General features: G+C 66.7%; 101 protein-coding genes, 3 tRNA genes and 3 rRNA genes (2 of these 107 running past the window's edge). 73 read left to right on the forward strand and 34 right to left on the reverse strand.

Annotated features, from left to right (window positions below):
• The 5 genes from AC3AP7_RS00885 to rrf form a co-directional block, all read left to right on the forward strand.
• Positions 1–41: ribosomal RNA gene (locus tag AC3AP7_RS00885) — 16S ribosomal RNA — on the forward strand (it extends 1,490 nt beyond the left edge of the window).
• 61 nt (positions 42–102) lie between these two features.
• Positions 103–179 (forward strand) — tRNA-Ile (locus AC3AP7_RS00890).
• Between the two features lie 34 nt (positions 180–213).
• Positions 214–289: transfer RNA gene (locus AC3AP7_RS00895), tRNA-Ala, on the forward strand.
• 287 nt (positions 290–576) lie between these two features.
• Positions 577–3,457, forward strand: a 23S ribosomal RNA gene (locus AC3AP7_RS00900).
• A gap of 164 nt (positions 3,458–3,621) precedes the next feature.
• Positions 3,622–3,734, forward strand: a 5S ribosomal RNA gene (gene rrf / locus AC3AP7_RS00905).
• Together the 16S, 23S and 5S rRNA genes with 2 tRNA genes alongside form the textbook arrangement of a ribosomal RNA operon.
• Positions 3,735–3,851: 117 nt before the next feature.
• Here the strand turns inward: rrf and AC3AP7_RS00910 are convergent.
• On the reverse strand, positions 3,852–5,045 hold the full coding sequence (locus AC3AP7_RS00910; RefSeq protein WP_475767854.1) for a M20 aminoacylase family protein: 1,194 nt from the start codon (positions 5,043–5,045) through the stop codon (positions 3,852–3,854).
• A gap of 172 nt (positions 5,046–5,217) precedes the next feature.
• On the opposite strand from AC3AP7_RS00910, the gene AC3AP7_RS00915 reads away from it, so the two are divergent.
• Together AC3AP7_RS00915 and AC3AP7_RS00920 are read left to right on the forward strand one after the other, a co-directional pair.
• Entirely contained in the window at positions 5,218–7,296 is a 2,079-nt protein-coding gene (locus AC3AP7_RS00915; protein WP_475766535.1) for a molybdopterin-containing oxidoreductase family protein, read from the forward strand.
• A 159-nt stretch (positions 7,297–7,455) separates the two neighbouring features.
• Entirely contained in the window at positions 7,456–9,129 is a 1,674-nt protein-coding gene (locus AC3AP7_RS00920) for a long-chain fatty acid--CoA ligase (protein ID WP_475766533.1), read from the forward strand.
• A 185-nt stretch (positions 9,130–9,314) separates the two neighbouring features.
• On the opposite strand, the gene AC3AP7_RS00925 is transcribed toward AC3AP7_RS00920, so the two are convergent.
• The gene (locus AC3AP7_RS00925) at positions 9,315–10,496 is read right to left on the reverse strand and encodes a porin (protein ID WP_475766531.1); all 1,182 of its coding nucleotides are present in this window, start codon (positions 10,494–10,496) and stop codon (positions 9,315–9,317) included.
• Between the two features lie 301 nt (positions 10,497–10,797).
• On the opposite strand from AC3AP7_RS00925, the gene coq7 reads away from it, so the two are divergent.
• The 18 genes from coq7 to lpxC all read left to right on the forward strand — a co-directional run bounded on the left by coq7 (position 10,798) and on the right by lpxC (position 31,123).
• Entirely contained in the window at positions 10,798–11,430 is a 633-nt protein-coding gene (gene coq7, locus AC3AP7_RS00930; RefSeq protein ID WP_475766529.1) for a 2-polyprenyl-3-methyl-6-methoxy-1,4-benzoquinone monooxygenase, read from the forward strand.
• 390 nt (positions 11,431–11,820) lie between these two features.
• Positions 11,821–12,249, forward strand: coding sequence for a division/cell wall cluster transcriptional repressor MraZ (gene mraZ, locus AC3AP7_RS00935; protein WP_475766526.1), 429 nt, complete (start codon positions 11,821–11,823; stop codon positions 12,247–12,249).
• Positions 12,250–12,276: 27 nt separating this feature from the next.
• Positions 12,277–13,227: a 16S rRNA (cytosine(1402)-N(4))-methyltransferase RsmH gene (rsmH, locus tag AC3AP7_RS00940; RefSeq protein ID WP_475766524.1), complete on the forward strand. Its 951-nt coding sequence runs from the start codon at positions 12,277–12,279 to the stop codon at positions 13,225–13,227.
• Entirely contained in the window at positions 13,224–13,562 is a 339-nt protein-coding gene (gene ftsL / locus AC3AP7_RS00945; protein ID WP_475766522.1) for a cell division protein FtsL, read from the forward strand. Before rsmH ends, ftsL begins: the two co-directional genes overlap by 4 nt.
• The gene (locus AC3AP7_RS00950) at positions 13,559–15,430 is read left to right on the forward strand and encodes a peptidoglycan D,D-transpeptidase FtsI family protein (protein WP_475766520.1); all 1,872 of its coding nucleotides are present in this window, start codon (positions 13,559–13,561) and stop codon (positions 15,428–15,430) included. Before ftsL ends, AC3AP7_RS00950 begins: the two co-directional genes overlap by 4 nt.
• Positions 15,427–16,971, forward strand: coding sequence for a UDP-N-acetylmuramoyl-L-alanyl-D-glutamate--2,6-diaminopimelate ligase (locus tag AC3AP7_RS00955; protein ID WP_475766518.1), 1,545 nt, complete (start codon positions 15,427–15,429; stop codon positions 16,969–16,971). The genes AC3AP7_RS00950 and AC3AP7_RS00955 overlap by 4 nt, the downstream gene beginning before the upstream one ends.
• The gene (locus AC3AP7_RS00960; protein ID WP_475766516.1) at positions 16,968–18,386 is read left to right on the forward strand and encodes a UDP-N-acetylmuramoyl-tripeptide--D-alanyl-D-alanine ligase; all 1,419 of its coding nucleotides are present in this window, start codon (positions 16,968–16,970) and stop codon (positions 18,384–18,386) included. Before AC3AP7_RS00955 ends, AC3AP7_RS00960 begins: the two co-directional genes overlap by 4 nt.
• Positions 18,387–18,404: 18 nt before the next feature.
• Entirely contained in the window at positions 18,405–19,574 is a 1,170-nt protein-coding gene (gene mraY, locus AC3AP7_RS00965) for a phospho-N-acetylmuramoyl-pentapeptide-transferase (RefSeq protein ID WP_475766514.1), read from the forward strand.
• Positions 19,575–19,598: 24 nt separating this feature from the next.
• Positions 19,599–21,110 carry a UDP-N-acetylmuramoyl-L-alanine--D-glutamate ligase gene (murD, locus tag AC3AP7_RS00970; protein WP_475766513.1) on the forward strand — a complete coding sequence of 504 codons (1,512 nt, stop codon included), beginning with the start codon at positions 19,599–19,601 and terminating at the stop codon, positions 21,108–21,110.
• Positions 21,107–22,369: a putative lipid II flippase FtsW gene (gene ftsW / locus AC3AP7_RS00975; protein ID WP_475766511.1), complete on the forward strand. Its 1,263-nt coding sequence runs from the start codon at positions 21,107–21,109 to the stop codon at positions 22,367–22,369. The genes murD and ftsW overlap by 4 nt, the downstream gene beginning before the upstream one ends.
• Entirely contained in the window at positions 22,366–23,475 is a 1,110-nt protein-coding gene (murG, locus tag AC3AP7_RS00980; protein ID WP_475766509.1) for an undecaprenyldiphospho-muramoylpentapeptide beta-N-acetylglucosaminyltransferase, read from the forward strand. Before ftsW ends, murG begins: the two co-directional genes overlap by 4 nt.
• Positions 23,472–24,863: a UDP-N-acetylmuramate--L-alanine ligase gene (murC, locus tag AC3AP7_RS00985; protein WP_475766506.1), complete on the forward strand. Its 1,392-nt coding sequence runs from the start codon at positions 23,472–23,474 to the stop codon at positions 24,861–24,863. Before murG ends, murC begins: the two co-directional genes overlap by 4 nt.
• A 1-nt stretch (position 24,864) precedes the next feature.
• The gene (locus AC3AP7_RS00990; RefSeq protein ID WP_475766504.1) at positions 24,865–25,806 is read left to right on the forward strand and encodes a D-alanine--D-alanine ligase; all 942 of its coding nucleotides are present in this window, start codon (positions 24,865–24,867) and stop codon (positions 25,804–25,806) included.
• A gap of 10 nt (positions 25,807–25,816) precedes the next feature.
• Entirely contained in the window at positions 25,817–26,572 is a 756-nt protein-coding gene (locus AC3AP7_RS00995) for a cell division protein FtsQ/DivIB (RefSeq protein ID WP_475766502.1), read from the forward strand.
• Between the two features lie 24 nt (positions 26,573–26,596).
• The gene (gene ftsA / locus AC3AP7_RS01000; RefSeq protein ID WP_475766500.1) at positions 26,597–27,829 is read left to right on the forward strand and encodes a cell division protein FtsA; all 1,233 of its coding nucleotides are present in this window, start codon (positions 26,597–26,599) and stop codon (positions 27,827–27,829) included.
• Between the two features lie 135 nt (positions 27,830–27,964).
• Positions 27,965–29,161, forward strand: coding sequence for a cell division protein FtsZ (ftsZ, locus tag AC3AP7_RS01005; protein ID WP_475766498.1), 1,197 nt, complete (start codon positions 27,965–27,967; stop codon positions 29,159–29,161).
• Between the two features lie 275 nt (positions 29,162–29,436).
• A complete protein-coding gene (locus AC3AP7_RS01010; protein ID WP_475766495.1) occupies positions 29,437–29,946 on the forward strand; it encodes a peroxiredoxin in 510 nt (169 codons plus the stop codon).
• Between the two features lie 259 nt (positions 29,947–30,205).
• Positions 30,206–31,123 (forward strand): UDP-3-O-acyl-N-acetylglucosamine deacetylase, encoded by a 918-nt coding sequence (gene lpxC, locus AC3AP7_RS01015; protein ID WP_475766493.1) that lies wholly within the window; start codon positions 30,206–30,208, stop codon positions 31,121–31,123.
• A 60-nt stretch (positions 31,124–31,183) separates the two neighbouring features.
• Here the strand turns inward: lpxC and AC3AP7_RS01020 are convergent, their stop codons facing one another.
• Entirely contained in the window at positions 31,184–31,669 is a 486-nt protein-coding gene (locus tag AC3AP7_RS01020; protein ID WP_475766491.1) for a DciA family protein, read from the reverse strand.
• Between the two features lie 265 nt (positions 31,670–31,934).
• Here AC3AP7_RS01020 and secA point away from each other — a divergent pair, with 265 nt between their 5' ends.
• The 4 genes from secA to AC3AP7_RS01040 all read left to right on the forward strand — a co-directional run bounded on the left by secA (position 31,935) and on the right by AC3AP7_RS01040 (position 37,473).
• Positions 31,935–34,736, forward strand: a complete 2,802-nt coding sequence (gene secA / locus AC3AP7_RS01025) for a preprotein translocase subunit SecA (RefSeq protein WP_475766489.1) — start codon at positions 31,935–31,937, stop codon at positions 34,734–34,736.
• Between the two features lie 153 nt (positions 34,737–34,889).
• Positions 34,890–36,131 carry a bifunctional glutamate N-acetyltransferase/amino-acid acetyltransferase ArgJ gene (gene argJ / locus AC3AP7_RS01030; RefSeq protein WP_475766487.1) on the forward strand — a complete coding sequence of 414 codons (1,242 nt, stop codon included), beginning with the start codon at positions 34,890–34,892 and terminating at the stop codon, positions 36,129–36,131.
• A 38-nt stretch (positions 36,132–36,169) separates the two neighbouring features.
• Positions 36,170–37,039, forward strand: coding sequence for an ATP-binding protein (locus AC3AP7_RS01035; protein ID WP_475766485.1), 870 nt, complete (start codon positions 36,170–36,172; stop codon positions 37,037–37,039).
• Positions 37,036–37,473, forward strand: coding sequence for an NUDIX domain-containing protein (locus tag AC3AP7_RS01040; protein ID WP_475766484.1), 438 nt, complete (start codon positions 37,036–37,038; stop codon positions 37,471–37,473). The genes AC3AP7_RS01035 and AC3AP7_RS01040 overlap by 4 nt, the downstream gene beginning before the upstream one ends.
• 1 nt (position 37,474) lies before the next feature.
• Here AC3AP7_RS01040 and AC3AP7_RS01045 read toward each other — a convergent pair whose 3' ends face one another.
• From AC3AP7_RS01045 to AC3AP7_RS01085, 9 genes are all read right to left on the reverse strand, one after another.
• Entirely contained in the window at positions 37,475–37,672 is a 198-nt protein-coding gene (locus AC3AP7_RS01045) for a DNA gyrase inhibitor YacG (RefSeq protein ID WP_475766482.1), read from the reverse strand.
• Between the two features lie 60 nt (positions 37,673–37,732).
• Positions 37,733–38,488, reverse strand: a complete 756-nt coding sequence (gene zapD, locus AC3AP7_RS01050; RefSeq protein ID WP_475766479.1) for a cell division protein ZapD — start codon at positions 38,486–38,488, stop codon at positions 37,733–37,735.
• 148 nt (positions 38,489–38,636) lie between these two features.
• Positions 38,637–39,239, reverse strand: a complete 603-nt coding sequence (gene coaE, locus AC3AP7_RS01055) for a dephospho-CoA kinase (RefSeq protein ID WP_475766477.1) — start codon at positions 39,237–39,239, stop codon at positions 38,637–38,639.
• A 3-nt stretch (positions 39,240–39,242) separates the two neighbouring features.
• Positions 39,243–40,172 carry a prepilin peptidase gene (locus tag AC3AP7_RS01060; protein ID WP_475766475.1) on the reverse strand — a complete coding sequence of 310 codons (930 nt, stop codon included), beginning with the start codon at positions 40,170–40,172 and terminating at the stop codon, positions 39,243–39,245.
• A gap of 24 nt (positions 40,173–40,196) precedes the next feature.
• A complete protein-coding gene (locus AC3AP7_RS01065) occupies positions 40,197–41,423 on the reverse strand; it encodes a type II secretion system F family protein (protein ID WP_475766473.1) in 1,227 nt (408 codons plus the stop codon).
• On the reverse strand, positions 41,420–42,688 hold the full coding sequence (locus AC3AP7_RS01070) for a GspE/PulE family protein (protein WP_475766471.1): 1,269 nt from the start codon (positions 42,686–42,688) through the stop codon (positions 41,420–41,422). Before AC3AP7_RS01070 ends, AC3AP7_RS01065 begins: the two co-directional genes overlap by 4 nt.
• Positions 42,689–42,790: 102 nt before the next feature.
• Positions 42,791–44,095 (reverse strand): HlyC/CorC family transporter, encoded by a 1,305-nt coding sequence (locus AC3AP7_RS01075; RefSeq protein WP_475766469.1) that lies wholly within the window; start codon positions 44,093–44,095, stop codon positions 42,791–42,793.
• Positions 44,096–44,271: 176 nt separating this feature from the next.
• A tRNA-Pro gene (locus AC3AP7_RS01080) sits at positions 44,272–44,348 on the reverse strand.
• A gap of 51 nt (positions 44,349–44,399) precedes the next feature.
• On the reverse strand, positions 44,400–45,392 hold the full coding sequence (locus AC3AP7_RS01085) for a polyprenyl synthetase family protein (protein ID WP_475766467.1): 993 nt from the start codon (positions 45,390–45,392) through the stop codon (positions 44,400–44,402).
• A gap of 216 nt (positions 45,393–45,608) precedes the next feature.
• Between AC3AP7_RS01085 and rplU the strand changes: the two genes are divergently transcribed.
• From rplU to proB, 4 genes are all read left to right on the forward strand, one after another.
• Positions 45,609–45,920 (forward strand): 50S ribosomal protein L21, encoded by a 312-nt coding sequence (gene rplU, locus AC3AP7_RS01090; protein ID WP_006025184.1) that lies wholly within the window; start codon positions 45,609–45,611, stop codon positions 45,918–45,920.
• Between the two features lie 24 nt (positions 45,921–45,944).
• The gene (gene rpmA / locus AC3AP7_RS01095) at positions 45,945–46,208 is read left to right on the forward strand and encodes a 50S ribosomal protein L27 (protein WP_475766464.1); all 264 of its coding nucleotides are present in this window, start codon (positions 45,945–45,947) and stop codon (positions 46,206–46,208) included.
• Positions 46,209–46,388: 180 nt separating this feature from the next.
• Positions 46,389–47,495, forward strand: a complete 1,107-nt coding sequence (gene cgtA / locus AC3AP7_RS01100) for an Obg family GTPase CgtA (protein ID WP_475766462.1) — start codon at positions 46,389–46,391, stop codon at positions 47,493–47,495.
• Positions 47,496–47,569: 74 nt separating this feature from the next.
• Entirely contained in the window at positions 47,570–48,688 is a 1,119-nt protein-coding gene (gene proB / locus AC3AP7_RS01105; RefSeq protein WP_475766460.1) for a glutamate 5-kinase, read from the forward strand.
• A gap of 43 nt (positions 48,689–48,731) precedes the next feature.
• Here the strand turns inward: proB and AC3AP7_RS01110 are convergent, their stop codons facing one another.
• Both AC3AP7_RS01110 and AC3AP7_RS01115 read right to left on the reverse strand, forming a co-directional pair.
• A complete protein-coding gene (locus AC3AP7_RS01110) occupies positions 48,732–49,289 on the reverse strand; it encodes a CNP1-like family protein (RefSeq protein WP_475766458.1) in 558 nt (185 codons plus the stop codon).
• Positions 49,290–49,378: 89 nt separating this feature from the next.
• On the reverse strand, positions 49,379–50,026 hold the full coding sequence (locus AC3AP7_RS01115) for an RNA pyrophosphohydrolase (RefSeq protein WP_475767852.1): 648 nt from the start codon (positions 50,024–50,026) through the stop codon (positions 49,379–49,381).
• A gap of 280 nt (positions 50,027–50,306) precedes the next feature.
• Between AC3AP7_RS01115 and AC3AP7_RS01120 the strand changes: the two genes are divergently transcribed.
• Positions 50,307–52,043 (forward strand): proline--tRNA ligase, encoded by a 1,737-nt coding sequence (locus AC3AP7_RS01120; RefSeq protein ID WP_475766456.1) that lies wholly within the window; start codon positions 50,307–50,309, stop codon positions 52,041–52,043.
• A gap of 12 nt (positions 52,044–52,055) precedes the next feature.
• Entirely contained in the window at positions 52,056–52,655 is a 600-nt protein-coding gene (locus AC3AP7_RS01125; RefSeq protein WP_475766454.1) for a MarC family protein, read from the forward strand.
• A gap of 73 nt (positions 52,656–52,728) precedes the next feature.
• Here the strand turns inward: AC3AP7_RS01125 and AC3AP7_RS01130 are convergent, their stop codons facing one another.
• On the reverse strand, positions 52,729–53,277 hold the full coding sequence (locus tag AC3AP7_RS01130) for a hypoxanthine-guanine phosphoribosyltransferase (RefSeq protein WP_475766452.1): 549 nt from the start codon (positions 53,275–53,277) through the stop codon (positions 52,729–52,731).
• A gap of 89 nt (positions 53,278–53,366) precedes the next feature.
• A complete protein-coding gene (gene ffh / locus AC3AP7_RS01135) occupies positions 53,367–54,734 on the reverse strand; it encodes a signal recognition particle protein (protein ID WP_475766450.1) in 1,368 nt (455 codons plus the stop codon).
• Between the two features lie 81 nt (positions 54,735–54,815).
• Here ffh and AC3AP7_RS01140 point away from each other — a divergent pair, with 81 nt between their 5' ends.
• From AC3AP7_RS01140 to AC3AP7_RS01170, 7 genes are all read left to right on the forward strand, one after another.
• Positions 54,816–55,718, forward strand: a complete 903-nt coding sequence (locus AC3AP7_RS01140) for a cytochrome C assembly family protein (RefSeq protein ID WP_475766448.1) — start codon at positions 54,816–54,818, stop codon at positions 55,716–55,718.
• A gap of 6 nt (positions 55,719–55,724) precedes the next feature.
• The gene (locus tag AC3AP7_RS01145; protein ID WP_475766447.1) at positions 55,725–56,039 is read left to right on the forward strand and encodes a PP0621 family protein; all 315 of its coding nucleotides are present in this window, start codon (positions 55,725–55,727) and stop codon (positions 56,037–56,039) included.
• Complete coding sequence (ampD, locus tag AC3AP7_RS01150) at positions 56,036–56,632, forward strand: 1,6-anhydro-N-acetylmuramyl-L-alanine amidase AmpD (RefSeq protein WP_475766445.1); 597 nt, start codon at positions 56,036–56,038, stop codon at positions 56,630–56,632. Before AC3AP7_RS01145 ends, ampD begins: the two co-directional genes overlap by 4 nt.
• 494 nt (positions 56,633–57,126) lie before the next feature.
• Complete coding sequence (locus AC3AP7_RS01155; protein WP_475766443.1) at positions 57,127–60,129, forward strand: ribonucleoside-diphosphate reductase subunit alpha; 3,003 nt, start codon at positions 57,127–57,129, stop codon at positions 60,127–60,129.
• Positions 60,130–60,481: 352 nt separating this feature from the next.
• A complete protein-coding gene (locus AC3AP7_RS01160; RefSeq protein WP_475766441.1) occupies positions 60,482–61,705 on the forward strand; it encodes a ribonucleotide-diphosphate reductase subunit beta in 1,224 nt (407 codons plus the stop codon).
• 92 nt (positions 61,706–61,797) lie between these two features.
• On the forward strand, positions 61,798–62,115 hold the full coding sequence (locus AC3AP7_RS01165; RefSeq protein ID WP_475766437.1) for a hypothetical protein: 318 nt from the start codon (positions 61,798–61,800) through the stop codon (positions 62,113–62,115).
• 31 nt (positions 62,116–62,146) lie between these two features.
• The gene (locus tag AC3AP7_RS01170) at positions 62,147–62,755 is read left to right on the forward strand and encodes a histone H1-like DNA-binding protein (protein ID WP_475767850.1); all 609 of its coding nucleotides are present in this window, start codon (positions 62,147–62,149) and stop codon (positions 62,753–62,755) included.
• A gap of 249 nt (positions 62,756–63,004) precedes the next feature.
• On the opposite strand, the gene AC3AP7_RS01175 is transcribed toward AC3AP7_RS01170, so the two are convergent.
• From AC3AP7_RS01175 to AC3AP7_RS01220, 10 genes are all read right to left on the reverse strand, one after another.
• Entirely contained in the window at positions 63,005–63,481 is a 477-nt protein-coding gene (locus AC3AP7_RS01175; protein WP_475766435.1) for an outer membrane lipoprotein, read from the reverse strand.
• Positions 63,482–63,508: 27 nt separating this feature from the next.
• On the reverse strand, positions 63,509–64,447 hold the full coding sequence (locus AC3AP7_RS01180; RefSeq protein WP_475766433.1) for a carbohydrate kinase family protein: 939 nt from the start codon (positions 64,445–64,447) through the stop codon (positions 63,509–63,511).
• A 102-nt stretch (positions 64,448–64,549) separates the two neighbouring features.
• Positions 64,550–65,050, reverse strand: coding sequence for a thiol peroxidase (gene tpx, locus AC3AP7_RS01185; RefSeq protein WP_475766431.1), 501 nt, complete (start codon positions 65,048–65,050; stop codon positions 64,550–64,552).
• 78 nt (positions 65,051–65,128) lie between these two features.
• Positions 65,129–66,340, reverse strand: a complete 1,212-nt coding sequence (locus AC3AP7_RS01190) for a DUF3426 domain-containing protein (protein WP_475766429.1) — start codon at positions 66,338–66,340, stop codon at positions 65,129–65,131.
• 66 nt (positions 66,341–66,406) lie between these two features.
• Positions 66,407–67,300, reverse strand: coding sequence for a 50S ribosomal protein L11 methyltransferase (gene prmA / locus AC3AP7_RS01195; RefSeq protein WP_475766426.1), 894 nt, complete (start codon positions 67,298–67,300; stop codon positions 66,407–66,409).
• 3 nt (positions 67,301–67,303) lie between these two features.
• Positions 67,304–68,671 (reverse strand): acetyl-CoA carboxylase biotin carboxylase subunit, encoded by a 1,368-nt coding sequence (gene accC / locus AC3AP7_RS01200; RefSeq protein ID WP_475766424.1) that lies wholly within the window; start codon positions 68,669–68,671, stop codon positions 67,304–67,306.
• A 97-nt stretch (positions 68,672–68,768) separates the two neighbouring features.
• Positions 68,769–69,239: an acetyl-CoA carboxylase biotin carboxyl carrier protein gene (gene accB, locus AC3AP7_RS01205; RefSeq protein WP_475766422.1), complete on the reverse strand. Its 471-nt coding sequence runs from the start codon at positions 69,237–69,239 to the stop codon at positions 68,769–68,771.
• Positions 69,240–69,314: 75 nt separating this feature from the next.
• Positions 69,315–69,770: a type II 3-dehydroquinate dehydratase gene (gene aroQ, locus AC3AP7_RS01210; RefSeq protein WP_475766419.1), complete on the reverse strand. Its 456-nt coding sequence runs from the start codon at positions 69,768–69,770 to the stop codon at positions 69,315–69,317.
• A gap of 193 nt (positions 69,771–69,963) precedes the next feature.
• Complete coding sequence (locus tag AC3AP7_RS01215; protein ID WP_475766416.1) at positions 69,964–70,509, reverse strand: TlpA family protein disulfide reductase; 546 nt, start codon at positions 70,507–70,509, stop codon at positions 69,964–69,966.
• 22 nt (positions 70,510–70,531) lie between these two features.
• Positions 70,532–71,188 carry a UDP-N-acetylmuramate--alanine ligase gene (locus AC3AP7_RS01220; RefSeq protein WP_475766412.1) on the reverse strand — a complete coding sequence of 219 codons (657 nt, stop codon included), beginning with the start codon at positions 71,186–71,188 and terminating at the stop codon, positions 70,532–70,534.
• 175 nt (positions 71,189–71,363) lie between these two features.
• On the opposite strand from AC3AP7_RS01220, the gene mpl reads away from it, so the two are divergent.
• From mpl to pyrF, 16 genes are all read left to right on the forward strand, one after another.
• Positions 71,364–72,773: a UDP-N-acetylmuramate:L-alanyl-gamma-D-glutamyl-meso-diaminopimelate ligase gene (mpl, locus tag AC3AP7_RS01225; RefSeq protein WP_475766410.1), complete on the forward strand. Its 1,410-nt coding sequence runs from the start codon at positions 71,364–71,366 to the stop codon at positions 72,771–72,773.
• The gene (locus AC3AP7_RS01230) at positions 72,770–73,366 is read left to right on the forward strand and encodes a YqiA/YcfP family alpha/beta fold hydrolase (RefSeq protein ID WP_475766407.1); all 597 of its coding nucleotides are present in this window, start codon (positions 72,770–72,772) and stop codon (positions 73,364–73,366) included. The genes mpl and AC3AP7_RS01230 overlap by 4 nt, the downstream gene beginning before the upstream one ends.
• A gap of 415 nt (positions 73,367–73,781) precedes the next feature.
• Positions 73,782–75,941: a ribonuclease catalytic domain-containing protein gene (locus tag AC3AP7_RS01235; RefSeq protein WP_475766405.1), complete on the forward strand. Its 2,160-nt coding sequence runs from the start codon at positions 73,782–73,784 to the stop codon at positions 75,939–75,941.
• Positions 75,938–76,825, forward strand: coding sequence for a shikimate dehydrogenase (aroE, locus tag AC3AP7_RS01240; RefSeq protein ID WP_475766403.1), 888 nt, complete (start codon positions 75,938–75,940; stop codon positions 76,823–76,825). The genes AC3AP7_RS01235 and aroE overlap by 4 nt, the downstream gene beginning before the upstream one ends.
• Positions 76,826–77,027: 202 nt before the next feature.
• On the forward strand, positions 77,028–77,756 hold the full coding sequence (mtgA, locus tag AC3AP7_RS01245) for a monofunctional biosynthetic peptidoglycan transglycosylase (RefSeq protein ID WP_475766400.1): 729 nt from the start codon (positions 77,028–77,030) through the stop codon (positions 77,754–77,756).
• 436 nt (positions 77,757–78,192) lie between these two features.
• A complete protein-coding gene (locus AC3AP7_RS01250) occupies positions 78,193–79,137 on the forward strand; it encodes an IclR family transcriptional regulator (protein ID WP_475766397.1) in 945 nt (314 codons plus the stop codon).
• On the forward strand, positions 79,134–80,186 hold the full coding sequence (locus AC3AP7_RS01255) for a 2-dehydro-3-deoxygalactonokinase (RefSeq protein ID WP_475766395.1): 1,053 nt from the start codon (positions 79,134–79,136) through the stop codon (positions 80,184–80,186). The genes AC3AP7_RS01250 and AC3AP7_RS01255 overlap by 4 nt, the downstream gene beginning before the upstream one ends.
• A gap of 39 nt (positions 80,187–80,225) precedes the next feature.
• The gene (locus AC3AP7_RS01260; RefSeq protein ID WP_475766392.1) at positions 80,226–80,906 is read left to right on the forward strand and encodes a 2-dehydro-3-deoxy-6-phosphogalactonate aldolase; all 681 of its coding nucleotides are present in this window, start codon (positions 80,226–80,228) and stop codon (positions 80,904–80,906) included.
• Entirely contained in the window at positions 80,903–81,682 is a 780-nt protein-coding gene (locus AC3AP7_RS01265) for an SDR family oxidoreductase (RefSeq protein WP_475766389.1), read from the forward strand. The genes AC3AP7_RS01260 and AC3AP7_RS01265 overlap by 4 nt, the downstream gene beginning before the upstream one ends.
• 140 nt (positions 81,683–81,822) lie before the next feature.
• Complete coding sequence (locus AC3AP7_RS01270) at positions 81,823–82,821, forward strand: arabinose ABC transporter substrate-binding protein (RefSeq protein ID WP_475766387.1); 999 nt, start codon at positions 81,823–81,825, stop codon at positions 82,819–82,821.
• Positions 82,822–82,968: 147 nt separating this feature from the next.
• Positions 82,969–84,483 carry an L-arabinose ABC transporter ATP-binding protein AraG gene (gene araG / locus AC3AP7_RS01275; protein ID WP_475766384.1) on the forward strand — a complete coding sequence of 505 codons (1,515 nt, stop codon included), beginning with the start codon at positions 82,969–82,971 and terminating at the stop codon, positions 84,481–84,483.
• 68 nt (positions 84,484–84,551) lie between these two features.
• On the forward strand, positions 84,552–85,568 hold the full coding sequence (gene araH, locus AC3AP7_RS01280) for an L-arabinose ABC transporter permease AraH (RefSeq protein ID WP_475766380.1): 1,017 nt from the start codon (positions 84,552–84,554) through the stop codon (positions 85,566–85,568).
• A gap of 35 nt (positions 85,569–85,603) precedes the next feature.
• Entirely contained in the window at positions 85,604–86,404 is an 801-nt protein-coding gene (locus AC3AP7_RS01285; RefSeq protein ID WP_475766376.1) for an SDR family NAD(P)-dependent oxidoreductase, read from the forward strand.
• Positions 86,401–87,288, forward strand: a complete 888-nt coding sequence (locus AC3AP7_RS01290) for an SMP-30/gluconolactonase/LRE family protein (RefSeq protein ID WP_475766374.1) — start codon at positions 86,401–86,403, stop codon at positions 87,286–87,288. Before AC3AP7_RS01285 ends, AC3AP7_RS01290 begins: the two co-directional genes overlap by 4 nt.
• Before the next feature lie 141 nt (positions 87,289–87,429).
• On the forward strand, positions 87,430–88,488 hold the full coding sequence (locus AC3AP7_RS01295; RefSeq protein WP_475766371.1) for an aldose 1-epimerase: 1,059 nt from the start codon (positions 87,430–87,432) through the stop codon (positions 88,486–88,488).
• A 74-nt stretch (positions 88,489–88,562) separates the two neighbouring features.
• The gene (gene pyrF, locus AC3AP7_RS01300; protein ID WP_475766368.1) at positions 88,563–89,378 is read left to right on the forward strand and encodes an orotidine-5'-phosphate decarboxylase; all 816 of its coding nucleotides are present in this window, start codon (positions 88,563–88,565) and stop codon (positions 89,376–89,378) included.
• 21 nt (positions 89,379–89,399) lie between these two features.
• Here pyrF and AC3AP7_RS01305 read toward each other — a convergent pair whose 3' ends face one another.
• The 3 genes from AC3AP7_RS01305 to thiL are packed head-to-tail and all read right to left on the reverse strand — an operon-like array spanning position 89,400 to position 91,493.
• Entirely contained in the window at positions 89,400–89,900 is a 501-nt protein-coding gene (locus AC3AP7_RS01305) for a CinA family protein (RefSeq protein ID WP_475766365.1), read from the reverse strand.
• 26 nt (positions 89,901–89,926) lie between these two features.
• Positions 89,927–90,508 carry a phosphatidylglycerophosphatase A family protein gene (locus tag AC3AP7_RS01310; protein WP_475766363.1) on the reverse strand — a complete coding sequence of 194 codons (582 nt, stop codon included), beginning with the start codon at positions 90,506–90,508 and terminating at the stop codon, positions 89,927–89,929.
• Positions 90,498–91,493: a thiamine-phosphate kinase gene (thiL, locus tag AC3AP7_RS01315; RefSeq protein ID WP_475766361.1), complete on the reverse strand. Its 996-nt coding sequence runs from the start codon at positions 91,491–91,493 to the stop codon at positions 90,498–90,500. The genes AC3AP7_RS01310 and thiL overlap by 11 nt, the downstream gene beginning before the upstream one ends.
• Positions 91,494–91,691: 198 nt before the next feature.
• On the opposite strand from thiL, the gene AC3AP7_RS01320 reads away from it, so the two are divergent.
• The 3 genes from AC3AP7_RS01320 (at position 91,692) to AC3AP7_RS01330 (ending at position 95,377) form a co-directional block, all read left to right on the forward strand.
• Positions 91,692–94,037, forward strand: a complete 2,346-nt coding sequence (locus tag AC3AP7_RS01320; protein WP_475766359.1) for an NADP-dependent malic enzyme — start codon at positions 91,692–91,694, stop codon at positions 94,035–94,037.
• Between the two features lie 352 nt (positions 94,038–94,389).
• Positions 94,390–94,803, forward strand: a complete 414-nt coding sequence (locus AC3AP7_RS01325) for a ribonuclease (protein ID WP_475766357.1) — start codon at positions 94,390–94,392, stop codon at positions 94,801–94,803.
• A gap of 16 nt (positions 94,804–94,819) precedes the next feature.
• Positions 94,820–95,377, forward strand: coding sequence for a barstar family protein (locus AC3AP7_RS01330; protein WP_475766354.1), 558 nt, complete (start codon positions 94,820–94,822; stop codon positions 95,375–95,377).
• Between the two features lie 108 nt (positions 95,378–95,485).
• Here the strand turns inward: AC3AP7_RS01330 and AC3AP7_RS01335 are convergent, their stop codons facing one another.
• From AC3AP7_RS01335 to speE, 3 genes are all read right to left on the reverse strand, one after another.
• Entirely contained in the window at positions 95,486–96,226 is a 741-nt protein-coding gene (locus tag AC3AP7_RS01335; protein ID WP_475766352.1) for a 16S rRNA (uracil(1498)-N(3))-methyltransferase, read from the reverse strand.
• Between the two features lie 26 nt (positions 96,227–96,252).
• On the reverse strand, positions 96,253–96,666 hold the full coding sequence (locus tag AC3AP7_RS01340) for a VOC family protein (protein ID WP_475766349.1): 414 nt from the start codon (positions 96,664–96,666) through the stop codon (positions 96,253–96,255).
• An 83-nt stretch (positions 96,667–96,749) separates the two neighbouring features.
• Positions 96,750–97,619, reverse strand: coding sequence for a polyamine aminopropyltransferase (speE, locus tag AC3AP7_RS01345; RefSeq protein WP_475766346.1), 870 nt, complete (start codon positions 97,617–97,619; stop codon positions 96,750–96,752).
• A 278-nt stretch (positions 97,620–97,897) separates the two neighbouring features.
• Between speE and tkt the strand changes: the two genes are divergently transcribed.
• Positions 97,898–99,919 carry a transketolase gene (tkt, locus tag AC3AP7_RS01350; RefSeq protein ID WP_475766343.1) on the forward strand — a complete coding sequence of 674 codons (2,022 nt, stop codon included), beginning with the start codon at positions 97,898–97,900 and terminating at the stop codon, positions 99,917–99,919.
• Between the two features lie 78 nt (positions 99,920–99,997).
• Positions 99,998–101,008, forward strand: coding sequence for a type I glyceraldehyde-3-phosphate dehydrogenase (gene gap / locus AC3AP7_RS01355; protein WP_475766341.1), 1,011 nt, complete (start codon positions 99,998–100,000; stop codon positions 101,006–101,008).
• Between the two features lie 114 nt (positions 101,009–101,122).
• Here the strand turns inward: gap and fur are convergent, their stop codons facing one another.
• Positions 101,123–101,551: a ferric iron uptake transcriptional regulator gene (gene fur, locus AC3AP7_RS01360; protein WP_475766339.1), complete on the reverse strand. Its 429-nt coding sequence runs from the start codon at positions 101,549–101,551 to the stop codon at positions 101,123–101,125.
• Positions 101,552–101,675: 124 nt separating this feature from the next.
• Between fur and AC3AP7_RS01365 the strand changes: the two genes are divergently transcribed.
• The 9 genes from AC3AP7_RS01365 (at position 101,676) to AC3AP7_RS01405 (ending at position 111,192) form a co-directional block, all read left to right on the forward strand.
• A complete protein-coding gene (locus AC3AP7_RS01365) occupies positions 101,676–102,512 on the forward strand; it encodes an outer membrane protein assembly factor BamE (RefSeq protein ID WP_475766336.1) in 837 nt (278 codons plus the stop codon).
• 160 nt (positions 102,513–102,672) lie between these two features.
• Entirely contained in the window at positions 102,673–103,470 is a 798-nt protein-coding gene (dapB, locus tag AC3AP7_RS01370; protein ID WP_475766333.1) for a 4-hydroxy-tetrahydrodipicolinate reductase, read from the forward strand.
• A gap of 52 nt (positions 103,471–103,522) precedes the next feature.
• A complete protein-coding gene (locus AC3AP7_RS01375; protein ID WP_475766331.1) occupies positions 103,523–104,185 on the forward strand; it encodes a MotA/TolQ/ExbB proton channel family protein in 663 nt (220 codons plus the stop codon).
• A gap of 29 nt (positions 104,186–104,214) precedes the next feature.
• The gene (locus AC3AP7_RS01380) at positions 104,215–104,646 is read left to right on the forward strand and encodes an ExbD/TolR family protein (RefSeq protein WP_475767848.1); all 432 of its coding nucleotides are present in this window, start codon (positions 104,215–104,217) and stop codon (positions 104,644–104,646) included.
• A gap of 174 nt (positions 104,647–104,820) precedes the next feature.
• Positions 104,821–107,412 carry a leucine--tRNA ligase gene (gene leuS / locus AC3AP7_RS01385; RefSeq protein WP_475766329.1) on the forward strand — a complete coding sequence of 864 codons (2,592 nt, stop codon included), beginning with the start codon at positions 104,821–104,823 and terminating at the stop codon, positions 107,410–107,412.
• A 76-nt stretch (positions 107,413–107,488) separates the two neighbouring features.
• Positions 107,489–108,040: an LPS-assembly lipoprotein LptE gene (locus tag AC3AP7_RS01390; RefSeq protein WP_475766326.1), complete on the forward strand. Its 552-nt coding sequence runs from the start codon at positions 107,489–107,491 to the stop codon at positions 108,038–108,040.
• Positions 108,041–108,088: 48 nt separating this feature from the next.
• A complete protein-coding gene (holA, locus tag AC3AP7_RS01395) occupies positions 108,089–109,240 on the forward strand; it encodes a DNA polymerase III subunit delta (protein WP_475766324.1) in 1,152 nt (383 codons plus the stop codon).
• A gap of 205 nt (positions 109,241–109,445) precedes the next feature.
• The gene (locus AC3AP7_RS01400) at positions 109,446–110,717 is read left to right on the forward strand and encodes a glutamate-5-semialdehyde dehydrogenase (protein ID WP_475766321.1); all 1,272 of its coding nucleotides are present in this window, start codon (positions 109,446–109,448) and stop codon (positions 110,715–110,717) included.
• Between the two features lie 58 nt (positions 110,718–110,775).
• Positions 110,776–111,192 (forward strand): CopD family protein, encoded by a 417-nt coding sequence (locus tag AC3AP7_RS01405; protein ID WP_475766319.1) that lies wholly within the window; start codon positions 110,776–110,778, stop codon positions 111,190–111,192.
• 8 nt (positions 111,193–111,200) lie between these two features.
• On the opposite strand, the gene AC3AP7_RS01410 is transcribed toward AC3AP7_RS01405, so the two are convergent.
• The gene (locus tag AC3AP7_RS01410) at positions 111,201–112,046 is read right to left on the reverse strand and encodes a MurR/RpiR family transcriptional regulator (RefSeq protein WP_475766314.1); all 846 of its coding nucleotides are present in this window, start codon (positions 112,044–112,046) and stop codon (positions 111,201–111,203) included.
• A 293-nt stretch (positions 112,047–112,339) separates the two neighbouring features.
• Between AC3AP7_RS01410 and edd the strand changes: the two genes are divergently transcribed.
• Positions 112,340–113,733, forward strand: partial view of a phosphogluconate dehydratase gene (gene edd, locus AC3AP7_RS01415; RefSeq protein ID WP_475766311.1) — the 5' portion only. Its footprint extends 478 nt past the window's final position; 1,394 of the gene's 1,872 nt are visible here — the first part of the coding sequence; its start codon is at positions 112,340–112,342; the stop codon falls past the right edge of the window.

Raw genomic sequence — 113,733 nt, forward strand, 5'->3', positions numbered from 1 at the left:
AAGGTAGCCGTATCGGAAGGTGCGGCTGGATCACCTCCTTTCCAGAGCCTGCGCCATGGCGCAAGTGCTCACGCTTATCGGCTGTAGGCATGACAGACTCAGGGGTCTGTAGCTCAGTTGGTTAGAGCACCGTCTTGATAAGGCGGGGGTCGCTGGTTCGAATCCAGCCAGACCCACCAATCTGTCGGAGGCGGGCCCCTGGGGGAAGACATGGGGGGCATAGCTCAGCTGGGAGAGCACCTGCTTTGCAAGCAGGGGGTCGTCGGTTCGATCCCGTCTGCCTCCACCAGTCCTCAATGCACGAAGCGCCTGCGGTGGCAGGGCCTGCGTGCATTGGCGATTGAGCCAGTCATGGCGGCGCGCACAGGGTGTGCGCCGGCTGTCGTTCTTTAACAATCAGGAAGAAGTAGTAAAGAGATTGGCCGAAAGCATCTCGAGATGGATGCGAGTAGGTGAATCAGGGTTGTGATTGTATCGATGTATCTCAGGGCCCTCGGAAGAGGGCAGTGGAATACGGCACAACGCGAAAACTCAACCTGTAGCGGGAAGGTGTCGGAAGAGACACACCTGTTATAGGGTCAAGCGAACAAGTGCATGTGGTGGATGCCTTGGCGATCACAGGCGATGAAGGACGCGGTAGCCTGCGAAAAGCTGCGGGGAGCTGGCAAACGAGCTTTGATCCGCAGATGTCCGAATGGGGAAACCCACTCCGAATGGAGTATCCGTGGCTGAATACATAGGCCATGTGAAGCGAACGCGGCGAACTGAAACATCTAAGTAGCCGCAGGAAAAGAAATCAACCGAGATTCCCAGAGTAGTGGCGAGCGAAATGGGAGCAGCCTGTACTCTTTATCTGCATTGTCAGCTGAACGCTCTGGAAAGTGCGGCCATAGTGGGTGATAGCCCCGTAGGCGAAGGCAGTGTGGAAGAACTGGGTGTACGACAAGTAGGGCGGGACACGTGAAATCCTGTCTGAAGATGGGGGGACCATCCTCCAAGGCTAAATACTCGTGATCGACCGATAGTGAACCAGTACCGTGAGGGAAAGGCGAAAAGAACCCCGGGAGGGGAGTGAAAGAGATCCTGAAACCGCATGCATACAAACAGTCGGAGCCTCGCAAGGGGTGACGGCGTACCTTTTGTATAATGGGTCAGCGACTTACATTCAGTGGCGAGCTTAACCGAATAGGGCAGGCGTAGCGAAAGCGAGTCCGAACAGGGCGTCCAGTCGCTGGGTGTAGACCCGAAACCAGGTGATCTATCCATGGCCAGGCTGAAGGCACGGTAACACGTGCTGGAGGGCCGAACCCACTAACGTTGAAAAGTTAGGGGATGAGCTGTGGATAGGGGTGAAAGGCTAAACAAACCTGGAAATAGCTGGTTCTCTCCGAAAACTATTTAGGTAGTGCCTCGTGTATCACCTTCGGGGGTAGAGCACTGTCATGGTTGAGGGGTCCATTGCGGATTACCTCGCCATAGCAAACTCCGAATACCGAAGAGTGCAATCACGGGAGACAGACATCGGGTGCTAACGTCCGGTGTCAAGAGGGAAACAACCCAGACCGCCAGCTAAGGTCCCGAAATATGGCTAAGTGGGAAACGAAGTGGGAAGGCTAAAACAGTCAGGAGGTTGGCTTAGAAGCAGCCACCCTTTAAAGAAAGCGTAATAGCTCACTGATCGAGTCGTCCTGCGCGGAAGATGTAACGGGGCTAAGCCATATACCGAAGCTGCGGATGCACAGCAATGTGCATGGTAGGAGAGCGTTCCGTAAGCCTGCGAAGGTGCACCGGAAGGTGTGCTGGAGGTATCGGAAGTGCGAATGCTGACATGAGTAGCGATAAAGGGGGTGAAAGGCCCCCTCGCCGTAAGCCCAAGGTTTCCTACGCAACGTTCATCGGCGTAGGGTGAGTCGGCCCCTAAGGCGAGGCAGAAATGCGTAGCTGATGGGAAGCAGGTCAATATTCCTGCACCAGTGTGAAATGCGATGGGGGGACGGATCGCGGAAGGTTGTCCGGGTGTTGGAAGTCCCGGTCGCTGCGTTGGAGAAGGTGCTCTGGCAAATCCGGGCACGGGATTCAAGGGCGTGGCGCGAGCTTCTCCGGAAGCGAAGCAACTGGAAGGGGTTCCAGGAAAAGCCTCTAAGCTTCAGTTTCACATTGACCGTACCGCAAACCGACACAGGTGGGCGAGATGAGTATTCCAAGGCGCTTGAGAGAACTCGGGAGAAGGAACTCGGCAAACTGGTACCGTAACTTCGGGATAAGGTACGCCCTTGTAGCTTGACAGGCCTGCGCCTGGAGGGTGAAAGGGTTGCAATAAACTGGTGGCTGCGACTGTTTAATAAAAACACAGCACTCTGCAAACACGAAAGTGGACGTATAGGGTGTGACGCCTGCCCGGTGCCGGAAGATTAAATGATGGGGTGCAAGCTCTTGATTGAAGTCCCGGTAAACGGCGGCCGTAACTATAACGGTCCTAAGGTAGCGAAATTCCTTGTCGGGTAAGTTCCGACCTGCACGAATGGCGTAACGATGGCCACACTGTCTCCTCCCGAGACTCAGCGAAGTTGAAGTGTTTGTGATGATGCAATCTCCCCGCGGCTAGACGGAAAGACCCCATGAACCTTTACTGCAGCTTTGCATTGGACTTTGAACCGGCCTGTGTAGGATAGGTGGGAGGCTGTGAAGCGTGAACGCCAGTTTGCGTGGAGCCGTCCTTGAAATACCACCCTGGCTTGTTTGAGGTTCTAACCTTGGGCCCTGAAGCGGGTCTGGGGACAGTGCATGGCAGGCAGTTTGACTGGGGCGGTCTCCTCCCAAAGTGTAACGGAGGAGTACGAAGGTACGCTAGGTACGGTCGGAAATCGTGCTGATAGTGCAATGGCATAAGCGTGCTTGACTGTGAGACTGACAAGTCGAACAGGTGCGAAAGCAGGTCATAGTGATCCGGTGGTTCTGTATGGAAGGGCCATCGCTCAACGGATAAAAGGTACTCTGGGGATAACAGGCTGATACCGCCCAAGAGTTCATATCGACGGCGGTGTTTGGCACCTCGATGTCGGCTCATCTCATCCTGGGGCTGTAGCCGGTCCCAAGGGTATGGCTGTTCGCCATTTAAAGAGGTACGTGAGCTGGGTTTAAAACGTCGTGAGACAGTTTGGTCCCTATCTGCCGTGGGCGCTGGAAGTTTGAGGGGGCCTGCTCCTAGTACGAGAGGACCGGAGTGGACGAACCTCTGGTGTACCGGTTGTCACGCCAGTGGCATCGCCGGGTAGCTATGTTCGGAAGAGATAACCGCTGAAAGCATCTAAGCGGGAAACTCGCCTCAAGATGAGACTTCCCCGGGGCTTCGAGCCCCTTGAAGGGTCGTTCAAGACCAGGACGTTGATAGGTCAGGTGTGGAAGCGCAGTAATGCGTTAAGCTAACTGATACTAATTGCCCGTAAGGCTTGATCCTATAACCGGTGTGTTTCGCCGCCCCCGAACCGGGATGCGCGGCAGACCACCCGGGTTGAGATCGCGTGTTGTGCCTGAAACAACGCAACCCCGCTTCAGCATCCCTCTTTACGCTTCTTCCCGATTGGCTGCGGCGCCGTGCCGGCGACGCAGCAACCCGTCATGCCTGATGACCATAGCGAGTCGGTCCCACCCCTTCCCATCCCGAACAGGACCGTGAAACGACTCCACGCCGATGATAGTGCGGATTCCCGTGTGAAAGTAGGTAATCGTCAGGCTCCTCATGCCCTCGCTCCGAACCCCGTCCACCTCCGTGGCGGGGTTCGGCCGTTTACGGACTGGAAATGTATTCCGGCGATCCTTACCCGCGATCGCCAGAAATCAAAATACCGTCCTTATTCTCCGCTCAGGAATTTCTGGGCCAGTCGAACCCAGTAAGTCGACCCGACCGGCAGCAACTCGTCATTGAAGTCATAGCTCGCGTTATGGAGCATGCATGGCCCGGCGCCGTGCCCCGCCTCGCGATGGCCGCCCGAACCATTGCCCAGAAATGCGTAGCATCCCGGTTTGGCGAGCAGCATGAACGAGAAGTCCTCGGCGCCCATGGTCGGCTCGACCGCGTCGTCGACGTTTCCTTCCCCCACGATTTCCTTCATTACCGCAGCGGCAAACCGTGCCTCGTCGCCGCTGTTGATCGTGGGCGGATAGTTGCGATGAAAAGTCACGTGGGCGGTGCAGTCGTAAGCGTCTGCGGTGCTTTGTGCAATCTTTCGCATCCGTGATTCGATCAGATCGAGTGTCTCCGTCGTGAACGTGCGGACTGTCCCGGCAAGCCACGCGTCGTCGGGCACGACGTTCACCGCGTCGCCGGCGTGAATTTGCGTGATCGACAGAACCGCCGTGTCCAGCGGCTTCTTGTTGCGCGTGATAATCCCCTGAAGCCCGTTTGCGATCTGCACGGCGACAAACACCGGATCTCGCCCGTTGTGCGGCAGCGCGGCGTGCGAACCGGTTCCCTTGATTTCGATCCGGAATTCGTTGCTCGACGCCATGATCGGACCCTCGGTCACACCGAAATGTCCAGCCGGCATGCCGGGCCAGTTGTGCAGGCCGAACACCGCGTCGACGGGAAACCGGGTGAACAGACCATCGTCGATCATCGCCTGGGCGCCGGCGCCCCCTTCCTCGGCCGGCTGAAAGATGAATACGATCGTCCCGTCGAACTCGCCGTGCTTCGCGAGGTAGTGCGCGGCACCGAGCAGCATCGCCGTATGGCCGTCATGTCCGCACGCGTGCATTTTTCCCTCGTGGCGCGAACGATGCTCGAACTGGTTCAATTCCTGGATCGGCAGCGCGTCCATGTCCGCACGCAGTCCGATTGCGCGGGATCCGCTACCGCGCTTCAGCATGCCGACCACGCCCGTTTTGCCCAGGCCGCGATGAACTTCAATCCCCCACTCGGTGAGCGCGCGTGCGACGAGATCCGCCGTCTGGGTTTCTTCGTAGCGCAGTTCGGGGTGGGCGTGAATCGTCCGTCGGAGCGTTTGTATTTCGCCGCGCGCGGCCTGAATCTCAGGGATCAGTTTCATGATGAGCCGTATCGTGTGCCGTCTGTCGAAACACCCGGGGCGCCGCGCGCCCGGGTCCAATGCTGACTCATTCTACGCCGCCGCCTCCTTTTGGCGGCGTTGCCGCTGCACGCCACAGCAGACGTAATAAAATCGCGGTATCTGGCCCGGCCGACTCCAGGAATCCCGCCCCATGAACGCTCCCACCGAATTCGCCCGCGCGGTATGCCCGCACGATTGCCCCGATACGTGCGCAATGCGGGTGAGCATCGCAGACGGCAAGGTCGTCAAGGTGATGGCGGATCCGGCGCATCCACCGACGCAGGGCGCGCTCTGTACGAAGGTGAGCCGCTATCCGGAGCGGATTCATCACCCGCAGCGGATCACGCAGCCGATGCGGCGCGTGGGTCCGAAGGGCGCCGGCCAATTCGAGCCGACCAGCTGGGATGAGGCGCTCGAGGTCGCCGCGGCACGTCTGGGAGAGATCGCCGCGCGTGAGCCCGAAGCCATCGTGCCGTACAGTTACGCCGGCACGATGGGGCTCGTGCAGGGCGAAAGCATCGCACAGCGTTTTTTTCACCGGCTCGGTGCGTCGCAGCTGGACCGAACGATATGTTCGGCCGCGGGCGCGGCGGGGTTGAAATACACGTATGGCGCGAGCCTCGGGATGCTGAGCGAATTTTTCGCGGAGAGCGACCTGATCCTGATCTGGGGCTCGAATCCGATCGCATCCAATCTGCATTTCTGGACGCGTGCGCAGGAAGCCAAGCGGCGCGGCGCGCGGCTGATCGCAATCGATCCCTACCGCTCGCTGACCGCCGAAAAGTGCCACCAGCACATTGCATTGAGACCCGGCACCGACGGCGCGCTCGCGCTCGGCATGATGCACGTGCTGATCGCCGAAGACCGGCTTGATCACCCTTACATCGCTGACCACACGCTCGGTTTCGAGGCGCTGAAAGCGCGGGCGCTCACGTACCCGCCGGCCCGCGTCGCGCAGATCTGCGGGATCGGCGAACAGACGGTCGTGGATCTGGCCCGCCTGTACGGCAGCACTCGAAAGGCTGCGATCCGGCTGAACTACGGCATGCAGCGCGTCCGCGGCGGCGGTAACGCCGTGCGTGCGATCGCCTGTCTGCCGTCGCTGACGGGCGCGTGGCGCGAGCGGGCCGGCGGCGCGCTGCTGTCGTCGTCGGGCTGGGCGCCGGTCGACGCAGCCGCGCTGCAGCGTCCGGACCTGCTGCCGGGCTGGCCCGCGCGGCAGCCACGCGTGATCAACATGAACGCGATCGGCGACGCATTGCTGCATGCCGGCGACGCGGAATTCGGGCCAAAAATCGAGGCGGTCGTCGTCTACAACTCGAATCCCGTTGCGGTCGCACCCGACTCCGCGCGGGTCGCCGCAGGCTTCGCCCGCGAGGACCTGTTCACGATCGTGCTCGAACATTTCCAGACCGACACCGCTGATTACGCGGATCTGCTGTTGCCGGCGACCACTCAACTCGAACATCTCGACGTGCACAAGTCCTATGGGCATACGCACATCATGGCCAATCTGCCGGCAATCGCCCCGGTGGGCGATGCACGCCCCAACACAGAGATATTCCGCGGTATCGCGCGCCGGATGAACCTGCGCGACAGCGCGCTTTACGAAAGCGACGAGGCGCTCGCCGCCCAGGCATTTCGCTGGAACGAGGGGCCGCTTGCCGGCGTCACATGGGATTCGCTCAAACGCGATGGCTGGGCGAAGCTCGACTTGCCCGATGCGCCGTTCGCGCACGGCGGATTTCGCACGCCATCGGGCAAATGCGAGTTCTACAGCGAACGGCTCGCGCAGCAGGGCCTCGATCCGGTGCCGGACTACCTTCCGCCTTACGAATCGGCCGAGGCCGCTCCCGAACTCGCGCAGCGTTATCCGCTGGCGATGATTTCGCCCCCGGCGCGCCATTTTCTGAACAGCACCTTTGTCAATGTCGACAGCCTGCGTGCGACCGAGGGCGAGCCACATGTCGATATCCATCCTGCCGACGCCAACGCGCGCGCTATTGCCGACGGCGACCGGGTCCGCGTGTTCAACGACCGCGGGACGATGCAGGCGCGTGCACGCGTGACCGACAAGGCCCGCGCCGGCGTGGTGGTGGGATTGTCGATCTGGTGGAAAAAGCTCGCCCCCGATGGTCGCAATGCCAACGCGCTCACGAGCCAGGCGCTCACCGATCTGGGCGGATCCGCGACGTTCTACGATTGCCTCGTCGAAGTCGAACGCGCCTGAAAGGGCGACTCCGGCGCAGTCGTGCGCGGTGCGCACCGCCGGGGCTCAGGCGTTGGAGGTAGGCGTCTAACCGACGGGTTACTCGTCAATGGCGACCGATACCCCATGCTACGATGCGGTTTTAGCACGGTCATTCGAAAATAAGAGAGGAGGCGCCGCATGGAAAAAATCTGGCTGAAATCGTACCCACCCGGCGTTCCGGCTGAGATCGACGCGAGTCGTTACGCGTCCGTCGCCGAACTGATCGAGGAAAGCTTTCGGGAATTCGGCCCGAAGCCGGCGTTTGCCTGCATGGGGCAGCAGATCACCTACGGCGAACTCGACGCGCTGTCTCGCAAGCTCGGCGCATGGTTTCAGTCCAAAGGCCTCGCGAAGGGCGCGCGTATCGCGATCATGATGCCCAACGTGCTCCAGTATCCGGTAGCGATCGCTGCGATCCTGCGCGCGGGCTATGTCGTCGTGAACGTCAATCCGCTGTACACGCCCCGCGAACTCGAACACCAGTTGAAGGATAGCGGCGCGGAAGCCATCATCCTGCTGGAAAACTTCGCGGGCACGCTGCAGGCCGTGTTGCGCAATACGCCGATCCGGCATGTGATCGTCGCCGCGATGGGCGATCTGATGGGTCCCAAGGGGCTGATCGTCAATTTCGTCGTGCGCCGTGTGAAAAAAATGGTGCCCGCGTGGACGCTGCCTGGCCATATCCGCTTTAACGCCGCGATTGCCGAAGGCGGCCAGCACACCTTCACGCCGGCGCACCCCGGTCCTGACGACGTCGCTTTTCTCCAGTACACCGGCGGTACGACCGGCGTCGCGAAGGGCGCGACGCTGCTCAACCGCAATGTTGTTGCCAACGTGCTGCAATCGGAGGCCTGGCTGGAGCCGGCGCGCCTGGCGCGACCGGACGTCCAGCAGTTCATCACCGTCGTTGCGTTGCCGCTTTATCACATCTTCGCGCTCACGGTTTGCGGGCTCCTGTCGATTCGCACCGGCGGACTGGGCGTGCTGATTCCGAATCCCCGCGATATCGCCGGCACCATCAAGCAACTGCAAGGCTATCCGATCACGATGTTTCCGGCGGTGAACACGCTCTATAACGCGCTGCTGAATCATCCCGATTTCGGAAAGCTGGATCTGACGAAGCTGATCGCGGCCAACGGCGGCGGCATGGCGGTTCAGGAGGCGGTCGCGAGCCGCTGGTACGAAAAGACCCGCACGCCGATCATCGAAGGCTATGGCATGTCCGAGACGTCGCCGTGCGTGACGTGCAATCCGGCAACGGTCACGTCGTATAGCGGCACGATCGGCTTGCCGATGCCGTCCACCGAAATTTCGATCCGCGATGACGACGGCAACGAAGTGCCGTTCGGCCAGCCGGGAGAAATCTGCATTCGCGGACCCCAGGTCATGGCCGGCTACTGGAACCGGCCGGATGAGACAGCGAAAGTGATGACGCCCGACCACTTCTTCAAATCCGGCGACATTGGCGTGGTGAACGAAGCCGGATACGTGAAGATCGTCGATCGCAAGAAGGACATGATTCTCGTGTCCGGCTTCAACGTCTATCCGAACGAGATCGAGGACGTGGTCGCGAAGCTGCCCGGGGTATTCGAAGTGGCCGCCGTCGGCATACCGGACCCGCACTCGGGCGAAGCGGTGAAGCTCTTCGTCGTGAAGAAAGACGAAGCGCTGAGCGATGCGGATATCTTCGCGTTTTGCAAGGAGCAGCTGACCGGGTACAAGCGGCCGAAGATCATCGAGTTTCGTGCGGAATTGCCGAAGAGCAATGTCGGCAAGATCCTGCGCCGGGAATTGCGCGACGGCCGCGCGTAGCGGGGCGTCATGCGGCGCCATGCCCTGGAGGCCCAGCCGGTTCGCGCCGCTGGGCCTTTTGTCTGGGGTGTCTGCCGTGCCCGCGCTGATGGAAGGGTAGCGCGCGAAAAATCGCGGCAAGATGAAACGGCATGAAAAAAGGCGCCCGAAGGCGCCTTTGAGGATACTGCCTGTATAACGACTTATTAGAACTTGTGGCGGATACCGACGCGAACGGTAGCCTGCGAGTCGCTCGACGACGGCGTGAGGCCGTTGATCGACGCACGTGCAGCCTCGCCGGTCGAGTCCGTGCCCGAAGCGTGCTGGTACACGCCGATCAGGTAGACGTCGGTACGCTTCGACAGGAAGTAGTCCGTGCCCAGCGAGAACTGGTTGTAGGTCGCGCCCGACTTGCCGGCGATCGAGCTACCCTTCGTGTAGTCGTATGCCGCACCGATCAGGAGCGCCGGGGTCAGCTGATACTTGGCGTTCAGTTCGGCGTTGTTGAACGTAGCCGTACCCGAATAGCCTTCCGGGTTCGGGCCCGACGACAGGTCGCCGAGGTTCATGAACTTCGTGTTCGAGTACGTCACGCCGATCGTTGCCGGACCAAACGTGTACGCACCGCCTGCACCGATGATCTGCAGCGTGTGAGCCGATGCGTAGCCCGAGATGACCGGCGAGCTGCCGAAGTTCGAACCCGGCACGCCACCCGTCGTTGCAGCAACCGTACCGCCGTCGCCGTAGAACGACACGTTCGGGTTACGCACGTTCAGGTAGCCAGCGCCCAACACCAGCGGACCGTTGTTGTAGCCAGCGCCCAGCGAGAAGATCTGGTTGCGGCCGGTTGAGCCGGGCACGCCGCCGAAGCTGTACAAGCCGCCGAACGTGAAGCCAGCATAGTTCACGCTCGTGTACTTGATCGCGTTGTCGACGCGGTTCGCGTTGTTGAAGTTGTCGATATCCGACGGGTGAGCCGCGATGTAGCCGCCCCACTGGTCGCCCGCTTCGAGCGGACCGACGAAGTCAACCACGGAGTCGTACTGACGGCCGGCCGTCACCGTACCGAACTGGCTCGACGACAGACCGACATAGGCTTGACGGCCGAACTCGAGGCCGCCCTGACCGAGCTTGCCGGTGTTCACGTCAAAACCGTTTTCGAGCACGAAGATGGCCTTCAGACCGCCACCCAGATCTTCAGCGCCGCGCAGGCCCCAACGGCTGCCTTGCAGAACACCGCTCGACAGGTTGTACAGACGGCCGCCAGCGGCGTTGGTGTTGAAGTTGAAGCCTTCGTCAACGATACCGTACAGGGTCACGCTGCTTTGCGCATGAGCAACACCTGCGACCGCGCTCAGTGCGGCGAGCGCGAGAAGCGACTTTTTCATCGAAAGATCTCCAAGGGAATACGATTTCTTGTGTAAGGCGATTAGTTATGACGCTTGGGTGCCTTGCTTTAACTTCGCGAGAAGTTGCAGGTAATGTAGCAAAGTGCAAACTCTGCACAAAGAAAAAGCAGACCGTCCGGAAGGTTGCTGTTTCATTTACGCAACATGGACTAAAATTTAATATTCGTGACGAGATGGCGGCCTGGCAGCCTGTTCCGGCGCGTCGGATAGTGCGGCGAGGGCAGGCGGTGCGGGCTTGCACAGAGAGCGGCGGGACGATCCGGCCGCGGAGGGCGAGAGCGTGCTGGACGAATGGATTACCGAGCTGGATCGGGGTTTACGATCAATGACGGGGGTATCGCGCATGAGCCGCCCGATACCCGTCCCTGCCGCGCCGGCGGCAGCGGACGCGCCGGAACTGTCGCATGCCGAACGCGTGCATGCCGCCGCGCTGATGCGCGTCAATCACGTCGGCGAGGTGTGCGCGCAGGCGCTGTACCAGGCGCAGAAGCTCGCGACCCGCTCGCCGGCGCTGAAGCAGACATTCGAGCAGGCGGCACGCGAAGAGGAAGATCATCTCGCGTGGACCGCGAAGCGCCTCGAAGCGCTCGATTCGCGCCCGAGCCTGCTCAATCCGCTCTGGTATACCGGCGCGCTCGCGATCGGTTTGCTGGCGGGCCGCCTCGGTGACCGTGTGAGCCTCGGCTTCATGGCGGAGACGGAGCGCCAGGTCGAGCATCATCTGGACGGGCATCTCGAACAGCTGCCGGCGGCCGACCTCGAATCGCGTGCAATCGTCGAACAGATGCGGGCGGACGAAGTTGCGCATGGCAAGGCGGCACTGGACGCCGGTGGCGTCGAGTTGCCTTTCCCGGCGCGCGCGTTGATGCGTGCTGCATCGAAAGTCATGACCCGAACGGCGTACTACATCTAGGCGATTCGAAGCGGGCGGTGTCAGGTGCACCGTCCCTCCCTCCTCATCCCTTCCCGCTGCCGCCGCATCACTTCCTTCCCGTCAGATCGCTCCGGTTTCACGCATTTCGCCCCCTCTTTTCATGTATCACCTTCACAAGTTGCACTAGTGCATTCATTTTTAACGGTTTTCCGTTTTGGATGTTGCATGAGCGAGTCGCGCTAAGTCCTTGTTCTAACAAACAAAATTCGTTAAAAAACCGCGCTCCTCCCTTGACCCCCATGGGCGGGTTCCACTAAAGTGGGAGACAGTGTGAGAAAGTGTATTTTTGTGTGATTCCAGAGGCTCATTCGGGTAGATTTCCGGCAACAGGCGAGCGGTGTCCGACACCGTGCGACAGGGGAGAGTGAAGTGTTCCAGGGGGCGTCGGCGCTGACACTCGATGCGAAAGGGCGGATGTCCGTCCCGGCTCGCTATCGGGACGCGCTGCAAGGACAGGCAGAGGGCCGGGTGACGATCACCAAGCACCCGGACGGCTGCCTGTTGCTGTTTCCGCGCCCCGAGTGGGAAGTGTTCCGCACGCGTATCGCCGGACTGCCGATGGACGCGCACTGGTGGCGGCGCATTTTTCTTGGCAACGCATCGGAAGTGGATCTCGACAGTGCGGGGCGTGTCCTGGTGTCCCCCGAACTGAGAATGGCCGCAGGGTTGGAGAAGGAAGTGATGTTGCTGGGCATGGGGAGTCACTTCGAGCTGTGGGACGCGCAAACGTACACGGCCAAGGAGCAGGCGGCGATGGCGCAGGGCATGCCCGAGGCGTTGAAGAATTTCACGTTCTGATCGCGGTTTATATATAGGGCATCTGCGATGGGAAACGGGTTGCAGCATCGCACGGTGCTGCTGGACGAGGCGGTTGACGCACTGGTGACGCGACCGGACGGTATCTATATAGACGGTACGTTCGGGCGCGGCGGTCACAGCCGCGCGGTGCTGGGCAAGCTGGGCAAGCTGGGCGAAGCGGGGCGGCTGATCGCGTTCGACAAGGATCCGCTGGCGATCGCCGAGGCCGGGACGATCGCGGACAGGCGCTTCGAAATCGTCCATGAGAGTTTTGCATCTCTGCGCGACGCGCTTGCGGCGCGCGGGATAGGGCGTGTGTCGGGTGTATTGCTGGATCTGGGCGTGTCGTCGCCGCAGATCGACGATCCGCAGCGGGGTTTCAGTTTTCGCGCGGACGGCCCGCTCGACATGCGGATGGATCCGACGCGCGGCGAGTCCGCGGCTCAATGGCTCGCGCGGGCGACGGTGCAGGAACTGACGGAGGTGATACGAGATTATGGGGAAGAACGGTTTGCTTTTCAGATTGCAAAGGCGCTTGTTGCTCGCCGGGCAGAGTCCGACCGTCTTGGGCCTCTCGTCAGCACGGGCGAGCTTGCCCAAATCGTGGCTCACGTCGTCAAGACCCGTGAGAAGGGCAAGGATCCGGCAACCCGCACCTTTCAGGCTATACGGATTTACGTCAATCAAGAGCTTGCGGAGCTGCAAGTCGTTCTAGAAGCAGCATTGTCGTTGCTGGAGCAAGGGGGGCGGCTGGTGGTCATCAGCTTTCATTCGCTCGAGGACCGGATCGTCAAGCGATTCATGCAGGCGCACGCGAGTGCGCCTGCGCTCGATCGTCGTCTGCCGATCCGTGCCGTCGACCTGCCCGGCGCCCCGCTGAAGATCGTCGGCCGCGTGTTCGCGGGCGACGCCGAAGTGGCCGCGAACCCCCGCGCCCGCTCTGCTGTGATGCGGGTGGCGGAGCGTATCGCGCCATGAGCCGCCTGAATATCTTCCTGCTGATCGTCGTGCTGGGTTGCGCATTGTCTGTCGTCGACGCGACGAATCAGCAGCGCGAAATCTTCATCCAGTTGCAGCGGGCGCAGGCCGAAGAGCGGCAACTGCAGCAGGACTACTCGCAACTGCAGTATCAGCAAAGCGCCTTGTCCAAGACCTCGCGCATCGAGGAAATGGCGACCGACGACCTGAAAATGCGCCCCGTCGGCGCCGGCCGCACGCAATATCTGATGCTTGCGCCGGGCGCATCCGTTGCGACGGACGTCCCGGTGCCGACCTCCTCGCCGTCCGCCGACGGCCGCAAGGGGGCGCGATGAAGCAGTCGTCGAGCCGCAAGAGCGTGCCGTTCTCGTCGAACCCGATCCTGTCCGTGCGCCTGCCGATGTGGCGCTCGAAGCTCGTCGTGTTCATGGTGTTTCTTGCGTTTCTCGCGCTCGCCGCGCGCGCGTTCTGGATTCAGGGTCCGGGCAACGCGTTCTATCAGAAGCAGGGCGAGAGCCGCTATCTGCGCACGATCGAGTTGCCCGCCACGCGCGGCAAGATTCTCGACCGCAACGGGCTCGTGCTCGCCACGAGCCTGCCGGTGCGCGCGATCTGGGCGATTCCGGATGCCGTGCCGGACGATCTCGCCCCCGGCAAGCTGAGCGCGCTTGGCCAGTTGCTCGATCTGTCGGGCACGGAATTGCGCGCGAAGCTGTCGGAAGACCGCGATTTCGTCTACATCAAGCGTCAGGTGCCGCTCGACGTCGCCGCGAAGGTGGCCGCGCTCGACATCCCCGGCATCTATCAGCGCGAGGAGTACAAGCGGTTCTACCCCGAGGGCGAAATCGCCGCGCATCTGGTCGGCTTCACGAACATCGAGGACGAGGGCCAGGACGGCGTCGAGCTGAGCGAGCAGAAAGTGCTCGCGGGCGTACCCGGCATCCGCCGCGTGATCAAGGACCGGATGGGGCACATCGTCGAGGATGTCGACGAACGGGTCGTGCCGCACAATGGCCAGGACGTGACGCTGTCGATCGACAGCAAGATCCAGTACATCGCGTATTCCAACCTGAAGGCCGCAGTCGAGAAGTTCAAGGCGACCGACGGCAGCGCGATCGTGATCGACGTGCGGACCGGCGAAGTGCTCGCGCTCGTCAATTACCCCACGTTCAATCCGAACGACCGCTCGCACCTGACCGGCGCGCAGTTGCGCAATCGCGTGCTCACCGACGAGTTCGAACCTGGCTCGATCATGAAGCCCTTCACGATCTCGCTCGCGCTCGATCTGCACCGTGTGACGCCGACTACACTGGTGGATACGGGCAACGGCCGGTTCACGCTCGACGGCGCGACGATCACCGACGACAGCGCGTTCGGCGTGCTGACCGTGGCCGGCGTGATCCAGAAGTCGAGCAACATCGGCGCGACCAAGATCGCGATGACGCTCAAGCCCGAAGAAATGTGGAACATGTACACGAGCATCGGTCTCGGCCAGGCGCCGAAGGTCGGCTTTCCGGGCGCGACCGCCGGCCATCTGCGGCCGTGGCGAAGCTGGCGCCGCATCGAGCAGGCGACGATGTCGTACGGCTACGGGCTGTCCGTGTCGCTGTTCCAGCTGGCGCGCGCGTATACCGCCATCGCGCATGACGGCCAGTTGCTGCCGGTGACCATTTTCCACACGCCGGGCGATCCGCCCGCGACCGGTCCGCAGATCTTCTCGCCCGTCACCGCCCGCGAAGTGCGCGCGATGCTCGAAAGCGTGGTGACGCCGCAAGGCACGTCGCCCGAGGCGGCCGTGCCCGGCTATCGCGTCGGCGGCAAGAGCGGCACCGCCTACAAGCACGGACCGCACGGCTACGACCACTCGAAGTACCGTGCGTCGTTCGTCGGCATGGCGCCGATGCCGAATCCGCGCATCGTCGTCGCGGTGTCGGTCGACAATCCGACCACGGGCGGCCACTTCGGCGGGCAGGTGTCCGGGCCGGTGTTTTCCGGCATCGTCGGCGATACGCTGCGCGCGCTGAACATTCCGCCGAACATGCCCGTGAAGCCGATGGTCGTCTCCGACGACACCGGCGCTTCCGCGCCGGCGGCCACCAGGGCGCTGCCGCCGCCGGAGGTGCACCGCCTGCCCACCCACAGCGCCGCGCGGCGCATGGCGGTCGCCGCCACGCGGGCCGACCCGCCACGGGTGGAACGATGAGTGCGCTCCGTTTGCAGCATCCGGCGCGCGAACAGATCGCCGACACCCTTGCCTGGCTGCATGCCCACGTGCAGCCAGGCGCGCATCTGCACGCCGACACACGCGCGCTGAACGCCGGCGACGTGTTTCTCGCTTACGCGGTCGAGGGTGCCGACAATCGGCCGTTCATCGATAGCGCGATCGAGCGCGGCGCGGCCGCCGTCCTGTTCCAGCCCGAGCATTTCTCCGGCGCGGTCGATCCGTCCTGCTCGCGTGCGGTGCCCGCGCTGGACGTGCTGGCCGGCGACATCGCGAGCGGCTGGTACGGCGACCCGAGCGACGCGCTGTGCGCGATCGGCGTGACCGGCACCAACGGCAAGACCTCGTGCAGCCAGTGGATCGCGACGGCGCTCAGCGCGCTCGGCACGCGCTGCGCGATCATCGGCACGCTCGGCAGCGGGATGCCCGGCCAGCTCGTGCACACCGGCTTCACGACACCGGATGCGCCGCAATTGCAGCGCAGCCTCGCGCAACTGCGCGCGGCCGGCGCGCGCGCGGTCGCGATGGAAGTGTCGTCGCACGCGCTGCATCAGGGGCGCGTGAACGGTGTCGCGTTCGACATCGCCGTGTTCACGAATCTCACGCAGGATCATCTCGACTATCACCGCACGTTCGCCGCGTACGAAGCCGCGAAGGCGCGGCTCTTCGCGTGGCCCGGTTTGCGCCACGCGGTGATCAACGCCGACGACGCGGCCGGCCGCCGCCTGCTCGCGAGCACCCGCGGGCACGCGCGTACGATGGCCTATGGGCTCGACGATGCCGCGGCCGGCGCCGACGCCGACGCGTGGCTGCGCGCGTCGCAGGTTCGGGCGACCGCGACCGGCACCGCGTTCCGGCTCGACACGTCCAGCTGGGGCAGTGCGGAGGTCGAGGTTCAGACCCTCGGTGCGTTCAACGTCAGCAATCTGCTTGGCGTGCTCGGCGCGCTGCTGTCGGCCGACGTGCCGTTTGCCGCGGCGCTGTCCGAACTCGCGAAGCTGGAACCGGTCAATGGGCGCATGCAGCGGTTGGGCGGACGGTTGCAGAACGACGAGCCGCTCGTCGTGATCGACTATGCGCACACCCCGGATGCGCTCGAAAAGACCCTCGAGGCGCTGCGTCCGATGGCCGTCGCGCGCGGCGGCCAGTTGCTGTGCATGTTCGGCTGCGGCGGCGATCGCGATGCGACCAAGCGGCCTTTGATGGGCGCGATCGCGCAGCGGCTCGCCGACGGCGTGATCGTCACGAGCGACAACCCGCGCAGCGAGGAGCCGCAGCAGATCATCGACCAGATCGTCGCCGGCATGCCGGACGTGTCGAAGACGCGGCGCATCGAAGACCGCGCGAGCGCGATTTTGCAGGCCATTCGCGGCGCGGCGCGCGAAGACGTGATCGTGCTCGCCGGCAAGGGCCACGAAGCCACACAGGAAATCATGGGCAAGAAGCGCGCTTTCTCCGATCAGGATCACGCCCGTCTCGCGCTTGCCGCACGGGCCACGCAGGTTCGCGGAGGTGGCGAATGACGATGTTGACGCTGCATGAAGCGGCCGCGCTGATTCCGGGCGCCACCGTGCTCGGCGACGGCGCCGCCGCGTTTTCCCGCGTGTGGACCGACAGCCGGAGCGTCGCGCGCGGCGACCTGTTCGTCGCGCTCAAGGGCGAGCGCTTCGATGCGCACGACTTCCTGCCGGACGTTGCCGCCCGTGGCGCGGCAGCCGTGCTCGCGGCGCGCGTGCCGGCCGGCTGGTCCGCGCCGACGCTGCGGGTCGACGACACGCGCGCCGCGCTCGGCGCGCTCGCGCGCGGCTGGCGCCGCCGTTTCGGCATGCCGCTCGTCGCGGTCACCGGCAGCAACGGCAAGACGACCGTCAAGGAGATGATCGCGTCGATCTTCGCCGTTGCGGCCGGCGCGGAGCAGCGCCTCGCGACCGCGGGCAACCTCAACAACGACATCGGTCTGCCGCTCACCCTGCTGCGTCTGGGCGCGCAGCACCGGCTGGCCGTGGTCGAGCTCGGGATGAACCATCCGGGCGAAACCGCGGTGCTTGCGAAGATCGCCGAACCGACCGTCGCGGTGGTGAACAACGCGCAGCGCGAGCATCAGGAATTCATGGCGACCGTCGAGGCGGTGGCGCTCGAACATGCGAGCGTGATTCATGCGCTGCCGCCTGACGGCGTTGCCGTGTTTCCCGCCGACGACGCGTACGCGAGCATCTGGCGAGTCGCGGCCACTGGCAATCCGGTGCTCGACTTCGCGCTTGCGCGCGCAGACGGCACGCCGGCCGTTCAGGCGGCCGTCACCGGCCGCTTCGACGGCCGCACGCTCGCCATCGACACGCCGCGCGGTCAGCTCGACGTCACGCTGCAGGTGCTCGGCGAGCACAACGCCCGCAACGCGCTCGCGGCGAGTGCCGCGGCGCTCGCCGCCGGCGTGCCGCTCGACGCGATCCGGCGCGGTCTTGAAGCGTTCGGCGCGGTGAAGGGGCGGCTGCAGGTCAAGCGTGCCGTGCTGGGCGCGCTGGCCGGCGCAACCGTGATCGACGATACCTACAACGCGAATCCCGATTCGATGCGCGCGGCGATCGACGTGCTCGCGGGGCAGCCGGCGCCGCGCGTGCTGGTGATGGGCGACATGGGCGAGGTCGGCGATCACGGGCCCGCGTTTCATCGCGAGATCGGCGCGTACGCAAAGGAGCGCGGCATCGACGCGCTCTACGCGCTCGGCGACGCATCGCGCGATGCCTGCGCCGCGTACGGCGCCGGCGCGCATCATTGCGCCGACACCGCGGCGCTGCTCGCGCAGCTTTGCGGCGCCGGTTACGGCGCCGCTGCAACGTTTCTGGTGAAAGGCTCGCGCTTCATGCAGATGGAGCGCGTGGTGGACGCCGTCACAAGTCCACAACCCACTGCGCCGGGCGCTGCGTCCGGCGTGCATTGAACAGAGAAGGAACCCGGCATGCTCCTGGCGCTCGCGCAATGGCTGCAGAATGACGCAAGCTTCCTGCGCGTAATCAGTTATCTGACTTTTCGGGCGGTCGCCGCGTCGATCACCGCGCTGCTGATCGGTCTCGTCTGCGGCCCGGCGGTGATCCGCAAGCTGACGGCGATGAAGGTCGGCCAGGCCGTTCGCACCGACGGCCCGCAGACGCACCTCGTCAAATCCGGCACGCCCACGATGGGCGGTGTGCTGATCCTGCTCGCCATCGCGGTGTCGACGCTGCTGTGGGCCGATCTGACCAACCGCTTCATCTGGATCGTGATGCTCGTCACGTTCGGTTTCGGCGTGATCGGCTGGGTCGACGACTACCGCAAGGTCGTCTACAAGGATCCGCGCGGCATGTCGTCGCGCGAGAAGTATTTCTGGCAATCGGTGATCGGCCTGTTCGCCGCCGTCTACCTCGCGTTCAGCGTATCCGAGGCGAGCAACGTGCGCGTGTTCGACCTGTTCATGGCCTGGGTGCGCAGCGGCCTGTCGATGGGGCTGCCCGCGAAGGCCGACCTGTTGCTGCCGTTCCTGAAGTCGGTCAGCTATCCGCTCGGCGTGTGGGGCTTCATCGTCCTCACGTATCTGGTGATCGTCGGCGCGAGCAACGCGGTCAACCTGACGGACGGTCTCGACGGCCTCGTGATCATGCCGGTCGTGCTGGTCGGCGCGTCGCTCGGCGTGTTCGCGTACGTGATGGGCAGCTCGGTCTATTCGAAATACCTGCTGTTTCCGCATATTCCCGGTGCGGGCGAGCTGCTGATTTTCTGCTCCGCGATGGGCGGGGCCGGGCTCGCCTTTCTCTGGTACAACACGCACCCCGCGCAGATGTTCATGGGCGACGTCGGCGCGCTCGCGCTCGGCGGCGCGCTCGGCACGATCGCGGTGATCGTGCGCCAGGAGATCGTGCTGTTCATCATGGGCGGCATCTTCGTCGCGGAAACCGTCTCCGTGATGCTGCAGGTGAGCTACTTCAAGTTCACGAGGCGCCGCTATGGCGAAGGGCGGCGTCTGTTCAAGATGGCGCCGCTGCATCACCACTTCGAATTGTCCGGCTGGAAGGAGACGCAGGTCGTCGTGCGTTTCTGGATCATCACGTTGATGCTGTGTCTGTTCGGTTTGTCCACGCTCAAGTTGCGTTAAGCAGATAAAGAAAGGAAGCAGGCGATGTTTGGCGAGAAGTTTCGGGATCGGCCTCGGCCGACGGTGCTCGTGCTGGGACTCGGCGAATCGGGTCTCGCGATGGCGCGCTGGTGCGCGCGGCACGGTTGCCGCCTGCGCGTGGCGGACACCCGCGAGGTGCCGCCGAACCTGCCCGCCCTGGCCGCGCACCGCATCGACGCCGAATTCGTCGGCGGGCCGTTTTCGCCGGCGCTGCTCGAAGGAATCGAGCTGGTTGCGATCAGCCCGGGACTGTCGCCGCTCGCGTCGGATCTCGTGCCGCTGATCGCCGCGGCGCGCGAGCGCGACATCCCGGTGTGGGGCGAGCTCGAATTCTTCGCGCAGGCGTTGCGCGCGCTCGGCGAGAGCGGCTACGCGCCCAGGGTGCTGGCGATCACCGGCACCAACGGCAAGACCACCACCACGAGCCTGACCGGCCTGCTGTGCGAGCGCGCGGGCAAAAAGGTCGCGGTTGCCGGAAACATCAGCCCGGCCGCGCTCGACAAGCTAAGCGAGGCGATCGACCATGCCGCGCTGCCTGACATCTGGGTGCTCGAACTGTCGAGCTTCCAGCTCGAAATGGCGCATACGTTTGCGCCCGATGCCGCCGCGGTGCTGAACATCACGCAGGATCATCTCGACTGGCACGGCGGGCTCGACGCCTATGCCGCGGCGAAGGGGCGCATCTTCGGGCCGGACACGGCGCGCGTGCTCAACCGCGACGACGCGCGCGTCATGGCGCTCGCCAGCGCGGCCGGCGCGGCGCCGGTCGTCACCTTCGGGGTGAACGAGCCGGCGCGCCCGGGCGACTACGGTCTGCTGCACGAGACCGGCATCGTCTGGCTGGCGGAGGCGCACGATCGCGACGCGGTCGACGAGCCGGTGCCGGCCCGGCGCCGCCGCAGCGAAAGCGCCGCCGCGCCGAATCTCGCGTTCAGGCGTCTGATGCCGGCCGACGCGCTGCGCATCCGAGGCCTGCACAACGCGGCGAACGCGCTCGCGGCCTACGCGCTCGCGCGCGCGATCGGCCTGCCCGGCGCGCCGCTGCTGCACGGGTTGCGCGAATATCGCGGCGAGCCGCATCGGGTCGAACTGATCGCGTCGATCGACGGGGTCGACTACGTCGATGACAGCAAGGGCACCAACGTCGGCGCGACCGTCGCGGCGCTCGACGGGCTTGCGCAGCGCGCGGTGCTGATCGCCGGCGGCGACGGCAAGGGCCAGTCGTTCGAGCCGCTCGCCGCGCCGGTCGCGCGCTGGTGCCGCGCGGTGATGCTGATCGGCCGCGACGCGCCGCTGCTGCGCGCCGCGCTGGCCGACGCGGATGTGCCCGTCACCGGTCACGCGAGTCTCGAAGATGCGACGCGCGCGGCGGCCGCGCTCGCGCAGCCGGGCGACGCGGTGCTGCTCTCGCCGGCATGCGCGAGTTTCGACATGTTCAAGGGCTACGCGCATCGCGCCGCGGTGTTTCGCGGCGCGGTCGAGGACATCGCGGCCGAACGGGGGACCATGATATGAACAAGCCGGATCGTTTCGGTGCGGGTCTGTCGGGACAGCGCGGCGCGGTCGGCGGTTCGGGCGTCGGACGGGCGGCGCGCGGCCTCGCGAGCGCGGTCAACGGCGTGCGGCCGCTGCGCTCGCGCATGCTCGATTACGACCACGCGCTGCTGTGGGTGGTGATCGCGCTGCTCGGCTTCGGGGTCGTGATGGTGTATTCGGCTTCGATTGCGATGCCCGATTCGCCGAAATACGCGTCGTATCACAACTACGCGTTCCTCGTGCGCCAGATGATTTACGTGCTGCTCGGCGGCGCGATCGGCGCAATCGCGTTCCGCATCCCCGTGTCGATGTGGGACAAATACGCACCGAAGCTCTTCATCCTCACGTTGCTCACGCTCGTGGTCGTGCTGATTCCGCACATCGGCAAGGGGGTGAACGGGGCGCGCCGCTGGATTCCGCTCGGCATGACGAACATGCAGCCGTCGGAGATCATGAAGCTCGCGGTGACGATCTATGCGGCGAATTACACGGTGCGCAAGCAGGAGTACATGCACAGCTTCGCGAAAGGCTTTTTGCCGATGGCGTTCGCGGTGGGAGTGGTCGGCGCGCTGCTGCTGCTCGAACCCGACATGGGCGCGTTCATGGTGATCGCCGCGATCGCGATGGGGGTGCTCTTTCTCGGCGGCGTGAACGGCAAGCTGTTCGGCGGCCTCGTTGCCACGGCGATCGCCACCTTCAGCGTCCTCGTGTGGGCGTCGCCCTGGCGCCGCGCGCGGATCTTCGCGTACCTCGACCCGTGGGACCAGCGCTACGCGCAGGGCGCCGCCTATCAGCTCACGCACTCGCTGATCGCATTCGGGCGTGGCGAGTGGTTCGGCGTCGGCCTCGGCGGCAGCGTCGAGAAGCTCAACTATCTGCCCGAAGCGCATACCGACTTCATCCTCGCAGTGATCGGCGAGGAGTTCGGCTTCGTTGGCGTGCTGATCATCATCCTGCTGTTTTACTGGATCGTGCGGCGCGCGTTCGAGATCGGCCGCCAGGCGCTCGCGCTCGACCGGACCTTCGCCGGGCTGATGGCCAAGGGCATCGGCCTGTGGTTCGGCGCGCAGGCGTTCATCAACATGGGGGTGAACCTGGGCCTGCTGCCGACCAAGGGGCTGACGCTGCCGCTCGTCAGCTACGGCGGCTCCGGGATCCTGCTGAACTGTCTGGCGATCGCGGTGCTGCTGCGGGTCGATTACGAAAACCGCGTGCTGATGCGCGGAGGGAAAGTATGACCCGCGCGCAACCCCATACGCTGATGGTGATGGCCGGCGGCACCGGGGGACACGTGTTCCCGGGCCTCGCGGTCGCGCATCTGATGCAGACGTGGGGCTGGAATGTCGTGTGGCTCGGCAATCCGTCCGGGATGGAGGCGTCGCTCGTGCCGAAGCACGGCATCCCGATGGAGTACGTGCGCTTTGGCGGGCTGCGCGGCAAGGGCATGAAAACGCGTCTGCTGCTGCCGCTGAACCTGCTGCGCGCGTGCGCGCAGAGCCTCGCGGTGCTGCGCCGGGTCAAGCCCGACGTCGTGCTCGGCATGGGCGGCTACATCACGTTCCCGGCCGGGCTGATGACGGCGTTGAGCGGCCGTCCGCTGGTGCTGCACGAACAGAACTCGATCGCCGGGCTCGCGAACCGCGTGCTCGCGAAGGTTGCGCGGCGCGTACTGGTCGCGTTTCCGGACGCGCTGCCGCACGCGGAGTGGACCGGTAATCCGATTCGCGCGGAACTTGCGTGCGCATTGCCACCCAAAGCACGCTACGCACAACGCAGCGGCAAGCTGAATGTGCTGGTGGTCGGCGGCAGTCTCGGGGCGTCGGCGCTCAACGAGGTGGTGCCGCGCGCGCTCGCGCTGCTCAAGCCGCAGGAGCGTCCGCGCATCGTGCATCAGGCCGGCGCGAAGCACATCGACGCGCTAAAAGCGAACTACGCGCAAGCGGGTCTCGAAAGCGGCGATGACGTGCAGCTCGTGCCGTTCATCGACGACATGACGAGCGCGTATGCGAACGCCGATCTCGTCATCTGCCGCTCCGGCGCGATGACGGTGGCGGAGATTGCGGCGGTCGGCGTCGCGGCGTTCTTCGTGCCGTTCCCGTATGCGGTCGACGATCACCAGACCACCAACGCAGCGTTTCTCGCCGGCCACGGCGCGGCGCTGCTCGTACAACAGCGCGATCTGACGGCGGACGGTCTCGCCGCCTGGTTGCGCGGCCAGACCCGCGAGCGTCTCGCGGAGATGGCGGAGCGCTCGCGCTCGCTCGCGAAGCCCGACGCCGCCGAACAGGTCGCGCGGATCTGTGCCGTCGTGGCCGGCGCGGACGCGCAAGGAAGTCAATCATGAAACACATCGTCAAACATATTCACTTCGTCGGCATCGGCGGAGCCGGGATGAGCGGGATCGCCGAGGTGCTGGTCAACCTCGGCTACCAGGTGAGCGGATCGGATCTCGCGAAAAACGCGGTGACCGACCGCCTCGCGGCGCTCGGCGCGCGCGTTGCGATCGGCCACGATGCCGCCCATATCGAGGGCGCGAACGCGGTTGTCGTGTCGACGGCCGTGCGCAGCGACAACCCCGAGGTGCTCGCCGCACGCCAGCGGCACATTCCGATCGTGCCGCGCGCGGTGATGCTCGCCGAGCTGATGCGGCTGAAGCAGGGCATCGCGATCGCCGGCACACACGGCAAGACCACGACCACGTCGCTGGTCGCGAGCGTGCTGGCCGCGGGCGGGCTCGATCCGACCTTCGTGATCGGCGGGCGGCTGAACAGCGCGGGCGCGAATGCGCGCCTCGGCACCGGCGACTTCATCGTCGCGGAAGCGGACGAATCGGACGCGTCGTTCCTGAACCTGTTTCCGGTGATCGAGGTCATCACGAACATCGACGCCGACCACATGGACACCTATGGGCACGACTTCGCGCGGCTCAAGCAGGCGTTCATCGAGTTCACGCACCGGCTGCCGTTTTACGGCATCGCGGTGCTGTGCGTCGACGATCCGCACGTGAAGGAGATCCTGCCGTTCGTGTCGAAGCCGATCATCCGCTACGGCTTCGCGCAGGACGCGCAGGTGCGCGCGGTCAACGTCGTCGCGCGCGACGGCCGGATGTACTTCACCGCGCTGCGCGAGGACAGCACGCCGCTCGACGTCGTGCTGAACCTGCCCGGCACGCACAACGTGCAGAACGCGCTGGCGGCGATCGCGATCGCGACTGAACTTGAAGTGAAAGATGCCGATATCCAGCGAGCGCTGCTCGAATTCAACGGCGTCGGGCGGCGCTTTCAGCGCTACGGCGAGGTGCCGGTCGCGGCGGGCGGCAGCTACACGCTGGTGGACGACTATGGCCATCACCCGGTCGAGATGGCCGCGACGATCGCCGCCGCCCGCGGCGCATTTCCGGGTCGGCGGCTCGTGCTCGCGTTCCAGCCGCACCGCTACACGCGCACGCGCGACTGCTTCGAGGATTTCGTGAAGGTGCTGTCGACGGTCGACGCGCTCGTGCTGACCGAGGTCTATGCGGCCGGCGAGGCGCCGATCGTCGCGGCCGACGGCCGTGCGCTCTCTCGCGCGCTGCGGGTGGCCGGCAAGGTGGAGCCGGTGTTCGTCGAGACGGTGGATGAAGTGCCGGACGCGCTCGCGGCAGCGGTACGCGACGGCGATGTGGTGATCACGATGGGGGCGGGGTCGATCGGCACGGTGCCGGGGCGCCTCGCTCAGGAAACAAAGGTGTGACATGAGCGGTTTCGATCCCAGACAGTTCGGCAAGGTAGCGGTGTTGCTCGGCGGCGAGTCCGCGGAGCGCGCCGTGTCGCTCAACTCCGGGCGCCTCGTGCTGCAGGGGCTGCGCGAGGCCGGCATCGACGCGCATCCGTTCGACCCCGCCGAGCGGCCGCTCGCGGCGTTGAAAGAAGAGGGCTTCGTGCGCGCGTTCAATGCCCTGCACGGCGGCTATGGCGAGAACGGCCAGATCCAGGGTGCGCTCGATTTCTACGGCATCCGCTACACCGGCAGCGGCGTGCTCGGGTCCGCGCTCGGTCTCGACAAGTTCCGCACGAAGCTCGTGTGGCAACAGCTCGGCGTGCCGACGCCGCCGTTCGAAACCGTGCTGCGCGGCGACGACTACGCGGCGCGCGCGAGCGAGATCGTCGCGAAGCTCGGGTTGCCGCTGTTCGTGAAGCCGGCGAGCGAAGGGTCGAGCGTCGCGGTGATCAAGGTGAAAGAGGCCGCCGCGTTGCCGGCCGCGCTCGCGGAGGCGGCGAAGTTCGACCGCATCGTGCTTGCCGAGAAGAGCATCGAGGGCGGCGGCGAATACACCGCGTGCATCGCCGGCGAGCTCGACCTGCCGCTGATCCGCATCGTGCCCGCCGGCGAGTTCTACGACTATCACGCGAAGTACGAGGCCGACGACACGCAGTACCTGATTCCGTGCGGCGTCGCGCCGGCCGAGGAAGCGCGCCTGAAGGCGCTCGCGCGCCGCGCGTTCGAGGTGCTCGGCTGCACGGACTGGGGCCGCGCGGACTTCATGCTGGATGCGCAGGGCAACCCGTATTTCCTCGAAGTGAACACCGCGCCGGGCATGACCGATCACTCGCTGCCGCCGAAGGCGGCCCGGGCGGTGGGCATCAGCTACAAGGACCTCGTAGTGAGCGTGCTTGCGCTCTCGCTGAAGGATTGACGTCATCGCCATGTGGAACAACGTTCGCCAGCTCAATCTCGCCACCAGCGCGCTGCACGCATTGCTCGTGCTCGTGCTGCTGGCGGCCGGCGGGCTGTGGCTGATCCAGCGGCCGAACTTCTCGCTGCGCGAGATCCTGATCGAGGGCGACACGGACCATATCAACGCGCCGACGGTGCGGGCGAACGTCGTCGGGCACCTGAAGGGCAATTTCTTCACGGTGGATCTCGATACGGCTCGCCAGGCCTTCGAACAGATGCCGTGGGTGCGCCGCGCGAGCGTGCGGCGCGTGTGGCCCAACGCGCTCGCGGTCTCGCTCGACGAGTACCGGCCGCTCGGCACCTGGGGCAGCGACCAGCTGGTCAGCGTGGACGGCGAGCTGTTCACCGCGAACCAGGGCGAGCTGGAGCAGAGCCTGCCCGCCTTCGACGGCCCCGACGGCACCGCGCAGGAAGTGGTGGAGCGCTACCGCGACTTCATCAAGTGGTTTGCGCCGATCGGCGCGACGCCGCAGGAAGTGACGCTGTCGCCGCGCTACGCGTGGACGGTGAAGCTGTCGAACGGGATGCAGGTGGAGCTGGGCCGCGAGCGCAATGCACAGACGCTGTACGACCGCGTGCACCGTCTGACCGAGGCCTGGGGCGCGGTGACGCAACGCTGGGGGAAGGACATCGAGTACGTGGACTTGCGCTATCCGAACGGTTTTGCGATTCGGGCGGCGGGCATGCGCTTCATCACCGACCCCGACAAGGGCAAGAAGTCATGAAACATCACTCGCAATGAGCACGCTATGAGTAAAGACTATAAGGATCTGCTGGTCGCCCTCGACATCGGGACGTCGAAGGTCGTGGCCGTCGTCGCGGAGCTGAAGGGCGAAGGCCACTACGAGGTGATCGGCCTCGGCCAGAGCGAATCGAAGGGGCTCAAGAAAGGCGTGGTGGTGAACATCGAGGCCACCGTGCAGTCGATCCAGCGCGCGCTCGAAGAAGCCGAGCTGATGGCCGACTGCAAGATCACGAACGTATTCACCGGGATCGCCGGCAGCCATATCCGCAGCTTCAATTCGAGCGGGATGGTCGCGATCAAGGAGAAGGAGGTGACCCAGGCCGATGTCGCGCGCGTGATCGAAACGGCCAAGGCGATCAATATCCCGACCGATCAGCAGGTGCTGCACATCCTCACGCAGGAATTCATCATCGACGGTCAGGAGGACGTGCGCGAGCCGATCGGCATGAGCGGCATTCGCCTCGAGGTGAAGGTGCACATCGTCACCGGCGCGGTGAGCGCGGCACAGAACATCGTCAAGTGCGTGCGCCGCTGCGGGCTCGAAGTGAACGACCTGATCCTGCAGCCGCTCGCGTCGTCGCTCGCGGTGCTCACCGAGGACGAGAAGGAACTCGGCGTGGTGCTGGTCGACATCGGCGGCGGCACGACCGACATCGCGATCTTCAGCGAAGGCGCAATCCGCCACACCGCGGTGATCCCGATCGCGGGCGACCAGATCACCAGCGACATCGCGATGGCGCTGCGCACGCCGACGCCGGACGCGGAAGACATCAAGGTCGATTACGGGATCGCGAAGCAGGCGCTCGCCGATCCGGACGAAATGATCGAAGTGCCGGGGCTCGGCGAGCGCGGGCCGCGCACGCTGTCGCGCCAGGCGCTTGCGGCGGTGGTCGAGCCGCGCGTCGAGGAGCTGTTTTCGCTCGTGCAGCAGGTGGTGCGCGAGTCGGGTTACGAGGAGCTGCTGAGCTCAGGCGTGGTGCTCACCGGCGGCGCGTCGATGATGCCCGGCATGGTCGAGCTCGGCGAGGACATCTTCCTGAAGCCGGTGCGCATCGGCGTGCCCGAGTACGCGGGCGGTCTCGCGGACGTGGTGCGCAATCCGCGTTTTTCGACGGCGATGGGGCTGCTGGTGGAAGGGCGTTCGCAGCGCATGCGCGGCCGCAAGGTCGCGGTGCAATCCGGTTCGATGGGGCAGGTTTTCACGCGCATGAAGGACTGGTTCCTCGGCAATTTCTGAGGACCGTGCGGCATGTGACGGAGCAGGTGACGAAATTCGCGCTGGTGCCGGCGGCTGGCGCGCGACAGGCGGTTGCCCGATCGTCTGCCGAATAACGGCCGAGTGGCAGCACTTTTTCATCTTGACGGAGGCAATATGGAATTCCAGATGCTGGAAACCGAAACCAACGGCACCATCATCAAGGTGGTTGGGGTCGGCGGCGCTGGCGGCAATGCCGTGCAGCACATGATCAACAAGGGTGTGCAGGGCGTTGATTTCATCGTCATGAACACCGACGCGCAGGCGCTGTCGCGCTCGCGCGCAAACCAGGTGATCCAGCTCGGCAACACGGGCCTGGGCGCGGGCGCGAAGCCGGAAATGGGCCGCGCGGCCGCGGAAGAGGCACGCGAGCGCATCGCCGACGGGCTGCGCGGCGCGCACATGGTGTTCATCACCGCCGGCATGGGCGGCGGCACCGGCACCGGCGCGGCACCCGTGGTCGCGCAGATCGCGAAGGAAATGGGCATTCTGACCGTGGGCGTCGTCAGCAAGCCGTTCGAGTTCGAAGGCGGCAAGCGGATGCGCGTGGCGGAAGCCGGCTCGCAGCAACTGGAGGATCACGTCGACTCGCTGATCGTCGTGCTGAACGACAAGCTGTTCGAGGTGATGGGCGATGACGCCGAGATGGACAAGTGCTTCCAGTGCGCAGACGACGTCCTGAACAATGCCGTTGCCGGGATCGCGGAAATCATCAACGTCGACGGTCTGGTGAACGTCGACTTCGAAGACGTGAAGACGGTGATGGGCGAGCAGGGCAAGGCGATGATGGGCACGGCGACCGTGGCCGGCGTCGACCGCGCGCGGCTCGCTGCCGAGCAGGCGGTCGCGAGCCCGCTGCTCGAAGGCGTGGACCTGTCGGGGGCGCGCGGCGTGCTGGTGAACATCACGTCGAGCCGTTCGCTGCGTCTGTCGGAAACCCGCGAGGTGATGAACACGATCAAGAGCTACGCGGCGGAAGACGCAACGGTCATTTTCGGTGCGGTGTACGATGACGCGATGGGTGACGCGCTGCGCGTGACGGTCGTCGCAACCGGACTGGGCCGCACGGTGAAGAAGCAGCAGTCGGCACCCATGACGCTGCTGCGCACCGGCACGGACAACCAGCCGGTCGGCGCGGTGCAGCACGGCTACGGTGTCCAGCAGCATGCCACCACGGCGGACTACGGCGCGCTCGACACGCCGGCCGTGTGGCGTACGTCGCGCGACACCGCGGCGTCGCACGTGCAGGCGCTGCAGGAAAAGGGCGTCGACACGTACGACATCCCCGCGTTCCTGCGCAAGCAGGCCGACTGACGCGTCGGAGCAGCACCTTTCGCTGCAGCATGGCGAGTGCCGTGTGATGGCTGAAAGGCGCACGAGCGTGGCGGGTGGAACGACAACGCAGAGACCGCGTGTGACCGGATACGCGGCGAGGACAGGTGCCCCCTGCGAGCAGGCAGGAGGCGGGAACCGTCCGGACGCACGGCAGCCGGAAGCGATACCGGCTTCGGGCGGCGGGTTCTGTGGCGTTGGGCCATCGCGGCACGGCAGCGTGCGGGCACGCTCCGCATCGACGGGAAGGACTGAGCATGATCAAGGTGGGTGATACGCTGCCCGAAGCGCTTGTTTTCGAATTCGTCGAAGACGAGCGCGAGGGCTGCACGATCGGGCCGAACAGCTTCAGTGTGCGCGAGCAGACGGCGGGCAGGCGCGTGGTGATCTTCGGGTTGCCGGGCGCCTTCACGCCGACCTGTTCGGCCAGGCACGTGCCGGGTTATGTCGAATATGCCGGGCAGTTTCGCGCAGCCGGCATCGACGCGATCTGGTGCGTGTCCGTCAACGACGCGTTCGTGATGGGCGCGTGGGGACGCGACCAGCGCACCTCGGGCAAGGTGCGCATGGTGGCGGACGGAAGTGCAGCTTTCACGCGGGCGCTCGGTCTGGAACAGGACTTGTCTGCGCGCGGCATGGGAATCCGTTCCCAGCGCTACGCAATGGTGGTCGACGACGGCGTGGTCAAGGCGTTGCACGTCGAAGCACCGGGCAAGTTCGAAGTCAGCGATGCGCAAAGCATGCTTGCGACGTTGAATCCGTCCTGAAGGCACGCCTGCCCGGCTCCTGCACCGCGTTGTGCCGGGGCAACGGCAGGATGGCATTCATGTGACAAGCCGTAACGCGGGCCGGCAACCGGAAACGCCTCCGTTCCGGGCGTCGGCCCGCCATGCGTCGCGGGGCGGGTAATGCACCGAAACAGATTGATACGTGCATTGCAACATCGTGCCCCAGGGTAATGGAGTATACTGCGGGCTATGAGTTAAAAAGTCTCGATTGGGATTTTAAATCGAATAGAAGATCACCATGTTGAAGCAGCGCACCATCAAATCGATCGTCAAGACCGTCGGCATCGGCCTGCACTCGGGCCGCAAGGTCGAATTGACGCTTCGTCCGGCGGCCCCGGATACGGGCATCGTGTTCTCGCGCGTCGATCTGGCGCAGCCGGTGGATATTCCCGCGTCCGCGATGGCCATCGGCGATACCCGCCTCGCTTCGGTGCTGCAGAAGGACGGTGCGCGCGTATCGACGATCGAGCACCTGATGTCGGCATGCGCCGGCCTCGGCATCGACAACCTTTATGTCGACGTGACGGCCGAAGAAATCCCGATCATGGACGGCAGCGCGGCGTCGTTCGTGTTTCTGATCCAGTCGGCGGGTATCGAGGAGCAGAACGCGGCGAAGAAGTTCGTCAAGGTCACGAAGCCGGTCGAAATCCGCGAGGGCGACAAATTTGCACGCCTCGATCCGTTCTTCGGCTTCAAGCTGAAGTTCACGATCGACTTCCGCCATCCGGCGGTCGACAAGACCGGCCAGGCGCTCGAAGTGGATTTCGCGCAAACGTCATACGTGCGCGACATCGCGCGCGCGCGCACGTTCGGTTTCGCGCACGAAGTCGAGATGATGCGCGAACTCGGTCTCGCGCGCGGCGGCAGCATGGACAACGCCATCGTGCTCGACGAGTACCGCATCCTGAACAACGACGGGCTGCGCTACGACGACGAGTTCGTCAAGCACAAGATGCTCGACGCGATCGGCGACCTGTATGTGGTCGGCCATCCGCTGCTCGCGTCGTACACCGCGTACAAGTCGGGCCACGGTCTGAACAACGCGCTGCTGCGCGAGTTGCTGAGGCACGAGGACGCCTACGAAATCGTCACTTTCGACGACACGCAGAACGCGCCGCGCGGCTTCGCGTACGACACGCAGACTGCGTTCGCCTGAGCGTGCGGGCCGAGCAGGCGCCCCCGGCGTGATCCCATGTGAGCGGCCCTACCGGGCCGCTTATGCTTTCTGGCCGCCGGTGCGGCCGTGGCGCGCGGCCATCCGCGCAAGCGCCGCCTGCAGCGGCGACGCCGGCAGCGATTCGCTGAGCGTCTGCAGCGCGGCCGCGCCGGCGGGCGTCATGCGTGCGGTCTTGGGGCGCGGCGGTTCCTTCACCGGTTGCGGACGCACCCGGATCCTCAACCCCTCGATCGCCCAGCCACGTTGCTGCAACTCCGCCACCAGCCTGGGTTCGAGGTGCCGCAGCCGGGCCGCGAGCGCGTTGTGCGCCGCAAATAGTGTCAGAGTCCCTTCCTTGATGAACCCCGGTTCGACGCTCGCCGCGAGATAGTCGGGCAGCAGTTGGGCGAGATCCTGTCCGAGCGCGGCGATCTGCTCGACGCCGGCGCGCAGCGCAGCGAACGCGTCGGTGCGCCGCAGCACCTCGGCGACCGGTTGCGCGCTGGCGTGACGGGACGGCCTTGAAAAAGACGGGGAACGGCTCATGGACGAAGTCAGGGTGACGAGGGCGCAGCCGCGCTCTCCGGCCCCGATTGTACCGCGTCGCCCACGTGCCGCCTGCGTTTGCGGCGCCCGGTCCGGGTCGATTTCACGTCACTGCGGCGACACGGGCGCAGGCTGGGGCGCGTGCTAAAATGCACGATTCGAATTCACTCCTGGACTAAGCCGCCGAGGCACTCCGACCCCGGGCTGGCATGCGGGGCCACCGCATGTCGGAAACCCGCCGAAGCCGCGACGCTGAAACGATCCGATGACCACCGGTTTTCTACAGAAGATTTTTGGCAGCCGCAATCAGCGGCTCGTCAAGCAATATCAAAAGACCGTCGCGGCGATCAATGCGCTCGAGCCGCAGATCGAGCAATTGACGGATGACCAACTGCGCGACAAGACCGCCGAGTTTCGCCAGCGCGTCGCGAACGGCGAATCGCTCGACCGCCTGTTGCCCGAGGCGTTCGCCGTCTGTCGCGAGGCGAGCCGGCGGGTGCTGAAGATGCGGCACTTCGACGTCCAGCTGATCGGCGGGATGGTGCTGCACTACGGCAAGATCGCGGAAATGCGCACCGGCGAGGGCAAGACGCTGGTCGCGACGCTCGCCGCGTACCTGAACGCGCTGTCCGGGCGCGGCGTGCACGTGATCACCGTCAACGACTACCTCGCGCAGCGTGACGCCGAGTGGATGGGGCGCCTGTACAACTTCCTCGGGCTGTCGGTCGGCATCAATCTGTCGCAGATGGACCATGCGCTGAAGCAGCAGGCTTACGCGGCGGACATCACGTACGGCACCAACAACGAGTTCGGTTTCGACTACCTGCGCGACAACATGGTCTACGAGACCGAGGCGCGCGTGCAGCGGGCGCTCAATTTCGCGGTCGTCGACGAAGTGGACTCGATCCTGATCGACGAGGCGCGCACGCCGCTGATCATTTCCGGCCAGGCCGAAGATCACACCGAGCTGTACGTGCGGATGAACGCGCTGCCCCCGCTGCTGGAGCGCCAGATCGGCGAGGAGAAGGCGGATGGCACCGGCGTCGAAAAGCCGGGTGACTACACGCTGGACGAAAAAGGGCGCCAGGTTTTCCTCACCGAGTCGGGTCACGAAAAGGCCGAGCGCCTGCTTGCCGAATGGGGGCTGATCGGCGAGGGCGAGAGCCTGTACGCACCGCAGAACATCACGCTGATGCACCACGTGTATGCGGCGTTGCGCGCGCATACGCTGTTCTTCAAGGACCAGCACTACGTGGTGCAGAACGGCGAAGTAGTCATCGTCGACGAGTTCACCGGCCGTCTGATGGCCGGTCGCCGCTGGTCCGACGGCCTGCATCAGGCCGTCGAAGCGAAAGAGCACGTGAAAATCCAGAGCGAGAACCAGACGCTCGCGTCGATCACGTTCCAGAACTACTTCCGCATGTATGCGAAGCTGTCGGGCATGACCGGCACCGCTGACACTGAAGCGTACGAGTTCAACGAAATCTACGGGCTCGAAACGGTCGTGATTCCGACCAACCGCCCGCCGAAACGGATCGACAAGCAGGATCAGATCTACAAGACCGCCAAGGAGCGCTACGACGCGGTGATCCGCGACATTCGCGATTGCCACGAGCGCGGCCAGCCGGTGCTGGTCGGCACCACGTCGATCGAAAACTCCGAATTGCTGTCGCATCTGCTCACGCAGGCCAGCCTGCCGCACGAAGTGCTGAACGCGAAGCAGCACGCGCGCGAGGCGGAGATCGTCGCGGAAGCCGGCCGGCCGAAGCGCGTGACGATCGCAACGAACATGGCGGGCCGCGGCACCGACATCGTGCTCGGCGGCAACGCCGAAAAGCAGGCATCGATCATCGAGGCCGATCCGTCGGTGTCGGACGACGAGAAGCAGCGCCGCATCAAGCAACTGCACGACGAATGGCAGACGCTGCACGACCAGGTCAAGGCGGCGGGCGGCCTGCACATCATCGGCACCGAGCGGCACGAGTCCCGCCGGATCGACAACCAGTTGCGCGGGCGCGCCGGGCGCCAGGGCGACCCCGGGTCGTCGCGCTTCTACCTGTCGCTCGAAGATTCGCTGCTGCGCATCTTCGCCGGCGACCGCGTGCGCGCGATCATGGACCGTCTGAAGATGCCCGAGGGCGAAGCGATCGAGGCGGGCATCGTCACGCGCTCGATCGAATCGGCGCAGCGCAAGGTCGAAGCGCGCAACTTCGATATCCGCAAGCAATTGCTGGAATACGACGACGTCGCGAACGACCAGCGCAAGGTGATCTACCAGCAGCGTAACGAGCTGCTCGAAGCGCACGACATCACCGAGACGATCGGCGCGATGCGACACGGCGTGGTCACCGACATCGTTCACCAGTTCGTGCCCGCCGCCAGCATCGAAGAGCAGTGGAGCGTGCCGGAACTGGAGGAAGTGCTGCGCAACGAGTGGCAGCTCGATCTCGCGATCCAGGAAATGATCAACGAGTCGTCGTCGATCACCGTCGAGGACATCGTCGAGTCCGTGGTGGGCGCAGCCGACGAGGCGTACGAAGCCAAGGTGGAACTGGTCGGCCGCGAGCAGTTCAGCAACTTCGAGCGCTCGATCATGCTGCAGACGCTCGACCGCAGCTGGCGCGAGCACCTCGCCGCGCTCGACCATCTGCGCCAGGGCATCCACCTGCGCGGTTATGCGCAGCAGAACCCGAAGCAGGAGTACAAGCGCGAGGCGTTCGAACTGTTCGCGTCGATGCTCGAATCGGTCAAGCTCGAAGTAACGCGGATCGTGATGAACGTGCAGATCCAGTCGGCCGAACAGCTGGAGATGGCGGCGGAGGAATACGAGGAGCAGGGCAGTCACCTCGAAAACGTCGAGTTCCGCCATGCCGAATTTGCCGAAGCCGGTGCGCCGGCGGCCGCCGAGGCCGCCACGGCCGCGATGATCGGCGACGCAATGAGCCATGTCGGCGTGCGCGCCGGTTCGGAGCCGGGTGGCGACGCGGTGCCGAAGGTGGGCCGCAACGACCCGTGCCCGTGCGGCAGCGGCAAGAAGTACAAGCAGTGCCACGGCAAGATCGCCTAGGCGTAATGCAGGCGGCGCGCCGGGCGCGCCGCGTCGTTTCATCCAGCGCCGAGCTGGCGAGTTCCCGGCAGGGCGACGCCCGTCGTCACTGCCTTGTCTGATTTCCCGGTGCCGGCTCGATGCCGGCATTTTCAACTTCGACAGGTCGCGACCATGGCTGTCAATTTCCCCTCGATCGATCCCGCCCAACTTCATCCGGTCGCCGGCGTTACGCTCGGCTGGGCGGAGGCGAACATCCGCAAGCCGAACCGCAAGGATCTGCTGGTCGTGTCCGTCGACGAAGGGGCGACCGTGGCGGGCGTGTTCACGTCCAACCGGTTTTGTGCGGCGCCGGTGACGGTCTGCCGCGCGCATCTCGCACGCGTGCGCGAGGGCGGCAGCGGCATTCGCGCGCTGGTCGTGAACACCGGCAACGCGAATGCGGGCACCGGCGAGCCGGGGCTCGCGCATGCGCGCGAGACCTGCGTCGAACTGGCGCGGCTCGCTGGCATCGCGCCGGAGCAGGTTCTGCCGTTTTCGACGGGCGTGATTCTCGAGCCGCTGCCGATCGATCGCCTGAAGGCGGGGTTGCCCGCCGCGCTCGCGAATCGTCGGGCAAGCCACTGGCACGAAGCCGCGCAAGCGATCATGACGACCGATACGCTCGCGAAGGCCGCGTCGCGCCAGGTCATGATCGACGGGCACACGGTCACGCTCACCGGCATCAGCAAGGGCGCCGGCATGATCAAGCCGAACATGGCGACGATGCTCGGTTTTCTCGCGTTCGACGCCGCCGTGTCCCAACCGGTCCTCGACGCGCTCGTCAAGCACGTGGCGGACCGCTCGTTCAACTGCATCACGATCGACGGCGATACGTCGACCAACGACTCGTTCATCCTGATTGCCTCGGGCAAATCGAGCCTGCCGCCGGTTACCTCGACGGATTCGCCTGCCTACGCGGTGCTGCGCGACGCGGTCACCGAACTCGCGCAGACGCTCGCGCAACTGATCGTCCGCGACGGCGAGGGTGCGACCAAATTCATCACGGTGCACGTGGAAGGTGGCGCGAACGTGGCGGAATGCCGCCAGATCGCGTATGCGATCGGCCACTCGCCGCTCGTCAAGACCGCTTTCTATGCGTCCGACCCGAACCTGGGCCGGATTCTCGCCGCCATCGGCTATGCCGGCGTGACCGATCTCGACGTCGGCAAGATCGATCTGTACCTCGACGACGTACTGGTCGCCAGGGCCGGCGGCCGCAACCCCGACTACCGCGAGGAAGACGGCCAGCGCGTGATGAAGAAGGCCGAGATTGCGATCCGCGTCGTGCTGGGCCGCGGCGACGCGCAGGCGACGATCTGGACCTGCGATCTGTCGCATGAGTACGTCAGCATCAACGCTGACTATCGTTCCTGAGTCATCGAGCCGTCTGCGCTCACGTCCCTTTTCAGGTCATGGATAAACTCGAACAGTTTCTGTCGCGCGCCGAGAATGTGCTCGGCCGTCTGGAAGCGATGCTTCCGCCCGCCGCGCCCGAGATCGACTGGTCCGCGGCGATTGCGTATCGCTGGCGCAAGCGCCAGGGGCGCGGCTACCTGCAGCCGGTGCCGGCCATCTCCACCATCACGCTCGGCGACCTGCAGAACATCGACCGGCAGAAAGGCCTGATCGAGCAGAACACGCGTCAGTTCGTGCTCGGCAATCCGGCCAACAACGTGCTGCTGACGGGCGCGCGCGGGACCGGCAAGTCGTCGCTGATCAAGGCTTGCCTGAACGCGTATGCGAAAGACGGCTTGCGGCTGATCGAAGTGGACAAGGATGACCTGCACGACCTGGGCGATATCGTCGATCTGATCGCGCAGCGCCCGGAGCGCTTCATCATTTTTTGCGACGATCTGTCGTTCGAGGACGGCGAGTCGGGCTACAAGGCGCTGAAGGTCGCGCTCGACGGTTCCATCGCCGCGCAGTCCGACAACGTGCTGATCTACGCAACGTCGAACCGCCGGCATCTGCTGCCCGAGTACATGAGCGACAACGAGTCGTACCGGCACATGCCCGATGGCGAGATTCATCCGGGCGAGGTCGTCGAAGAGAAGATTTCGTTATCCGAGCGGTTCGGCCTGTGGGTCAGCTTCTACCCGTTCAAGCAGGACGACTACCTGACGATTGTCGGCCACTGGCTGCAGCACTTCGGCTGCAATGCCGCCGAGGTCGAGGCCGCGCGCGGCGACGCGCTCGTCTGGGCGCTGGAGCGCGGCTCCCGCTCGGGCCGTGTCGCATGGCAGTTCGCGCGCGACTGGTCGGGACGCAAGGCGCAGGCATGACAGGCGCATCGAGCGCATCGAGCGCATCGGGCCCGTCGGGCCGTCCGGTCACGGAAGTGGCCGTCGGCGTGCTGGTTCAGCCGGATGGACGCTACCTGCTCGCGCAGCGGCCCGCCGGCAAGCCCTACGAAGGTTACTGGGAGTTTCCGGGCGGCAAGCTGGAGCCGGGCGAATCGGTCGAGGCCGCGCTGGCGCGCGAGTTGCACGAGGAACTCGGCATCGAGGTCGACGCGAGTCACCGGTGGCATACGCTCGAACACGATTATCCGCATGCGTACGTGCGCCTGTATTTCTGCAAGGTGACGCAGTGGCGCGGCGAGCCTCATGGACGCGAGGGCCAGGCGTTCGTCTGGCAGACGCTGCCGGCGGACGTCGCGCCGCTGCTGCCGGCGACGATCCCGGTGCTCGAATGGCTTGCCGCTGAGAAGCGCTAGATCAATGCGGCGTGGATTCGCCGCTGCCGGTATCGTCAGAGGGCGTCGGTTCGTCCGGATTGCCGATCCGGTACTTTTCGGCGGCCCACGCGCCCATGTCGATCTGCTTGCACCGTTCGGAACAGAACGGGCGGAAGCGGTTTTCGGGGACCCAGCGCACTTCCTTGCCGCAGGTCGGGCATTTGACGACGGTGATCATTCGTTCAGACAGTCGGTGGACGACGGAATCGGTTGAGTGGGGGAAAGGCCGTTCTCGGGGCTACAGGCTGCACAGCGTGAGCTGGAACGGTACGTCCACGTCGACCGCGCGCGGACGCAGATCGCCGTCCTGGACCGTAAAGCGCACCCACAGCATGTATTTGTTCGCGCTCGCTTCCGGGATGACCCGCAATTCCGGTGCCACCCGCACCTGCATCAGCTGGTACGTGCGACCGGACAGCATCTGCTGATAGCTGCCCTGCATCGCCATCACTTTCGACGCCTGGCCGGATTCGCGCGCGAGGCGCAGCACGATCGCCGCGGCATCGCGCAGCGGCAGCAGGGGGGTTACCCACTTGGCGATATCCTGCCGGCGCTGCTCGGCGTGGGACTGCTGCCAGGCGTAGTACGACGGCAGGTCGAACTTGCAGGTGCCGCCCGGGATGATCGCACGGCTGCGGATACTGGCCAGCCACTCGTTGTCCGCCAGATGCTGGCCGGTTTTGCCTTGCATCTGGGACAGGCCGGCGAGGGTTTGTTCGATTTCGCCAAGCACTGCTTCGAGCGCATTCTGTTCGATACCCGGATTGCCGCGGAAGGGGGCCAGCGTCTGGCGCTGCCGCTCGAGCTCCTTCATCAGATCCGATTTCAGATCCGCGCGCCCGGCGACCTCGGCGATTTCGAACAAGGTGGTCAGCGCGACATGGTGCTCCCGCGGATCTTCCTGAGTCAGAAAGAACGTGAAGCGCTCGAACAGGTCTTCGAGGCGCAGCAGCGTCCTGATTCGCTCGTTGAACGGATACTCGTAAAGAATCAAGCGGGCTCGCCTCGGGCGTGGTCGGTGACAGGAATGCAGGACATTCTAATGCTGTGGGACTACCCTAGCAATCACACACTATTTCGGCTCGCTTTGGGGCATTTTCAAGCGTGTTTTGCGATGGTTCGGGCACGGGCACGCGCGTGTTCTACGTGCTCGCCAACGTCAGATAGCGGTGATGCAGCACCTCCACCTGTGCACCCAGCGCATCGGGCGATGTGTGCTCGTTGACGATCACGTCGTCGGCGGCTGCGAGCCGCGCTTCGCGCGTCGCCTGACGAGCGATGATCGCGACGACCTGCTCGCGGTCGAAGCCGTTGCGCCGCATCACGCGGGCAATCTGCGTTTCGACGCCGCAATCCACCACCAGCACGCGGTTCACGCGCGCTGTCCAGCTGCCGGATTCGACCAGCAATGGCACGACGAGCATCACGTAAGGGCCCTGCGCGCTCATCCGCGCCCGCTCGGTTTCGGCGCGGATGAGCGGATGCGTGATGGTTTCGAGGCGGTGGCGCGCGGTTTCGTCGCTGAACACGAGCGAGCGCATGCGCGCGCGGTCGAGCGAGCCGTCGGCGGCGATAAACGCGGCGCCGAACTCGGCCGCGATCTGCGGCATGGCGGCGCCGTTCGGCGCGGTGATCCGATGCGCAATCAGGTCGGTATCGACGATGACGGCCCCGCGCGCCGCAAACAGGTCCGCGACGGTCGACTTGCCGCTGCCGATGCCGCCTGTGAGCCCCACTGCGAACATGCGTCAGCCTCCGAGCGCGAGATAGAACGGGGTGCCGGCGAACAGCGTAATGGCACCACCCGCGGCCAGAAACGGGCCGAACGGCAGCGGTTCCGCGAAGCGCATGCGTCCGCGCCAGGTTGCCGCGAGCCCGAACAGCGCTCCGGTCACGGCGGCGATCAGCATGATCTGCGGCAACGCGGCCCAGCCGAGCCACGCACCGAGCGCGGCCAGCAGCTTGAAATCGCCATAGCCCATGCCGTCGATACCGCGCACGAGCTTGAACAGCCAGTGCACGGCCCATAGCACCAGGTAGCCGGCGATCGCGCCCGCGACCGCATCGTGCAGATGCGCAAACAGGCTGTCGAAGTTGACGATCAGTCCGGCCCACAGCAGCGGCAACGTCATCGAATCGGGCAGCAGATGCGTGTCGATATCGATTGCGCTCATCGCCAGCAGCGTTGCGCACAGGCCGAATGCGGCGAGGGCGGCGAAACTCGGACCGAACCGGACCCACGCGCCGACCGCGAGAATCGCGCCCGCGATCTCGAGCAGCGGATAGCGCACGCTCACGTGCGCGTGGCAAGCCGAGCAACGGCCGCGCAGCCACAGATAGCTGAGCAGCGGGATGTTTTCCCACGCGCGCAGCACGTGTCCGCAATGAGGGCACGCGCTGCGCGGTACGCACAGGTTGTAACGCGCGGGCAGGCCGTCGTCGGCCGGCGGCTCGCCGGACACGTCGCTGGCTTCGGCGCGCCAGGCGCGCTCGAGCATGATGGGCAGACGGTGCACGACGACATTCAGGAAACTGCCGATCGTCAGCCCGACGAGGATCGCCAGCGCGATCTGCAGGCCGGCCGGCAGCATGCCGAGAGCAGTGCAATAGCCGGCGGCGAGACGGCCGGCATGCAGGGTGGCGTAGGTATCGGGCACGGGCGGGGCGAGGGGCGGCATCGTGTAAAGGGTGTGGCTGCGATCCTACACCACGTTTCCGAGTTGAATGATGGGAAGATACATCGCGATGACAAGGCCGCCGACCAGTGCGCCGAGCACCGCGATGACGAGCGGTTCGCACAGACTGGAGAGCGTGCCGATCTTTTCGTCAACCTGACGATCGCTTAGCGATGCGACGTCGATTAGCATGGTGTCTAGCGCGCCCGATTCCTCCGCGATCGCGATGGGCTGCACCACTTCCGCAGGGAAGCAGGATTGCGCCTGCATCGCGGCGGCGAGTCGCTCGCCGCGGCGAAGCCGCGCGGCAATCGCGACGGACGCGCGGTCGAACAGCGCATTGCCGGTTGCGTGAGTCAGGGAGTCGAGCGCGTCGGCGAGCGGGGTGCCTGCCGAGAGCAGCGTGCCGAGCGCGCGGCTCCAGCGTGCCGCGCACAGCGTCGACAACAGCGGGCCGGCGATCGGCAGATGCAGTGCAAGCCGAGCTGCGGCGAGGCGCGCGGGCGGAGAGCGTCGCAGCACCCACGCGCAGGCGAAGCCGGCCGCGCTCGCGACGACAAGCGCGGGCACGCTCCAGCGCGCCGCGGCGGCCGACAGCGCGAGGACCACGAGGGTGGGCGCGGGCAGGCGTGCGCCGAAGCCGTCGAAGATCTGCTTGAACGTCGGCACGACCCAGATCAGCAGCGCAGCGGTGATCGCCACGGCGAGCAGCAGGATCGCGACCGGATAGGTCAGCGCGGCTTTCACCTTTGCGCGTTGCGCTGCCGCGCGTTCGCGGTCGTCCGCGAGGCGTGCGAGCACCGTGGGCAGTGCGCCCGCCGCCTCGCCGACTGCGACGAGCTGGCAATAGAGCGCGTTGAACGGCAGCGGGTGACGCGCCAATGCCGCGGAGAATGCGAGACCGCTCGTGATGTCCCGCGCGAGGGCGCGCACGATGCGCGCCATACCCTGCTGGCGCGGCGCGCCCGCCTGCGCGAGCAGTTCGAGCGACGGCGCGAGCGGCAGACCGGCGCGCAGCAGGCTCGCCAGTTGGCGCGTGAAACGGGTCACGTCCGCGCCGCGTGCGCGTGGGCGCGGTGCGGGTCCGCGGGCAGCCAGCTCGACGACGAACAGCTTGTCGCGCTTGAGCATGGCACGGGCGCTGGCTTCGTCGGGCGCGATCAGCGTGCCGCGGCGCGTGATGTTGGCGGCATCGACGCCGCGCCACGCAAAGCGCAGTTCCGGCGCCGCAGTACCTGCTGATCCCGTGCTCATGCGGCCTCGGTGGCGCTTAGCGCCTCGGCGAGGCTCGTCGTGCCGTCGCGCACCCGTGCGAGTGCGGCCGCGCGCAGCGTGCCGACACCTTCGGCGGCGGCAAGACGGGTCAGCGCCTGGGTGCCGGCGTTGGCGACGACCAGCTCACGCATCGGATCCGAGACCGGCATCACCTGGTGAATGCCGACGCGCCCCCGGTAGCCGATGCCGTGGCACGCGTCGCAGCCTGCCGCGGCGTAGGGATGCCAGCCGTCGCACTCGGCGTGCGCAAAGCCTGCCGCATGCAGCGCGGCGCGCGATTGCGGCGCCGGGGTGCGGCACGCGGTGCAGAGCCGCCTGACGAGGCGTTGCGCGGTGACCATGCGCAGCGCGGCGGCGAGGTTGTACGGTGCGACGCCGATGTCGATCAGGCGTGCCACTGCAGTAGGCGCGTCGTTCGTATGCAGCGTGGAGAGCACGAGGTGACCCGTCTGGGCGGCTTTGACGGCGACGTCCGCGGTTTCCTCGTCGCGAATCTCGCCAACCATGATGACGTCCGGATCTTGCCGCAGGAGCGCACGCAGCGCCACCGCGAACGTGAGCCCGGCCTTTTCGCGCACGCCGACCTGGTTGACGCCGGCGAGCTGGATTTCAGCGGGATCTTCCACCGAACACAGGTTGCGCTCCTCGCCGTTGAGTTTCTGCAAAAAGCAGTACAGCGACAGGGTTTTGCCGCTCCCCGTCGGACCGGTGACGAGGATGAGTCCGTGCGGTGCGCCGATGGCGGCTTGCACCGTGCCTTGCTGCTGCGGATCGAGGCCGAGCGAGTCGAGCGCGAGCGTGGCGGGCAGGCCTTCGAGTCGGCGCAGTACGAGCTTTTCGCCGAACAGGGTCGGCAGCGAGTTCACGCGGTAATCCTCGAAGCGGCCCGGTGCCGTGTTCATGCGCAGCCGGCCGTCTTGCGGGATGCGCCGCTCGGCGATGTCCATGCGCGCGAGCACTTTCACGCGGGTGACGAATGCATCGCGCAGATGGGCGGGCGGCGCGGGTGCGATCGGATGCAGCACGCCGTCGATGCGCATCCGCATGCGCCAGCCCTGTTCCATGGGCTCGACGTGCAGATCGGAGGCATTGCGTCGCGCCGCTTCGCGCAATGTTTCGGTGAGCAGGCGGACGGCCGGCGCGCCGTCGGCGTCGTCGTGGTGCAAGCCCGCAAACGCGTGCGACGCGCCGGCTGGCGCGCGCACGGCAGCGTCAGGCAGGGACGAAGAAGGGGAAGTCGACATGGAAACCGGCCGTGAGCCGCCTCGGTAACAGGACGGTTCCATCTTCCGGGGAGCGGCGGCGTGCCGCCATTCGGCCGTCCGGCTAACGGCCGGTCCGCTGGTTCACCGCCGTGCGGCTCGGACGGCTTTGCCGGGATGGTGCGCAGCCGGGCGGAAAATCTTCACGGTGCGTACGGCCTGATCGTCGCTGCGCAGTACTTCGAGGCGCGTATCGCCGATCTGCACGCACACGTCGCCGTCGGGAATCTCTTCGAGCATTTCGAGGATGAGTCCGTTGAGCGTCTTCGGGCCGTCGGTCGGCAACGCGAGCTGGAGCCACCGGTTCAGTTCGCGCAGCGGCATGCTGCCGGCGACGATGCATTCGCCGGCGTCGTTCCAGCCGCTGCGCGAGCCGGTGCCGCGCGGTATCGACGTGGTGAATTCGCCGATCAGTTCCTCGATGATGTCTTCCGGCGTGACGAGCCCCTGCATTTCGCCGTATTCGTTGACCACCAGCGCGACGCGCTGACGGGTTTCCTGAAAGAACTGCAATTGCTGCAAGGCCGCGGTGCCGCTCGGCACGAAGTAGGGCTCCGCGAGCAGTTCGCGCAGCGTTTCGCGCTCGAGTTCCTGGTTGTGTAGCGCCGCCAGTGTCTTGCGCACGTGCAGAACGCCGAGCACGCGGTCGATGTCGCCCTGATACACAATCAGCTTGTTGTGATAGCAGGTTTCGAGCTGGTTCAGGATCTGGTCGAACGGCGCGTCGAGGTCGAGGGCCTCGATGCGCCGCCGCGGGATCATGACGTCGTCGACCGAGATGTTCTCGAGATCGAACAGGTTGAGCAGGATGCTGCGGTGCTTGGTCGGCATGAAGCTGCCGGACTCGAGCACGATGGTGCGCAACTCCTCGTTCGACAGGCGCTGGTCGCGCGCGCCTTTCGTATTGATGTGCAGCAGGCGCAGGATGCCGTTCGCAAACAGGTTGACGAACCAGACCACCGGGCGCGTCGCGCGCATCAGCGGCGCGATGAGCAGGCTCGCGGGCAGCGCGATTTTCTCCGGGTACGTCGCGCCGACGATCTTCGGCGTGATTTCCGCGAATACGATGATCAGGAACGCGACAATGCCGGTTGCGATCGACAGCACGAGGCTGTTGCGGCCGAACGTGTGGATCGCGAGCGATGTCGTCAGGACCGGAATGATCGTGTTGAACAGATTGTTGCCGATCAGGATCACGCTCAGCAGCTGATCGGTGCGGGCGAGCAGGCCCTGAGTCGTGCGCGCGCCGAGCGCGCCCTGGTTCGACAGGTGTTTCAGGCGATGGCGGTTGAGCGCCATCATGGCCGTTTCGGAGATGGAAAAGAAGCTGGAGCAGATCAGCAGCAGGAAAACTGCGGCGATCTGCGCCCATAAGGGTAGTTGTTCCACGTGTCGCGTAGAGGCAGGGGCAGGGATGGGGAGACTATAGCAGAGGGCCTTGACGGCTCAACCTGGCCGGATGGCCGGGAGTCCGGGGCCGCGGCGGGCTGCCTGCAAACAGGCGGGCCGGACAAAAACACGGGACGAAAAAAAACCGCGCAACGCTGCGCGGTTTTTCGCAAATCTGGTCGGGGTGAGAGGATTCGAACCTCCGGCCTCTACGTCCCGAACGTAGCGCTCTACCAGGCTAAGCTACACCCCGATCTGGTCCTGCTTGTACTCAACGTGGACTGACTTGGACGTTTGGTCTCGTTCAAGACTGTCTTGTCGTCGAGTAAGAACATAATTCTAGCAGGCTTTCTTTGAAAATGGAATCTGGGAACACAGAAATTGCGGCGGCCGCGGCCTGTGCTTCTTTCTTCGCGCAGTCCAGCGTGTGATCGAGCGCGCCGGAACGCGTGATCGCGTCGAAAATGGTTTCGAACCGGTCGGTGCCGCCGTGCACGATCGCCTCGCGGGCGAGTGCCGCCTGCTCGGGCGTGCCGCGTTCGATCAGGTAGATGAGCGGCAGCGTCGGCTTGCCTTCGCGCAGATCGTCGCCGGCGTTCTTGCCCATCGACTCGGGGGTGCCGGTGTAGTCGAGCCAGTCGTCCATGATCTGGAACGCGGTGCCGATGCGCCGGCCGAACTCCGCCGCCGCAGCCTCGGTCGTCGCATCGACGCCCGCCAGCACCGCGCCGAGTTGCGCGGCCGCCTCGAACAGCTTGGCGGTCTTGTAGCGAATCACCTGCATGTAGCGGGTTTCGTCGACGTCGGCGTCGTGCATGTTCAGCAGTTGCAGCACTTCGCCTTCGGAAATGACGTTGGTTGCCTCGGCGAGAATTTCCATCACCCGCATCTTGCCGACGCCGACCATCATCTGGAACGAACGCGAATACAGGAAGTCGCCCACCAGCACGCTCGCGGCGTTGCCGAACAGCGCGTTGGCGGTCTGGCGGCCCCGCCGCAGATCGGACTCGTCGACCACGTCGTCGTGCAGCAGCGTCGCCGTGTGGATGAACTCCACGACCGCCGCGAGCTCGTGGCGGTAGCCGGTGCGCTCGCCGAGCGCGCCGGCGACGAGCAGCAAGAGCGCGGGCCGCAGACGTTTGCCGCCTGCTCCGATGATGTACTCGGAGATCTGGTTGATCAGCATCACGTCGGACGCCAGACGTTGCCGGATGACGCGATTGACCTGCTCCATGTCTTCGGCGATCGGAGCGAGCAGGCTGGCGGCGTTGGGAGCGGAGGTGGCGGTCGACGACATGATGGCGCAATGGGGTAGTGCCGCGAATTATAAGGCGAATCGCGCCGCCGCCGTGGCACAGGCCGTGAGGCCGGCGCTGCGACGCCCGCCGGGCGGGCCTGCCGCGGCCCCGGGCGGCGCCCGTCGATCGACTTTGACCGGGGCGCTAACTCTATGTATAATCACGGGTTTCCGCGCGCGGTGCGTCGGAAAAATGGACACAGAGTGAGGTTCTCAATGTACGCGGTCATAAAAACCGGCGGCAAGCAGTACAAGGTTGCTGTCGGCGAAAAACTTAAAGTAGAACAGATACCGGCAGACATTGACGCAGAAATCACGCTCGACCAGGTGCTCGCAGTGGGCGAAGGCGAATCGATCAAGTTCGGTACGCCACTGGTCAGTGGGGCTTCCGTCAAGGCTACCGTCGTATCTCACGGCCGTCACGCCAAAGTGACGATCTTCAAGATGCGGCGCCGGAAGCACTACCAGAAGCATGGCGGCCACCGCCAGAACTACACCGAACTGCGCATCGACGCGATCAACGCGTAAGCGCAACGGGTAAGGAGCGATCAAATGGCACACAAAAAGGCAGGCGGTTCATCGCGTAACGGCCGCGACTCCGAGTCGAAGCGTCTCGGCGTGAAAGTGTACGGCGGTCAGGCAATCAACGCTGGCGGCATCATCGTGCGTCAGCGCGGCACGCGCATGCACCCGGGCGAGAACGTCGGTATCGGCAAGGATCACACGCTGTTCGCGCTGACCGACGGCCACGTCCGGTTCTCGACCAAAGGCGCCGCGAAGAAGCACGTGGTGAGCGTCGTCCCGGCAGCAGCCTGAGTCTTTCAGACACGGGCTTCAGGACCGGAAGCAAAAGGCCCCGCGAAGTTGGCGGGGCCTTTTTCATTGGAAGTGCGCGGCGCGGCGGGCAGTGAAGCCGGCTGCGCCTGGCCATTCGGACGATTGGTCAACGCCGGGCGCGCGCGGCAAAATAGCAGCAAACACGGGACGGAGTGACGCATGAAGTTCATTGACGAAGCGAGGATTGAGGTCATCGCCGGCGACGGAGGGGATGGCAGCGCGTCGATGCGCCGCGAGAAGTTCGTTCCGTTCGGCGGCCCCGACGGCGGCGACGGCGGCCGCGGCGGCAGCGTCTATGCGGTGGCGGACCGCAACATCAACACGCTGATCGACTACCGGTATGCGAAAAAGCATCAGGCGCGCAACGGCGAGAACGGCCGCGGCTCGGACTGCTATGGCAAGGGCGGCGACGACATCACGCTGCGCATGCCGGTCGGTACCGCCATCACGGACATGGAAACCGGCGAGCTGATCGCCGATCTGACCGAGCACGACCAGCGCGTGCTGGTGGCGGCCGGCGGCGCGGGCGGGCTCGGCAATCTGCACTTCAAGTCCAGCACCAACCGCGCACCGCGCCAGAAGACCGACGGCAAGCCGGGCGAGCGCCGGATGGTGCGGCTCGAACTGAAGGTGCTGGCCGACGTGGGCCTGCTCGGCATGCCGAACGCGGGCAAATCCACATTCATTTCGTCGGTGTCGAACGCGAAGCCGAAAATTGCCGATTATCCGTTCACGACGCTCGCGCCGAACCTCGGCGTCGTGCGCGTCGGGCCGAGCCGTAGCTTCGTGATCGCGGACATCCCCGGGCTGATCGAGGGCGCGGCCGAAGGCGCAGGCCTCGGGCACCAGTTCCTGCGGCACCTGCAGCGCACCGGATTGCTGCTGCACATCGTCGATCTGGCGCCGTTCGACGAGGCGGTCGACCCGGTCGCGGAAGCCCGGGCAATCGTCAACGAGCTGCGCAAATACGACCAGCAGCTGTACGACAAGCCTCGCTGGCTGGTGCTGAACAAGCTCGACATGGTGCCGGAGGAAGAACGCGAGGCGCGCGTGAACGCCTTTCTCGCCGGCTTCGGCTGGGACGGTCCGGTGTTCGGGATCTCCGCGTTGACCGGCCAGGGGTGCGAAGCGTTGTGCTACGCGGTCTACGACTACCTCGCGCAGCACTCGGATGCGCGGCGCGAGGCCGACGCGGAGGATCTTGCCGCGGACGTGCGCTTTCGCGACGAGGCCGCGGGCGAAGCCCCCGGAGAAAATCCCGCATAACAGGCTGGGCCCGCGGCTGCCGGGGTGGCCGTGAGCCGGCCCGTCTTACGCATTATCTTGGGAGACCGCGCATCATGCGTTCTGTCATCGCAGACTCCAGGCGATTGGTTGTAAAAGTCGGATCGAGCCTCGTCACCAACGACGGGCGTGGCCTCGACCATGCGGCGATCGGCCGCTGGGCCGCGCAGATCGCGGCATTGCGCGCGCAGGGCAAGGAGGTCGTGCTGGTGAGTTCCGGTGCGATCGCAGAGGGCATGCAGCGGCTTGGCTGGGTCCGGCGTCCACGCGAGATCGATGAATTGCAGGCGGCTGCGGCAGTCGGGCAAATGGGGCTCGCGCAGGTCTACGAGAGCCGCTTTGCCGAGCATGGAATCCGCACCGCGCAAATTCTGCTCACGCATGCCGATCTGGCCGATCGCGAGCGCTATCTGAACGCGCGCTCGACGCTGCTTACGCTGTTGCGCCTCGGCGTCGTGCCGATCATCAACGAGAACGACACGGTCGTTACGGACGAGATCAAGTTCGGCGACAACGACACGCTCGGCGCGCTGGTTGCGAATCTGATCGAGGGCGACGCGCTGATCATCCTGACCGACCAGCAGGGGCTCTTTACGGCCGACCCCCGCAAGGATCCGTCAGCCACGCTCGTCCAGCAGGCCGATGCGGGGGCGCCCGAGCTCGAAGCGATGGCGGGCGGCGCGGGCTCGAGCCTTGGCCGCGGCGGCATGCTCACCAAGATCCTCGCCGCCAAGCGGGCGGCGCACAGCGGCGCCGACACGGTGATCGCAAGCGGCCGGGAAGCCGACGTTCTGGCGCGGCTCTCGGCCGGCGAAGCGATCGGCACCCAACTGATCGCGCGCACCGCACGGATGGCGGCGCGCAAGCAATGGATGGCCGATCACCTGCAGGTGCGCGGGCATGTGGTCATCGACGACGGCGCAGTCGAGAAGCTCACTGCCGGCGGCAAGAGCCTGCTGCCCATCGGCGTGGTGGGGGTGCAGGGCGCGTTCGCACGCGGCGAGGTCATTGCCTGCCTGAGCGCGGCGGGCCGGGAAGTCGCGCGCGGTCTGACGAACTACAGCAGCGCGGAGGCAAAGCTGATCCAGCGGCGCCCGAGCGCGGAGATCGAGACCGTGCTCGGCTACATGCTCGAGCCCGAACTGATCCACCGCGACAATCTGGTGCTGATCTGACGCTCGCCGTGACAGGCTGCGGGCAGCCTGTCACGGCGCCGGGTCAATGAATCTGCGAGGATGCGGTGCGCTTGTAGCGGATGTTGTCGATGATCTGCTGGGCGGAGCCGCTCGGCAACTTGCTCGCGCAGAAGTAATCCTGGTAAAGCGCCGCCTGGTAGGAATTCAGCGTGCCGTTCTGGATGCGCATGAATGGCGTGGCGACCGTGCGGTCCCAGCCGTCGTGGTCCGCGTTCAGCGCCGCGTACTGGCGCCATGCGTACGTGTCGCAGCGGATGCCTTCGTAGTTCACGTTGTATGCGCCGCTCGGGCTTTTCACCACTACGGTGTAGCGCACCACGCCGTCGCTGCCGACGCTGAGCGACTTCGCGTCGATTGCGAACGTGAGCGACGTGTTCTCGGACACGTCGAAGGGCAACAGATTCGCGGCGACCGGCAGCGGCGGTAGCGTGTCAACCTTGTTCTCGGTCCAGTTCCCCTTGCGGTCGAACAGGTACGTGAACGCGCTGTCGTCCTTGTTGGACGGTTTGCCGGCGCTCGAACAGCCGGCCAGCAGGACACCGGTGGCGATGCACGCCACCCCGAGAGCAAGTGCTTTCAATATGAAATCCTCGAAACGCCGGTGCGGCCATCGCCGCACCAGGCCGACACGGGCGGCGCGATGCGCCGCCCACGGTTAATCGCGCAGATTTAATCGCGCAGATGCGACGGGATCAGCACGCCTTCGGCCGGCTCGCAGTCCGGCGCCGCGGCGCTCGCGGCCTGGACCGCGTCGCCCTCGCCGCAGGGGGGCGACGGCATGCCGGAGGCAAGACGCGCCTGGCGCGGCCCCGGGTGTACGCCCCCTCTTTCCGGACGCGGCGCAGCGCGGCGCAGAAAGCGCGAGAGTTCCGTCAACGCCAACTGATACACATCCCGCTTGAACTCGATCACACAGTCGAGCGGCACCCAATACTCGTTCCAGCGCCAGGCATCGAACTCCGGGTGGTCGGTTGCGCGCAGACATATGTCGCAGTCGCGTCCGACCATCCGCAGCAGAAACCAGATCTGCTTCTGGCCGCGGTAATGCCCGCGGACCTCGCGCTTGATGAACTTGTCAGGCACCTCATAACGCAACCAGTCGCGCGTGCGACCGATCACCTTGACGTGCTCGGGCAGCAGTCCGGTTTCTTCGTGCAATTCCCGAAACATCGCCTGCACGGGGGTTTCACCGTACTTGATGCCCCCTTGCGGAAATTGCCACGAATGTTCGCGCAGCCGTTTGCCCCAAAACACCTCGTTGTGTGCGTTCAAGAGGATGATGCCGACGTTCGGGCGAAAGCCTTCACGATCCAGCATACAACCACCTTCGAATCCTTTAAAATTGCTTTGATTATAAACAGATAACGGACCTGACGCACCGGATCGCCGCACAATGAAGCGATTTGCCGCAATCGGGGCGCGAATGTGCGAGGCTGCCGGCCGTGCTGTGCGGCGGCGGCTCCGGTCGATCCGGTTCGGACAGGGCGCGCGCGGTTGTGGCATCGTGGCCGCACCCCCGTCGCATTCTCCCAAGCGTTTTCACTGTTTTCACTTTTCGGGCGGTCGCGCCAGCGCCGTCGCTTTTGGATACCTTTGAATGAAAGCCTCCCAGTTCTTTATCGGCACCCTGAAGGAAGCCCCCGCCGACGCCGAAATCGTCAGTCACAAGCTCATGGTGCGCGCCGGCATGATCCGCCGCGTCGCAGGCGGCATCTATAACTACCTGCCGCTCGGCCTGCGCTCGATCCGCAAGGTGGAAGCCATCGTGCGCGAGGAGATGAACCGGGCCGGCGCGATCGAGCTGCTGATGCCGGCCGTGCAGCCGGCCGAGCTGTGGCAGGAGTCGGGCCGCTGGGAGCAGTACGGGCCGGAACTGCTGCGCATCAAGGACCGCAAGCAGAACGACTTCGTGATCGGACCCACGCACGAGGAAGTCGTCACGGACATCGCGCGCAACCAGATCAAGAGCTACCGGCAGATGCCGGTGAACTTCTACCAGATCCAGACGAAATTCCGCGACGAGATCCGTCCGCGTTTCGGCGTGATGCGCGGCCGCGAGTTCATCATGAAAGACGCGTACTCGTTCGACAAGGACACGGAGGGCCTGAAGGCGTCGTACCGCAAGATGTATGACGCCTACGTGCGTATCTTCACGCGCCTCGGCCTCGATTTCCGCCCGGTGGCCGCGGACAACGGTTCGATCGGCGGCAGCGGTTCGCATGAGTTCCACGTGATCGCGGAGACAGGCGAGGACGCGATCGCCTACTGCCCGAGTTCCGGTTTCGCCGCCAACGTCGAAGCCGCCGAGGCGCTGCCGCTCATCGCGACGCGCGCGGCGCCTGCCGAGCCGATGCAGAAAACCGCGACGCCCGGCAAGGCGAAATGCGAGGCGGTGGCCGAACTGCTCGACATTCCGCTCGCCCGTACGATCAAGTCCGTGGTGCTGGCCACCGAGCGCGAGGGCGCCGAGCCGGCCATCTGGCTGCTGATGCTGCGCGGCGATCACGAGCTGAACGAGATCAAGGTCGGCAAGCTGCCCGGCCTCGCGGGTTTTCGCATGGCGAGCGAGGCGGAGATCGTCGCGACCTTCGGCACGCCGCCGGGCTACCTCGGCCCGATCGGCACGAAGAAGCCGGTCAACGTGATTGCGGACCGCACGGTCGCGCACATGAGCGACTTCGTCGTCGGCGCGAACGAGCAGGACTATCACATCACCGGCGTCAACTGGGGCCGTGACCTGCCGGAGCCGGTCGTCGCCGACATCCGCAACGTGAAGAAGGGCGATCCGTCGCCGGACGGCGCGGGCGTGATCGACATCTGCCGCGGCATCGAAGTGGGCCACGTGTTCCAGCTCGGCACGAAATACTCGGAAGCGATGGGCGCGACCTACCTCGACGAAGCGGGCAAGCCGCAGCCGATGGTGATGGGCTGCTACGGGATCGGCGTCACGCGGATTCTCGGCGCGGCGATCGAACAGAACTTCGACGAGAAGGGCATCATCTGGCCGGAATCGATCGCGCCGTTCGAACTGGTGCTGTGCCCGATGGGCTATGACCGCAACGACGCCGTGCGGCAGCAGGCCGATGCGCTCTACGCGCAGCTCGTCGCCGCAGGCGTGGACGTGATCCTCGACGATCGCGGCGAGCGTCCCGGCGTGATGTTCGCCGACTGGGAACTGATCGGCGTGCCGCACCGTCTCGTGATCGGCGAGCGCGGCCTGAAGGAGGGCAAGGTCGAGTATCAGGGTCGCCGCGACGCCGAGGCGACGCTGCTGCCTGCCGGTTCGGCCGCGCAGACCGTGGTGGAAACGATCCGCGCGGCGCGCGCGAAGTAGCCGGCGCACGCCGTGGAGTACACGTTTCTGTCCGCCACGGTGCTGCTGCTGCTGATCACCGACCCGCTCGGCAACATCCCGCTGTTCGTCAGTTGTCTGCGTGGGGTCGCGCCGCAGCGGCGCGCCGTGGTCATCCTGCGCGAGGTGGCGATCGCGTTCGGGGTTCTGCTGCTGTTCATGGTGGGGGGCGACCGCTTCCTGCGCATGATGCATCTGACCGACCAGTCGCTGCGCATCGGCGGCGGCATCGTGCTGTTTCTGATCGCGCTGCGAATGGTCTTTCCGCACCCGGACGGCCCGTTCGGCAACGACAGCCGCGGCGGCGAACCGCTCATCGTGCCGCTCGCGATCCCCGCGCTCGCCGGCCCGTCGGCGCTCGCGACGGTGATGCTGCTGACGTCGCAGGCGCCCGGCAAGATGCTCGAATGGATCGGCGCGCTGAGCGTCACGATGATCGTCTGTGCGATCGCGCTGGTGATGGCCGAGCGCATCCAGAGCTGGCTCGGCGAGCGCACGATGATCGCCTTCGAGCGGCTGATGGGTCTCGTGCTGGTCGCGATCTCGGTCGAGATGGTGCTCGGCGGGATTCGCAGCTTCGTGCATCAACTCTGAGCGCGCGCGTCGCGCGCACAAAAAAAGCGGCCCGCGGGCCGCTTTTTCATGACCGGCGCAGCGGCCCGCGAGGCTACGCGCCGGCAGTCAGCGCGCGAATGGTCGGCAGGTTGCGCCAGTAGCCTTTCGCGTCCATCCCGCAGCCGAACACATAGCGGTCCGGCACTTCGAAGCCGCAAAAATCCGGACGCAGCGGCTTCGCCTTCGGAATGATCTTCTCGCACAGCACCGCGCTCATGAAGCGCCTCGCGCCCATCGCGAGGATGCGGTCGCGGATCGCCGCCATGGTTTCGCCTTCGTCGAGAATGTCGTCCAGCACCAGCACGACGCGGTCCTTCACCGACTCGGCCGGTGCGACGCGCCATTGCATTTCGCCGCCCTGCGTGGTGTTGCGGTAACGCGTCAGATGGATGTAGTCGAATTCGAGCGGGAAGTCGAGATGCGGCAGCAGCATGCCGGTGAACACCGCCGCGCCGCCCATGACCGACAGCACGAGCGGAAAGTCCTCGCTCATCTCGGCGGCAATCGCACGGGCCATGGTGCCGATCGACGCGTTAACGGCGTCGGCCGAAACGATTTCTTCCGAGTGGCGGAAAATGTGGAGTGCTTCTTCGCGGTTCATGACGTCTGGCGGGTGATGGCTATCTATATAGTGTGAGAAAGAACGGCGGCACGCGCTACAGCATATACCCGGCCCGTGCCGCCGCGCGGCTAGCGCATGCCCGGAAGCATGCCCTTCATGCCGCGCATCATTTTCTGCAGGTTGCCGCCCTTGAGCTTCTTCATCATCGTGCGCATCTGTTCGTACTGGTTCAGCAGGCGGTTGACCTCCTGCACCTGAACCCCGGCGCCCGCGGCGATGCGGCGCTTGCGGGTCGCCTTGATCAGTTCGGGCCGCGCGCGCTCGGTCGGCGTCATCGAGTTGATGATGCCTTCCATGCGGCGCATCTGCTTTTCGGCTACGTCCATGTTCGCGCCGGATGCGGCCTGCTGGAACTGCGCGGGCAGCTTGTCCATCAGCGTGGAGAGGCCGCCCATCTTCTTCATCTGCGTGAGTTGCGCGCGGAAGTCGTTGAGGTCGAAGTCGCCGCCTTTCTTGACCTTGTCGGCGAGCTTTTGCGCCGCCTGCACGTCGACGCCGCGCTGCGCCTCCTCGACGAGCGCGAGGATGTCGCCCATGCCGAGAATCCGCGAGGCCATCCGGTCGGGGTGGAACACTTCGAGGCCGTCGAGCTTCTCGGCCACGCCGACGAACTTGATCGGCTTGCCCGTCACATGGCGCACCGACAGCGCGGCGCCGCCGCGCGAGTCGCCGTCGAGCTTCGTGAGCACCACGCCGGTGAGCGGCAGCGCGTCGCTGAACGCTTTCGCGGTGTTCACCGCGTCCTGGCCGAGCATCGCGTCGACGACGAACAGCGTTTCCGCCGGATTGAGCGCCGCGTGCAGCGCGGCGATCTCCTGCATCATCGCCTCGTCGATGCCGAGACGGCCGGCCGTGTCGACCAGCAGCACGTCGTGATAGTGGCGCTTCGCCCAGTCGATCGCCGCGTGCGCGATATCGACCGGCTTCTGGTCCGGCGTCGACGGGAAGAAGTCGGCGCCGACCTGCTCGGTCACCGTCTTCAGCTGCGCGATTGCCGCGGGGCGGTAGACGTCGCACGAGACCGTCAGCACCTTCTTCCTGTACTTCTCGCGCAGCAGCTTCGCGAGCTTGCCGGTCGTGGTGGTCTTGCCCGCGCCTTGCAGGCCGGCCATCAGGATCACGGCGGGCGGCGTCACCGCGAGATCGAGCTCGGCGGCCTTGCCTTCGTAGTCGCCGCCGATCACCGCGGTCAGCTCGCGCTGCACGACGCCGACCAGCGCCTGGCCCGGCGACAGGCTGCCGAGCACTTCCTCGCCGAGCGCCTTCTCCTTCACCTTCGCGATAAATTCGCGCACGACCGGCAGCGCCACGTCGGCTTCGAGCAGCGCGAGGCGCACTTCGCGCAGCATCTCCTGGGTGTTGGCCTCGGTGAGCCGGGCTTCGCCGCGCAGCGTCTTGACGACGCGCGCCATCCGTTGGGTCAGATTGTCGAGCATGGGGAGCGATCAGCAGAGCGGCCGCGGCGCGGCGCGAAGCGGGACACGTCGCGGGGCAGGGGCCTAGTGTAAACTTCGAACATGGATATTGTACTGTATGCCCTCACCGCGCTTCTCTACGGCGGCCTTGCCGTCGCGGGCTGGCGCTCGCACCGCGGCGGCGCGCCGCACGCGCTGCTGGAGGCGGTGCCGGCGCTGCCCGCGGCGGCTGCACCGGCGCAAACCGGCTTCGGCGCACCCGGCCGGGTGCTGCTGCTGATCGCGCTGCTCGTGCACGGCGTGCTGCTGCACGTGACGATCTTCCCGCAGCACGCCATGGTGTTCGGCTTCGCGTTCGCGCTGTCGGCCATGTTCTGGCTCGGCGCCGTCATCTACTGGATCGAGAGCTTCTTCTTCCCGCTCGACGGCCTGCGGCTGCTCGTGCTGCCGCTCGCGTGCATCGCGTCGCTGATGCCGCTCGTGTTCGGCGGGGTGCAGGTCATGTCGTACTCGGCCGACCTGATGTTCAAGGTGCACTTCCTGATCGCGAATATCGCTTACGGACTCTTTGCGATCGCGGCACTGCATGCGGTGCTGATGCTGCTCGTCGAGCGGCGCCTGCACGCGCTGCGCGGCGACGCCGCGCGGCGGGCCGCGGGCGGCTTCGTGTCGGACTGGCTCGATTCGCTGCCGCCGCTGCTCACGCTCGAAACGCTGCTGTTCCGCCTGATCGGCGCCGGCTTCGTGCTGCTCACGCTGACGCTGCTGTCGGGCATCGTGTTCAGCGAGCAACTGATCGACCGGGCGCTGCAGTTCGATCACAAGACCGTGTTCGCGATCCTCTCCTGGCTGATGTTCGGCGCGCTGCTGACTGCCCGCAAGGTGTCGGGCTGGCGCGGCCGCGCGGCACTGCGCTGGGTGCTCGTGTCGTTCCTCGCGCTGCTGCTTGCATACGTGGGCAGCCGTTTCGTTTTCGAGGTGCTGCTGCACCGCCCCGTGGTGTGACCGCTCATGCGTCAGATCTTCCTGCTCATCCTGTTTGTGGTTTTGGGCCAGTGGCTCGTCAAGGCGCTGCGCCGCGCGGACGGCCAGCCGCCGCCGCCGCGTCCGGGGTCCGGCGGCGGCGCCGGCCATGACGGCAACCGCGGCGGCGCGCCGCGTGCGTCCGGTGCGCCGCGTATCGCCGCCGAACCGATGATCCGCTGCCTCGAATGCGGCGTGCACGCGCCGGCGAGCGATTCGGTCGTGGTGGCCGGGCAGGCGTTTTGCTGTAGTGCGCACGCGCAGCGTCACGCGAGCCGACCGTCGGGCCGCGACGCGCGATGAGCGCCGCGTTGAGCGTCGATGCGCAAGGCTGGGTGCCGGCCGCGCGCAAGCTGCCGTCGCCGAACTTCGAGGCGCGCCCGTCGGGCGCCGTGCCGACGCTCGTCGTCGTCCATAACATCAGTCTGCCGCCGGGCGAGTTCGGCGGCGAGGCGATCGCCGAGCTGTTCCTGAACCGCCTCGACTGCGATGCGCATCCGTACTACGACGCGCATCTGCGTGGCGTGCGCGTGTCCGCGCATTTCCTGATCGCCCGCGACGGCGCGCTCGTGCAGTTTGTGTCGTGCGATGCGCGCGCCTGGCACGCGGGGCAGTCGAACTTCTTCGGGCGCGAGCGGTGCAACGACTTCTCGATCGGCATCGAACTCGAAGGCGCCGACACCTGCGCATTCGAGGCCGCGCAATACGCGACGCTCGCGGCACTGGTGCGCGCGCTCGTCGCGCGTTACCCGGTCGACGCGCTCGCGGGGCACTCGGATATCGCGCCGGGCCGCAAGACCGATCCGGGCCCTCACTTCGACTGGTCGAGACTGCAGCGCGACACCGCGCTCGCCGGTCGGTATTTCCCCTATCTCAAGTTTTCCGAAACCCTGTAACGGGTGCGCGGCGCCGCTGCGCAAAATGCGGCGCAAGCAAGGCGCAGCCTTGTTCTCCGGGCGGCGCCTTCGCTTGGCGCGAAGCCAAAAGTCAAGCCCGTAAGCCAAAATAAAACCGTTTGCGCTGTCCTGAAACTCCACTATACTTGGTGCCGTTGAGTGAGTTTCGCACTATATCTTGTGTTGCCACGCAGCGCCGCGTTCATCAGGCATTGAGCCGCGAACAGGCCCGGCAACGCGGATACATCCCTGCGGCGCCGCCGGCCGTCCGTGCCGGTTGCATCCAGCAGCATTCAGAAAAGGGGCATGGCAAGTGATCGCGACGCACACGATGAAGACCGCTGACGCACCGCATCCGCTCTCATCGTTGTCGCATCCCGCCTGTGCGGCAAGCCTGCCGCTTTTCTGCACCCCATCGCTCGCGCTCGCGGCGGCGCAGCGTTCGTACTAATCCGCGGTCTCTCCGCACATTCCAAAAACCAGGAGCTTTGCACATGCAAACTACCGATAACGTGACCACCCGTTACGAGGGCGCTTCGACTGGCCAGGCCTTCGGCGCTTCCGTCACGACCGCGCCCGTGCTCGCGCCGCAGGCGACCTACGCGGACTACAAGGTGATTCGCCGCAACGGCAGCGTGGTGTCGTTCGAGCCGTCGAAGATCGCGATCGCGATGACGAAGGCGTTCCTCGCCGTGAACGGCGGCCAGGGGGCCGCGTCGGCGCGGGTGCGCGAGCTCGTCGAGCAGCTCACGCAGAACGTGGTGCGCGCGCTGCTGCGCAGCCGCCCGAACGGCGGCACGTTCCATATCGAAGACATCCAGGATCAGGTCGAACTCGCGCTGATGCGCGGCGGCGAGCACAACATCGCGCGCGCGTACGTGCTGTACCGCGAGAAGCGCAACCAGGAGCGCGGCCACGACCTGCCGGCGGCATCCGCCGCGCCCGGTCTGAGCGTCACCGACGGCGGCGTCACGCGTCCGCTCGACCTGGCCGCGCTGCACGGCCTGATCGAGTCCGCCTGCGCGAACCTCGGCGACGCGGTGAGCGCCGAGCCGATCGTCGCCGAGACCGTGAAGAACCTGTACGACGGCGTGCCGATGGCGCAGGTCTACGATTCGGCGATCCTCGCCGCGCGCACGATGATCGAGAAAGACCCGGCGTACAGCCAGGTCACGGCACGCATCCTGCTGCACACGATCCGCCGCGAGATTCTCGAAGAGGAAGTCACCCAGGCGCAGATGAGCGAGCGCTATGCCGAGTACTTCCCGCAGTTCATCAAGCGCGGCGTGCAGGCAGAGCTGCTCGACGACAAGCTGCTGCAGTTCGACATGAAGCGGCTCGGCGCCGCGCTCGACGCGGACCGCGACCTGCAGTTCGGCTACCTTGGCCTGCAGACGCTCTATGACCGCTACTTCCTGCACGTCGACGGCACGCGCATCGAAATGCCGCAGGCATTCTTCATGCGTGTCGCGATGGGCCTCGCGCTGAACGAAATCGACCGGGAGGCGCGCGCGATCGAGTTCTACAACGTGCTGTCGAGCTTCGACTTCATGAGCTCGACGCCGACGCTGTTCAATTCCGGCACGCGCCGCTCGCAGCTGTCGTCCTGCTACCTGACGACGGTCGACGACGACCTCGACGGCATCTACGAGGCGCTGAAGGAAAACGCGCTGCTCTCGAAGTTCGCCGGCGGCCTCGGCAACGACTGGACGCGCGTGCGCGCGCTCGGCTCGCACATCAAGGGTACCAACGGCAAATCGCAGGGCGTGGTGCCTTTCCTGAAGGTCGTCAACGACACCGCCGTGGCGGTGAACCAGGGCGGCAAGCGCAAGGGGGCGGTGTGCGCGTACCTCGAAACATGGCACCTCGACATCGAGGAGTTCCTCGAACTGCGCAAGAACACCGGTGACGACCGCCGCCGCACGCACGACATGAACACCGCGAACTGGATTCCCGACCTGTTCATGAAGCGCGTGATGGAAGGCGGCGAGTGGACGCTGTTCTCGCCGTCCACCTGCACGGACCTGCACGACAAGTTCGGCGCCGAGTTCGAGGCGGCTTATACCGCTTACGAAGACAAGGTCGCGCGCGGCGAAATCAGGCTCTTCAAGAAGATTCCGGCGCAGCACCTGTGGCGCAAGATGCTCGGCATGCTGTTCGAGACCGGCCATCCGTGGATCACGTTCAAGGATCCGTGCAACGTGCGCTCGCCGCAGCAGCACGTCGGCGTCGTCCATTCGTCGAACCTGTGCACGGAAATCACGCTGAACACGAGCGACACCGAAATCGCGGTCTGCAACCTCGGCTCGGTGAACCTCGTCGCGCACATGGCGCGCCAGGCGGACGGCAGCTATGCGCTCGACCACGACAAGCTCAAGCGCACCATCAGCGTCGCGATGCGCATGCTCGACAACGTGATCGACATCAACTACTACGCGGTGGCGAAGGCGCGCAACTCGAACCTGAAGCACCGCCCGGTCGGCCTCGGCATCATGGGCTTCCAGGACTGCCTGCACCTGCTGCGCACGCCGTATGCGTCGGGCGAGGCGGTCGGATTTGCCGACCGCTCGATGGAAGCGGTCTGCTACTACGCGTACTGGGCGTCGACCGAGCTCGCGGAGGAGCGCGGCCGCTACGCGAGCTATCGCGGCTCGCTGTGGGATCGCGGCATCCTCCCGCAGGACACGCTGAAGCTGCTCGCCGACGCGCGCGGCGGCTACGTCGAGGTGGATGCGAGCGAGTCGATGGACTGGGCGTCGCTGCGCGCGCGGGTCGCCACCTACGGGATGCGCAACTCGAACTGCGTGGCGATCGCGCCGACCGCGACGATCTCGAACATCATCGGCGTGTCGGCGTGCATCGAGCCGACCTTCCAGAACCTCTACGTGAAGTCGAACCTGTCGGGCGAGTTCACGGTGGTCAACGACTACCTGGTGCGCGACCTGAAGGCGCGCGGCCTGTGGGACGAGGTGATGGTCGCCGACCTGAAGTACTTCGACGGCTCGCTGTCGCGCATCGACCGGGTGCCGGCCGATCTGCGCTCGATCTACGCAACGGCGTTCGAAGTCGATCCGAAGTGGCTCGTCGAGGCGGCATCGCGCCGCCAGAAGTGGATCGACCAGGCGCAGTCGCTCAACATCTATATGGGGGGCGCGTCGGGCAAGAAGCTCGACGAGGTGTACAAGCTCGCGTGGCTGCGCGGCCTGAAGACCACGTACTACCTGCGCACGATGGCAGCGACGCACGTCGAGAAGTCGACAGTCGCGCATGGCGCGCTGAACGCGGTGTCCTCGGGCAGCGACGGCAGCAGCGGCGCCGGCGGCAGCAGCGCGGCGGGTGGCTTCGGCGCGGGGGGCGGCGTTGCGTCGTCGGGCGCGCTGCAGGCCGCGGCGGCGCAACCGGCAGCGGCCGTGGCCGCGGCGCCGGAGGCCGACGGTCCCGTGTGCATGATGCGTCCGGGCGATCCGGGCTTTGAAGAGTGCGAGGCCTGTCAGTAACACGTGCGGCGAGGCGCTTCGCGATCGTCGCGAAGCGCCCGCGCGGCATGCGCTCACGCCGCCCGGCGTGACGAGAAGCGCAACGAGACGACGCTCGACGCGCGTCGTGCAGCATCGGCAACGCGCGGTTCCGATGTTCGATCGGGACCGCGAAACACTCAGGGAACACCGCTGTCGACGCCGTTCGACCCATGCGTTGCGATCGCTTCGAACGATTCCTCACAGACAGTCGGTTGACCAAAGTGTTGCAGGAAGGTCGCAACGCGAATCGAAAACAGGTTTTTTCATCAGCGAACTCTTTTAACGCTCGTGAAAAGATGGTACAAACCGTTCTAAATTGATGGTGACATTTATGCTCAACTGGGATGACGAGATCACTGCCGTAACGCCCGTGAGTGCTTCGCAACCGAACGTGTTGCGCGACACCGCGGAGACGGCTGTCGGCGCGCAGGCAGCAGTGCGCTCCGCTCTTCATGCTCCCTCGGCCCAGGACGTCTTCGCGAACGACATCGCCGTCGCTCCGCCGTTGCATGCCGGCAGCGCACCGGCGGCTTCGGCGTCGCGGGTCAACATCGCCGACAAGCGCATCATCAATGGCCAGACTGACGTCAACCAGCTGGTGCCGTTCAAGTACAAGTGGGCGTGGGAGAAGTACCTGTCCGGCTGCGCGAACCACTGGATGCCGCAGGAAATCAACATGTCCCGCGACATCGCGCTGTGGAAGGACCCGAACGGTCTGACCGAAGACGAGCGCCGCATCGTCAAGCGCAACCTCGGCTTCTTCGTGACGGCCGACTCCCTCGCCGCGAACAATATCGTGCTGGGCACCTACCGCCACATCACGGCGCCCGAATGCCGGCAGTTCCTGCTGCGCCAGGCGTTCGAGGAGGCGATCCACACGCACGCGTACCAGTACATCGTCGAGTCGCTCGGCCTCGACGAAGGCGAAATCTTCAACGCGTACCACGAGGTGTCGTCGATCCGCGACAAGGACGCGTTCCTGATCCCGTACATCCACGTGCTGACCGATCCGGCGTTCCGCACCGGCACGCCCGAGGCCGACCAGACGCTGCTGCGCTCGCTGATCGTATTCGCGTGCGTGATGGAGGGGCTGTTCTTCTACGTCGGCTTTACCCAGATCCTCGCGCTCGGCCGCCAGAACAAGATGACTGGTGCGGCGGAGCAGTACCAGTACATCCTGCGCGACGAGTCGATGCACTGCAACTTCGGCATCGACCTGATCAACCAGATCAAGCTCGAAAACCCGCATCTGTGGACCGCCGAGTTCCGCGCGGAAATCCGCGAGATCTTCCGCCAGGCGGTCGAGCTCGAATACCGCTACGCCGAAGATACGATGCCGCGCGGCGTGCTGGGTCTGAATGCGTCGATGTTCAAAAGCTACTTGCGCTTCATCTGCAACCGCCGGTGCCAGCAGATCGGTCTCGATCCGCTGTTCCCGAACGAGGAAAATCCGTTCCCGTGGATGAGCGAGATGATTGACCTGAAGAAGGAACGCAACTTCTTCGAAACGCGAGTGATCGAATATCAGACCGGCGGGGCGCTGAGCTGGGAATGAACCTGGCGGTGTCGTTGCCGGATATCGAACTCATCGATGGGGATGCCGCCGGTCGAGACCGCGGCAGTTATGGTTAGGAGCAGAACCGCCTGATGCAAAGCGCGCCCGGTGCCTTAGCGGCCCACAAACATGACAGGCACTTTGCGAACCCTTCAGTGGGATGGGCAGACTTCCCCCCGGAAAAAGCCGCTGGCCATGTGGCCGGCGGCCTGATCAAACGATTGGCGGCGCCGGCCTGCGGCGCCGACTGGACTTGGCGCGCGGTGCCGGCTGGCACGGCGCGCCTTACCGTATTCATTAGCGTAAGCGCGCGGGATCTGCGTACGCCGATGAATAGCCCGCTTCGTAGCGATCGCCACGACAGGCGTACGCGGGAAACGGGTTTTGACGAAGGGTGTTGTTTGAACTGACTCTCATCTGAAAACCTGAAGGAGAAAAATGATGGCAACTGCAAAGAAGGCAGCCGCGAAAAAGGCCGCACCGGCGAAGAAGGCAGCCGCGAAGAAGGCGGCACCGGCGAAGAAAGTCGCAGCCAAGAAAGTCGCCGTGAAGAAGGTTGCGGCGAAGAAGGTTGCAGTGAAGAAGGTCGCAGCCAAGAAGGTCGCCGCCAAGAAGGTCGCCGTGAAGAAGGTTGCGGCGAAGAAAGTCGCCGTGAAGAAGGTCGCGGCGAAGAAGGCCGCACCGGCGAAGAAGGCCGCCGCGAAGAAGGTCGCCGTGAAGAAGGTCGCGGCGAAGAAAGTTGCCGTGAAGAAGACGGCGGCGAAGAAGGCTGCGCCGGCGAAGAAGGCTGCCGCGAAGAAGGCCGCGCCTGCGAAGAAGGCGGCCGCGAAGAAGGCGCCTGCGAAGAAGGCGGCCGCGAAGAAAGCGCCTGCGAAGAAGGCGGCCAAAGCACCTGCTGCTGCGAAGAAGGCTGCCCCTGCGAAGAAGGCGGCCGCACCGGCACCTGCTGCCGCGCCGGCGGCGCCCGCTGCCGCCGCGCCGGCCGCCACGGTGAAGACCGCGTTGAACCCGGCCGCAGCATGGCCGTTCCCGACCGGCAGCCGTCCGTAACGCAGTGGCAACATCCGGCACGCCGCTTCGCGGTGTGCCGCTCGACCGGATTGCGGCAGGTGTGCCCCGTCCAGTCAGAATCCCGTCGCCGGATTGCAGGCGGCGGGATTTTTTTTGCGCCGCGTTTTTGCCTTCGCGCGCCGGCGCGGGATGCCGGGACGAAAAAAAACGCATGCACAGGGGAGGGCATGCGTGTGAGAGGGCCGCGGCTGCCGGCTTGCGGCACCCGCGGCAGGACAGCGGAAATGCCTAGTGCGTGACGCGTGTGACGCCGCCGCTCGACAGCAGTCGCACGCGGTCGCCCGCGCGGAAGATCTCGCCGTTGGCGGCCTGTACGACGGCGCGGACGTCGCCGTTGTCGAGGCGCACGGTGATCTCGACGCCGTCGTGCATCGCGACGCCGTTTTCGACCGCGTTACCCGCCACCGCGCCGGCGATGCCGCCGACGATCGCGGTGAGGATCGAGCCGCGGCCGCCGCCAATCGCGCTGCCGGCCACCGCGCCAAGCGCGCCGCCGCCGATGGCGCCGAGCCCGCTCGGCTGGCCGTTGTTGGAACTGATCTTCACCGCGCGCACGCTTTCGACCGTGCCCATGCGGACCGTCTCTTCACGCTGGGCCTGCGAGGCGGAGTACACGTCCGCCGAGCTGCTGTTGTACGCGCAACCGGCCAGGGCCAGTGAGCCGGCCATCAGGATGGCGGCCACAAGGCGACTCGCTACTTTCATGACTTCACTCCCGTATTGCTTGTGGTTTTATGGCAGGTCGTACCCGAACGCCTGCTTGAACCGTTCGTTGATTTCCGTGCGCGTCGGCGCATAGTTTTGCGGGCCTTGATGCTCGATCTTGAGCGCACCCATCAGGCTTGCGATGCGGCCGGTGGTGCCCCAGTCGAACCGCTTGCCGATGCCGTAGAGCAGACCGCCGCGAAATGCGTCGCCGCAGCCGGTGGGATCGAGCACGCGTCGCGCGGCGACGGCCGGAATCTCTTCGACGCCGCCGCCGTGATAGATCAGCGCGCCGTGCTCGCCGCGCGTGACGATCAGCGCGTCGACGCGGCTAGCGATGTCTTCCGCGGACCAGCCGGTCTTGTCGCTGACCAGTTTTGCTTCGTAGTCGTTGACCGCGACATAGGTGGCAAGTTCAATCATGCGTCGCAACGACGCACCGTCGAACAGCGGCAGCCCCTGGCCCGGATCGAAGATGAACGGCACGCCGCCCGCGGCAAACTGCTCCGAGTGCTGCACCATGCCGTCGAAACCGTCCGGTGCGACGATGCCGAGCGTCACGCCCTGCGCCGCGTCCACGCGGTTCAGGTGCGACTGCATCATCGCGCCCGGGTGGAAGGCGGTGATCTGGTTGTTGTCGAGATCGGTGGTGATCATCGCCTGCGCCGAGTAGGTGTCCGGCAGCACCCGCACGTGATCCCGGCGCAGGCCGAGCTGGTCGAGCCGATCGGTGTAGAGGCGGGCGTCGATCTCGCCGAGCGTGCCCATGATGCGCGCGTCGCCGCCGAGCAGGTGCAGCGCGTAGGCGATGTTGCCCGCGCAGCCGCCGAACTCGCGGCGCATGGTCGGCACGAGAAAGCTCACGTTCAGGATGTGCACCTGCTCCGGCAGGATGTGCTCCTTGAAGCGGCCTTCAAAGGTCATGATGTTGTCGTAGGCGAGCGAGCCGCAAATCAGCGTAGACAAGGCGAGCCTTCCTGTAGGAAACGGGGGGTGACGATGAAATGGACCGGCCGATACGAAAGCGCCGCGCGAGCAGCGCGGCGCTTTCGGCGGCGGGACGACGGCTTACTTCAGGGCGGCGAGCGCGGCGTCGTAGTTCGGCTCGTTCTTGATCTCGCTGACGAGCTCCGTGTGCACGACGTTGTCGTTCTCGTCGATCACCACGACCGCGCGCGCGGTGAGGCCGGTGAGCGGACCGCTCGTCACGTCGACACCGTACGCCTGGGCGAACTCGTGGCCGCGGAAGGTCGAGGCGGTCAGCACGTTTTCGATGCCTTCGGCCGCGCAGAAGCGCGACGCGGCAAACGGCAGGTCGCCCGACACGACGATCACGACCGTGTTCGAGAGCTTGCCGGCTGCTTCGTTGAACTTGCGGGTCGACGTGGCGCAGGTCGGCGTGTCGAGACTCGGTACGATGTTCAGCACCTTGCGCTTGCCGGCGAACCCGTCCAGCGTGACCGGCTTCAGATCCTTGCCGACCAGCGTGAAGGCGGGGGCCTTCTGGCCGACTGCCGGGACCGTGCCGGCGACTTCGATCGGGTTGCCACCCAGCGTGACTTGACTCATGTTGTACTCCGAGAAAGGGTCAGGATTGTCGAGACGCGCATCCGGGCGAACCGGATGCGCAGGAGGGCTGATGCGGGGTCATGGGTAGAAGATCTGCACCCGGAAATTCGACGCGGTTGCGTTGCCGGTGTCGAGACGCACGATCATCGTCTGCGTCGCATGCGGCGGCAGCCCGGCGCCGATCGCCGTGCCCGGGCTGACGTAGTCGCGCGGCCAGAGCACGCGGCGCACCGCGATGTTGTTCTGCGCGTCGAGCAGCGTCAGCTCGATCGCCGGATAGGCGAGTGCAATGTTGAAGCGGTTGCGCAGCGGCATCTTGAGTTCGAGCTTGTGCGGCCCGTCGATCTGCCGGAGATCGGACGGCTCGACCAGCAATCCGTCGATGTCGTGCGGCGGCGGCACCGTGCAGCCGAGCGTGCCGCACGCCTGCGCGTAGAGCGCCTGCGCGGGCGGCCACGCGACCACGATATTTTCACGCTGCCACCACGCGAGCTGCCCGAGCAGGCCGATCGCCAGCAGCAGCGAGACCAGCGCGCCGGCGATGCGCCAGCCCACGCGCCGCGGCGGCGCCGCGCGCGCTTCGCGCACCACCGCGAACGGTTCGTCCGCGGCCGGCGCCTCTTCGGTCGCAGCAGCGGCCGAAGGGGCGCCCGCGCCGAAGTGCGGTTCATGATCTTCCGGCCCGCTGCGCAATGCCGCGGCGGCGGCGCGCGCTTCGCGCAGCTGTTGTGCGTCGGCGAACGGCGCGGGCGCGCTCTGCGCGGCGGCGTTCAGGCTGGCGTTGGCGTTGGCGTTCGCGTCGGCGGATGCGGCGCGCCCGGTCGCGGCCTCGGCCGGCGGCGCCGGCTCGCCGTAACGCTCGGCGATGGTCTGCCGCGCGGGCGGCTTGACCGTTTCGGCCGCCTCGCGCTCGCGTGCCTCGCGTGCCTCGCGCACGTCGACGGGACCGAGCGCGATACCGGGCGCGACGGGTTCCAGCGGCACGTTGGTCGCGTTGTGGCGCAGACGGTCGTCGATATCGGCTTCGGGCGGCGGGGCCCACGGGTCCCATGCTGCCGCGCTGAAGTCGGGCGGGGCCACGCGGGCCGCCGTCAGCGCCGCCGCGGCCTGCGCACTGACTGGCGTGGCCGACGAGAAGTCGGCGCCGTCCGCCAGTTCGTAGAGGCTCGTCGCGGCGTCGAACACATGGTCGCAGTGCCCGCAACGCACGAGGCCGCGCCGCAGCGCGAGCTGTCCGGACTGGAGCCGGAAGACGGTTTCGCAGGAGGGGCAACGCGTTGCCAGGAGCATGGGAGCCGGTTGGCCGAGGGCCGATGGTTGGGCAATAGTCCTATTCTAATGGCAATTGCGCCGCGTTCAGCGGCGCTTGCCTGCGAGGCACACCCAGCCCTCGTGCTCGCGCCACACGCCGATGTCGATCCACTGCGCGTAGACGCCGGCGACTTCGTCGGCCTGGCGCGCGAGGATGCCCGACAGCGCGAGCTGTCCGCCCGGCTTCACCTTCGACGCGAGCATCGAGGCCATCAGCTTGAGCGGATTGGACAGGATGTTGGCGACCACGATGTCGAAGGTGCCCGCCGGACAGTCGGCCGGCAGCCCGTAGACGACCTCGGCGCGGTTGCGCACGCTGTTCTGCCGCGCCGCCTCGACCGCCTGCGGATCGATGTCGATGCCGTAGACCGGCGCGGCGCCGCACTTGCGCGCGAGAATCGCGAGGATGCCGGAGCCGCAGCCGTAGTCGAGCACCGACTGGCCCGGCCGCACCGACTGTTCCAGCCACTCCATGCACAGCCGCGTGGTCGGATGGCTGCCGGTGCCGAATGCGAGACCCGGGTCGAGTTCGAGCACCAGCGCGTCAGGGTCCGGCGCCGCATGCCACGACGGCACGACCCAGATGCGTTCGCCGATCGGGATCGGATCGAACTGCGACTGCGTGAGCCGCACCCAGTCCTGCTCCTCGACTTCACGCACGCTGCAGGCCGGCACCGGGTCGAGACCGAGCGCGTTGGCCGCCGCGGCCAGCAGCACCGCCGGTTCGTGGGCGGCGTCGAGCAGCGCGACGACGCGCGAATGCTGCCACGCGGTACGCTCGGGCGTGAGGCCGGGCTCGCCGAAGAGCGGCTGCTCGTCGGGCGTATCCGCGTCCGCATCTTCCACGGACACGGACAGCGCGCCCAGTTCGAGCAGCGCGTCGGACAGGGCCTCCGCGTGCTCGCGCGCCAGCTCGACGACCAGTTCCCGGTAACCCATTGCTTACGCCTCTTCCGGTGCAGCCTGCTGCTTTGCGGCGAGGCGATTCTCGAGGTAGTGGATGCTGGTGCCGCCTTCGACGAACTTCGCATCGAGCATCAGTTCGCGATGCAGCGGGATGTTGGTCTGGATGCCTTCGACGACCATCTCCGACAGCGCGATGCGCATCCGGCGGATCGCCTGGTCGCGGGTCGCGCCGTAGGCGATCAGCTTGCCGATCATCGAATCGTAGTTCGGCGGCACGAAATAGCCGTTGTACGCGTGCGAGTCGACGCGGATGCCCGGGCCGCCCGGCATATGCCACGACGTCAGGCGTCCCGGCGACGGGATGAAGCGGAACGGGTCTTCGGCGTTGATCCGGCATTCGATCGCATGGCCGCGGAACTGGATGTCGCGCTGACGGAGCGCGAGCTTTTCGCCGGCCGCGATGCGGATCTGCTCCTGCACGATGTCGACACCGGTGATCAGTTCGGTCACCGGGTGCTCGACCTGCACGCGCGTGTTCATCTCGATGAAGTAGAACTCGCCGTTTTCATACAGGAACTCGAACGTGCCCGCGCCGAGATAGCCCATCTTCTTGCACGCGTCCGCGCAGCGGTCGCCGATGCGGTCGATCAGGCGGCGCGCGATGCCCGGCGCCGGCGCTTCCTCGATCACCTTCTGGTGGCGGCGCTGCATCGAGCAGTCGCGCTCGCCGAGCCAGATGGCGTTGCGAAACGAATCCGCCAGCACCTGGATTTCGATGTGCCGCGGGTTTTCGAGGAACTTCTCCATGTAGACCTGCGGGTTGCCGAACGCACGGCCGGCTTCTTCGCGGGTCGTGTTCACCGCGTTCACGAGCGCCGCTTCCGTGTGCACGACGCGCATGCCGCGGCCGCCGCCGCCGCCGGCCGCCTTGATGATCACCGGATAGCCGATCGAGCGCGCAATCTTCACGATCTCCTTCGGATCGTCCGGCAACGCGCCTTCCGAACCCGGCACGCACGGCACGCCGGTCTTGATCATCGTCTGCTTGGCCGAGACCTTGTCGCCCATCAGGCGGATCGTTTCGGGGCGCGGGCCGATGAACACGAAGCCCGACTGCTCGACGCGCTCGGCAAAGTCCGCGTTCTCGGAGAGGAAGCCGTAGCCGGGATGGATAGCCTCGGCGTCGGTGACCTCGGCCGCGCTGATCAGCGCGGGCATGTTCAGATAGCTCAGGTTCGACGGTGCCGGGCCGATACAGACGGCTTCGTCGGCGAGCTTCACGTACTTCGCTTCCTTGTCGGCTTCCGAGTAGACGACGACCGTCTTGACGCCGAGCTCGCGGCACGCGCGCTGGATGCGCAGCGCGATCTCGCCGCGATTGGCAATGAGGATTTTTTCAAACATAGCGGGTTTTCGACTCATCAATGGGCGCTGCGCCTGCGCGGCGCCGGGGCGGCCGCGCCGCCGCGCGACGCGAGCGGCCGGCGCAGCGCGCGCCGTGTTAGCCGATCAGGAACAGCGGCTGGCCGTATTCGACGGCCTGTCCGTTGTCGACGAGGATTTCCTTGACCACGCCGGCCTTGTCCGATTCGATTTCGTTCAGCAGCTTCATCGCTTCGATGATGCACAGCGTCTGGCCTTCCTTGACCGTGTCGCCCACCTGGATGAACGGATCCGCGCCCGGCGACGGCGCGCGATAGAACGTGCCGACCATCGGCGAGGTCACCACGTGGCCCTGCGGCGCGACCGCAGCCGGCGCGGCCGGCGCTCCGCCGGCGGGTTGCGCCTCGGCGGCGGCGCCCGCGGCCGGCAGCGGCGCGTATTGCGGCGCGTACGACGCGGACGGCTGAACGTAAACCGGCGGCGCGTTCTTGACAATGCGCACCTTGCCTTCGCCTTCGGTCACTTCCAGTTCCGAAATGCCGGACTCGGAGACGAGGTCGATCAGAGTCTTCAGCTTACGTAGATCCATTGGGCATCCCCTTTCTTTCAATGCGTGGAGGGCCGGCGGCGCGGTCCGCCGGCGCAAGACAGGTTGTGTTCGGAATCAGCTTCGCGCGGTCCCGGCCGCGAGCCGGTCGAGCGCAAACTCGAGCGCGTACAGATAGCCCTTCCAGCCGAGGCCACAGATGACGCCTTCCGCCTGGTCGGAGAAATACGAGTGGTGCCGGAACGGTTCGCGGCGATGCACGTTCGACAGATGAATCTCGACGAACGGGATGCCGACCCCCGCCAGCGCGTCCCGGATCGCCACGCTCGTGTGCGTGTACGCGGCCGGGTTGATCAGGATGAAATCGGTTTTTTCCAGCCGGGCCGACTGGATGCGGTCCACCAGCGCCCCTTCATGATTGCTCTGGAACGATGCGAGTTCGGCGCCCGCGTCCGCCGCGCGGTCGGCAAGCGCCTGATCGATCTGCGGCAGCGTGACGCGGCCATAGACCTCCGGTTCCCGGGTGCCGAGAAGGTTGAGGTTGGGGCCGTGCAGTACCAGCAGTCGCGTCATGGTCGGATCAATTCCGTGGAATTGGGCGCACTTTAGCCCTGATTAGAGAAATTTGTCTAGTTTTGCGCATGCTGCGGGCGCGCGAAATCGCCCCCGGCATGCGCCTTGTGCATTCAATTTCCGTGAATTTGCCCCGAATTGCGCTGAACCCGCTGCGAACCAGCCGCAAGTGCATGCGGTGCGGATCGGGCGGTCAGAGCGAGTCGAGTGTCGCCTTCAGCTCGTTCGGCTGGATTTCGCCTAATTTTGTCGACCGAACGTGCCCTTTAGCGTCGATTACGACCGTGAACGGCAGGCCGCCCGCGTTGTTGCCGAAAGCGCGCGCGAGGTCCGCGCCGCCGAAGCCGATCACGTAAACGGGGTAGCTGACGGCGACTTTCTGCAGGAATTTCGTGACGTTCTGGTCCGAGTCGACGCCGAGCCCGACGAACTGGACGCCCTTTTTCGCGTAGTCACGCTGCAGTTGGGACAGCTCGGGCATCTCGCGCACGCAGGGGCCGCACCATGACGCCCAGAAATTGACGACGACCACGTGCCCCTTGTAGCGCTCGAGCGATTGCGGCTTGCCGGCGGGATTCGTCACGGCCGCGGCCCACAGCTGCGCGACCGCGTTCGGCGCGACCGGCTCGGCGGCCGCATGTGCGGTTCCGATGCCGAACACCTGCGGTCCGGCGAGCGCGCCGGCGCCGGTGGCGATTACCGTCGAGACGGCAAGGGCGAGAGTACGCTTGAAGTTCATGGTCGTCGGGGCGTCCGGTCGGTCAGTTGTGAGGGGCGGCGGCGCTGCTTTCGGCGAGCAGCAGCGCCTGAACGGCCTGCAGGCTGGCGCGCGCGAGCCGTCCGCGAGGATCGGCGCGCACCGCGCCGCGCAGGTCGTCGGTGTCGTACAGGGCCAGGTGCACGCCGACCGGCGCGGCGTCGCGCCCTTCGCGCGGCGTCCGCCACAGGAAGCTCAGCGTTTCGACCTGGCCGCGTCCGGCGAAATGGCGGGTTTGCGACACGTCGTATTGCACGTTCGCGTTCAGCAGGTAGATCGCCACTTCCTTCGGATCGTCGCAGAACGCCTGGAGGTGGATGTCCGAGTGCTCGCCCGCCGTGCCGGTCAGCACCGCGCCCGTCAGATAGGGATTGAACGGCGCGAGCCGCTGCATCCAGTCGAGCGCGATGCCGCGCAGCCGGCGCAGCACCGCGGGCTGGCTGTCGCCCTGGAATAGCGACTGATACTCGCGGATTTCTTCCTCGATCTGGTCGTTATCGGGCAGCCATTCGCCGGACACGCGGGTGTCCCCGATCACCTGCCGCGCCGCCTTGCGTTTGGCTGTCGAGTAATCCAGGCCGTCTTCGGCGATCATCCGCGCAGCCGCGATCGCGATTTCCTCGCGCACGCGCTGCGGGTCGAAATGTGATTTGCGAACCATCTCTTTATCATACTAGAGAACGGCGCCGGCCCTTTCCGCGCCGCCGGCGCGCGCCGGCGGCGCCGGTCGCACGGGTCGCGTCGGTTACAATGGGAGCCCTCGCGGACGGACCTTCGCGGCCGTCCGCGCGCATCGCTTTCCTCGCTAGAACAGCTCCGCGCGGCACAACAGGCTTATGCACATCCACATCCTCGGCATTTGCGGCACGTTTATGGGCGGACTCGCGGTGCTCGCGCGCAGCGCCGGTCACACGGTGACCGGCTGCGACGCCGGCGTCTACCCGCCGATGAGCACGCAGCTCGAGGCGCAGGGCATCCGCCTCATCGAGGGCTACGGCGAGGAGCAGATCGACCTGCAACCCGACCTGTTCGTGATCGGCAACGTGGTGTCGCGCGGCAACCCGCTGATGGAAGCCATCCTCGATCGCGGGCTGCCGTACGTGTCGGGGCCGCAGTGGCTCGGCGAGCACGTGCTCGCGGGCAAGTGGGTGCTCGCCGTGGCCGGCACCCACGGCAAGACCACCACCAGCTCGATGCTCGCGTGGCTGCTCGAGGACGCGGGGCTGGACCCGGGCTTCCTGATCGGCGGCGTGCCGCTGAATTTCGGCGTATCGGCGCGGCTGACCGATTCCAGCTTCTTCGTGATCGAAGCCGACGAGTACGACACAGCGTTCTTCGACAAGCGCTCGAAGTTCGTCCATTACCGGCCGCGCACCGCGATCCTGAACAACCTCGAGTTCGATCATGCCGATATCTTCCCGGATCTCGCGGCGATCGAAACCCAGTTCCACCACCTGGTGCGCACGGTGCCGCGCGTCGGGCGCATCGTCACGAACGGCCGCGAGGATGCGCTCGAACGGGTGCTCGCGCGCGGCTGCTGGAGCGAAGTCGAGCGTTTCGGCGTGCAGGGCGGCTGGGAGGCCCAGCCGGCCGAAGACGGCGTGCCGGTCGACGCACGCTTTGCGGTCTATCACGGCGGCGCGCGCGCCGGCGTGGTCGACTGGCAGGTGCAGGGCGAGCACAACCGGATGAACGCGCTCGCCGCGCTGGCGGCCGCGCGCCACGTCGGCGTGCCGCCCGGCCAGGCGGCGCAGTCGCTGGCGGGCTTTCGCAACGTGAAGCGCCGGATGGAAGTGCGCGGCAGCGTCGACGGCGTGACCGTCTACGACGACTTCGCGCATCATCCGACCGCGATCGCGACGACGATCGCCGGGCTGCGCGCGCGCGTCGGGCGCGAGCGCACGCGCATTCTCGCCGTGCTCGAACCGCGCTCGAACACGATGAAGCTCGGCGTGATGAAGGCGCAACTGCCGGCGAGCCTCGCCGACGCCGATCAGGTGTTCGGCTACGGCGCGCCGGGCGGACGCGACGCGCTCGGCTGGAATCTCGGCGAGGCGCTCGCGCCGCTCGGCGCGCGCGCGCAGGCGTTCGACAACCTCGACGCGCTCGTGGAGGCGGTCGCGGCCACCGCGCGCCCCGGCGACCAGGTGCTCGTGATGAGCAACGGCGGTTTCGGCGGGGTGCACCAGAAGCTGCTCGACGCGCTGTCGCTGCGTGCGCCGGCGGCGGATCGAGGCGCCGCGTGATTCTGTATCTGCACGGCTTTCGCTCGTCGCCGAACTCGTTCAAGGCGCGCCTGCTTGCCGCGCGCCTCGACGCGCTCGGCCGCGCGTCCGAATGGTGCTGCCCGACGCTGCCGGTCTCGCCGCTCGACACGGTGGCGCAGGTGGAGGCGCTCGTTGCGGCGGCGGGCGCGCCGCGCGTCACGCTGGTGGGCAGCTCGCTCGGCGGCTACTACGCCACCTGGCTTGCCGAGAAGCACGGCTGGCCGGCGGTGCTGCTGAATCCGGCGGTCGTGCCGCAGCGCGACCTGAGCCAGTACCTCGGCGAGCAGCCGCTGTGGCACGGCGGCGGCAGCATCGTCGTCGAGCCGCGTCACCTGGACGAGTTGCGGTCGCTGTGGGTCGAATCGGTGACGCGGCCCGAACGCTATTATCTGATCGCTGCGCGCGGCGACGAGGTGCTCGACTATCGCGAAATGCTCGCGCATTATCCGGGCGCGTACACACGGCTGCTGGACGGCAGCGATCATGCGATCAGCGAGTTCGGCCAGTACGTGGATGGCGTGCTGGCGTTTTGCGACGCACAGAACGGCATGCCGCCGCCCCCGGCGCCCTGAAGCTGTGCAACCCGCGGGGCAACGGAAGCGGACCGGATCGCGAGGCAGGACCCGGTAGGCAGGACCCGGTAGGCAGGACCCGGCAGGCAGGACCCGGCAGGCAGGACCTACGGGCAGAACCCGGCAGGCAGGACACAACAGGCAGGACCTACGCGCAGGACCCGACAGGCAGGGTCTACGGGCAGAACCCGCAGGCAGGACCCGCAGGCAGGACTCACAGGCAGGACTCACAGGCAGGACCCACAGGCAGGACCCACAGGCAGGACCCACAGGCGGGACGCGCACGCCTGAGACGGCGCGCCGGCGCAAGCGGAGTGCGTTGGCGGCGCGATCACCACGAACACGATGGCGCGATGCATGCGACCCGGCTGGGCGCGGCATTGCGGTACAGGCAAGTCAGAAGCGAGAGTATTGAGTGAACGTTTTCTTCGAGGAATCGGGCGGTTTCAAGGCGGGCAGCGTGCTGTCGCGCCAGGGCGACGCGTTTCAGGTCGAGTTGCCGGGCGGACGCCGGACCAAGGTGCGTGCAAAAGACGTGCTGATCGAGTTCGAGAAGCCGAGTGCCGGCGACCTGATCCAGCAGGCGGATGAAGCCGCGCAGCAGATCGACCTGGACTTCCTCTGGGAGTGCGCGCCGGACGACGAGTTTCCGTTTGCGACGCTCGGCGCCGACTACTTCGGCACGTCGTTCGGACCGGTCGAGCGCGCCGCGCTGGTGCTGCGCATGCACGGCTCGCCGGTCTATTTCCGCCGCAAGGGACGCGGCCAGTATCAGCGCGCGCCCGAGGAGCAGCTGAAGATGGCGCTCGCGTCGCTCGAACGCAAGCGCCAGCAGGCGCTCGTGCAGGAGCAGTACGAGGCGCAACTGAGGGAGGGGCGCTTGCCGGACGCGTTTGCCGGCAAGGTGCTCGGTCTGCTGACCCGGCCCGACAAGAACACCGTCGAGTACAAGGCGCTCGACGCTGCCGCAGCCGCGCGCGGCATCTCGCACGCGCGGCTGATGCTCGAATGCGGCGGCATTCCGTCGGCGCGCGCGCTGCACGAGGCGCGCTTCCTGTCCGAGTTCTTCCCGCACGGCACCGGCTTCCCGCCGGTCACGCCGGGGCCGCTGCCGGACGATCTGCCGCAGGCGGATGTCGAAGCGTTCTCGATCGACGACGTGACGACCACCGAGATCGACGACGCGTTTTCGGTGCAGCATCTGGCCGACGGCCGCGTGCGCATCGGCGTGCACATCGCCGCGCCGGCGCTCGGTATCCAGCGCGGCGACGCGGTCGACGCGATCGCGCGGGCGCGTCTGTCGACCGTCTACATGCCCGGCGACAAGATCACGATGCTGCCCGATGGCGTGGTCGACGTGTTCACGCTCGGCGAGGGCGGGCTGCGGCCGGCGCTGTCGCTGTACGTGATCGTCGACCGCGCGACGCAGGAGATCGTCGCGAGCGAGACGCGCGCCGAGCGGGTGTTCGTGAAGAGCAACCTGCGCCACAACACGCTCGACGAGCTCGTGACCGAGGACACGCTCGCCGCGGGCAGCGGCGAGTACGCGCACAAGGACGAAATCGCCGTGCTCTGGCCGTTCGCGCAGGCGCTGTTCGAGAAGCGCCAGACCGCGCGCGCGGGTTATGGGCTGCGCCGCGAAGTGCAGCGCAACACCGACTACAACTTCTACGTCGAAGGCGAGCACATCACGATCACGCCGCGTCGCCGCGGCTCGCCGCTCGATCTGATCGTCGCGGAACTGGCGATCCTCGCGAACTCGACGTGGGGCGCGTTCCTGCATGACCACGGCGTGCCGGGCATCTACCGGACCCAGCGCGCGTTCGGCGCGCCCGGCGGCCCGAAGCGCACGCGGATGCAGACCAGCGCGGCGCCGCACGAAGGGCTGGGCGTCGCGCAGTACGCATGGAGCACCTCGCCGCTGCGGCGCTACGTGGACCTCGTGAACCAGTGGCAACTGCTCGCCTGCGTGCAGCACGGCGTCACCGCGAAGCTCGCGGCGCCGTTCAAGCCGAAAGACGCCGACCTCTTCGCGGTGGTGCAGGGCTTCGACGATACCTATGCCGCCTATGCGGACCACCAGCGGCGCATGGAGTACTTCTGGTGCTTGCGCTGGCTGAAGCAGGAGAGCCGCAAGCAGGTGGTTGCCTCGGTCGTGAAGGATGACCTCGTGCGGCTCGAAGAGATTCCGCTGCTGCTGCACGTGCCGGCGCTCGGCGTGCATGCGCGCGGCACGCGGATGCTGATGGAAGTGATGTCGATCGACGAGCTGACCGTCGAGGCGTCGGTGCGGATGCTGCGCGTGCTCGACGCGCCGACCGTCGCGAGCGGCGCGGGGGCGGAAGAGGAGGACGAGGAAGCCGACGGCGAGCTGACCGACGCAACGGCTGAAGAGGCGAGCGAGGACGCGGCGCAGGAGGCGCGAGAAGCCTCGGAAGGCGTGGACGAAGCAGCGAACGAAGCCGCGAACGAAGCCGCGAACGAAGCCGCCGCGCGCGGCACGTCCGGAAGCGGCCCGGAAAGCGGCCCCGGCGAAGTCGCGGCCGGCGAGCCGCGCGAGGGCAGCGGATCATGAGCACAACGCCGTTGCACGGACAGCACGAACCGGTCGACGCGCGGGCGCGTTACGCGGTGATCGGCAATCCGGTCGCGCACAGCAAGTCGCCGTTCATTCATGCGCGCTTTGCCGAGCAGACCGGCGAGCCTGTCGAATACGGCCATCTGCTCGCCCCGCTCGACGCGTTCGAGGCGACGGTGCGCGCGTTCGCCGCGGCCGGCGGGCGCGGCCTGAACGTGACGGTGCCGTTCAAGCTCGAAGCGCATGCGCTCGCGAGCGCGCTGTCGCCGCGCGCGGCGGCGGCGGGCGCGGTGAACACGCTGCGCTTCGACGCCGCCGGCCTCTACGGCGACAACACGGACGGCTTCGGACTCGTGCGCGACATCGAGGCGAACCTCGCGACGCCGTTCAAGGGCGCCCGTGTGTTGCTGCTCGGCGCGGGCGGCGCGGCGCGCGGCGTAGTGCTGCCGATGCTCGAACGCGCGCCGCACACGCTGACAATCGTCAACCGGACGGCCGCGAAGGCGCACGCGCTCGTCGAGCAGTTTGCGCCGGCGGCCGATGCGGCGGGCTGCCGCCTCGCAGGCGGCGCGGCCGACGCGATCGCGCCCGGCGCGTACGACGTGGTCATCAATGCGACCGCGAGCAGTCTCGATGCGGCGCTTCCCGAGTGCGACGAGCGTGCCTTCGGCAGCGCTACGCTCGCGTACGACATGATGTACGGCGCGCAGCCGACCGTTTTCATGCGGCACGCGCAGCGCTTGGGCGCGCGCGCGTCCGATGGGCTCGGCATGCTGGTCGAGCAGGCCGCCGAGTCGTTCTTCGTGTGGCGCGGCGTGCGTCCGCTGGGCGCGCCGGTGCTGGCGGCGCTGCGCGAAACGCTGGCGGCGTCGGCCGGGTGACGGCTGCGCGCGCCGCGCGCAGGCACGGCTTTCGCGTGGCCATCCAGCCGGCCTCTCGCGTGGCCCCTCGCCAGGCCCTTCGCGTGGCGTAAACGTTTTGCCGCCGCGCTGCCCGGGCAGCGGAACGTCGTCAGTGCGCATCCGCTCGCGTGCTATGGTTGCGCATTGCCGAAGCCCGCTCATCGAAGCCTTCGCCGACACCGTGACGACCCCCGACCTCCCGCACCCCGACCGCTCCCGCCCGCTTCGCTGGATACGCTACGCCGGCTTCGTCTGCGCGATCGCGTGGCTCGCCACGCAACTGTTCTACTTCGTGCAGATTGCGATCTGGACCGAGGTGAATCCGCAGTCCACCGCGTTCATGCGCGCGGCCGCGTGGCGACTGGCCGAAGATCGCCCCGATCTGTCGATCCAGCATAGCTGGGTGCCCTACGACCGGATCTCGCGCAACCTGAAGCGCGCGATCATCGCGTCCGAGGATGCCGATTTCGTCAACAACGACGGCTACGAAATCGACGCGATCCTGCAGGCCTGGGAGAAGAACAAGGCGCATGGCCGGATCGTCGCGGGCGGCTCCACGATCTCGCAGCAACTCGCGCGCAACCTGTTCCTTTCGCCGCAGAAAAGCTATATCCGCAAGGGACAGGAGCTGATCATCACGTGGATGCTCGAAACGCTGATGGACAAGCAGCGGATCTTCGAGATCTATCTGAATTCGGTCGAGTGGGGCAATGGCGTGTATGGCGCGCAGGCCGCCGCGCACTACTACTTTCGCACCAGCGCGGCGAACCTCAGCGCGTGGCAGGCCGCGCGTCTCGCGGTGATGCTGCCCGCGCCCGAATACTTCGACACGCATCGCAATGCCCCTTATCTCGCGCAGCGCACCCGCATCATCGCGCGCAGGATGGGCGCGGCCGAACTGCCTCCCTGACCCCCGGTTTCATCCTCTCCCATCGTGCCGCGCGGGCTGCCTCTGGCAGCGCCGCGCGCGTGGCGCTGCGCCTTTGCCGCGGCGCCTGTGCGCCGCGCTTTGCCGCGCCTGTCCCGTATCCGCGTCATATTCCCAATATGTGAGTGCAACATTCATATATTGGAGCTTCCGAAAGATCCGGCCTACAATCCGTTCCACTCGACCCTTACAGCACGTCGCGCGGCATCGAGGCGCGGTTTGACACGGTGGCCTGCGAGGGGAAAAAAGTCGTGCGGTCTGCGCGCCCCGCGTGCGCCCGCATCGAACCAACAAGCGGAGACAACCAGCCATGCCCCCTTTCGTCAGGCAAGCGGTACACGTTCGCATCGCCTCGTCCCGTTGCGCGGGCCACATGGCCGGCCTCACGCAGTAATCCCCCCTTTTTCGCCGAACTGCCATGAACAAAGTGCTTCCTCACCTCGCCGCCGCGTCCGGCGAGCGCGTTGACGACGCGCAGCAACCGCGCGGGCGCAAGCCCAACGGCGCCGCGTTGCCGCGTCCGTCCGCGGACGAAATCGCCGTCCCGAGCACGCTGCTCGACGTCACGCCGCAGCAGGCCGGCACGCAGACGCTGCTACGCGGGCTGGCGATTCTCGAAGCGGCTGCCGCCGGCGTGCGCGATCTGCGCAGCTTCGGCGCGACGCTCGGCACCACCCGCAGCACCACGCACCGGCTCGTCAGCAGCCTCGTGCAGGCGCGCTATCTGCGCCAGGTGCAAGGCGGCTATCTGCTCGGGCCCAAGCTGATCGAACTGGGCACCATCGCGCTGGAGCAGATGCCGCTTACCGCGGTTGCGCGTCCGCATCTGGAGTCGCTCGCGGAGCAGACGCTCGACACGATCCATCTCGGTGTGCGCGACGGCGACGACGTGCTCTACATCGACAAGATCCCCGGTACGCGCGGCCTCGAAATGCGCTCGCGCGTCGGCCACCGGATGCCGCTGGCGTCCACCGGCATCGGCAAGGCGATGATGCTCGACCTGAACCCGGACACCTGGCAGTCGCTGTTCGAGGCGTCGCGCCGCACGCTGGCGGCCGTAAGCTTCAAGCCGGACAATCGCCCGGACCTGCCGACCTTCGTGCAGCGGATGACGAACTACGCCGCGGGCGGCTTCACGTTCGATCTGGAGGAGAACGAAGCGTCGATTCGCTGCGTCGCGGCGCCGGTGCGCGACGCGAGCGGCGCGATCGTCGCGGCGCTCTCGGTGGCAAGCACGATTCCGTACATGCCGCTCGAACGGATGGACGAACTGATTCCGGTCGTGCAGCGCGAGGCCCGTGCGATCTCGGAAGAACTCGGCTGGCGTGTGCCGCAACCCGCCGCGCGCAGGATCAAACGATGACCCAGGCTGGTTCGCCCGTGCCCGGCGTCACCGAAGCACCGCCGCTTGCCGCGCCGCACCCGTCGCCCGCGCTGGTCGCGCTCGACTGGGGCACGACGTCGCTGCGCGCCTATCTGCTCGATACCGCCGGCGAGGTGCTGGCGATGCACGAGTCGTCGGCCGGCATCATGAATCTGCCGCGCGCCGCAGCCGATGGCGGTTTCGACGCGGCGTTCGAGGCCGCTTGCGGCGACTGGCTCGACCGTGCGCCGGGGCTGCCGGTGATCGCCGCGGGCATGGTCGGCAGCGCCCAGGGCTGGCGCGAGGCGCCGTACGTCGATGCACCGGCGGACGCGGCCGCGCTGGTCGCCGGCATCGTGCGCGTGCAGACTGCGCGCGGCGCGACGGTCCACATCGTGCCTGGCGTCCTGCAGCGCGGCGAACTGCCGAACGTGATGCGCGGCGAGGAAACGCAGATCTTCGGCGCGCTCGGCGCCGACGGCGCCTCGGGCGGGCGCGATGCGCCCGCGCTGATTGGCTTGCCGGGCACGCACGCGAAGTGGGTCATCGTCCAGCACGGCCGCATCGAGCGTTTCGTGACCTTCATGACCGGCGAGGTTTTCGCGGCGCTGCGCGAGCACACGATCCTCGGCCGGACGATGACCGGCACGGATCGTGTGGATACCGAATCATTTCTGCGCGGCGTCCGCAACGCGCGCGACAAGGGCGAAGCCGGCCTGCTCGCGACCGCGTTCAGCACCCGCACGCTCGGCCTGACCGGGCAGCTGGCGGGCGATCAGCAGGCCGACTATCTGTCGGGCCTGATGATCGGCCACGAACTGGCCGGCCTCGACGCGTTGCTGGCGCGGCAGCAGAGCGCGCTCGCCGGCCGCTCGCTGCGCCTGATCGGCAATGCGGCGCTGTGCGAGCGGTATCGCCTCGCGCTGGCCGAGTTCGGCTGCACCGATGCGCATCCCGTGAAGCAGGCGACCGAGTCGGGCTTGTGGCGTATCGCGACCCAGGCCGGCCTCGTGGCGCGCGGTGGCGCACGGCCGGCGCACGGGCGCTGACGCCGTGGGCGTCGCGCGCGACACAGACAAGGAATCGACATGCAAGCTCATCTGAATCTTCCTGCCCCGTATGCGCCGCATGCGGGCCTCGCGGCCGCGTTCGGCGCGTGCCCGCTGATCGCCATCCTGCGCGGCGTGACGCCCGCCGATGCCGCCGCGCACGGTCTCGCGCTGTACGAAGCGGGCTTCCGGATCGTCGAGGTGCCGCTGAACTCGCCGCAGCCGTTCGACAGCATTGCGGCGATTCGCCAGGCGCTGCCGGCCGATGCGATCGTCGGCGCGGGCACTGTGCTGGATCCGCGTTTCGTGCAGGACGTGAAGAGCGCCGGCGGCGAACTGATCGTGATGCCGCACAGCGACGCGGAGGTCGTCGACGCCGCGAAGGCGCTCGGCATGGCCTGCGCGCCGGGCGTCGCGACGCCGACCGAAGCGTTTCTCGCGTTGAAGCGCGGCGCCGACGTGCTGAAGATGTTTCCGGCCGAGCAGCTCGGCTGCCAGGTCGTCAAGGCCTGGCGCGCGGTGATCGCGGCCGAGGTGCCGCTGATCCCGGTCGGCGGGATCACGCCCGACAACATGGGACCGTTCCTGAGCGCGGGCGCCAACGGCTTCGGCCTCGGCTCCGCGCTGTACAGGCCGGGGCAGGCCGCGACGACCACCGCGTCGCACGCGCGGGCGTTCATCAACGGCTTGCGCATCGCGCGGGCGGGCGTGCAGCGATGAACCGGCTCGCGCACAAGATTGCGCTTGTCACCGGCGCGGGCCGCGGGATCGGCGCGGCGATCGCGCTCGCGTTCGCACGCGAGGGGGCGGCGCTGGTGCTGGCCGAACTGGACGCCGACAGCGCGCAGCGCAGCGCGCGCGCGATCGAGACTGCCTGCGCCGGCGCCCGCGTGTGCGCGGTGCAGACCGACGTCACGCAGCCCGCGTCGGTGCAGCACGCGGTCGAGGAAGCCGCGCGCGTGTTCGGCCCGGTCGACGTGCTGGTGAACAACGCGGGCATCAACGTGTTCCGCGATCCGCTCACGATGACCGACGACGACTGGCGGCGCTGCTTCGCGGTCGATCTCGACGGCGTATGGAACGGCTGCCGCGCGGTGCTGCCGGGGATGATCGCGCGCGGTGGCGGCAGCATCGTGAACATCGCGTCGACGCACGCGTTCAGCATCATCCCGGGCTGCTTTCCGTACCCGGTCGCGAAGCATGGCGTCATCGGCCTCACGCGGGCGCTCGGGATCGAGTACGCGCCGCGCAACGTGCGCGTGAATGCGATCGCGCCGGGCTACATCGAGACGCAGTTGACGCACGACTGGTGGAACAGCCAGCCCGATCCGGCGTCGGCGAAGCAGGCGACGCTCGATCTGCAGCCGATGAAGCGGATCGGCCGGCCCGACGAAGTGGCGATGACCGCGGTGTTCCTCGCATCGGACGAGGCGCCGTTCATCAACGCAAGCTGCATCACGGTCGATGGCGGGCGCTCCGTGCTCTATCACGACTGACGGGCAGCAATCCGCGCGCGCCGGGGGCGCGCGCAAGGTTCGAACCGCTTGACGCGCTGGCCGCGTGCGTCAGGTCCGGGATAAAAAAACGCGGCCATTACCTTCTCGTTCACAACCAAACAGGTCAGGAGACTCGCAACATGAAACGCAGAATATTCCTCACGCTCGTCGCCGCTGCCGCAACGGTCGCGCTCAACACGACCGCCGCGCAAGCCGCGCAGGAAGTCAAGATTGGCTTTCTCGTGAAGCAGCCCGAGGAACCGTGGTTCCAGGACGAATGGAAGTTCGCGGAAATCGCCGCGAAGGAAAAGGGCTTTACGCTCGTGAAAATCGGTGCGCCGTCCGGCGAGAAGGTGATGAGCGCCATCGACAACCTCGCCGCGCAGCAGGCGCAGGGGTTCGTCATCTGCACGCCTGACGTCAAGCTCGGGCCGGGCATCGTCGCGAAGGCGAAGGCGGACGGCCTGAAGATGATGACGGTGGACGACCGTCTCGTCGACGGCTCCGGCAAGCCGATCGCGAGCGTGCCGTACATGGGCATCTCGGCCTACAACATCGGCAAGCAGGTCGGCGACGGCATCGCGGCCGAAATCAGGAAGCGCGGCTGGAACATGAAGGACGTCGGCGCGATCGACGTGACCTACGAAGAGCTGCCGACTGCGCACGACCGCACGGCCGGCGCGACCGACGCGCTGATCGCCGCGGGCTTCCCGAAGGCGAACGTGATCCAGGCGCCGCAGGCGAAGACCGACACGGAAAACGCGTTCAACGCGGCCAACATCGCGCTCACGAAGAACCCGCAGTTCAAGCACTGGGTGGCCTACGGCCTGAACGACGAAGCCGTGCTCGGCGCAGTGCGCGCGGCCGAAGGCCACGGCATCAAGGCCGCCGACATGATCGGCATCGGCATCGGCGGGTCGGACTCGGCGCTCAACGAGTTCAAGAAGCCGAATCCGACGGGCTTCTACGCCACGGTGATCATCAGCCCGAAGCGCCATGGCGAAGAAACCTCGCTGTTGATGTACGACTGGATCACGAAGGGTAAGGAGCCGCCGCTCGTCACGCTGACCACCGGCATGCTCGCGACGCGCGATAACGTCGAGCAGGTGCGCGAGAAGATGGGCCTCGCCGCCAAATAAGGTGTGCGGCGCGGCAGCCGCACGGCGGCGGCGCGCATGCGCCGCGGGCCGGCGGCCGCCGCGCGTGGACAGTCGAGTCGGATCGCCGGGCGGCACGCGGCACGCCGCGTGCCGCCCGCGCGGGTCACAGATGCAACAGGAGGCGAAGTGTCAGCGACGCTGCGTTTTGACAATATCGGCAAGGTCTTTCCCGGCGTGCGCGCGCTCGACGGCGTGTCCTTCGACGTGAACGTCGGCCAGGTGCACGGCCTGATGGGCGAAAACGGTGCCGGAAAATCGACCCTGCTGAAGATACTCGGCGGCGAATATCAGCCCGATTCCGGGCGCGTGCTGATCGACGGCAGCGAAGTGCGCTTTCATAGCGCGGCCGCGTCGATCGGCGCGGGTATCGCGGTGATTCACCAGGAACTGCAGTACGTTCCCGACCTGACGGTCGCGGAGAATCTGCTGCTCGGCCGTTTGCCGAACGCGCTCGGCTGGGTCGACAAGGCCGCCGCGCGGCGCTTCGTGCGCGAGCGGCTGGCGGCGATGGGCGTCGCGCTCGACCCCAATGCGAAGCTGCGCAAGCTGTCGATCGCGCAGCGGCAGATGGTCGAGATCTGCAAGGCGCTGATGCGCAATGCGCGCGTGATCGCGCTCGACGAGCCGACCAGTTCGCTGTCGCACAGCGAAACCGAGGTGCTCTTCAAGCTCGTGCGCGAGTTGCGTGCCGACAATCGCGCGCTGATCTACATCTCGCACCGGATGGACGAGATCTACGCGCTGTGCGACGCGGTGACGATCTTCCGCGACGGCCGCAAGGTCGCATCGCATCCGAGCCTCGAAGGCGTGAAGCGCGACACGATCGTGAGCGAGATGGTCGGACGCGAGATCGCCGATATCTACAGCTACAAGCCGCGCGAACTGGGCGACGTGCGCTTTGCCGCGCGCGGCGTCGAAGGGCACGGCCTGAAAGCGCCGGCCAGCTTCGAGGTGCGGCGCGGCGAGATCGTCGGCTTTTTCGGGCTGGTCGGCGCCGGGCGCAGCGAACTGATGCACCTCCTGTACGGCGCCGAGCCGAGGCAGGCCGGCGAGGTCGTGCTCGACGGCAGCGCGATCAAGGTGCGCAGCGCCGGCGAAGCGATCCGCCACGGCATCGTGCTGTGCCCGGAAGACCGCAAGGAGGAGGGCATTGTCGCGATTGCGTCGGTGTCGGAGAACATCAACATCAGCTGCCGGCGCCATTACCTGCGCGGCGGCCTGTTCCTGAACCGCAAGAAGGAGGCGCAGACCGCGGACAGCTTCATCCGGCTGCTGAAGATCCGCACGCCGAGCCGGCGCCAGAAGATCCGCTTCCTGTCGGGCGGCAACCAGCAGAAGGCGATCCTGTCGCGCTGGCTCGCGGAACCGGACCTGAAGGTGGTGATTCTCGACGAGCCCACGCGCGGCATCGACGTCGGCGCGAAGCACGAGATCTACAACGTGATCTACGAGCTTGCCGCGCGCGGCTGCGCGATCGTGATGGTCTCGTCCGAGCTGCCCGAAGTGCTGGGCGTGTCCGACCGCGTGATCGTGATGCGGCAGGGGCGCATCTCCGGCGAACTGCCGCGCGGCGAAGCGACCGAACAGAGCGTGCTGAACCTCGCGCTGCCGCAGGAAACGGCCGCGCGCGCGGCGGCCTGAAGCCGGGCGCTGGTTCATCCGTCACCCATAACCCGTCAGCCCGTGACGCAAACGGGAGGAGTATTGAAATGCAAGCCAGAGAAAACCTTGCGCAGCCGGGCGTGAATCCCGTCGCCGATGCGCTGATGCCGCAGGACACCGCGAAGCAGAAGTGGTGGCAGCACGTCACCGAGTACAGCCTCATCGTGATCTTCGTGGCGATGTTCATCGTGATGTCGCTGACGGTCGATCATTTCTTCTCGCTCGAGAACATGCTCGGCCTCGCGCTGTCCGTGTCGCAGATCGGTATGGTCGCGTGCACGATGATGTTCTGTCTCGCGTCGCGCGACTTCGACCTGTCGGTCGGCTCGACGGTGGCCTTCGCGGGCGTGCTGTGCGCGATGGTGCTCAACGCGACCAACAGCACCGTGATCGCGATGATCGCGGCGGTCGCCGCCGGCGCGGCGATCGGTTTCGTCAACGGCGCGGTGATCGCCTATCTGCGCATCAACGCGCTGATCACGACGCTCGCGACGATGGAGATCGTCCGCGGCCTCGGCTTCATCGTGTCGCACGGGCAGGCGGTCGGCGTGTCGTCCGATACGTTCATCGCGCTCGGCAATCTGTCGATGTTTGGCGTGTCGCTGCCGATCTGGGTGACGCTTGCCTGCTTCATCGTGTTCGGCGTGCTGCTCAACCAGACCGTGTATGGCCGCAACACGCTTGCGATCGGCGGCAATCCCGAAGCGTCGCGGCTTGCCGGGATCAACGTGGAGCGCACGCGGGTCTATATTTTCCTGATCCAGGGCGCGGTCACCGCGCTCGCGGGGGTGATCCTCGCGTCGCGCATCACGTCCGGTCAGCCGAACGCTGCCGAAGGCTTCGAGCTGAACGTGATCTCCGCGTGCGTGCTGGGCGGCGTGTCGCTGCTCGGCGGGCGCGCGACGATCTCCGGCGTCGTGATCGGCGTGCTGATCATGGGTACGGTCGAGAACGTGATGAACCTGCTGAACATCGACGCGTTCTACCAGTACCTCGTGCGCGGTGCGATCCTGCTCGCGGCGGTGCTGCTCGACCAGCTGAAGAACCGCGGCGCGCGCGACTGACGCGCCTGACCCCAACCGGAACAAGGACCCGAACGATGTCGTCTCCTGCTCAACCCCACGCCAGCGCGGCGGACACCGTGTACGCGCGCTACCCGAGCCTGCTCGACCGCACGGTGCTGGTCACAGGCGGTGCGACCGGCATCGGCGCCGCGTTCGTCGAGCATTTCGCCGCGCAGGGCGCGCGCGTCGCGTTCTTCGATCTCGACGCGAGCGCGGGCGACGCGCTTGCCGATGCGCTCGGCGACGCGCGTCACAAGCCGCTGTTCCTGCCCTGCGATCTGACCGACGTCGACGCGCTGAAGAACGCCGTCGCCGACGTGAAGGGCGCGCTCGGACCGGTCGGCGTGCTGGTCAACAACGCGGCGAACGATCGCCGTCACACGGTGGAAGAGGTGACGCCCGCGTCGTTCGACGCGGGCATCGCGGTGAACATCCGCCATCAGTTCTTCGCCGCGCAGGCGGTGATCGAGGACATGAAGGCGGCGCGGCGCGGCTCGATCATCAATCTCGGCTCGATCAGCTGGATGCTGAAGAATGCCGGCTATCCGGTGTACGTGATGTCGAAAGCGGCGGTCCAGGGCCTCACGCGCGGCCTCGCGCGCGAGCTCGGACCCTACCACATCCGCGTGAACACGCTGGTGCCGGGCTGGGTCATGACCGACAAGCAGAAGCGCCTGTGGCTCGACGACGCGGGCCGGCGCGCGATCAAGGAAGGCCAGTGCATCGACGGCGAGCTGATGCCGGCCGATCTGGCCCGGATGGCGCTGTTCCTCGCCGCCGACGACAGCCGCATGATCACCGCGCAGGACATCGTGGTCGACGGGGGCTGGGCATGAATGCGACGCTCGCCGTCGATACGCGCTGCACGCTCGGCGAGGGGGCGCTCTGGTGCGCGCGCACCGGCCAGCTGTACTGGACCGATATCGAGGGCGCAAGGCTGTGGCGCCACGATCCGCACGCGAGCCGCACGACCTCGTGGACGATGCCCGAGCGGCTCGCGACGTTTGCGCTCTGCGCCGATCCGCACTACCTTTTACTCGGGCTGGCGTCGCAGCTGGCCTTTTTCGAGCTCGCGAGCGGCGAGACGCGCGCCATCGTCGAGGTCGAGCCCGGCATGAACACGCGGGTGAACGACGGCAAGTGCGACCGGCAGGGCCGCTTCGTGTTCGGCACGAAGTACGAAGGGTCGCCGATGTGCGCCGAAGGCGGGTTCTACCGGCTGAACCGCGATCTGTCGCTCGAACGGCTGCCGTTGCCGGCGCCGGCCATCTCGAACAGCATCGCGTTCAGCCCGGACGGCGCGACGATGTACTACTGCGACTCGCCGACCCGCGAGATTTACGCGTGCGATTACGGCGCGGATGGCGGGATCGCGAACGCGCGCCTTTTTGCCCGCCTGCGCGACGCGACCGGCGAGCCGGACGGCTCGGCCGTCGATCGCGACGGCGGCCTGTGGAACGCGCAGTGGGGCGGCGCGCGCGTGGTGCGCTACGGACCGGATGGCGTCGAGACCGCGCGCATCGACGTGCCGAGCGCGCAGCCGAGTTGCGTGGCGTTCGGCGGCGCGCAGCTCGATACGCTGTACATCACGAGCGCGCGCGCGGATCTCGATGCCGCCGCGCTCGCCGCCGATCCGCACGCGGGCGGCGTGTTCGCCGCATCGCCCGGCCTTGCGGGGTTGCCCGAGCCGCTGTTCGGCGGGGCGCCGGGGCCGCGCTGAGCGGCGTGCGCGCGGCGCGGCGGCACGCGGGCGGGGACGCCCGTCGAATACCGAAGACGCAAAGAGGCGGCCAGCCAGGGCGCCCGAACCAGGGCCGTCAGCAATGACGGCAACGTTATCTGCCTCTCGATGGAGCCTGATATGACCGTGGCCAATCTCGTTTCGTCTTCGCAGCAGCGCTCGCCAACCTCGCAGACGCGGCGCGCGCGCCTTGCGGCCGCCGCCAATCCGGTGCTGGCCGGGCCGAGCACCGCGGCCGTGGCGGTCGGCGAGGCGGCCGCCGCGGATCTCGCCGGCGTGACGCTGGCGAACGCGCAATTGCGGCTCGACGTCGCGCCGTCGCTGGGCGGCGGCATCACCCGTTTCGACTGGCGCAGCGACGGCGCGCTGGTGCCGGTGATGCGCCGCTGCCGGCAGGTCACGCCCGACACGAATCCGAACGAACTCGCGTGCTATCCGCTGCTGCCGTATTCGAACCGGATCGGCGGCGGCTGCTTCGACGTCGGCGGGCGGCGCGTCGAGGTGCCGCGCAACCGGCCGGCCGAACCGTTCCCGATCCACGGCGACGGCTGGCTCGCGCGCTGGCAGGTCGCCGATAGCGGCCGCGAACACGTCGTGCTGACGCTCGATCGCAGCGACGGCGCGCCCTACGCGTACCGTGCGGCGCAGACTTACGCACTCGACGGCGCGACGCTTGCCATCACGCTCGAAGTCGAGAACACCGGCCGCGACGCGCTGCCGTTCGGGCTCGGCATTCATCCGTTTTTCGTGCGCGACGCGCACACCGAGCTGTCGGCCGCGGCGGCCGGGCTGTGGCTGCAGGGCGAGGACTGGCTGCCGGTGCGGCACGTGCCCGCGCCGCCGGCATGGCAGTTCGGCGTGGCTTATCCGTTGCCGCCGGGGGTGGTCAATCATGCGTTCACCGGCTGGAGCGGGCAGGCTTCGGTGGTGTGGCCGAAGCGCCGGCTGTCGGTGACGGTTTCGGCGGACACCGACTACTACGTGCTGTACACGCCGCCCGACGAAGATTTTTTCTGCTTCGAGCCGGTCGATCATCCGATCAATGCGGTGAACCTGCCCGGCGGCGGCGCCTCGCACGGTATGACGATGCTCGCGCGCGGCGAGCGGCTGCGCCGCACGTTCCGCTTCACGGTCGAGCGGACCGGCCTGCGCACGGCGGCGGGCGCGCGGCGCCAGTGATCGGGCGCGGGCGCGCGCACGATGACGGGTAAAATACGCGCCACTTTCGTCATCCGCTCGCCTTGAGCCTCACCATGCCCACTTTTACCCAGATGCTCGACGACGCGTGGCAGCGCACCGGTTCGCTGCTGTGCGTCGGACTCGACCCCGAGCCCACGAAATTTCCCGGCGCGCTCGCCGGCCGCGCCGATGCGATCTTCGACTTCTGCCGCCGGATCGTCGACGCGACGGCGCCTTACGCGTCGTCGTTCAAGCCGCAAATTGCGTATTTCGCCGCGCATCGCGCGGAAGACCAGCTCGAACAGCTGATCGCGCATATTCATCTGAACCATCCGGGCCTGCCGGTGATTCTGGACGCGAAGCGCGGCGACATCGGCAGCACGGCCGAGCAGTATGCGCGCGAGGCGTTCGAGCGCTATCGCGCGGACGCGGTGACGGTGAATCCGTACATGGGCTTCGATTCGCTCGAACCGTACCTCGCGCACCCGGACAAGGGCGTGATCGTGCTGTGCCGCACGTCGAATCCGGGCGGCTCGGATCTGCAATTCCTCGATACCGCCGGGCGTCCGCTGTACCAGGTGGTCGCGCACCTGGCCGCGCAGCGGTGGAACGCGAGCGGCCAGCTGGGCCTCGTCGTCGGCGCGACCTTTCCGAAGGAGATTGCGGCGGTGCGCGCGATCGTCGGCGACATGCCGCTGCTGATTCCGGGCATCGGCGCGCAGGGCGGCGACGTCGAAGCGACGGTGAGCGCGGGCCGCACCGCGGCGGGCACCGGCATGCTGATCAATTCGTCGCGCGCGATTCTCTATGCGGGCCAGGGCGACGATTTTGCGGAGGCGGCCGCGCAGGCCGCGCAGCAGACGCGCGACCGGATCAACGCGTACCGTTGAGCGGCGCGCGGGGCGGGCCGTCTAGCGCTCGCGCTCGTCGAGCAGCGCGAGCAGGCCGCGCAGCGCATGGGCGGCCGCCTGCGTGCGGATCCGTTCGCGATCGCCCTTGAACACCATCGTTTCCACCGACGTATGCAGCCGGTTGCTCCACGCGAACGACACGGTGCCGACCGGTTTCGTCTCGGTGCCGCCGGTCGGGCCGGCGACGCCGGTGATCGCGAGCGAGACCTGCGCGCGGCTGTTGCGCAGCGCGCCTTCGGCCATCGCGCGGGCCACCGGCTCGCTGACCGCGCCGTGGCGCTCGATCAGGTCGGCGGGCACGCCGATCATTTCGCACTTCGCCTGGTTCGAATACGTGACGAAGCCGCGTTCGAACCAGCCGCTGCTGCCGGAGATGTCGGTGATCGCGGCGGCGACCAGGCCGCCGGTGCAGGATTCGGCGGTGGCGAGCATCAGGCGCTCGTCGCGCAGACGGTTGCTGACGCGGATCGCGAGCTGGTGGACGACGGAGTCGGTTGGCATGCGGATGTCCGTAAGGCTGGGAGCGGTCAGACCGCCATCCGCCACAGCGAGATCACGAGCAGCGTGAAAAACGCGGCGGCGAGGTCGTCGACCATGATGCCAAAGCCACCTTTCAGTCTGCGGTCGAAATAGCGGATCGGCGGCGGCTTCACCATGTCGAAGAAGCGGAATACGACGAACGCCCAGGCCTGACCGGCGAAGTCGACCGGCGTGACGATCAGCAGCACGAGCCAGAAGGCGACGATTTCGTCCCACACGACCGGCGACGGGTCGTCGATGCCGAGCCGCCGGGCGGTGAAGCCGGTGATCGCGATGCCGGCAAAAAAGCCGGCGACGATCAGCAGGCCCCAGTCGAGCACCGTCAGGTAGCGGTTCAGCACGATGAACGACAGCCATGCGAACAGCGTGCCGACCGTGCCCGGCGCGACCGGCGCGAGGCCGCTGCCGAAGCCGAGCGAGATCAGGTGCAGCGGATGCGACAGCATGAAGCGCACGCTCACGCGGCGGGGCGGCGTGGGCGCCGGTGCCGGCGCGCCGGGCAGGGCGCTGCCGCGCGGCGGGCCTTCCGGCGCGGCATCCGCGCGCTCGGGCGAAGAATCAGTCTGCATGGAAGTGGTCGAAGCCGTGCAAGGTCAGATTGAGCGGGCGGCCGGCGCCGTCCTGCCAGTGGATCGCCGGCGGGGCGTCCGGCGCGTCGGGTGAGGTTATTGTACCGATCCGCGCGAGCGGCACGGCGACGCTGCGGCCGGCCGCCTCGACGGCATCGCGCGCGCCGGCGGGCGCGGTGAAGCACAGTTCGTAATCGTCGCCGCCCGCGAGCGTGCAGCGTTGCTGGATCTCCGGGGACAGCCGGCGCAGGGCGGCCGAGCGCGGCACTGCATCGACCTCGACGCGCGCCTGCACGCGCGAGCGTTCGAGGATGTGCTGCAGGTCGCCCGCGAGCCCGTCGGAGAGATCGAGCGCCGCGTGCGCGATGCCGCGCAGCGCGACGCCGAGCGCATTGCGCGGCTCCGGACGATCGAGGGCGCGGCAAAACGCCGCAGCGTCTTGCGGCGCCGCCTGCCATTCGCCGCGCCGCACGCCCAGACCCGCGCGCGCGTCGCCGAGCGTGCCGGAGATCCAGATGTCGTCGCCGGGTTGGGCCGCGTCACGGCGCAGCGCCTGCTGCTGCGGCACGCTGCCGAATACGGTCAGGCACAGGTTCAGCGGCCCGGCGGTCGTATCGCCGCCGATCAGCGCGCAACCGGCGCGCTGCGCGAGATCGAACAGCCCGTCGGCGAACGCGGCGAGCCAGTCTTCGCGCGCGGCCGGCAGCGCAAACGCCAGCGTGAACGCGAGCGGCGCCGCGCCCATCGCCGCCAGATCCGACAGATTGACCGCCAGCGCCTTGTGGCCGAGCGCGTACGGGTCGACATCGGCGAGAAAGTGGCGCCCTTCGACCAGCATGTCCGTCGAAATGGCCAGCACCTCGCCCGCCCGCGGCGCGAGCAGCGCGCAGTCGTCGCCGATGCCGAGAACGGCTTCGGCCGGGGCGCGGCCTGCGGCGGCGCGGCGCGCGAAAAAGCGGTCGATCAGGGAAAATTCGGAAAGCATGAGCGGGTCGGCAGTCGCGAAAAACGGGCGAAAAAGGAGCGATAAAGGGGCGAAAAAGGCACCAGGCAGCGCGCATTGTGCAGCGTATGCACCGCGATGTCATCGCCGGGCGCGTGCCTGCGACGTGGCCGGCGATGCCGTTTCGGTCGCAACTGATATGCCCTGATAGAGGGAATCGCGCCAGATAATGACGCTACAATGCAATCGAGCCGTTATTCTAATTCCCCCTCCTCAGCCCGCCCCAGCCTTATGTCGAATCCCGCCCATACCAAGCTCCGCGAAGCCGCCCTCGACTATCACGAGTTTCCGACACCCGGCAAGCTCGCGATCACGCCGACCAAACAGATGATCAACCAGCGCGACCTCGCGCTGGCGTACTCGCCCGGCGTCGCGTTCGCGTGCGAGGAGATCGTCGAGAATCCGCTGAATGCCGCCCGCTTCACCGCGCGCAGCAACCTGGTCGGGGTCGTGACCAACGGCACCGCGGTGCTGGGTCTCGGCAACATCGGTCCGCTCGCGTCGAAGCCGGTGATGGAAGGCAAGGCGGTGCTGTTCAAGAAGTTCGCCGGCATCGACGTGTTCGACATCGAGCTGAACGAGTCCGATCCGCACCGGCTGGTGGACGTGATCGCGGCGCTGGAACCGACGTTCGGCGGCATCAACCTCGAAGACATCAAGGCGCCGGACTGCTTCATCGTCGAGCGCGAATGCCGCAAGCGCATGAAGATTCCGGTGTTCCACGACGACCAGCACGGCACCGCGATCGTCGTCGCCGCGGCCATCACGAACGGCCTGAAAGTGGTCGGCAAGGACATCGCGAAGGTCAAGCTGGTCGCCTCGGGGGCGGGCGCGGCGGCGCTCGCGTGTCTGGACCTGCTGGTCGACCTCGGACTGCCGCTGGAAAACATCTTCGTCACCGACCTCGCGGGCGTGGTCTACCAGGGGCGCACCGAGCTGATGGACCCGGACAAGGAACGCTTCGCGCGCGAGACGAGCGCGCGCACGCTCGCCGAGGTGATCGACGGCGCGGACGTGTTCCTCGGCCTGTCGGCCGGCGGCGTGCTGAAGCAGGAGATGGTCAGGCGGATGGCCGAGCGGCCGCTGATTCTCGCGCTGGCCAATCCGACCCCGGAGATTCTGCCGGAAGCCGCGCGCGAAGTCCGGCCGGATGCGGTGCTCTGCACGGGCCGCACCGACTATCCGAACCAGGTGAACAACGTGCTGGTGTTCCCGTTCCTGTTCCGCGGCGCGCTGGATGTCGGCGCGACGACGGTCACGCGCGAAATGGAGATCGCCGCCGTCAACGCGATCGCCGGGCTCGCCCGCCAGGAGCAGAGCGACATCGTCGCAACCGCCTACGGGATCGAGGATCTGTCATTCGGGCCCGAGTATCTGATTCCTAAGCCGTTCGATCCGCGCCTGATCGTGAAGGTGGCGCCGGCCGTCGCGAAAGCCGCGATGGAGAGCGGCGTCGCGACGCGTCCGATCGACGATATGGACGGCTACGAGCAGCATCTGCAGCAGTTCGTCTACCACAGCGGCACGACGATGAAGCCGATCTTCCAGGTCGCGCGCAGCGTCGAGCCGGAGAAAAAGCGCATCGTGTTCGCGGAGGGCGAAGAGGAGCGCGTGCTGCGCGCGCTGCAGATCATCGTCGACGAAAAGCTCGCGAAGCCGATCCTGATCGGCCGCCCGGCGGTGATCGAGCAGCGCATCGCGCGCTATGGGCTGCGTCTGGTCAACGGTCAGGACTACACGGTCGTCAATACCGATCACGACGAACGCTACCGCGATTTCTGGCAGGCGTATCACAAGCTGATGGCGCGCAAGGGCATCAGCGCGCAGATGGCCAAGCTCGAAATGCGCCGCCGCACGACGCTGATCGGCACGATGCTCGTGAGCAAGGGCGAGGCGGACGGGATGATCTGCGGCATGATCAGCACGACGCACCGCCATCTGCACTTCATCGACCAGGTGATCGGCAAGCGCGAAGGCTGCAGCGTCTACGCGGCGATGAACGGCCTCGTGCTGCCGGGCCGGCAGATTTTCCTCGTCGACACGCACGTGAACGTCGATCCGACGCCGGAGCAGCTTGCCGAAATCACGATCATGGCTGCCGAAGAGGTGCGCCGCTTCGGCATCGAGCCGAAGATCGCGCTGCTGTCGCATTCGAACTTCGGCAGCAGCAACGCCGCTTCCGCCCAGAAGATGCGCGATGTGCTCGAAATCCTGAAAGATCGTGCGCCGCATCTCGAAGTAGACGGCGAAATGCACGGCGACGTCGCGCTCGATCACAACCTGCGCCGCGAAGTGCTGCCCGAATCCACGCTCGAAGGCGATGCGAACCTGCTGGTGCTGCCGAACATCGACGCAGCCAACATTTCATACAACCTGCTGAAGACGGCCGCCGGCAACAACATTGCGATCGGCCCGATCCTGCTGGGCGCGGCGAAGCCGGTGCACGTGCTGACGCCGTCGGCGACGGTGCGGCGCATCGTCAACATGACGGCCCTGCTGGTGGCAGACGTGAGCGCATCGCGCTGATCCGCCGCGCATTTCACTCTCGCAAGTGAAAAAAAGGCGTGCCCGCAATGGGCACGCCTTAGGGCAGAACAGGGGAATGTCGCCCAAAATGGTTCAATCGATGCCGTACTCCCTCTAACCTGATCCAGATCGCACGCCGAGTGCGGGATCGGAGTGACGTCATCGGGAGAATTTTATCTTGATCGCGCTAATGAATTTGTCAAATCTGGTAAAGATGACGCAGCGTTGCTGCGACGCAGCGATTTAACCTTTCAATTGCCGAACAAAGATTGATTCCCGCGGCCAATAGCGATACCCTTGCATCTTTCATGGTCGTCAAACTCGTCACTTAACAGAGCGGGAACCCTGATTCATGGCACGCAGGTGGGTCCTCAACGGCGTGCTGATCGGCGCCCTGGCTTTCGGCGGTTTGAGTGCCGCCCCAACCCCCGCCCACGCGCGGGACTACGCCGCGCCCCGCACCGGGGCGGGTGGGGCAACGGGCACGGTCGCGGTTGCGCACTTGCCGCGTGAAGCTGTCGAAACTTTGAACTTGATTGCCGCTGGCGGACCTTATCCGTATGGGAAGGACGGCATCGTATTCGGCAATTATGAACGGCTGCTGCCGCCGCACCGGCGCGGCTATTATCACGAATACACCGTGTCCACCCCCCGCGCGCGGACGCGCGGCGCGCGGCGCATCGTCTGCGGGGGGCCGCTCAGGCGCACGGACAATTGCTATTACTCGGACGACCACTACCGCAGTTTTAATCGTATTGTTGAATGACATCGGGATGAACGGCATGGGCGACAACATCTACGCGCACGACTCCGGAGTCGCGACGGATCTGCTCGCGGCCGGCAACGGCAATCTGTTCCAGCGCGTCATGCAGATGCGCGATGCAAGCGGCGCGCGGGACGAGCCGGGCGCTCCCTGTGTGCTTTCATCGAACGAGGGGCCTATGGGGCTATTTCAGACCGTACGACCGAACATCGTCCAGTCGATCCGCGCATTTCGCGTGCAGGATCTCGCCGACGAAGCCAGCCAGCTTGGCCAGCATTTTCTGTATGCCCATTGCGCGAATGCGCAGTCGAAGCAGGAGGTCATGGAAACGATCGCGACATCGTTCCTGTTCCCGAAGCATTTCGGCAAGAACTACGATGCGCTGTTCGATTGCCTGACCGACCTCGTCGCGAAGGCGGGCCCGCAGCCGGGTTTCGTCATCGTGCTCGAAGCGTTGCCGGTTGCGCAGAAATTCGACAAGGAAGGGCGCGAGACGCTGCTCGACGTGTTCCGCGAGGCCTCGGAATTCTGGGCCGAGCGCAAGGTGGCCTTCCGGGTGTTCTACTCGTTCGCCTGACGCGCGAGCCAAGCCCGCCGGCGTTTCCCGCTTCGCAGCCAGCCCGCCACCCGGCGGGCTTTTTTCGTCGCCGGCGCGGCGTGCAATCGGCATCGCGCGCGGCGGCGCCTACCATCCTCCCCAGCGCGCGGCGAGCGCGGCGAGCATCGCGATGCCCGCGGTTTCCGTGCGCAGCACACGGGGACCGAGCGCGACCGCCGTGAAGCCGCGCGCGACGGCCGCGGCCTCTTCGTCCGCGGACAAGCCGCCCTCCGGGCCGATCAGCAGCGTGACGCCGCCGCGCGGCGGCTCCGTCGGAAGCGCCGCAAAGCGGATGCTCGCGCGCGGCGACAGCAACAGCCGCAACCCGTCTTCGGGCGGCGCGGGTGACAGCGCGTCGAGCCACGCGCCGATTTCGCCGACCGGCGCCACGTGCGGCAGCCGGTTGCGTCCGCACTGCTCGCACGCGGCCCGCACGATGCCTTCCCAATGCTGATGGCGGCGCTGCGCGCGCTCGCCGGACAGCCGCACGACGCCGCGCGCGGTCGTGAGCGGCACCACGGCCGTCGCGCCGAGCTCCACGGCCTTTTCGACCAGCCAGTCCATCTTGTCGCCGCCGGCGACGCCTTGCGCGAGCGTGAGCCGATAGGGCGGCTCCGCGTCGAGCGCGTGGAAGGCGCCAATCTTCGCCGTGCCGCTGCGCCGTTCGAGCGAAACCAGTTCGGCGCGGTATTCGCCGCCTTCTCCGTTGAATAGCGCGAGCGAATCGCCGGCCTTCAGACGCAACACCTGAACGTGGCGGAGGACGTCGTCGGGCAGCGCGATGACGTCCTCCGGACGCAGCGACGCGTCGATAAAAAAACGAGGCATGAAACAGCGACTCCCGGCGCGTGAATTCAGGAAAGATGGCGGGCGAGCGCCCAGCGGTAGCCGTCGAGATCTTCGATCTGCGCGAAGCGGTCGCCCCAGAACTGGTCCTGCGGCTCGCTCAGCGATTTCGCGCCCGCGGCCAGCGCGCGCGCATACACCGCATCGACGTCGTCGACGTACAGATAGAACGACTGCGGCGCGATCGCGCCGGCGCTGCGCGGGGTTTTCGCGGTCGAGCCGAATGCGCCTTCCGGCGCGAACATCACGATCAGCTCGCCCCGGTACAGCATTTCGACGTGCATGACGACGCCCTCGTCGTGCACGCTGTCGCGCACCTCGAATCCGAAGGCGGCCTCGAAAAAAGCAATGGTGGCGCGCGCGTCGCGCACCGTCAGATACGGGGTCAACCAGGGGACGCCAGGCGGGCGAAACGCAGTCATCGGGATCTCCGGGGCAGGGGCGGCACGGCGGAACGGGTGCGTCGAGGGGCAGCCGCAGCAGCGGTCCCACCCTCGCGCGCGGCCTACCGGGGCGGCTTCAGGAATGGACTGAGTTTATCGCGCACGGCGCGCGATGCGCTAAAGAGTCCGGCCTGCGCGTCGCCGTCGTACCCGATCAGGTCGGCGATCCCCCGGGCGGCGAGCCGCGCGTCGACGTCGGCGGGCGTGAGCGCCGCCGCGTCGAGCGTGTCGCTCGCGCAGGCCATCAGCCACAGCGAGCCGTAGAGCGGCACGAACGCGTTCATCGTGCGCACCACCGCGAACGCCGCGCGCAGACCCTCCAGCAGCGCGGCAGCGCGCGCCGCGTGGAAAAACGGCGAGCCCAGATGCAGCGAGACGGCGGCATCGCGCGTCATCACGCGCTTCAGGCCGCGGAAGAACGGTGCGGTGTACAGGCCGGCCGCCGGCGAGTCCGGCGGCGTCAGGTCGAACACGACCAGGTCGAACTGCGCGCGGCATGCGGCGACGTAGTCCGCCGCATCGCCCAGTACCAGCTCGACACGCGGGTCGTCGAACGCGCCGCCGTGCACCTGCGGCAGGTACTCGCGCGTGAGACGCACCACCTCGGGGTCCAGTTCCGCCACCACGATCCGTTCGATCTGCGCGTGCCTGAGCAGCTGGCGCGCCGCGCCGCCGTCGCCGCCGCCCAGCACCAGCGCCGCGCGCGGCGCCGGGTGGGCGAGCGCGTTGGGATGCACCATGCATTCGTGATAGATGAACTCGTCGCCAACCGACGTCATCGGGCGGCCATCGAGCGTGAAAAGCCGCCCGAGCTGCGGCGTATCCCAGACCTCGATCAACTGATGCGCGGACTCGACGCGCGCGAGGCAGCGGGCATTCGGGAATCCGTACAGCGCGTACGGCGTCGGCTGGAACAGCAGCGGAGCGGTCACGGGGGCGGGAACGCGGGCGCGCGCAAGGGGACGATGGTCCGATTATAGGGGCGATGCCGCGCGGATTGGCGCGCCGCGCGGCCGCCGGGGGCGTCGACCCGCGCCGAGCGGGGTACGCCGACACCATCTGCTAGAATATGGTGCTTCGCAACGTTGTCCGTTTGCTCAGCCCGATTCGCGTCTCCCGGCGCCGCACCGCGCGCCGCAGCAGACTGGCTGCCGAGCTTCCGGACCCGCCGCCAGCGCCCCGCTTTTTGGACTCGTTCTCCGGACTCGACATGACGACCCCGTCTTCCGCCCCCTCCTCCCTGATGGCCAACGCGATCCGCGCCCTCGCGATGGATGCTGTTCAACAGGCGAATTCCGGCCACCCCGGCATGCCGATGGGCATGGCCGAAATCGGCGTCGCGCTGTGGTCGCGCCATCTGCGCCACAACCCGAAGAATCCGCAATGGTTCGACCGCGACCGCTTCGTGCTGTCGAACGGCCATGGCTCGATGCTGCTTTACGCGCTGCTGCATCTGACCGGCTACGACTTGCCGATGGAAGAGCTCAAGCACTTCCGCCAGCTGCATTCGAAGACGCCGGGACACCCGGAATACGGGAGCACGCCGGGCGTCGAGACCACCACCGGCCCGCTCGGCCAGGGTATCGCGAACGCGGTCGGCATGGCGCTCGCCGAGTCGCTGCTCGCCACCGAGTTCAACAAGCCGGATGCGAAGATCGTCGATCACCACACGTATGTGTTCCTCGGCGACGGCTGCCTGATGGAAGGGATTTCGCACGAGGCCTGTTCGCTCGCCGGGGTGCTGAAGCTGAACAAGCTGATCGCGTTCTATGACGACAACGGCATCTCGATCGACGGCGAGGTCGTCCACTGGTTCCACGACGACACGCCGAAGCGCTTCGAGGCGTATGGCTGGAACGTGATTCCGCACGTGAACGGCCACGACGTCGACGCGGTCGACGCGGCCATCCGCGCGGCGCAGCAGTCGGACCGCCCGACGCTGATCTGCTGCAAGACCGTGATCGGCGAGGGTTCGCCGAACAAGGCCGGCTCGCACGATTCGCACGGCGCTGCGCTCGGCGAGAAGGAAGTCGCCGCCACGCGCGTGGCGATCGGCTGGAACTGGCCGCCGTTCGTGATCCCGCCGGAAGTCTATGCCGCGTGGGATGCGAAGGAAGCGGGCGCGCGCGTCGAAGCCGAATGGAACGGTGCGTTCGACGCGTATGCGGCGAAGTATCCGCAGGAAGCCGCCGAATTCCGCCGCCGCATGCAGAAGGCGCTGCCGGCCGACTGGGCGCAGCAGGCCGAGGCGATCGTGGCGGCGGCGAACGGGCGCGGCGAAACCGTCGCGACCCGCAAGGCGTCGCAGCAGACGATCGAGGCGCTGTCGGCGGTGCTGCCCGAGCTGCTCGGCGGCTCGGCCGATCTGACCGGCTCGAACCTCACGAACTGGAAGGCCGCGAAGCCCGTGCGCGTGAACGCCGAAGGGCGCGCCGCCGGCAACTACGTGAACTACGGCGTGCGCGAGTTCGGCATGAGCGCGGCGATCAACGGCGTGGCGCTGCATGGCGGCTTCAAGGCGTTCGGCGGCACGTTCCTCACGTTCTCGGACTACAGCCGCAACGCGCTGCGCGTGGCCGCGCTGATGAAAGCGCCGTCGATCTTCGTGTTCACGCACGATTCGATCGGTCTCGGCGAAGACGGCCCGACGCACCAGTCGGTCGAGCACCTCGCGTGCCTGCGCCTGATTCCGCACCTGCAGGTCTGGCGCCCGGCCGATACGGTCGAGACCGCGGTCTGCTGGACCGAGGCGGTCGCGCATCACGGCCCGTCGTGCCTCGTGTTCAGCCGCCAGAACCTGCCGTTCTCGCCGCGTACCGACGCGCAGATCGCCAGCATCGCGAAGGGCGGCTACGTGCTGCGCGACTGGAACGACGAAATCGTCGCGCGCAAGGTCATCCTGATCGCGACCGGCTCGGAAGTGGAGCTCGCGCTGAAGGCGGTCGAGCCGCTCGCGCGCGAGGGAATCGCCGCACGCGTCGTGTCGATGCCGTCGACCACCGTGTTCGACCAGCAGGACGCCGATTACCGCGAGCGCGTGCTGCCGCACGGCGTGCGCCGCGTCGCGATCGAAGCGGGCGTCACCGATTTCTGGCGCAAGTACGTGGGCCTCGAAGGCCGCGTGGTCGGGATCGACACGTTCGGCGAATCGGCCCCGGCGGGCGTGCTGTTCAAGCACTTCGGCTTCACGGTCGAGCACGTCGTCGAGGCGGCAAAGGCCGCGCTCGGCTGACCGGCGCATGGCTGCCGCCGCGCGGCGGCGGCCGTCGTCCGCACTACAACGCATTTTTTAGCCATCAGGAGAAAGACCATGACGATTCGCGTCGCAATCAACGGCTATGGCCGGATCGGCCGCAACACGCTGCGTGCCTTCTATGAAAACGGCAAGAAGCACGACCTCGAGATCGTGGCGATCAACGACCTCGGCGACGCCAACACGAACGCCCACCTGACCCAGTACGACACCGCGCATGGCCGCTTCCCGGGCGACGTGTCGGTCGACGGCGAGTACCTCGTCGTGAACGGCGACCGCATTCGCGTGCTGGCCAACCGCAACCCGGCCGAGCTGCCGTGGGGCGAACTGGGCGTCGACGTCGTGATGGAATGCACGGGCTTCTTCACGACCAAGGAAAAGGCGAGCGCGCATCTGAAGGGCGGCGCGAAGAAGGTGATCATCTCGGCGCCGGGCGGCAAGGATGTCGACGCAACGATCGTCTACGGCGTGAACCACAACACGCTGAAGGCCGAGCACACGGTGATCTCGAACGCATCGTGCACGACGAACTGCCTCGCGCCGCTCGTCAAGCCGCTGAACGACCGCATCGGCGTCGAAACCGGCCTGATGACCACGATCCACGCGTACACCAACGACCAGGTGCTGACCGACGTCTATCACGAAGACCTGCGCCGCGCGCGCTCGGCCACGCACAGCCAGATCCCCACGAAGACCGGCGCGGCTGCGGCCGTCGGCCTCGTGCTGCCGGAGCTGAACGGCAAGCTGGACGGCTACGCGATCCGCGTGCCGACCATCAACGTGTCGATTGTCGATCTGTCGTTCATCGCGAAGCGCGACACGACGGTCGAGGAAGTGAACGCGATCATGAAGGAAGCGTCCGAAGGCGAGCTGAAGGGCATTCTCGGCTATAACAAGGCGCCGCTGGTGTCGATCGACTTTAACCACAATCCGGCTTCGTCGACGTTCGATGCCACGCTGACGAAGGTATCGGGTCGTCTCGTGAAGGTGTCGAGCTGGTACGACAACGAGTGGGGTTTCTCGAACCGCATGCTGGATACCGCGGTCGCGCTCGCGCACGCGAAGTAATGGCGCGCTGTGAACGCGGCGTGAGCGTTGCGTGAACAAAAAAGCCGCTCCACCGAGCGGCTTTTTTTTGACACACGGCGCGCCGGGCCGGGCGCACCCGGCGCGAGGCCGGCCTCAGTGCTTGCGGTGCGGGCAGTTTTCCTTCGTGCAGGCGCCGTACAGCGCGAGCGCGTGCTCCTGCAGCTTGAAGCCGCGCTCCTTCGCGATGGCCTGCTGGCGGCTCTCGATTTCGGGGTCGAAAAATTCCTCGACCAGCCCGCAGTCGATGCACACGAGGTGATCGTGGTGCGTCCCCTCGTTCAGTTCGAACACGGCCTTGCCGGATTCGAAGTTGCTGCGCGACAGCAGCCCCGCCTGCTCGAACTGCGTGAGCACGCGGTAGACGGTGGCGAGGCCGATGTCCAGCTCCTCGTGCAGCAGGCTGCGGTAGACGTCTTCCGCTGTCAGATGGCGTACCGGGCTTTGCTGGAAAATCTCGAGAATCTTGAGGCGCGGTAGGGTCGCCTTGAGGCCGATGTTCTTCAGATCGGTTGGATTGGTCATGACAAGGGATCCCTAGAGTACAATGCAGGGTTCTAATAGTAATGTGTTTACGCTGTCCCGGTCATCTTCGACGCAATGAAACACGCGCGGCTCGCGTTCCAGCAGGGCCCGCACGGTGAGTGAAATGATTTCAAAATCTCTATCGATCTACCGGGGAAGCCGCTTGCGGATTACCTTGATGGCCGCCGCGGCGGTTGCGATTCTGGCCGGATGCTCCACCTACGACAGCGTCACGCAACGTATCGCCCAAAGCATTACGCCGTACCGCATCACGATCGTGCAGGGCAACTTCGTTTCCGCGGAGCAGGCCGCGCAGATGCACGTCGGCATGTCGCGCGACGACGTCCGCAAGCTGCTCGGCACGCCGCTGCTCACGGACATGTTCCATGCGAACCGCTGGGACTACCTGTTCTACTTCAAGCGCGGCAGCACGAGCGTCGTGCAGCAGCGTGACTTTGTCGTGCATTTCGACGGCGACAGCGTCGTGAGCTGGTCGGGCGGCGAGGATCTGCCGACCAACCTCGAACTGCTCGCGGAAATCGACGGCGACAAGACCGGCAAGAAGGTTGCGCGGCCGCCAGCGGCAAGCGCGGCGGCCGCGGCCTCCGCGCCGGAGGAGGCATCCGCACCCGAGGCCGCGTCGGCCTCGGTGGGCGCGCCGTCGATGGACCCGAATGCGCGGGCCGCGCGCGCGGCCAACCGCGCGACGGCCGAAGTGGCGGCGCCCGCGAGCGACGCCACGCCGTCGGTGCGCGCCGGCACGCCGCCGGCGGGCGGCGTCCCGGCGGAAGGCGCCGCGACCGGCCAGCCGCAGTTCAAGTTCACCCGCCCGCCTGCCACGCCGTCGCCGGACGAGCAGCAGGAAAATCCGGTGGGCCCGACGGGGTCGCAGAGCAACCTCGGCCCGACGTACAACGCGCCGCTCACGTCGTCGTCCTCGTCGTCGAACAGCGGTAGCTGACGGACGGGGCGCGGCGCGGGCGGACGGGATTTCGCGGCGCGCCGACTCCGTCGCGCGCGCCGCGCTTCTGCGCGTCGCCTTCGCCTGTCGCTTTGACACGCGGCTTTTGCACGCCGCATTTATACGTCGCATTTACACGCCGCATTTACACGTATTCGCCATGAAGATCGCCATTGCTGGTGCATCGGGCCGGATGGGCCGGATGCTGATCGAAACCGTTCTGAACGACCCGGACGCGACGCTGTCCGGCGCGCTCGTGCCTGCCGGCACGCCGGAGTGCGGCGAGGACGCAGGCGCGTTCCTCGGCAAGCGGACCGGCGTCCCGGTCACGGACGATCTCGAACGCGTGCTGGCCGAATCCGACTATCTGATCGACTTCACGCGCCCGGCGGGCACCCTCGTGCATCTGGAGGCGGCGCAGCGCCACGGCGTGAAGATGGTGATCGGCACCACCGGCTTCGACGCGGACCAGAAGGCGCAACTGGGCGCGGCCGCGCAACGGATCGCGCTCGTGTTTTCCGCCAACATGAGCGTCGGCGTCAACGTCACGATGAAGCTGCTCGACTTTGCCGCGCGCCATTTCGCGACCGGCTACGACATCGAGATCATCGAGGCGCATCACCGCCACAAGGTCGATGCGCCGTCCGGCACGGCGCTTGCAATGGGCGAAGTGATCGCAAGCGCGCTCGGCCGCGATCTCGACGCATGCGCGGTGTACGGCCGCGAGGGCGTCACCGGCGAGCGCGATCCGTCGACGATCGGCTTTTCGGCGATCCGCGGCGGCGACATCGTGGGCGACCACACGGTGCTGTTCGCCGGCATCGGCGAGCGCATCGAAATCACGCACAAATCGGCAAGCCGCCTGTCCTATGCACAGGGTGCGCTGCGCGCGGTGCGTTTCCTCGAAGGCCGCACGAGCGGCCTGTACGACATGCAGGACGTGCTCGGCCTGCGCTAGGCGCGGCGCTCCTGCAAGGGCGCGCACGCGCGCCGTTCGACCGCGAGGTTTCATGGCAGGCACCGGCATCGTGCATTATCTGCAAACCAGCGACGCGATCACGCATTCGGTGGCCTACGTGCTGCTCGCGATGTCGGTCGCGAGCTGGTGCTTCCTGATCGTCAAGGGCTGGATGCTCGGCCGCGCGAAGCGCGAGGCCCCGCGCGCGCTCGCGCAGTTCTGGCAGGCCTCCACGCTGGCCGACGGCGTCGCGGCGCTGCGGCGCGCCGATCGCGAGCGGGTCTTCGCGCCGCTCGCCGAAGCCGCGCTGCAGGCGAGCGAAGCCGCCCATCCCGATGCGCTGCTCGCGCGCGTCGAGCGCAGCGAGCAGGTGCTGCGCGCGCTGCGGGTGGCGCTCAATCGCTCGCAGCGGCGGCTCGAATTCGGCCAGGTGCTGCTTGCGTCGGTGGGCAGCACCGCGCCGTTCGTCGGCCTGCTCGGCACGGTCTGGGGGATCTATCACGCGCTCGGCAGCATTGCCGCGAGCGGCAGCGCGATGATCGAAAACGTCGCGGGACCGGTCGGCGAGGCGCTGATCATGACCGCCTTCGGCCTCGTGGTCGCGATTCCCGCAGTGCTTGCGTACAACGTGCTGGGCCGGCTTGCGCGCCAGCTGTCCGAGGATCTGGACGGCTTCGCGCACGACCTGCACGCGTGCGTCTGCGCGCCGGCCTGAGCGTCGGCACGCTCGGCGAGGCACCCACCATGGCATTCGGCGGACTCGAGAACAGGCCACGCGAAGCGCCGATGGCGGACATCAACATGACGCCGCTGATCGACGTGATGCTGGTGCTGCTCGTCATCTTCATCATTACTGCGCCGCTGCTGACGCACGCGATCCGCGTCGATCTGCCGAAGGTCGCGGCCGCGCCCGCGCCGCCGACCGCGCGGACGATCGCGCTGTCGATCGACGCCGCCGGCCGGATCTACTGGGATGGCACGCCGGTCACGGCGGCCCAGATGCGCGCGCGTCTGGCCGACGCGGGGCGCGCGGCGCCGCAGCCGGAGATCCAGTTGCGCGCGGCGCGCGCCACCCGTTACGACGTGATCGCCCAGGTGATGGGCGCGGCGCAGCAGGCCGGCATCGAGCGGCTCGGCTTCGTGACGCAACCGCCGCCCGGGCCGCCGGCGAAGTAGGCGCCGCCGCCGTGCGCGCAGCGCACTTCCGCGGTGCCCGCGCGTGGCTGCGATGCGCAGCGCGGCGTGGCGCGAACGGTATAATCAGCGTTTGCTCCGCAGAACGGGGCGCTTTGATCCAGCCCAGCACCAGGCCCGGTGCGGACGCACCGAACCCGACGATCCCATCGAACCATGCACGAAAAATACGTTCCCTCCGACGTCGAAGCCGCCGCGCAGGCGCAGTGGCGCGCCAGCGACGCCTACAAGACGACGGAAACCACCGACAAGCCCAAGTTCTACTGCGTTTCGATGCTGCCGTATCCGTCGGGCAAGCTGCACATGGGGCACGTGCGCAACTACACGATCAACGACGTGATGTACCGTTATCTGCGGATGAACGGCTACAACGTGCTGATGCCGATGGGCTGGGACGCGTTCGGCATGCCCGCGGAAAACGCCGCGATGGCCAACAACGTGCCGCCGGCGAAGTGGACCTACGACAACATCGCGTACATGAAGAAGCAGATGCAGTCGATGGGTCTCGCGATCGACTGGTCGCGCGAAGTCGCCACCTGCAGCCCCGACTACTACCGCTGGAACCAGTGGCTGTTCCTGAAGATGCTCGAGAAGGGCATCGTCTACAAGAAGACCGGCACGGTGAACTGGGATCCGGTCGACCAGACCGTGCTCGCGAACGAGCAGGTGATCGACGGGCGCGGCTGGCGCTCGGGCGCGCTCGTCGAGAAGCGCGAGATCCCGATGTACTACATGCGCATCACGCAGTACGCGGACGAACTGCTGAACGACCTCGAAGGGCTCGGCTGGCCGGAGCGCGTGAAGGTGATGCAGCAGAACTGGATCGGCAAGAGCTTCGGCGTGAATTTCGGCTTCCCGTATGAAATCGACGGCGAAAATAAGCTCCTGCGCGTGTTCACGACGCGCGCCGACACGATCATGGGCGTGACCTTCTGCGCGGTCGCGGCCGAGCATCCGCTCGCCACGCGGCTCGCCGCGGACCAGCCGGCGCTGCAGGCGTTCATCGACGAATGCAAGCGCGGCGGCGTGGCCGAGGCGGACGTGGCGACGATGGAAAAGAAGGGCATGGCCACCGGCTTTTACGTCACGCACCCGCTCACGCAGCAGAAGGTCGAGGTGTGGATCGGCAACTACGTGCTGATGAGCTACGGCGAAGGCGCGGTGATGGGCGTGCCGGCGCACGACGAGCGCGACTTCGCATTCGTGAAGAAATACGGCCTGCCGGTGAAGCAGGTGGTCGCCGTCGAAGGCAAGCCCTTTTCCACCGACGCATGGCAGGAATGGTACGGCGACAAGAACGGCGTGCTGGTCAACAGCGGCAAGTACGACGGGCTCGACTACCCGCAGGCGGTCGACGCGATCGCGCGCGACCTGCACGCGCTCGGCGTCGGCGACAAGCAGGTCACCTATCGCCTGCGCGACTGGGGCGTGTCGCGCCAGCGCTACTGGGGTACGCCGATTCCGATCATCCATTGCCCGGACTGCGGCGACGTGCCGGTGCCCGAGCAGGATCTGCCGGTCGTGCTGCCGGAGGATCTGGTGCCGGACGGCAGCGGCAATCCGCTCGCGAAGTCCGACGCCTTCGTGAACTGCACGTGCCCGGCCTGCGGCGCGCCCGCGAAGCGCGAAACCGACACGATGGACACGTTCGTCGACTCGTCGTGGTACTTCTACCGCTACGCGGCGCCGGACGCGGCAACGATGGTCGACGCGCGCACCGATTACTGGATGCCGATGGACCAGTACATCGGCGGCATCGAGCACGCGATCCTGCATCTGCTGTATTCGCGCTTCTGGGCCAAGGTGTCGCGCGATCTGGGCATCGTGACGTTCGGCGAACCGGCGAAGAACCTGCTCACGCAGGGGATGGTGCTCAACGAGACGTTCTATCGCGAAGACGCCGCCGGCAAGAAGACCTGGTACAACCCGGCCGACGTGACGGTCACGCATGACGACAAGGGCCGTCCGCTCGGCGCGGTGCTGAACGCCGACGGCCAGGCGGTGGTGCTCGGCGGCGTCGAGAAGATGTCGAAGTCGAAGAACAACGGCGTCGATCCGCAGGTGCTGATCGACCAGTACGGCGCCGACACCGCCCGTCTGTTCACGATGTTCGCCGCGCCGCCGGAGCAGCAGCTCGAATGGTCGGGCGCGGGCGTCGAAGGCGCGAGCCGCTTCCTGCGCCGCGTGTGGAGCTTCGGGCAGGCCAACGAAGCGGTGCTGCGCACGCGCGGCGCGGCCGGCGCCGCCGCTGGCGGCGAGGCCGACAAGGCGCTGCGTCGCGAGATTCACAGCGTGCTGAAGCAGGCGGATTTCGACTACCAGCGTCTGCAGTACAACACGGTCGTCTCGGCGGCGATGAAGATGCTCAACGCGGTCGACAGCGCGAAGGGCGCAACCCCGGCCGTGCTGCGCGAAACGTATGGCGTGCTGCTGCGCGTGCTGTATCCGGTCGTGCCGCACATCACGTTCCAGCTGTGGCAGGCGCTCGGTTATGCGGACGAGTTCGGCACGCTGCTCGATGCGCCGTGGCCGAAGGTCGACGAACAGGCGCTCGAACTGGCTGAGATCGAACTCGTGCTGCAGGTGAACGGCAAGGTGCGCGGTGCGCTGACGGTCGCGAAGGATGCGGCGCGCGAGACGATCGAACAGGCCGCGCTCGCGCACGAGATGTGCGTGAAGTTCAGCGAAGGCCGTCCGCCGAAGAAGATCGTCATCGTCGCGGGGCGTCTCGTGAACGTCGTCGTCTGACGCCGTTTCGCGCGGCGGCACCGTACCCGGAGCCCGACCCGGATCCGGCCGGACCTACTGCGAACCAGGAGCCAATGTGACTCGCAGATCGTTTTTGACGCTCGCGTGCAGTGTGCTGATGCTCTCCGCCTGCGGCTTCCAGCTGCGCGGCGAAGAGAACTATCCGTTCAAGCGCCTCGCGGTCGTGGGCGCGCCGCCGGCGTTCCTCGGCCGGCTGACGCGCATCATCCAGGGCGGCAGCGACACCGTCGTGGTCAGCTCGCCGCTGAATGCCGACGCCGTGCTGCACGTGTCCGAGGGGCGCAGCGTCAGCACGTTGACGATGAATTCCCAGGGCGTCGTCGAGGAATACCAGGTGAATTACGTGCTCAACTATTCGCTGGCGGGCGCGGACGGCACCGTGCTGATTCCGGGCAGCGTGATTTCGCTGAACCGCGCGATGACCTACAGCGACCAGTATGCGCAGGCGAAGGCCGCGGAGTCGGACCTGCTGTTCACCGACATGCAGAACGACGCGGTCGACCAGCTGACGCGCCGCCTGGCGGTCGTGCATTCGCTGCATCCGGCGCCGGGGCAGGGTGTGCCGGCCGTCGCGCCGCAGGCGCCGCTGCCGCCGCCGCCGCTGTGAGGGCCGGCGCCGTGATGTCCGTGCTCACCTTGCCGTCGATCCAACGCCATGCAACTGCGACCTGAGGCGCTCGACGCCCACCTCGCGAAAGGGCTGGCGGGCCTGTACGTCGTCTACGGCGACGAACACCTGCTCGCCCAGGAAGCGGTCGACCGGATCCGCGCGAATGCGCGCGCCGCGGGCTACACCGATCGCTCGGTGTTTACCGTCGAGCGCGGCTTCGACTGGAGCGTGCTGCTGGGCGCAAGCCAGTCGATGTCGCTGTTCGGCGACCGCCAGCTCGTCGAGCTGCGCATCCCGACCGGCAAGCCCGGCAAGGAGGGCGGCGACGTGCTGAGAACGCTGGCCGCCGCGGTCAATCCGCAGAACGCGGACGTATTGACGATCGTCACGCTGCCGCGGCTCGATGCGGCCACGCAGAAATCGGCGTGGTTCACCGCGCTCGCCGAAGCCGGTGTCGCGCTGAAGATCGATCCGGTCGAGCGGGCGCAGTTACCGAACTGGGTCGGCCAGCGGCTCGGGCTGCAGGGGCAGCGCGTCGCGGCCGGCGAAGAGGGCCGGCGGGCGCTGCAGTTCGTCGCGGAGCGCGTCGAGGGCAATCTGCTCGCCGCGCACCAGGAGATCCAGAAGCTCGGCCTGCTGTATCCGGCCGGCGTGCTGAGCCTCGCGCAGGTGCAGGACGCGGTGCTCAACGTCGCCCGCTACGACGTGTTCAAGCTCAATGAAGCAATGCTCGCAGGCGACGTGAGCCGGCTTGCGCGCATGCTCGACGGCCTGCGCGGGGAAGGCGAGGCGGCGGTGCTGGTGCTGTGGGCGATCGTCGAGGAAATCCGCACGCTGCTGCGGATCAGGCGCGGCGTCGCGGCCGGCAAGCCGCTCGCGATGCTCACGCGCGAGAACCGCGTCTGGGGGCCGCGCGAGCGGCTGATCGGGCCGGCGCTCGCGCGCGTGACCGACGCGGTCCTCGAAAACGCGCTCGCGCTTGCCGCGAAGCTCGACCGGCAGGTGAAGGGGCTGTCCGGCGGCCTGCGCGGCGACGCCCGTCAAGCGCCGCCGCCCGACCCGTGGGATGGGCTGTTCGAACTGGCCATGTCGGTGGCGGCGCCGCCGCCGAACACGGCGGCGCCGCCGAACACGGCGCCGTCACCGGGGCGGCCCGCGCCGGCACGGCCGGGCGCGACCGCACGCCGGCCGGCTTGAAACACGAGGTGCGCCGGCCTGCCTGAAACACGGGGTGTACCGGCCGGCCTGAAACGGCGCGTGTGCCAGGCGCCGGTCCGGCCGGTACAACGCAACGCAACGCGCCGCAGCGCAGCGCGCGTCCGCACGCCGTAAAATCGCGGGATGTTGGGTACATTTTGATCGCGCGCCGTCTGCCAGCGGCTGCGCCACGACGAGAATCACGATGGATATCGACCAGTACATGACCGACCTCGGGCGCCGCGCGCGCCGCGCCTCGCGCGCCATGGCGCGGGCATCGACCGCCACGCGCAACGCCGCGCTCGAAGCCATTGCGTGCGCGATCGAGCGCGACGCCGCGCCGCTGAAGGCGGCCAATGCGCGCGACGTCGCGCGGGCCCGCGAGAAGGGGCTCGACGCCGCGTTCATCGACCGTCTGACGTTGTCGGACAAGGCGCTGAAGTCGATGGTCGAAGGCCTGCGCCAGGTCGCGGCGCTGCCCGATCCGATCGGCGAAATCAGCAATCTGAAGTACCGTCCGAGCGGCATCCAGGTCGGGCAGATGCGTGTGCCGCTCGGCGTGATCGGCATCATCTACGAATCGCGGCCGAACGTGACGATCGACGCGGCCGCGCTGTGCCTGAAGTCCGGCAATGCGGCGATCCTGCGCGGCGGCTCGGAGGCGCTCGAATGCAACACCGCGCTCGCGGCGCTGATCGCCGAAGGGCTCGACGCCGCCGGACTGCCGCAGGACGCGGTGCAGGTGGTCGGGACCGCGGACCGCGCGGCGGTGGGCGTGCTGATCACGATGACCGAGTATGTCGACGTGATCGTGCCGCGCGGCGGCAAGAGCCTGATCGCACGGCTGATGGAAGAGGCGCGCGTGCCGATGATCAAGCATCTCGACGGCATCTGCCACGTGTACGTCGACGAGCGCGCCGATCTGGCCAAGGCGCTCGCGGTGTGCGACAACGCGAAGACGCACCGCTACGGCACCTGCAACACGATGGAAACGCTGCTGGTCGCGCGCGGCATCGCGGCGGACGTGCTGCCGCCGCTCGGCAAGCTGTATCGCGCGAAGGAGGTCGAACTGCGCGTCGACCCGGCGGCGCGCGCGGTGCTGGAGGCGGCGCGCGTCGGCCCGCTCGTCGATGCGACCGGGGAAGACTGGCGCACCGAATATCTGGCGCCGGTGCTCGCGATCAAGGTCGTGGAGGATCTCGACGCGGCGATCGAGCACATCAATACGTACGGCTCCGCCCACACCGACGCGATCGTCACCGAAGACCACGACCGCGCGATGCGCTTCCTGCGCGAAGTGGATTCGGCGAGCGTGATGGTCAACGCGTCGACGCGCTTCGCGGACGGCTTCGAATTCGGCCTCGGCGCGGAGATCGGCATTTCGAACGACAAGCTGCATGCGCGCGGCCCGGTCGGACTCGAAGGGCTGACGTCGCTGAAGTACATCGTGCTCGGGCATGGGGAAGGGCGGCAATAAGCGCCTGCCGTCCGCCTGCCACATCGTCATGTCGCCCTACGCGGTACCAGGATCGCCGATGCTCTGGATCAAAACCTTTCATATCGTCCTCGTTGCCTCCTGGTTCGCCGGGTTGTTCTACCTGCCGCGGATCTTCGTCAATCTGGCGATGGAGACCGAGCCCGCCGCAACCGCGCGTCTGCTGGTGATGGCGCGCAAGCTGTACCGCTTCATGACGATCATCGCGTTCCCGGCGCTCGCCTGCGGGCTGTGGCTGTGGCTCGTGGTCGGGATCGGCCGCGGGCAGGGCTGGATGCACGCGAAGCTCGGCGTCGTCGTGCTGCTGATCCTCTATCACGCGTACTGCGGCCGCCTGCTCGCCACGTTCGAGCGCGGCGAGAACCGCCGCTCGCACCGCTGGTATCGGATGTTCAACGAGCTGCCCGTGCTCGGCCTGCTTGCCGCGGTCGCGCTGGTGGTGATCAAGCCGTTCTGAGCGCGGCGTCAGCCGCGCGGATCGATCCGCCTGCGATCGATCACGTCCTTGGCCTGCGCGAGCTTGCCGACCAGTTCGGGGCCGCGGCTCAGCGCCACGCCGACCGCGAGAATGTCGCCGATCGCGAGGTGCGACACCCGCGACGTCATCGGTGAAAAGATGTCGGTGTCTTCGTCGACATTCGCAAACAGCCCCACCGTCGCGAGGCGCGCGAGCGGCGAGTTCCCGTGCGTGATCGCAATCACCTTCGCGCCCGCGGCAAGCGCTGCGCGCGCGGCCTCGACGATGTCGCGCGTGCGGCCCGTGTTCGAGATCGCCACCACGACGTCGCCTGCGCCGAGCAGCGCGGCGGACATCAGGAACGTGTGCGGGTCCGAGTACGCGACGCTCGGCATGCCGAGCCGGAAAAACTTGTGCTGGACATCGAGCGCGGCAATGCCCGAGCCGCCCGCGCCGTAGAACTCGATGCGCTTCGCGTCGGCGAGCAGCGCAATCGCCGCGGCGACGCTGTCGGTCGAGAGCGTATTGCGCACCTGGATCAGCGCGCCGATCGTGCGGTCGAGCACCTTCGCCGCGACACCCGGCGTCGGCTCGTCGGGGCGCACGTCGCGATAGACGGCGGGCACCGCGCCGGCAACGGCCTGCGCCAGCCGGATCTTGAATTCGCGAAAACCGGAAAAGCCCAGCGCGTGGCAAAAGCGCGCGATGGTCGGCTGGCTCACGCCCGCCCGCGCCGCGACTTCGGTCATCGACAGATCGAGCACCTCGCGCGGCGCCTCGATGACGTAATCGGCCAGCTTGCGCTCCGACGGCCGCAACTGGTCGCGCATCGCTTCCACCTGGGACAGCATCATTGAAAACTCGCACTATGCTGAAAGATGCGTGGACTATATCCGATTGTGGTTCTGTACAAAAACTACATAAAGCGCGTAAGGGTATTCCCTTGAGTCCCGCTCCGATCGGTTTTCTGGGCCTGCAGAAAAGCGCAAGACGGAAATGGGGCGGCGCGTGGGCGCCGGGCTAATCCGCATTGCGGACGTGTAGTTTTTCTACTAATATCACGCCGTCGTCCATTTCAGGATGACATTCCCGCGATCCCACCTGGCACGGTGCGTGCGCCGCTTGCGCCAGCGACGAAGGAGCTTCGATGGTTTCCCCGCATTCGCATTTGCTCGAGGTCACGCAGCGCGTGATCGAACGCAGCCGTCCCACCCGGGCCGCCTACCTTGCCCGCATCGACGCCGCGCAGGGCCGTTTTCCGGCGCGCGGCGCGCTGTCCTGCGCGAATCTCGCGCACGGCTTTGCGGGGCTCGAAGGCAAGGACAAGCTCGCGATCAAGCAGATCCGCGAGCCGAACATCGGCATCGTGTCGTCCTACAACGAGATGCTGTCCGCGCACGCGCCGTACCGCAGCTTTCCGGACATCATCAAGGCGGCCGCGCGCGAGAACGGCGGGGTCGCGCAGTTCGCGGGCGGCGTGCCGGCGATGTGCGACGGCATCACGCAGGGCAATGCCGGGATGGAGCTGTCGCTGTTCTCGCGCGAAGTGATCGCGATGAGCACCGCGGTCGCGCTCACGCACAACATGTTCGATGCGGCGCTGTGCCTCGGCGTGTGCGACAAGATCGTGCCGGGCCTGCTGATCGGCGCGCTGCAGTTCGGCCATCTGCCGACCATCTTCGTGCCCGCCGGCCCGATGACGAGCGGCCTCGGCAACGACGACAAGGCGAAGATCCGCCAGCAGTTCGCGACCGGCCAGTGCGACCGCTCGGCGCTGCTCGAAGCAGAAGCGGCTGCCTACCACGGTCACGGCACCTGCACGTTCTACGGCACCGCCAACAGCAACCAGATGCTGATGGAGGTGATGGGCCTGCATCTGCCCGGCTCGGCGTTCGTGCACCCGCATACGCCGCTGCGCGATGCGCTGACCGCTGCCGCCGCGCGCCGCGTGCTCGACCTGACGGTCGAGCGCGGCCAGTACACGCCGATCGGCCACGTGGTCGACGAGAAGGCGATCGTCAACGGGATCGTCGCGCTGCTCGCGACCGGCGGCTCGACCAACCACACGCTGCACCTCGTGGCGATCGCGCGCGCGGCCGGCATCGTGATCGACTGGGACGACTTCGACGCGCTGTCGCAGAGCGTGCCGCTGCTCGCGAAGATCTATCCGAACGGCAAGGCGGACGTGAACCACTTCCACGCGGCGGGCGGCGTCGCATTCCTCGTGCGCAACCTGCTCGAAGCGGGGCTGCTGCATGAGGACGTCAACACGGTGGCCGGCAAGGGCCTCACGCACTACACGCACGAGCCGAAGCTGATCGACGGCGCGCTCGCGTGGGTGCCGGGCGTTGCGCAGAGCCAGGACAGCGCCGTGCTGCGCGGCATCGCCGAACCGTTCCAGCCGGATGGCGGCCTGCGCCTGATGCAGGGCCGGCTTGGCCGCGGCGTGATCAAGATTTCGGCGGTCGCGCCGCAGCATCGCAAGGTGCGCGCGCCGGCACTCGTGTTCGATTCGCAGGAGGCGGTGCAGGAAGCGTTCGA

Source organism: Paraburkholderia sp. PAMB 6770, assembly GCF_057748135.1.

What these genes read in the sequence shown, in the direction of transcription:
- AC3AP7_RS00910 (WP_475767854.1), bottom strand. Translation starts at nt 5,045, where the DNA reads ATGAAACTGATCCCTGAGATTCAGGCCGCGCGCGGCGAAATACAAACG.
- AC3AP7_RS00915 (WP_475766535.1), top strand. Translation starts at nt 5,218, where the DNA reads ATGAACGCTCCCACCGAATTCGCCCGCGCGGTATGCCCGCACGATTGC.
- AC3AP7_RS00920 (WP_475766533.1), top strand. Translation starts at nt 7,456, where the DNA reads ATGGAAAAAATCTGGCTGAAATCGTACCCACCCGGCGTTCCGGCTGAG.
- AC3AP7_RS00925 (WP_475766531.1), bottom strand. Translation starts at nt 10,496, where the DNA reads ATGAAAAAGTCGCTTCTCGCGCTCGCCGCACTGAGCGCGGTCGCAGGT.
- rsmH (WP_475766524.1), top strand. Translation starts at nt 12,277, where the DNA reads ATGGGAAACGGGTTGCAGCATCGCACGGTGCTGCTGGACGAGGCGGTT.
- ftsL (WP_475766522.1), top strand. Translation starts at nt 13,224, where the DNA reads ATGAGCCGCCTGAATATCTTCCTGCTGATCGTCGTGCTGGGTTGCGCA.
- AC3AP7_RS00950 (WP_475766520.1), top strand. Translation starts at nt 13,559, where the DNA reads ATGAAGCAGTCGTCGAGCCGCAAGAGCGTGCCGTTCTCGTCGAACCCG.
- AC3AP7_RS00955 (WP_475766518.1), top strand. Translation starts at nt 15,427, where the DNA reads ATGAGTGCGCTCCGTTTGCAGCATCCGGCGCGCGAACAGATCGCCGAC.
- AC3AP7_RS00960 (WP_475766516.1), top strand. Translation starts at nt 16,968, where the DNA reads ATGACGATGTTGACGCTGCATGAAGCGGCCGCGCTGATTCCGGGCGCC.
- mraY (WP_475766514.1), top strand. Translation starts at nt 18,405, where the DNA reads ATGCTCCTGGCGCTCGCGCAATGGCTGCAGAATGACGCAAGCTTCCTG.
- murD (WP_475766513.1), top strand. Translation starts at nt 19,599, where the DNA reads ATGTTTGGCGAGAAGTTTCGGGATCGGCCTCGGCCGACGGTGCTCGTG.
- ftsW (WP_475766511.1), top strand. Translation starts at nt 21,107, where the DNA reads ATGAACAAGCCGGATCGTTTCGGTGCGGGTCTGTCGGGACAGCGCGGC.
- murG (WP_475766509.1), top strand. Translation starts at nt 22,366, where the DNA reads ATGACCCGCGCGCAACCCCATACGCTGATGGTGATGGCCGGCGGCACC.
- murC (WP_475766506.1), top strand. Translation starts at nt 23,472, where the DNA reads ATGAAACACATCGTCAAACATATTCACTTCGTCGGCATCGGCGGAGCC.
- AC3AP7_RS00990 (WP_475766504.1), top strand. Translation starts at nt 24,865, where the DNA reads ATGAGCGGTTTCGATCCCAGACAGTTCGGCAAGGTAGCGGTGTTGCTC.
- AC3AP7_RS00995 (WP_475766502.1), top strand. Translation starts at nt 25,817, where the DNA reads ATGTGGAACAACGTTCGCCAGCTCAATCTCGCCACCAGCGCGCTGCAC.
- ftsA (WP_475766500.1), top strand. Translation starts at nt 26,597, where the DNA reads ATGAGTAAAGACTATAAGGATCTGCTGGTCGCCCTCGACATCGGGACG.
- ftsZ (WP_475766498.1), top strand. Translation starts at nt 27,965, where the DNA reads ATGGAATTCCAGATGCTGGAAACCGAAACCAACGGCACCATCATCAAG.
- AC3AP7_RS01010 (WP_475766495.1), top strand. Translation starts at nt 29,437, where the DNA reads ATGATCAAGGTGGGTGATACGCTGCCCGAAGCGCTTGTTTTCGAATTC.
- lpxC (WP_475766493.1), top strand. Translation starts at nt 30,206, where the DNA reads ATGTTGAAGCAGCGCACCATCAAATCGATCGTCAAGACCGTCGGCATC.
- AC3AP7_RS01020 (WP_475766491.1), bottom strand. Translation starts at nt 31,669, where the DNA reads ATGAGCCGTTCCCCGTCTTTTTCAAGGCCGTCCCGTCACGCCAGCGCG.
- secA (WP_475766489.1), top strand. Translation starts at nt 31,935, where the DNA reads ATGACCACCGGTTTTCTACAGAAGATTTTTGGCAGCCGCAATCAGCGG.
- argJ (WP_475766487.1), top strand. Translation starts at nt 34,890, where the DNA reads ATGGCTGTCAATTTCCCCTCGATCGATCCCGCCCAACTTCATCCGGTC.
- AC3AP7_RS01035 (WP_475766485.1), top strand. Translation starts at nt 36,170, where the DNA reads ATGGATAAACTCGAACAGTTTCTGTCGCGCGCCGAGAATGTGCTCGGC.
- AC3AP7_RS01040 (WP_475766484.1), top strand. Translation starts at nt 37,036, where the DNA reads ATGACAGGCGCATCGAGCGCATCGAGCGCATCGGGCCCGTCGGGCCGT.
- AC3AP7_RS01045 (WP_475766482.1), bottom strand. Translation starts at nt 37,672, where the DNA reads ATGATCACCGTCGTCAAATGCCCGACCTGCGGCAAGGAAGTGCGCTGG.
- coaE (WP_475766477.1), bottom strand. Translation starts at nt 39,239, where the DNA reads ATGTTCGCAGTGGGGCTCACAGGCGGCATCGGCAGCGGCAAGTCGACC.
- AC3AP7_RS01060 (WP_475766475.1), bottom strand. Translation starts at nt 40,172, where the DNA reads ATGCCGCCCCTCGCCCCGCCCGTGCCCGATACCTACGCCACCCTGCAT.
- AC3AP7_RS01065 (WP_475766473.1), bottom strand. Translation starts at nt 41,423, where the DNA reads ATGAGCACGGGATCAGCAGGTACTGCGGCGCCGGAACTGCGCTTTGCG.
- AC3AP7_RS01070 (WP_475766471.1), bottom strand. Translation starts at nt 42,688, where the DNA reads ATGTCGACTTCCCCTTCTTCGTCCCTGCCTGACGCTGCCGTGCGCGCG.
- AC3AP7_RS01085 (WP_475766467.1), bottom strand. Translation starts at nt 45,392, where the DNA reads ATGTCGTCGACCGCCACCTCCGCTCCCAACGCCGCCAGCCTGCTCGCT.
- rplU (WP_006025184.1), top strand. Translation starts at nt 45,609, where the DNA reads ATGTACGCGGTCATAAAAACCGGCGGCAAGCAGTACAAGGTTGCTGTC.
- rpmA (WP_475766464.1), top strand. Translation starts at nt 45,945, where the DNA reads ATGGCACACAAAAAGGCAGGCGGTTCATCGCGTAACGGCCGCGACTCC.
- cgtA (WP_475766462.1), top strand. Translation starts at nt 46,389, where the DNA reads ATGAAGTTCATTGACGAAGCGAGGATTGAGGTCATCGCCGGCGACGGA.
- proB (WP_475766460.1), top strand. Translation starts at nt 47,570, where the DNA reads ATGCGTTCTGTCATCGCAGACTCCAGGCGATTGGTTGTAAAAGTCGGA.
- AC3AP7_RS01115 (WP_475767852.1), bottom strand. Translation starts at nt 50,026, where the DNA reads ATGCTGGATCGTGAAGGCTTTCGCCCGAACGTCGGCATCATCCTCTTG.
- AC3AP7_RS01120 (WP_475766456.1), top strand. Translation starts at nt 50,307, where the DNA reads ATGAAAGCCTCCCAGTTCTTTATCGGCACCCTGAAGGAAGCCCCCGCC.
- AC3AP7_RS01130 (WP_475766452.1), bottom strand. Translation starts at nt 53,277, where the DNA reads ATGAACCGCGAAGAAGCACTCCACATTTTCCGCCACTCGGAAGAAATC.
- ffh (WP_475766450.1), bottom strand. Translation starts at nt 54,734, where the DNA reads ATGCTCGACAATCTGACCCAACGGATGGCGCGCGTCGTCAAGACGCTG.
- AC3AP7_RS01140 (WP_475766448.1), top strand. Translation starts at nt 54,816, where the DNA reads ATGGATATTGTACTGTATGCCCTCACCGCGCTTCTCTACGGCGGCCTT.
- AC3AP7_RS01145 (WP_475766447.1), top strand. Translation starts at nt 55,725, where the DNA reads ATGCGTCAGATCTTCCTGCTCATCCTGTTTGTGGTTTTGGGCCAGTGG.
- ampD (WP_475766445.1), top strand. Translation starts at nt 56,036, where the DNA reads ATGAGCGCCGCGTTGAGCGTCGATGCGCAAGGCTGGGTGCCGGCCGCG.
- AC3AP7_RS01155 (WP_475766443.1), top strand. Translation starts at nt 57,127, where the DNA reads ATGCAAACTACCGATAACGTGACCACCCGTTACGAGGGCGCTTCGACT.
- AC3AP7_RS01160 (WP_475766441.1), top strand. Translation starts at nt 60,482, where the DNA reads ATGCTCAACTGGGATGACGAGATCACTGCCGTAACGCCCGTGAGTGCT.
- AC3AP7_RS01165 (WP_475766437.1), top strand. Translation starts at nt 61,798, where the DNA reads ATGCAAAGCGCGCCCGGTGCCTTAGCGGCCCACAAACATGACAGGCAC.
- AC3AP7_RS01170 (WP_475767850.1), top strand. Translation starts at nt 62,147, where the DNA reads ATGGCAACTGCAAAGAAGGCAGCCGCGAAAAAGGCCGCACCGGCGAAG.
- AC3AP7_RS01175 (WP_475766435.1), bottom strand. Translation starts at nt 63,481, where the DNA reads ATGAAAGTAGCGAGTCGCCTTGTGGCCGCCATCCTGATGGCCGGCTCA.
- tpx (WP_475766431.1), bottom strand. Translation starts at nt 65,050, where the DNA reads ATGAGTCAAGTCACGCTGGGTGGCAACCCGATCGAAGTCGCCGGCACG.
- AC3AP7_RS01190 (WP_475766429.1), bottom strand. Translation starts at nt 66,340, where the DNA reads ATGCTCCTGGCAACGCGTTGCCCCTCCTGCGAAACCGTCTTCCGGCTC.
- prmA (WP_475766426.1), bottom strand. Translation starts at nt 67,300, where the DNA reads ATGGGTTACCGGGAACTGGTCGTCGAGCTGGCGCGCGAGCACGCGGAG.
- accC (WP_475766424.1), bottom strand. Translation starts at nt 68,671, where the DNA reads ATGTTTGAAAAAATCCTCATTGCCAATCGCGGCGAGATCGCGCTGCGC.
- accB (WP_475766422.1), bottom strand. Translation starts at nt 69,239, where the DNA reads ATGGATCTACGTAAGCTGAAGACTCTGATCGACCTCGTCTCCGAGTCC.
- aroQ (WP_475766419.1), bottom strand. Translation starts at nt 69,770, where the DNA reads ATGACGCGACTGCTGGTACTGCACGGCCCCAACCTCAACCTTCTCGGC.
- AC3AP7_RS01215 (WP_475766416.1), bottom strand. Translation starts at nt 70,509, where the DNA reads ATGAACTTCAAGCGTACTCTCGCCCTTGCCGTCTCGACGGTAATCGCC.
- AC3AP7_RS01220 (WP_475766412.1), bottom strand. Translation starts at nt 71,188, where the DNA reads ATGGTTCGCAAATCACATTTCGACCCGCAGCGCGTGCGCGAGGAAATC.
- mpl (WP_475766410.1), top strand. Translation starts at nt 71,364, where the DNA reads ATGCACATCCACATCCTCGGCATTTGCGGCACGTTTATGGGCGGACTC.
- aroE (WP_475766403.1), top strand. Translation starts at nt 75,938, where the DNA reads ATGAGCACAACGCCGTTGCACGGACAGCACGAACCGGTCGACGCGCGG.
- AC3AP7_RS01250 (WP_475766397.1), top strand. Translation starts at nt 78,193, where the DNA reads ATGAACAAAGTGCTTCCTCACCTCGCCGCCGCGTCCGGCGAGCGCGTT.
- AC3AP7_RS01255 (WP_475766395.1), top strand. Translation starts at nt 79,134, where the DNA reads ATGACCCAGGCTGGTTCGCCCGTGCCCGGCGTCACCGAAGCACCGCCG.
- AC3AP7_RS01260 (WP_475766392.1), top strand. Translation starts at nt 80,226, where the DNA reads ATGCAAGCTCATCTGAATCTTCCTGCCCCGTATGCGCCGCATGCGGGC.
- AC3AP7_RS01265 (WP_475766389.1), top strand. Translation starts at nt 80,903, where the DNA reads ATGAACCGGCTCGCGCACAAGATTGCGCTTGTCACCGGCGCGGGCCGC.
- AC3AP7_RS01270 (WP_475766387.1), top strand. Translation starts at nt 81,823, where the DNA reads ATGAAACGCAGAATATTCCTCACGCTCGTCGCCGCTGCCGCAACGGTC.
- araH (WP_475766380.1), top strand. Translation starts at nt 84,552, where the DNA reads ATGCAAGCCAGAGAAAACCTTGCGCAGCCGGGCGTGAATCCCGTCGCC.
- AC3AP7_RS01285 (WP_475766376.1), top strand. Translation starts at nt 85,604, where the DNA reads ATGTCGTCTCCTGCTCAACCCCACGCCAGCGCGGCGGACACCGTGTAC.
- AC3AP7_RS01290 (WP_475766374.1), top strand. Translation starts at nt 86,401, where the DNA reads ATGAATGCGACGCTCGCCGTCGATACGCGCTGCACGCTCGGCGAGGGG.
- AC3AP7_RS01295 (WP_475766371.1), top strand. Translation starts at nt 87,430, where the DNA reads ATGACCGTGGCCAATCTCGTTTCGTCTTCGCAGCAGCGCTCGCCAACC.
- pyrF (WP_475766368.1), top strand. Translation starts at nt 88,563, where the DNA reads ATGCCCACTTTTACCCAGATGCTCGACGACGCGTGGCAGCGCACCGGT.
- AC3AP7_RS01305 (WP_475766365.1), bottom strand. Translation starts at nt 89,900, where the DNA reads ATGCCAACCGACTCCGTCGTCCACCAGCTCGCGATCCGCGTCAGCAAC.
- AC3AP7_RS01310 (WP_475766363.1), bottom strand. Translation starts at nt 90,508, where the DNA reads ATGCAGACTGATTCTTCGCCCGAGCGCGCGGATGCCGCGCCGGAAGGC.
- thiL (WP_475766361.1), bottom strand. Translation starts at nt 91,493, where the DNA reads ATGCTTTCCGAATTTTCCCTGATCGACCGCTTTTTCGCGCGCCGCGCC.
- AC3AP7_RS01320 (WP_475766359.1), top strand. Translation starts at nt 91,692, where the DNA reads ATGCAATCGAGCCGTTATTCTAATTCCCCCTCCTCAGCCCGCCCCAGC.
- AC3AP7_RS01325 (WP_475766357.1), top strand. Translation starts at nt 94,390, where the DNA reads ATGGCACGCAGGTGGGTCCTCAACGGCGTGCTGATCGGCGCCCTGGCT.
- AC3AP7_RS01330 (WP_475766354.1), top strand. Translation starts at nt 94,820, where the DNA reads ATGGGCGACAACATCTACGCGCACGACTCCGGAGTCGCGACGGATCTG.
- AC3AP7_RS01335 (WP_475766352.1), bottom strand. Translation starts at nt 96,226, where the DNA reads ATGCCTCGTTTTTTTATCGACGCGTCGCTGCGTCCGGAGGACGTCATC.
- AC3AP7_RS01340 (WP_475766349.1), bottom strand. Translation starts at nt 96,666, where the DNA reads ATGACTGCGTTTCGCCCGCCTGGCGTCCCCTGGTTGACCCCGTATCTG.
- tkt (WP_475766343.1), top strand. Translation starts at nt 97,898, where the DNA reads ATGACGACCCCGTCTTCCGCCCCCTCCTCCCTGATGGCCAACGCGATC.
- gap (WP_475766341.1), top strand. Translation starts at nt 99,998, where the DNA reads ATGACGATTCGCGTCGCAATCAACGGCTATGGCCGGATCGGCCGCAAC.
- fur (WP_475766339.1), bottom strand. Translation starts at nt 101,551, where the DNA reads ATGACCAATCCAACCGATCTGAAGAACATCGGCCTCAAGGCGACCCTA.
- AC3AP7_RS01365 (WP_475766336.1), top strand. Translation starts at nt 101,676, where the DNA reads ATGATTTCAAAATCTCTATCGATCTACCGGGGAAGCCGCTTGCGGATT.
- dapB (WP_475766333.1), top strand. Translation starts at nt 102,673, where the DNA reads ATGAAGATCGCCATTGCTGGTGCATCGGGCCGGATGGGCCGGATGCTG.
- AC3AP7_RS01375 (WP_475766331.1), top strand. Translation starts at nt 103,523, where the DNA reads ATGGCAGGCACCGGCATCGTGCATTATCTGCAAACCAGCGACGCGATC.
- AC3AP7_RS01380 (WP_475767848.1), top strand. Translation starts at nt 104,215, where the DNA reads ATGGCATTCGGCGGACTCGAGAACAGGCCACGCGAAGCGCCGATGGCG.
- leuS (WP_475766329.1), top strand. Translation starts at nt 104,821, where the DNA reads ATGCACGAAAAATACGTTCCCTCCGACGTCGAAGCCGCCGCGCAGGCG.
- holA (WP_475766324.1), top strand. Translation starts at nt 108,089, where the DNA reads ATGCAACTGCGACCTGAGGCGCTCGACGCCCACCTCGCGAAAGGGCTG.
- AC3AP7_RS01400 (WP_475766321.1), top strand. Translation starts at nt 109,446, where the DNA reads ATGGATATCGACCAGTACATGACCGACCTCGGGCGCCGCGCGCGCCGC.
- AC3AP7_RS01405 (WP_475766319.1), top strand. Translation starts at nt 110,776, where the DNA reads ATGCTCTGGATCAAAACCTTTCATATCGTCCTCGTTGCCTCCTGGTTC.
- AC3AP7_RS01410 (WP_475766314.1), bottom strand. Translation starts at nt 112,046, where the DNA reads ATGATGCTGTCCCAGGTGGAAGCGATGCGCGACCAGTTGCGGCCGTCG.